The 86,765-nt window shown below is 44.2% G+C and carries 67 protein-coding genes and 4 tRNA genes; 23 read left to right on the top strand and 48 right to left on the bottom strand.

The window, feature by feature from the left end; all coding sequences use genetic code 11:
* Positions 1-126 precede the first annotated feature (126 nt).
* Entirely contained in the window at positions 127-504 is a 378-nt protein-coding gene (locus ACED46_RS05775; protein ID WP_017059766.1) for a hypothetical protein, read from the bottom strand.
* A 203-nt stretch (positions 505-707) separates the two neighbouring features.
* Complete coding sequence (locus ACED46_RS05780; protein ID WP_371721065.1) at positions 708-3,086, bottom strand: helicase-related protein; 2,379 nt, start codon at positions 3,084-3,086, stop codon at positions 708-710.
* Positions 3,087-3,269: 183 nt separating this feature from the next.
* Here ACED46_RS05780 and ACED46_RS05785 point away from each other — a divergent pair, with 183 nt between their 5' ends.
* The 3 genes from ACED46_RS05785 to ACED46_RS05795 all read left to right on the top strand — a co-directional run bounded on the left by ACED46_RS05785 (position 3,270) and on the right by ACED46_RS05795 (position 7,498).
* Positions 3,270-4,958, top strand: a complete 1,689-nt coding sequence (locus ACED46_RS05785; protein ID WP_371721066.1) for an NAD-dependent malic enzyme — start codon at positions 3,270-3,272, stop codon at positions 4,956-4,958.
* A gap of 172 nt (positions 4,959-5,130) precedes the next feature.
* Positions 5,131-5,931, top strand: coding sequence for a vancomycin high temperature exclusion protein (locus ACED46_RS05790; protein ID WP_017063589.1), 801 nt, complete (start codon positions 5,131-5,133; stop codon positions 5,929-5,931).
* Positions 5,932-6,127: 196 nt separating this feature from the next.
* A complete protein-coding gene (locus ACED46_RS05795; RefSeq protein WP_017059762.1) occupies positions 6,128-7,498 on the top strand; it encodes a DASS family sodium-coupled anion symporter in 1,371 nt (456 codons plus the stop codon).
* A gap of 254 nt (positions 7,499-7,752) precedes the next feature.
* On the opposite strand, the gene ACED46_RS05800 is transcribed toward ACED46_RS05795, so the two are convergent.
* A complete protein-coding gene (locus ACED46_RS05800; protein ID WP_371721067.1) occupies positions 7,753-9,048 on the bottom strand; it encodes a GGDEF domain-containing protein in 1,296 nt (431 codons plus the stop codon).
* A gap of 303 nt (positions 9,049-9,351) precedes the next feature.
* Between ACED46_RS05800 and ACED46_RS05805 the strand changes: the two genes are divergently transcribed.
* The gene (locus tag ACED46_RS05805; protein ID WP_017063586.1) at positions 9,352-10,176 is read left to right on the top strand and encodes a DUF2797 domain-containing protein; all 825 of its coding nucleotides are present in this window, start codon (positions 9,352-9,354) and stop codon (positions 10,174-10,176) included.
* 132 nt (positions 10,177-10,308) lie between these two features.
* On the opposite strand, the gene ACED46_RS05810 is transcribed toward ACED46_RS05805, so the two are convergent.
* A complete protein-coding gene (locus tag ACED46_RS05810) occupies positions 10,309-11,559 on the bottom strand; it encodes a diguanylate cyclase (protein ID WP_371721068.1) in 1,251 nt (416 codons plus the stop codon).
* Between the two features lie 346 nt (positions 11,560-11,905).
* The gene (locus ACED46_RS05815) at positions 11,906-12,790 is read right to left on the bottom strand and encodes a LysR family transcriptional regulator (RefSeq protein WP_371721069.1); all 885 of its coding nucleotides are present in this window, start codon (positions 12,788-12,790) and stop codon (positions 11,906-11,908) included.
* A gap of 233 nt (positions 12,791-13,023) precedes the next feature.
* Here ACED46_RS05815 and ACED46_RS05820 point away from each other — a divergent pair, with 233 nt between their 5' ends.
* Positions 13,024-13,695, top strand: coding sequence for a type 1 glutamine amidotransferase domain-containing protein (locus tag ACED46_RS05820; protein WP_371721070.1), 672 nt, complete (start codon positions 13,024-13,026; stop codon positions 13,693-13,695).
* A 148-nt stretch (positions 13,696-13,843) separates the two neighbouring features.
* Here ACED46_RS05820 and ACED46_RS05825 read toward each other — a convergent pair whose 3' ends face one another.
* The 5 genes from ACED46_RS05825 to ACED46_RS05845 all read right to left on the bottom strand — a co-directional run bounded on the left by ACED46_RS05825 (position 13,844) and on the right by ACED46_RS05845 (position 20,633).
* The gene (locus tag ACED46_RS05825; protein WP_371721071.1) at positions 13,844-15,079 is read right to left on the bottom strand and encodes a cysteine desulfurase-like protein; all 1,236 of its coding nucleotides are present in this window, start codon (positions 15,077-15,079) and stop codon (positions 13,844-13,846) included.
* Positions 15,063-15,719 (bottom strand): 2OG-Fe dioxygenase family protein, encoded by a 657-nt coding sequence (locus ACED46_RS05830; RefSeq protein ID WP_102332091.1) that lies wholly within the window; start codon positions 15,717-15,719, stop codon positions 15,063-15,065. Before ACED46_RS05830 ends, ACED46_RS05825 begins: the two co-directional genes overlap by 17 nt.
* Before the next feature lie 814 nt (positions 15,720-16,533).
* Positions 16,534-18,381, bottom strand: a complete 1,848-nt coding sequence (locus ACED46_RS05835; RefSeq protein ID WP_371721072.1) for an ATP-dependent endonuclease — start codon at positions 18,379-18,381, stop codon at positions 16,534-16,536.
* Positions 18,378-20,033, bottom strand: a complete 1,656-nt coding sequence (locus ACED46_RS05840) for an ATP-binding protein (RefSeq protein ID WP_371721073.1) — start codon at positions 20,031-20,033, stop codon at positions 18,378-18,380. Before ACED46_RS05840 ends, ACED46_RS05835 begins: the two co-directional genes overlap by 4 nt.
* 222 nt (positions 20,034-20,255) lie before the next feature.
* Positions 20,256-20,633, bottom strand: a complete 378-nt coding sequence (locus tag ACED46_RS05845) for a DUF6575 domain-containing protein (protein WP_371721074.1) — start codon at positions 20,631-20,633, stop codon at positions 20,256-20,258.
* A gap of 311 nt (positions 20,634-20,944) precedes the next feature.
* On the opposite strand from ACED46_RS05845, the gene trxB reads away from it, so the two are divergent.
* From trxB to azu, 4 genes are all read left to right on the top strand, one after another.
* Complete coding sequence (gene trxB / locus ACED46_RS05850) at positions 20,945-21,904, top strand: thioredoxin-disulfide reductase (protein WP_004733400.1); 960 nt, start codon at positions 20,945-20,947, stop codon at positions 21,902-21,904.
* Between the two features lie 161 nt (positions 21,905-22,065).
* Positions 22,066-23,850: a cysteine/glutathione ABC transporter permease/ATP-binding protein CydD gene (gene cydD, locus ACED46_RS05855; protein ID WP_371721075.1), complete on the top strand. Its 1,785-nt coding sequence runs from the start codon at positions 22,066-22,068 to the stop codon at positions 23,848-23,850.
* Complete coding sequence (gene cydC / locus ACED46_RS05860; protein ID WP_371721076.1) at positions 23,843-25,564, top strand: cysteine/glutathione ABC transporter ATP-binding protein/permease CydC; 1,722 nt, start codon at positions 23,843-23,845, stop codon at positions 25,562-25,564. The genes cydD and cydC overlap by 8 nt, the downstream gene beginning before the upstream one ends.
* A 276-nt stretch (positions 25,565-25,840) precedes the next feature.
* Positions 25,841-26,293, top strand: coding sequence for an azurin (gene azu, locus ACED46_RS05865; protein ID WP_371721077.1), 453 nt, complete (start codon positions 25,841-25,843; stop codon positions 26,291-26,293).
* Between the two features lie 71 nt (positions 26,294-26,364).
* On the opposite strand, the gene ACED46_RS05870 is transcribed toward azu, so the two are convergent.
* The 9 genes from ACED46_RS05870 to ACED46_RS05910 form a co-directional block, all read right to left on the bottom strand.
* Positions 26,365-28,248, bottom strand: coding sequence for a methyl-accepting chemotaxis protein (locus tag ACED46_RS05870; protein ID WP_017070254.1), 1,884 nt, complete (start codon positions 28,246-28,248; stop codon positions 26,365-26,367).
* 325 nt (positions 28,249-28,573) lie between these two features.
* On the bottom strand, positions 28,574-30,145 hold the full coding sequence (locus ACED46_RS05875; protein WP_017060963.1) for a BCCT family transporter: 1,572 nt from the start codon (positions 30,143-30,145) through the stop codon (positions 28,574-28,576).
* 271 nt (positions 30,146-30,416) lie between these two features.
* On the bottom strand, positions 30,417-32,015 hold the full coding sequence (locus ACED46_RS05880) for a BCCT family transporter (protein WP_371721078.1): 1,599 nt from the start codon (positions 32,013-32,015) through the stop codon (positions 30,417-30,419).
* Positions 32,016-32,184: 169 nt separating this feature from the next.
* Positions 32,185-32,823 (bottom strand): response regulator transcription factor, encoded by a 639-nt coding sequence (locus ACED46_RS05885; protein ID WP_017060961.1) that lies wholly within the window; start codon positions 32,821-32,823, stop codon positions 32,185-32,187.
* On the bottom strand, positions 32,816-34,171 hold the full coding sequence (locus ACED46_RS05890) for a cache domain-containing protein (RefSeq protein ID WP_017072488.1): 1,356 nt from the start codon (positions 34,169-34,171) through the stop codon (positions 32,816-32,818). Before ACED46_RS05890 ends, ACED46_RS05885 begins: the two co-directional genes overlap by 8 nt.
* Positions 34,172-34,275: 104 nt before the next feature.
* A complete protein-coding gene (locus ACED46_RS05895; protein WP_029235146.1) occupies positions 34,276-35,559 on the bottom strand; it encodes a TRAP transporter large permease subunit in 1,284 nt (427 codons plus the stop codon).
* 9 nt (positions 35,560-35,568) lie between these two features.
* Positions 35,569-36,114, bottom strand: a complete 546-nt coding sequence (locus ACED46_RS05900; protein WP_017060958.1) for a TRAP transporter small permease subunit — start codon at positions 36,112-36,114, stop codon at positions 35,569-35,571.
* A gap of 197 nt (positions 36,115-36,311) precedes the next feature.
* On the bottom strand, positions 36,312-37,406 hold the full coding sequence (locus ACED46_RS05905; protein WP_017060957.1) for a TRAP transporter substrate-binding protein: 1,095 nt from the start codon (positions 37,404-37,406) through the stop codon (positions 36,312-36,314).
* Positions 37,407-38,035: 629 nt separating this feature from the next.
* Entirely contained in the window at positions 38,036-38,428 is a 393-nt protein-coding gene (locus ACED46_RS05910; RefSeq protein WP_004733388.1) for a hypothetical protein, read from the bottom strand.
* Between the two features lie 220 nt (positions 38,429-38,648).
* On the opposite strand from ACED46_RS05910, the gene ACED46_RS05915 reads away from it, so the two are divergent.
* The gene (locus ACED46_RS05915) at positions 38,649-39,464 is read left to right on the top strand and encodes a DUF2982 domain-containing protein (protein ID WP_102450591.1); all 816 of its coding nucleotides are present in this window, start codon (positions 38,649-38,651) and stop codon (positions 39,462-39,464) included.
* A gap of 119 nt (positions 39,465-39,583) precedes the next feature.
* Here ACED46_RS05915 and ACED46_RS05920 read toward each other — a convergent pair whose 3' ends face one another.
* The 15 genes from ACED46_RS05920 to nrfB form a co-directional block, all read right to left on the bottom strand.
* Entirely contained in the window at positions 39,584-40,237 is a 654-nt protein-coding gene (locus tag ACED46_RS05920; protein WP_004733386.1) for an MBL fold metallo-hydrolase, read from the bottom strand.
* Between the two features lie 100 nt (positions 40,238-40,337).
* Positions 40,338-40,886: a DUF882 domain-containing protein gene (locus ACED46_RS05925; RefSeq protein WP_371721079.1), complete on the bottom strand. Its 549-nt coding sequence runs from the start codon at positions 40,884-40,886 to the stop codon at positions 40,338-40,340.
* A gap of 199 nt (positions 40,887-41,085) precedes the next feature.
* Positions 41,086-42,624: a murein L,D-transpeptidase gene (locus ACED46_RS05930; protein ID WP_108111525.1), complete on the bottom strand. Its 1,539-nt coding sequence runs from the start codon at positions 42,622-42,624 to the stop codon at positions 41,086-41,088.
* A gap of 80 nt (positions 42,625-42,704) precedes the next feature.
* Positions 42,705-43,793, bottom strand: a complete 1,089-nt coding sequence (locus tag ACED46_RS05935) for a DUF1513 domain-containing protein (RefSeq protein ID WP_371721080.1) — start codon at positions 43,791-43,793, stop codon at positions 42,705-42,707.
* Positions 43,783-44,844, bottom strand: a complete 1,062-nt coding sequence (locus ACED46_RS05940) for an imelysin family protein (protein WP_371721081.1) — start codon at positions 44,842-44,844, stop codon at positions 43,783-43,785. The genes ACED46_RS05935 and ACED46_RS05940 overlap by 11 nt, the downstream gene beginning before the upstream one ends.
* Positions 44,845-45,002: 158 nt before the next feature.
* Entirely contained in the window at positions 45,003-46,391 is a 1,389-nt protein-coding gene (locus tag ACED46_RS05945; RefSeq protein ID WP_029405782.1) for a di-heme oxidoredictase family protein, read from the bottom strand.
* A gap of 110 nt (positions 46,392-46,501) precedes the next feature.
* Complete coding sequence (locus ACED46_RS05950) at positions 46,502-47,761, bottom strand: imelysin family protein (RefSeq protein WP_017066835.1); 1,260 nt, start codon at positions 47,759-47,761, stop codon at positions 46,502-46,504.
* Positions 47,762-47,937: 176 nt separating this feature from the next.
* Positions 47,938-48,534 (bottom strand): GTP cyclohydrolase II, encoded by a 597-nt coding sequence (ribA, locus tag ACED46_RS05955; RefSeq protein WP_108098797.1) that lies wholly within the window; start codon positions 48,532-48,534, stop codon positions 47,938-47,940.
* Between the two features lie 249 nt (positions 48,535-48,783).
* Positions 48,784-48,960, bottom strand: a complete 177-nt coding sequence (locus tag ACED46_RS05960) for a hypothetical protein (RefSeq protein ID WP_004733378.1) — start codon at positions 48,958-48,960, stop codon at positions 48,784-48,786.
* Positions 48,961-49,049: 89 nt separating this feature from the next.
* Positions 49,050-49,490 carry a heme lyase NrfEFG subunit NrfF gene (gene nrfF, locus ACED46_RS05965; RefSeq protein WP_004733377.1) on the bottom strand — a complete coding sequence of 147 codons (441 nt, stop codon included), beginning with the start codon at positions 49,488-49,490 and terminating at the stop codon, positions 49,050-49,052.
* A complete protein-coding gene (locus tag ACED46_RS05970; protein ID WP_371721082.1) occupies positions 49,487-50,041 on the bottom strand; it encodes a DsbE family thiol:disulfide interchange protein in 555 nt (184 codons plus the stop codon). The genes nrfF and ACED46_RS05970 overlap by 4 nt, the downstream gene beginning before the upstream one ends.
* Positions 50,022-51,938: a heme lyase CcmF/NrfE family subunit gene (locus tag ACED46_RS05975; RefSeq protein ID WP_371721083.1), complete on the bottom strand. Its 1,917-nt coding sequence runs from the start codon at positions 51,936-51,938 to the stop codon at positions 50,022-50,024. The genes ACED46_RS05970 and ACED46_RS05975 overlap by 20 nt, the downstream gene beginning before the upstream one ends.
* 128 nt (positions 51,939-52,066) lie before the next feature.
* Positions 52,067-53,041, bottom strand: a complete 975-nt coding sequence (gene nrfD / locus ACED46_RS05980; RefSeq protein ID WP_017069166.1) for a cytochrome c nitrite reductase subunit NrfD — start codon at positions 53,039-53,041, stop codon at positions 52,067-52,069.
* A 2-nt stretch (positions 53,042-53,043) separates the two neighbouring features.
* A complete protein-coding gene (gene nrfC / locus ACED46_RS05985) occupies positions 53,044-53,730 on the bottom strand; it encodes a cytochrome c nitrite reductase Fe-S protein (RefSeq protein WP_017060985.1) in 687 nt (228 codons plus the stop codon).
* Between the two features lie 3 nt (positions 53,731-53,733).
* A complete protein-coding gene (gene nrfB, locus ACED46_RS05990; RefSeq protein ID WP_008222036.1) occupies positions 53,734-54,318 on the bottom strand; it encodes a cytochrome c nitrite reductase pentaheme subunit in 585 nt (194 codons plus the stop codon).
* Between the two features lie 482 nt (positions 54,319-54,800).
* Here nrfB and nrfA point away from each other — a divergent pair, with 482 nt between their 5' ends.
* Both nrfA and ACED46_RS06000 read left to right on the top strand, forming a co-directional pair.
* Positions 54,801-56,231, top strand: coding sequence for an ammonia-forming nitrite reductase cytochrome c552 subunit (gene nrfA, locus ACED46_RS05995; RefSeq protein WP_371721084.1), 1,431 nt, complete (start codon positions 54,801-54,803; stop codon positions 56,229-56,231).
* A gap of 125 nt (positions 56,232-56,356) precedes the next feature.
* Positions 56,357-56,701 (top strand): rhodanese-like domain-containing protein, encoded by a 345-nt coding sequence (locus ACED46_RS06000; protein ID WP_102332076.1) that lies wholly within the window; start codon positions 56,357-56,359, stop codon positions 56,699-56,701.
* 39 nt (positions 56,702-56,740) lie between these two features.
* Here ACED46_RS06000 and ACED46_RS06005 read toward each other — a convergent pair whose 3' ends face one another.
* Both ACED46_RS06005 and gyrA read right to left on the bottom strand, forming a co-directional pair.
* Positions 56,741-57,370, bottom strand: a complete 630-nt coding sequence (locus ACED46_RS06005) for a tetratricopeptide repeat protein (RefSeq protein ID WP_371721085.1) — start codon at positions 57,368-57,370, stop codon at positions 56,741-56,743.
* A 168-nt stretch (positions 57,371-57,538) separates the two neighbouring features.
* Complete coding sequence (gene gyrA, locus ACED46_RS06010; RefSeq protein ID WP_017072500.1) at positions 57,539-60,181, bottom strand: DNA topoisomerase (ATP-hydrolyzing) subunit A; 2,643 nt, start codon at positions 60,179-60,181, stop codon at positions 57,539-57,541.
* A gap of 258 nt (positions 60,182-60,439) precedes the next feature.
* On the opposite strand from gyrA, the gene ubiG reads away from it, so the two are divergent.
* From ubiG to yfaE, 4 genes are all read left to right on the top strand, one after another.
* The gene (ubiG, locus tag ACED46_RS06015) at positions 60,440-61,183 is read left to right on the top strand and encodes a bifunctional 2-polyprenyl-6-hydroxyphenol methylase/3-demethylubiquinol 3-O-methyltransferase UbiG (protein ID WP_371721086.1); all 744 of its coding nucleotides are present in this window, start codon (positions 60,440-60,442) and stop codon (positions 61,181-61,183) included.
* A gap of 508 nt (positions 61,184-61,691) precedes the next feature.
* Entirely contained in the window at positions 61,692-63,974 is a 2,283-nt protein-coding gene (gene nrdA, locus ACED46_RS06020) for a class 1a ribonucleoside-diphosphate reductase subunit alpha (RefSeq protein WP_017060992.1), read from the top strand.
* A gap of 103 nt (positions 63,975-64,077) precedes the next feature.
* Entirely contained in the window at positions 64,078-65,211 is a 1,134-nt protein-coding gene (gene nrdB, locus ACED46_RS06025) for a class Ia ribonucleoside-diphosphate reductase subunit beta (protein ID WP_017063554.1), read from the top strand.
* Complete coding sequence (gene yfaE, locus ACED46_RS06030; protein ID WP_010438115.1) at positions 65,211-65,489, top strand: class I ribonucleotide reductase maintenance protein YfaE; 279 nt, start codon at positions 65,211-65,213, stop codon at positions 65,487-65,489. Before nrdB ends, yfaE begins: the two co-directional genes overlap by 1 nt.
* A gap of 172 nt (positions 65,490-65,661) precedes the next feature.
* Here yfaE and napF read toward each other — a convergent pair whose 3' ends face one another.
* Complete coding sequence (napF, locus tag ACED46_RS06035) at positions 65,662-66,177, bottom strand: ferredoxin-type protein NapF (RefSeq protein WP_017060994.1); 516 nt, start codon at positions 66,175-66,177, stop codon at positions 65,662-65,664.
* Entirely contained in the window at positions 66,177-66,743 is a 567-nt protein-coding gene (locus ACED46_RS06040; RefSeq protein WP_017060995.1) for a molecular chaperone, read from the bottom strand. Before ACED46_RS06040 ends, napF begins: the two co-directional genes overlap by 1 nt.
* A gap of 198 nt (positions 66,744-66,941) precedes the next feature.
* Here ACED46_RS06040 and ACED46_RS06045 point away from each other — a divergent pair, with 198 nt between their 5' ends.
* From ACED46_RS06045 to ACED46_RS06055, 3 genes are read left to right on the top strand one after another with little or no spacing between them, the layout of a single operon-like run.
* Positions 66,942-69,380: a DmsA/YnfE/YnfF family dimethyl sulfoxide reductase gene (locus ACED46_RS06045; protein WP_371721087.1), complete on the top strand. Its 2,439-nt coding sequence runs from the start codon at positions 66,942-66,944 to the stop codon at positions 69,378-69,380.
* A gap of 11 nt (positions 69,381-69,391) precedes the next feature.
* On the top strand, positions 69,392-70,012 hold the full coding sequence (locus ACED46_RS06050) for a DMSO/selenate family reductase complex B subunit (protein WP_004733360.1): 621 nt from the start codon (positions 69,392-69,394) through the stop codon (positions 70,010-70,012).
* A 1-nt stretch (position 70,013) separates the two neighbouring features.
* Positions 70,014-70,859 (top strand): DmsC/YnfH family molybdoenzyme membrane anchor subunit, encoded by an 846-nt coding sequence (locus ACED46_RS06055; RefSeq protein ID WP_017060997.1) that lies wholly within the window; start codon positions 70,014-70,016, stop codon positions 70,857-70,859.
* 174 nt (positions 70,860-71,033) lie between these two features.
* Here ACED46_RS06055 and ACED46_RS06060 read toward each other — a convergent pair whose 3' ends face one another.
* Positions 71,034-72,272: a CinA family nicotinamide mononucleotide deamidase-related protein gene (locus ACED46_RS06060; RefSeq protein WP_371721088.1), complete on the bottom strand. Its 1,239-nt coding sequence runs from the start codon at positions 72,270-72,272 to the stop codon at positions 71,034-71,036.
* A 210-nt stretch (positions 72,273-72,482) separates the two neighbouring features.
* Here ACED46_RS06060 and ACED46_RS06065 point away from each other — a divergent pair, with 210 nt between their 5' ends.
* Positions 72,483-73,394: a DUF3943 domain-containing protein gene (locus ACED46_RS06065; protein ID WP_371721089.1), complete on the top strand. Its 912-nt coding sequence runs from the start codon at positions 72,483-72,485 to the stop codon at positions 73,392-73,394.
* Between the two features lie 267 nt (positions 73,395-73,661).
* A complete protein-coding gene (locus tag ACED46_RS06070) occupies positions 73,662-74,174 on the top strand; it encodes a glycine cleavage system protein R (RefSeq protein ID WP_017061000.1) in 513 nt (170 codons plus the stop codon).
* Positions 74,175-74,247: 73 nt separating this feature from the next.
* Here ACED46_RS06070 and nspC read toward each other — a convergent pair whose 3' ends face one another.
* The 9 genes from nspC to ACED46_RS06115 all read right to left on the bottom strand — a co-directional run bounded on the left by nspC (position 74,248) and on the right by ACED46_RS06115 (position 84,633).
* Positions 74,248-75,387 (bottom strand): carboxynorspermidine decarboxylase, encoded by a 1,140-nt coding sequence (gene nspC / locus ACED46_RS06075; RefSeq protein ID WP_371721090.1) that lies wholly within the window; start codon positions 75,385-75,387, stop codon positions 74,248-74,250.
* 199 nt (positions 75,388-75,586) lie between these two features.
* Positions 75,587-76,840 carry a carboxynorspermidine synthase gene (locus tag ACED46_RS06080; RefSeq protein WP_371721091.1) on the bottom strand — a complete coding sequence of 418 codons (1,254 nt, stop codon included), beginning with the start codon at positions 76,838-76,840 and terminating at the stop codon, positions 75,587-75,589.
* Positions 76,841-76,846: 6 nt separating this feature from the next.
* On the bottom strand, positions 76,847-79,786 hold the full coding sequence (locus ACED46_RS06085) for a pyridoxal phosphate-dependent class III aminotransferase (RefSeq protein ID WP_371721092.1): 2,940 nt from the start codon (positions 79,784-79,786) through the stop codon (positions 76,847-76,849).
* 1,073 nt (positions 79,787-80,859) lie between these two features.
* A tRNA-Gly gene (locus ACED46_RS06090) sits at positions 80,860-80,935 on the bottom strand.
* A gap of 32 nt (positions 80,936-80,967) precedes the next feature.
* Positions 80,968-81,054, bottom strand: a tRNA-Leu gene (locus ACED46_RS06095).
* An 80-nt stretch (positions 81,055-81,134) separates the two neighbouring features.
* Positions 81,135-81,210, bottom strand: a tRNA-Gly gene (locus ACED46_RS06100).
* A gap of 36 nt (positions 81,211-81,246) precedes the next feature.
* Positions 81,247-81,320 (bottom strand) — tRNA-Cys (locus ACED46_RS06105).
* Positions 81,321-81,520: 200 nt separating this feature from the next.
* Positions 81,521-82,966: an ATPase RavA stimulator ViaA gene (gene viaA / locus ACED46_RS06110; RefSeq protein WP_371721093.1), complete on the bottom strand. Its 1,446-nt coding sequence runs from the start codon at positions 82,964-82,966 to the stop codon at positions 81,521-81,523.
* Between the two features lie 11 nt (positions 82,967-82,977).
* Positions 82,978-84,633 carry an ATPase RavA domain-containing protein gene (locus ACED46_RS06115; protein ID WP_371721094.1) on the bottom strand — a complete coding sequence of 552 codons (1,656 nt, stop codon included), beginning with the start codon at positions 84,631-84,633 and terminating at the stop codon, positions 82,978-82,980.
* 288 nt (positions 84,634-84,921) lie between these two features.
* Between ACED46_RS06115 and ACED46_RS06120 the strand changes: the two genes are divergently transcribed.
* Together ACED46_RS06120 and ltaE are read left to right on the top strand one after the other, a co-directional pair.
* Positions 84,922-85,437, top strand: coding sequence for an NUDIX hydrolase (locus tag ACED46_RS06120; RefSeq protein WP_123322394.1), 516 nt, complete (start codon positions 84,922-84,924; stop codon positions 85,435-85,437).
* 17 nt (positions 85,438-85,454) lie between these two features.
* The gene (ltaE, locus tag ACED46_RS06125) at positions 85,455-86,459 is read left to right on the top strand and encodes a low-specificity L-threonine aldolase (protein ID WP_048660102.1); all 1,005 of its coding nucleotides are present in this window, start codon (positions 85,455-85,457) and stop codon (positions 86,457-86,459) included.
* Positions 86,460-86,765: the final 306 nt, after the last annotated feature.

The following is an 86,765-nucleotide window of genomic DNA, read 5'->3' on the forward strand; positions in this document are numbered from 1 at the left end:
TTCCAGCTAAATATCCGTTTAGATTCAAACAGTAATGCTTATCCGAACGGCATTGCTCAATATTTGAGGCCCTTTTTACGTGTACGTTTTTACTATTCCTCGAGAGAGATTATAGGCGAGCTGAAGTTACAGCTTAATCGTGAACTCTTCTCCAGAATTACCCGCAATCACTAAATGACTGCGCGATTCAATATACTCGATCTGCTCTTCTTCAAGTGAATATGGCATCACCACTTTGAGCTCATTGATCCCTTCCAGCTTAGCGAGCTTGAGTAAGGTAACAATGTTCGACTCATCACTTTTACGCGTCGACATTGATTTCAATGCCATCTGCCATAAACGATCCTCTGGGGTGCCCAACTCTTTAATGCTATCTCGCCAGACGGTACTGAACACTGGCGCAATTGTGGTGAGTGCTTCCAGAAAAGTCCATTTTTTACTGCATGAGGCGCCAAGAAATGTTGTGTAATCGAACTCTACACGCGTCTCTTCCTGTTTATCCATGATGTCCCCCGACACTTTGGCAACACAATATACTCAATATCTATCAACTCTTTCTTTATAGCAATAGGATATAGAAGAATAGTCTTTTATGACCTTTTGATTGGTTAAAAAGGAATATAAAAATCAAACTTGTAACAAAATAAGCACTGAAAAATCATATATGCATCTATTTGATTAATATTTTAGAGATAAAACTTATCCATCTATTTGATATCAATTATTCGACTCGCTTTTTTGAACTGAATACGCCAACCAGACCATGTCGGTAGCTCCCAACGTTTTGGCGATAACTTTCGGCTACCCGACTGATAATGGACGTAAATCAGCTTTCTTGCGGGCAAGTATTCAACATCGAGTTGCAAGTCGGCAAGGCTCAATGCAAACGGGTATTTTTCCGAAAATTCTGAGTAGAGCCAAGTTGGAATGCCATCGAACGGTATGTCTGCATGATCGAACATTTCCAATTCGCTGACATCAGTAACACCTAGTACTTCAAGCTGCTCTATAAACCATAGCTCAAAGTTAATGTTCTCAATTTCTGGTGTGTATTTAGTTTGTTCATCGAGACCAAGTTTCACATACAACTGCCAGTGTTTGATTTCTTGAGTGCGAGCCTTTGCAAAACCGGGAAGCTGCTCTCCATTTAACACAAGGTCGACGATAGGTTTTAACGATAGTTGCCCTTCAGCGGCGACGAGTTTGGTTGTAATCGTGCGGCCTGCGTACACCAATGCCATCTCGGTAAAAACACCATCATCATTCACAACGGTTTCGCCTTGCTCCCACTCTCCTAGTTCAGCATCAATGAGAAGCTCAAGAGGAATGGGTGTCGTGACCGTCGCTAAGGTCAGTGTTTGCTTAACGCCTCTTCCCGGCAAGCTGTGAGTATCCAACACCAACATCGCTTGTGCATTATCAGGGAAACGGTTCTGACGACCGAGCACCACTTCTAAAACACCATTGGCAAAGGCTTCTTTCCTTTTCAGTCGGCGCACAAACACCAGTTCAGGATGCAGATTCACAATGGTCTTGAGCAATTCAATGCGTTGGAAACGTGACGCGACTTCTAGCTGAGGAAGTTCAAATACCTCCCGCATTTGCTTCGCCAATCCTTGAGCTTCATTCAGAGCCTGTTGGTCGATGTCTAAATGCGGATATTCTCGACCGCGCACAATCTGAATCAACAGGCTTAAATCACACCCTTCCTTCTCTTGTTGCGCGAGCGCTTCAAGATGTTCTGCATTGTTTGGTAACTGATACAAGCGAGCAGGAACGGACAGCGCCGCAGTGAGATCAACCATCGCCTCTTTTAATGCTTTGGTTTTGATTCGAGTAACGATATCGGCATACAAAGCATCAATCGGCAACGGATACAGCTTTTTACCATGCTCGGTAACTTGATGGTCGGCGTTAATCGCTTCCATCGTCAGCAAGGTTTGAGTTGCACTGTTGAGTGATTTCTCTGGAATAGGGTCAAGGAAGGACAAGCTCTCAAGCGGAGATCCACAACATGCTGCGGCCAACATAGATTCAGTCAGCTCTTCACGCTGCAATTCAGGCGGTGTGACTAACTCTAACGCCGCATGTTCACCATATAGACGCACGCAAACGCCATCCATTACCCTACCCGCGCGGCCAGCTCGCTGTTTGGCACTCGCTCGTGATATGGATTTAAGCATCAGTGTGGCTCTGCCATTACGCTGAACGGTGCGTCTCTCTAATCCTGAATCTATCACCACGCCAATGTCAGGAATGGTTAATGAGGTTTCTGCAACGTTGGTCGCAAGGATGACCTTTTTCAGGCCATTACCTTCAGTATTGATATTACGACCCGATAAGGCTGAATCTCGCTCTTTATCACTGACCGACGCATGCAATTTAACGACTTGGATATCTGGATTTTTCGCCAAGGCTTGTTCGCATTGCACGATCTCTTTTTTACCCGGCAGAAAAACCAACATATCGCCAGAAGAAGCGATCAGCTGATGATTCACTTCTTCCGCGATACGCTGCTCTAGATGTCGGATATCAGGCAGTGTTCTGGATTCATTCGCTCTGTGCTCAATCTCAACTTGATAGGTTCGCCCTTCACAGCTTATGCGATTCGCATCCAAATAATGAGCAAGGCGTTCACCCTCAATGGTTGCTGAAGTGATCACCAAACGATGACTCGCTTTTTGTTTCAGAATCGCCACCAGCAGATCAATGTCCCAGCGCCTCTCGTGAAACTCATCCACCACGATCACATCAAAACTAGCTAATCCATCTTCTGATAACCAACGCAGCGCGATACCGGGCGTCACAAAAACAACGTTAGTTTGCTCGTTGTATTCCGACTCAAGCTTAATCGCATAGCCCACTTTGCTACCCAACTTCTCGCCTGATCGCTGCGCGAGATATTTAGCCAGTGATGTACACGCGATGCGTCTTGGCTCCACCACTAACACTCGTCCATGTTGAGAGGCCCAAAGTGGCAGGCGCGTTGATTTACCTGATCCGGTTTCCGCCTCTACGACAAGGTGAGAATTAGCGATTTGTTCGTGGAATACGTTTTGATAAGCATCGATGGGAAGTAATGACATAAAATGGCGAGTAGCGAAAAAGTGTGAGCAAAGTATAACGAATTATCGTGTTGAAATTCGATAAGTGTGGGACAGAGGTAAGAATATCATTTTGTTTGCTCAGATCGCGGAGAAACTATTTACAATTGAATAACTAAACCGTTATCATTTTTTAGTTACCCTTTCTCCCATATTAGGCATCCAATGAACAACGATAAACGCCCTCTATATATCCCTTATGCTGGTCCTGCTCTACTAAGTACACCTCTTCTAAACAAAGGCAGCGCATTCTCTGCTGAAGAGCGCAGTTCTTTCAACCTTGAAGGTTTGTTACCGGAAACAACCGAAACAATCCAAGAGCAAGTAGGACGTGCATACAAACAATATTGTAACTTCGAAAGTGATATGGATAAGCATATCTACCTTCGTAACATCCAAGACACTAATGAAACGCTTTTTTATCGTTTAGTTCAAAACCACATCTCTGAAATGATGCCTATCATTTATACGCCAACAGTTGGCGCAGCATGTGAGAACTTCTCAAATATTTACCGTCGTGGCCGTGGTCTGTTTATCTCATACCCGAACCGCGATCGTATCGATGACCTACTGAATAATGCGACAAACCACAACGTTAAAGTTATCGTGGTTACGGATGGTGAGCGTATTCTTGGTTTGGGAGACCAAGGCATCGGTGGTATGGGTATTCCAATTGGTAAGCTAGCACTTTATACAGCTTGTGGCGGTATCAGCCCAGCTTACATGCTACCAATCGTGCTCGATGTGGGTACTAACAACCCTCAACGTCTTGCTGACCCAATGTACATGGGCTGGCGTCATCCTCGTATTACGGGTGCTGACTACGATGCATTCGTTGAAGAGTTCATCCAAGCAGTTCAACGCCGTTGGCCTGATGCATTAGTTCAGTTCGAAGATTTCGCACAAAAGAACGCAATGCCACTGCTTGAGCGCTACAAAGATCGCATCTGTTGTTTCAACGATGATATCCAAGGCACAGCAGCCGTAACGGTTGGTTCTCTACTTGCAGCATGTAAAGCAGCAAACAGCAAACTTTCAGATCAACGCATCACCTTCTTAGGTGCGGGTTCTGCAGGTTGTGGTATTGCTGAAGCTATCATTGCCCAAATGGTGTCTGAAGGTATCAGCGATGCACAAGCTCGCTCTCAAGTTTACATGGTTGACCGTTGGGGTCTGCTACAAGAAGGCATGCAAAACCTGCTTGATTTCCAACAGCGTCTGGTTCAAACCAACGAAAACACCAAAGACTGGGAAAGCGATGGCACTGGTTTCTCTCTACTAGACGTAGTTCGCCACGCGAAACCAACCGTATTGGTTGGTGTGTCTGGTGCTCCAGGTCTATTCAGCAAAGAAGTCATCAAAGAGATGAACCTACACAGTGAACGCCCTATCGTGTTCCCACTGTCGAACCCAACAAGCCGTGTTGAAGCGACGCCAAACGACATTATTCGTTGGACTGATGGCCAAGCACTTGTTGCGACAGGTAGCCCATTTGAGCCAGTAACTCATAACGGCACCACTTACCCAATCGCTCAGTGTAACAACAGCTACATCTTCCCAGGTATTGGCCTTGGTGTATTGGCTGTGAATGCTTCACGTATCACTGATGAAATGCTGATGGAATCAAGCCGTGCGCTTGCTACGTGTTCTCCACTTGCGATCAATGGTTCAGGTGCGCTACTTCCACCATTGGAAGAGATTCACACCGTATCGAAGAAGATTGCTCTTGCGGTAGGTAAAAAGGCGATTGAACAGGGCGTTGCTCTAGAGATCACTGAAGAAGCACTGCAACAAGCGATTGACCAGCACTTCTGGCAGCCAGTTTACCGTCGCTACAAGCGCACGGCATTCTAATAAAGCGTACTGCGCTTGGAATAAAGAGCGTTAACGACTCTTATATGAGCCTCTGCAATTGCAGGGGCTTTTTTCTTTAAACTGTCTTGTCTTTTTAACTGATTTTTCTCATTTTTATTTGGTATTATCGAGCACTCAAAAATTAATGCTCAGTGAAAGGACCATACCGAGAGTGAAATTTGATTCTCACATTATCCGTAGCTACATAAAAAAAGCTTACAAAAAACTGCAAGGTTTTCTGTTTGGCGCTTTCCTCGTGTTCTTAGTAGGCAGCGCTGCGGTTATTGCGATCGATTATTGGGTTTCATGGCAAGCGGAAGATCGCATCATCTACGATATAGATGAAGTGCCCGAACTTGAGGTCGCCGTTGTGCTTGGCACGAGCAAATATTTGGGTCGAACACTCAACGACTATTATAAGCACCGAATCGAAGCCGCGATTGAGCTGTTCGACCGTGAAAAAGTCGACCAGTTTCTGTTAAGTGGTGATAACGCTCATCGCTCTTACAATGAGCCGTGGACGATGAAACGCGACTTGCTGAAAGCGGGTGTACCCGATGAACGCATTAACCTCGATTACGCAGGCTTTAGAACCTTAGACTCGATTGTTCGCGCCAAAAAGATATTCGATACCGACAACTTCCTGATCATTACTCAGAAATTCCACTGTGAAAGAGCACTATTTATCGCTAATTCTTACGATATTCATGCACAATGTTTAGCGGTTTCAGGCCCTACTCATCATTCAGGCACCTCTATCCGTTTGCGTGAAGTTTTTGCGCGTACCAAAGCCTTCTTAGATTTGTATATTATGGGGACAACGCCAAAGTTCCTTGGACCTAAAGAGCCCATTCAATCGAGTCCAAAACCGGAATCATTTCCGATTCCAAACCCTATGACTGACCCCTCTGTAAACCCTGTTGTAGATCCTACAACAAACCCTATTGCAGACCCAGCAGAGACAGATGTGTAGAAAACTACACATTTTGAATTTGTTGCCTCACACTTCCCCACTGTTACACAAAAACACACCAACACGCCTTTATTAACTTAAGTAACATTCTCCCAACAAAGTCTAACCCTACATCAAGCTATATACCTCGAAAATAATAAGCACGACTCAATGAAGTCGTGCACCAATAAAACGAGGATAACAAAAGGAGCGTCTTATGACGGCACTTGTTACTACACTGAAACACTGGTTGTTCACCCGCAACAGCATGATATTAATTGGTAATTTCACGCTATTCGCACTCTTGCTCAACACCCTTCCTTTCGAATCACAAGTCAATACTGGTTTGAGTATTCTCGTGTTCGTTGCGGTTCTATGGTTAACCGAAGCTATTCATGTCAGCATCACCGCTCTGCTCGTTCCACTCTTGGCTGTCTTGTTTGGTGTGTTCAATACGCCCGCTGCATTAGCGAACTTCTCGAACCCAATCATCTTCCTATTCATGGGTGGTTTTGCCCTTGCTGCTGCGCTCAACAAGCAAGAGCTCGATAAGGCGATTGCCGACAAAGTTCTGCTGATTGCAAAAGGCAGAATGTCGGTGGCGGTGTTCATGCTATTCGGTGTGAGTGCAGGCTTGTCGATGTGGATTTCGAACACAGCAACGACTGCAATGATGCTTCCCCTTGTTCTTGGCATCATGAACAAGGTTGACCAAAGTGAAGACCGCAACACCTACGTGTTCGTGCTACTGGGTATTGCTTACTGTGCTTCAATCGGTGGCATCGCAACCTTAGTGGGTAGCCCACCGAACGCAATCGCCGCTGCAGAAGTTGGCTTGAGCTTTACTGAGTGGATGGCGCTAGGTCTTCCAATCTCAATGATCTTACTGCCAATCGCGATGATTATTCTTTACGTGATGACTAAGCCAAAGCTTGACCACAAATTCGAGCTAGACCACGCTCCCGTTGAGTGGACAAACAGCAAGAAAATCACACTGTCTATCTTCCTTCTAACCGTAACGCTTTGGATATTCGGTAAACCAATCAACGCAATGATTGGCGGATTCTCTAAATTTGATAGCTTAGTAGCGATTGGCGCAATTGTACTGCTTGGCGCTTCTAGAGCGGTGGAATGGAAAGACGTCGAGAAGACAACGGACTGGGGTGTTCTTATCCTGTTCGGTGGCGGTATCTGTTTAAGTAACATTCTGAAAGCGACAGGAACCAGCGTATTCCTAGCACACTCACTAAGCGGATTTTTAGAAACAGCTGGCGTACTGCTTACGATTCTAGCCGTGGTAGCGTTCGTGGTATTCCTAACGGAATTTGCGAGTAACACAGCGAGTGCAGCACTTCTGGTGCCAGTATTCGCAACCATCGCTGAAGCACTTGGTATGTCGCCAGTTATCTTGTCTGCTCTGATCGCTGTCGCTGCATCTTGTGCCTTTATGCTACCAGTAGCGACACCACCAAACGCAATCGTGTTTGGCTCGGGTCACATCAAGCAGAAAGAGATGATGCGAATCGGTATGGTGTTGAACCTAGTTTGTATCCTAGTTCTGACTCTGTTCGCTTGGATCTTCTGGTAAACACTAACGTTCTATAAGCGCATGCTTACAGGAATGCTCCCCTAAACTGGTTGAACTTCCCCCGGTTCAACCAAGACAAAAATGCCCGTTCAGCGTAAGCAAGCACTGAACGGGCATATAAAAACAAGAAACGCTTTCCCTTTTGGTGGCCCCGCGCCACCTTTTTTGTTTTGGCTTTTGGGAGAAGAACCATAAAAACGCCACACGTCACATATGCACGTGTGGCTTATAAACTCATCAAAACAATTTTCAGATTAGTGACTCAAGATCACCTGATTTCGACCTGAATGCTTTGCTTGATATAAAGCTTCATCAGCGCGAGCAATAGTCTCTGTCACTCGCTCTTGTTTCATCTCGGCAACACCGATACTGCATGTCAGCGGATCGCCATGAACCCAAAGGTGCTGGCTGACTAAAAGTCGGATTTTCTCGGCCTTTCTTTGTGCTTCGCCAAGATCAGTCTCAGGGCAAAAAACAATGAACTCTTCACCACCCCATCTCACCAACTTGTCGGTAGCGCTGATCGAACTGCCCACCACCATGCTGAACTCGCGTAAAATATGGTCACCCATTTGATGTCCGTACTTGTCATTTACACTCTTGAAGTAGTCGATATCGAGATACAACATACCCAGCTTGCCATGTCCTTGCTTCACATGTTGTGACTGCATTTTCAACCAATCACGAATCGCGTGGCGGTTTAGTATTCCGGTTAACTCATCACGATGGGCCATCTCTGAAAATTCAAAATTCTGTTCTCTCAGTGCGCGATTGACGTTCTTTAAGTGGTGATGTCTTTTCTCTGCGATCACCATGCGTTTTCTTGAACGGTTTAACTCTGACAGCAAGAATACGGTGCCCGTCCCCACCCACACAAACAGTAGGATCATGAACAAGCTTTCTGCGGTGATATACGAACCTTCGAACTCAATACTGCGGATGACGATTCTGTGGTGACCGAGTTTCGCTCCAGACGCAGTAGCAAACTCAACCATATTCACATTCGAAAATTCAGGGGCCGAATGCTCTAACGCAATGTCGTTGTCAGCCAGCCACCATGTCATCACTTGCAGATTTTTGATCGGGATTTCAATCACACCACCATCGACTCCTGGAGAAAACTCCATCCCGTTGTACTTATGTGTGTACTCGTCATCGGGAACAGAATAAGCAGGATTGTAGTTGCGTAGGTAAGTTCTCAAACGGCCACGAGAGTCCGCTTCCGCATGGTAATCAATATTCACTCTAAAGGTGTGATACTGGGAGAGATCAAGGCCTTCGGTAATGTCTGGGTTGATACGAATCGATAGGCCGCAATAAGGCCACGGATACTCAGACTTTTTAAGCTCGCAGTGGAGAATATATTGCCCATTTTCGTAGGATAATTGGGATGTACTGACGCCCCTATCAACTCGATCGCTGGTCGCGATAAATTCATATTTATCAGGGGTTATTGCTGTTATCACACGATTTCCGCTCACACGGTAATACTGCACAATGGCAAGCGTTGCGATAACGAGAAAGATAACAATCTTATGGATCCACTTCACGTCTAAGCTTCCGGCTTAAGATCCCTATAGTTGGGATTTCACGATAAAAAACAAATCAGGTAAATTAGTGATCTTAATACCAATAAATCACTAAAAAACGTTATATCACGCCCGAACAAAATGTCATACTATATTTTTATGCATGTATTTGCCGTTAATTATTCACGGCGAGAATCAAGTAATATTGCGTATAAAAACAGGCTCTATTTGTTATACTCATCGCATAATCATCGTTAACCGTACTGCCTGCTCACAGCGCAATCGAGTCGACGAAATAATAATCAAAATACAACGAGTAATGTCATGTCTTTATTAGCAAAAGGAACACTCAAAAAGATGAGTGCTTCCCTTGATGGCGCGGTTACCTACCGTTTGCCTGTAGGCGAAGAGTTTGTAGAGCTAAACCCTCTGATTGGTAAAACCATCAACCTCACTCACACCGGCAATATTTTTTGCTGCTCATGTGGTAAGAAAACTAAGAAGAGCTACTCTCAAGGCCACTGTTTTGTGTGCATGAAAAAGCTAGCAAGCTGCGACATGTGCATCATGAAGCCAGAGACTTGTCACTACGATGAAGGCACGTGTCGCGAGCCTCAATGGGGTGAAGAGAACTGCATGGTTGATCACTTCGTTTACCTATCAAACACATCAAGCCTAAAGGTGGGTATCACTCGTCATACTCAAATCCCTACCCGTTGGATTGACCAAGGCGCGACTCAAGGTTTGCCTATCTTGAAGGTAAAAACACGTCAGATCTCTGGCCTGATCGAAGTTGAGTTAGCGAAGCACATTGCTGACAAAACCAACTGGCGCACGCTGCTAAAAGGCGATGGCGACGATATGGAGTTGGTAGAAAAAGCCAAAGAACTATTGCCATTGGTTGAAGATAAGATCCAAGAGATCAGAGCGAAGTTTGGTGACGATGCAATCGAGATTCTGAGCGAAAACATCACTTCACTGAGCTACCCGGTTGAGCAGCACCCAGTGAAGATTGTATCGCACAACTTTGATAAGAATCCTGAAGTGACAGGCGTACTTCAAGGCATTAAAGGCCAATACCTTATCCTAGATACAGGTGTGATTAACATCCGTAAATTTGGTTCTTACGAAGTGGAAGTGTCTGCATAACTTGTAGAACTTAAACGTTTCTTATAGTTAGAAGCGCTTAGTGAATAGCCAAAAAATAAAATGCCCTCAAGTGATGACTTGAGGGCATTTTTCGTTGTCGATCCTATTCGCTTTCGATGACGATTTTAGGCGTTAGAGCGCAACCACATCTCCGTCTACACAATTCTTGCCGTTGGCTTTCGCGCGATAGAGAGATTGATCGGTTAAATTCACGAGTGCATCAATCGTGACACCGTCTTCACAGGCTTGGCTATCACTGATTCCGATACTGACACTCGAATTAAATCGTAACTGTTCATCGATTCTGAATTCAACTTGATTGAACTGTTGGCGAATCTCTTCTGACGCTTCGTGTGCTGTTTCAAGAGACGTGTTTGGGATAAATATAATGAACTCTTCGCCACCCCAACGGCCTGCGACTCCGCCGGCTTTCTCGGCACTGCGCTTGGTAATATTAGCCAAAGCACAAATGACCTCATCACCGACCATATGACCGTAAGTGTCATTAATCGACTTAAAATCATCGATATCTAGCAGCATACAAACAAGGTAGTTTTTAGAGGACATGTGCTCTCTCAACCACTCATAAATCGCTCTGCGGTTAAGTAAGTCGGTCATTTCATCGAAGTTCGCTTGGTGTACCAACTGCTTTTCCAGCATCACCTTTTGAGTCACATCTTCGAGCACAACCTGAACGGCTGGCTGACCTTTCCAAGTAATCGCATTGTCGTAAATATTGAAGAACCGATGAACGCCGTCAAAGCCAATGTTTTCAACCACGGTACTAGTACCTGACAACTCCCCTGATACGATCGCGTGATAGTGCTTGCTGATGCCATCGGCATTCTGTTTTGGTACCAGTTCAAGGATAGAGTCCAGCTCTAATACTTGCTCGATGGAAGCCGCGCCTTGCATGTTGACCCAAGATTGATTAACCATCAGCGGCTTGAAATCTCGGTGAACCAATATGCCCTGCCCAGATTGCATGATCATGTCGTGATACATCTTATCTTGCTCAAGCACCGCATTTTGCAGCTGAATCGCTGGGGAAAGATCGATCACCGTGACTTGCAGTGCTGGTCTTCCCTGCCACTCCGTCACATGGTCGATAGAAAACACAGTGAACTCTCTGCCATTACGATCAATATTGGTATAGGTGTGAACCTGAGGGTCGCGTTGACCACTGACCGTTTCAAGGTAATTTTGATAAGCTAAAACATGGTAATCTTCTGAGATTAAATCTAGAAAGCTATCGATATTAGAAAGTAGTTCTTCGGGCGATTGGTATCCATAGATGCGAGCATAGTTAGCGTCAACACTCACTACATTCATATCTTGAATAGTTATTACACCGTACGTGGATTCGAAATTTATTGAAGACATTGCCAACTCCGCACTCTAGCTACACTTCATAAACTGGAGTATAACAACACATCCTGCCAACGCTTCCACAGAATCTATCACGCGCTAGGGACATTAATATGCCATCTAGTATATCGTACTGTTGCGGCCTTCTCTACAACTCAATTGCTAACACGAGTTAGTAAAAGTAGACAAGCATCTCAATCCCATTATTCGCGTCAAAAAACAGAAATAGATAACCTATACCAATGTAACCATTATCTTTTTCTACTTTTGGCCTTGAACTGATGAAAGAATCCGCTCCCAACCACTTCAAATCCTGTTCGCTATTCTTTTAAACCTGCGCACTATTCTTTAAACCTACGAACTATTCATTCCAATCCGAAAAGTAAGCGACTAAGAAGTCGATCGCCAATCTTGCTCTCTGGGGTAAAAAACGACGGTTTTGATATACGACCCAACTGCTGGTTCCTGCTCCCCAATACTCTTCTAGCACCGGGACAAGCTTTCCATTACTAAGGCCACCATTGAAACTGCTCTTAGGTAGGTAGACAACACCAAGCCCCTCTTCACATGCTTTCAGTACTGCACTCGAATTATTACTGCGCCAGCGCCCATGTACTCGAACTGCATTTAACGGCTTGCCCTCTTTCTCAAATAGCCACTGATCACTGTTGGCGATAATACAGCTGTGTATTTTTAACTGCTCTGGATGAGTCGGCGTACCAAATTGCTCTATGTAGTCTTTACTGGCTGCCGCCGCCATCGGGCGATCGACGAGCTTTCTTGCCACCAATCCTGAATCGTCCAATCGGCCATAACGAATCGCGAAATCGATGCCATCTTCGATGAAGTTAACCATCTTGGTATTGAAATTCATTTCTATTGTGAGCTCAGGATGCTCTTTAGCAAACTCCATCAGCGCCGCCGCGACATGATTTTCTGCAAACGCGCCTGCCGCACTCACACGCAGAGTACCGCTAAGCTGAGTTTGTTGAGACGTGACTTGTTCATTGGCCTGTTGTAGCCCAATCACCAAGTCTTTGCACTGTTGGTAATAAGTGTGGCCCGATTCAGTCAGGCTCACCATCCGTGTTGAACGCGCAAGCAGTGCCACACCCACTCTCTCTTCTAGCCTTGAGACTTGGCGGCTTACATGACTGGTACTGCAACCCAGTTGTTTTGCTGCTGCAGAAAAGCCGTGACATTCGGCTACCGCAACAAACTCATTAATACCTTCAAAGCTATCCATACTTCACCTGTTAACGTCTAACGAATTCACATCTGACTAATTCACATCCACTATTGCTATATAGCAATAATGTTTTGTCTATTCGGCATATTATCACTCAAATGGTTTGCTACTAGTATTACAGGTAACGAAACAGCGGTATCTCTATTAATAAAACCGAATGTCTGTCTTAAAAACGCGGATGTCTAAACAACGACGCTGAAACCAAACTAACGTGCTCAAAGGGACGAATCATGAAAAAAATACTAATTCCAGTAACTAACCACGCAACACTTGGCGATACAGACCAAGCGAACGGTACTTATGCGCCTGAACTGACTCATGCTCTCAAAGAGATCATTGCTGCGGGTTTTGAGTACGACATCGCGTCTATCAAGGGTGGTAAAGGCCCATTGTACGGAACCGATATTGAAGGGGATTCAGTAAACGCTGAGATCTTGGCTGATGATGACTTCCAGAACCGTATCAATAACACGATTCCTGTAAGCCAAATTAACGTAGAAAGCTACGACGCTATCTTCTACCCAGGTGGATTCGGCCTACTTTCTGACTTAGCAACCGATGAGCAATTTGCAACGATTGCCGCTAAGCATTATGAAGATGGCGGTGTGATCGCATCAGTATGTCACGGCCCTGCGGCGCTGCTTCCGATTGTTCTGAGCAACGGCGAGAAGCTACTAAGCTCTAAATCGGTGACTGGCTTTACACGTGAAGAAGAGATCGACTTTGGTACGATCAACGACATTCCATTCCTACTGGAAGAGTCGCTTGCTCGTAGCGCAGCACGTTTCAACAAGGTTCAACCTTGGCAAGAGCTTGTGATTGTTGATGAGCGAGTCATTACAGGTCAGAACCCAACCAGCGCACACGCAGTGGGTGTAGCTATTGTTGAGCAGCTGTCTTGATTAAAAGCGGTCTTAATCGAATCACTGGCGTTACGTAAATAAGTAATAAGCGCTGTGAAACGAAAAAGAGCATACTTCCTACTCAATGTTCATGAGAGAAGTATGCTCTTTTCTAATTCTTTAGCTATTAAGTGCTAGTGACTGCTTGCTAATGGCTTCGCAAGATCCCTTCAAGCACATTGAACAGCAAGTCGATCTCTTCAATCGAGTTGTAATGCATACAACCAATACGCACCACGCCCTGCTCTTCGATACCCAGCTGCTTCACCAAACCTAGCGCGTAGAAGTGTCCATTCCACACACAGATATTATGCTCGCCCAGCTTCTTAGCGATAAACTCTGGAGAGTGATTATCAAAGGTGATGGCAAATGTTGGCGTTCTTAGATTCGAGTCAAACTCTGTTTTCCCGTAAAGCTTTGCCCCTTCGAGATCAGACAAGCGTTTAAGGAAGTACTCACTCAGTTGGCTCTCATGCTTATTATAAAGCGCGTAGCTTTGCTCTAAACGAGAACGCAATGAGTCGGTTGGCTCACCAAACTGCGCCAAGTAATCTACTGCTGCAATCACACCGGCAAGGCCTTCAAAGCTTTGCGTACCTGTTTCAAAACGGCCTGGGCCGATATTGGTTGCAGGCTCTACCTTGTAAGGCTTTAACGTGTGTAGCCATTGAGGTGCAACATAAGCAATGCCCACATGCGGGCCGAAGAACTTATAAGCTGAACACGCTAAGAAATCACAATTCAGTTGCTGAACATCGATCAAGTGATGCGGTGCGTAATGTACGGCATCGACATAAACCTGCGCGCCATGCTGATGTGCAAGCTCGATAACTTTCGCCATATCAACAATCGAGCCCGTCGTGTTCGAAGCAAACGTCACCGCGACAAGTTTGGTTTTCTCATTCAGCAGTGACTCAAAATGTGCCATATCCAAACTGCAATCCGACTCGTCTACACGAACTTGACGAACAATCGCCCCTTTGTCGTCTGCCGCTTGCTGCCAGCTCGATACATTCGAATAATGATCTAATGCGGTGACGATAACTTCATCGCCCTCTTGCCAGTCGCGGCTGATCGCACGACTAAGTTGGAAGGTCAGCGATGTCATATTCGCACCGAACACAACGTTGCCAGAAGATTCAGTATTGAGTAGCGCTTGTGCTGCTTCTCTCGCTTGCTGCATTAAGCTTGTCGTCTTTTGGCTAGAAAAGTAATGACCGCCTAGGTTTGAATTAAAGTGCCCGAGGTATTCCGTCATGGACGCCAAAACATTTTCAGGCACCTGAGAGCCACCCGGCCCATCAAAAAAGGTCACAGGCTTGCCATTATGGTATTGGCCTAACGCGCTAAACTGTTGGCGCACATCATTAAGAGTGAAGGACATTACGCGCATCCTTAGCCGTTAATACAAACACATCCATGTAGCCCATCTCGCCGTGGTCTATGGTACGAATCGGCTGTGCGTTGTGCCAAAGCTTACTGTCGGCAAGCATTGCCACTTCACCATCGCCTAACACTTTTCTGAAGAACGGTGCTTCGTGGCTATCTTGGTACAGCATGATTTCGCCGCCCACAATGTTGTGGCGGTTAACACCAATTAAAGCGATGTGGTCGAAGCCGTCTTGGTGAACACCTTCTGGCGCAACCTGAGTCTCTTCAAAAATGGCAGCAATACGGATTTGGTGGATTTCGATTTCTTGTCCGTCTTCAAGCCCATTGGTTTCAATGAACAACTCACACATCTCTTGCATGCCTTCGCTGCTTAAGATTGGTGCTTCAATTGGTTCGAATTGGCGAACAACGTCACCTTGAAAGTGATTAATGTCTTCAGACTGAACAAAGTTATGCTTGTCTAGCTCTACGACTTGTCCATTACTGAATTGAACCACCGAGTATCTTCTTAATCGAAACTGGCCATCCGCATGCTCTGTGCTTGGTAACTTAGAGAATGAAGGTGACAACTCCTCAACCGCGTGGTTACTGAGGTGGGTAATATGTAGGGTATTTTCGTGAGCATGTAACATCATCGACTCCTTAATGATTGTTAATTTACTTTCGACATTTAACGTTTTGTTTACATAAAGGATACTTGAAGATCTTGTCAAATCAACATTAAACAATCATTTATCCCGTCAGGTTTAATAATTCAGACACTAAATCCAACTTGAAAATCAAAAGCAGTGTATAACACCAGAATAAAAGATGACCAACTCTTAAAACTAGCACACTCCACTAGCTAGTTATAAATCCCTGAAAATTTAAATTTAACGATATTATTAACTGGCAAACCATGTTTCATATTGTGTCAGCCCTTTTGCTTCAATACGCCAGCCTCCTTGCATGAGCTCAGGCATCACTCTCGCCATCATTCATTTCTATGCTTTTGCACAGCAAAATACGACCTACCTATCAGTTGCCAAGCTATTGATTATTTACACAACAAACTGAAATTGGTTAATTTATGACTAAGCCAGAAACCAAACGCCTTTGCTTGCGCGTCTGGAACAGGTCGAGTTCGGGGGGAACTCGACCGCCCTCAAATCAACTGACTTTCTTTAAACACTTAACTTTCCGACACCAAACCTTCTGTCCCTATTAAGTTCCAACCTAAAGCAACTATCATCTCTCTAATCAATAAAATAGCTAATTGCCGACGACGCACAGCTTCAAATGGCATGCGCCTAATTCGAATTGATGATGCTATCTATTTGGAGAGCTTAGAGTCGACCATCGCGCCAAGATCTTTGGCAAAGCGATAGCGCCTGTCTTTAACAAGATTTTTTAGATACAAAAAACCACGAGCTAATGCTCGTGGTTTTTGATAAGAATGGCTACAAACTAACTTTTTATAAAAGCGATAAGTTTAATTAATTCTTGTTCTAGATTTAAACTATCTACGTGAGACTTTTCCCAGATTTTGCTAACTTCTTTAGCTAAAGTTACCTTTTTACTAGCATAGTGGATCTTTACATTTTTTAACGCATCACTATCTAATGGTTCATTACTTTCGCTATATTGGTACATATTTGCAATTGCTTCATCAAAAGAATCAAAATCGTCAAAAGTAAAATCGGCTACGTTCTCACTACATAAACACAACTTTTGATGATTACTTTTACTCCCAATAGAGGTTCGCTTAAAACCTTGAGAAATTAATATCTTAAATAGAAGATCCTTATCAATATAATTTTCTATTTCACGTCCCTCGGTAACCCAAACCCCAAAGTAATCCTCTAACGACTTAGAGACACCTGATTGCCCTTCAGCTGCTACAGAAACCCTATCAAGCATTGAAGATAAGTATGCCTTGAAAGCAGAACCTTCCCTAAGTTCACGAGATTTACAATCAGAATCAGTAACTAAGTAAGCTTTTCGACTAGTGCTAAGTACATTAATAAAATCTTGTTCAACATCTTCCAAAACGGTAAAAGACGCTAGGTTAGTTCCACCGAAATATAGGAATGAAAAGTCTTTTCCCTCTTTTAACTCGTTACCTGATAATTCTTCAATCCATTTCTTCAAGTAAATCCTATCACTTGGTCCTTCAACCCAAATTACCGTATTTGCTTGAAGTATTTGAGATGCTTTCACTCCTAAATTATCAAGTGTTTCATAGTACCTTATTACATTATCATTAGGAGTAACCTTACTCGCACCATTATCCTGTTTTGCAATACCAAAAACACTCCAGTGATCATTTACACAATCTATCAATGATGGCGAGTGAGTAGTAATAAAGAACCTATGATTAGTTAATTCTTCTTCGAAAATTTTCACCAATTTAACAACAGAGTCAGGGTGTAAGTTAGCTTCTGGCTCTTCAAGAAAAATATTTAAATTTACATCCTTGTTAATCCAAAGATGGGAAAGTAACATCACAACTTGAGAAACACCCGTACCTAACTCACTCAATGAAAAACTCAACTCAGTCTTAAAATCAATTCTAAGATCGGCATTGTCGACTTCAATAGATGTTATTTCTTCAGATAAAATTTCAGACAACCAAGAAGTCATTTTTAACTTGTATTGGAGCCATCTAGATTTGTTCTTCGTATCAGAGGAGATTGTATCGAGATTTTTTATAATTTTCGCACCATCGAAATAGTAATCATCACTATTTCCAGACGACCTAACATGATGGCGAATTGGGTCAACAAATACTAAAGAACTTAAAAATGCCTTCCAATAATTACTGTTATCAAAATATCCTTTAACATTATCGCTAGCATCAATATATTTACTACTTGAAGAGCCAACATCCGATTTTATTAGCCCATTAACATCATACAATTCAAATCCATCTACGCTGACGTTGAATAGCAAACTATCTAGTTCAATAGAGTTTTTCGATATTAATGAAATATCGTGCTCTTGGATAGGATATCCATTTTTATTTGCATAGCTAACATTGTTATCAGTAGATAATTTTATATTACAAATAACATCATTACTTTCCCATCGCCATTTTTGGCTTTCTTCCAACTCTGAAATGATTGTCGTACTACCACCTTCTTTAAATATTTCTGTTGATAGTACTTTTTTTAAATAATTAAAATATCTAAATAAGTTTGACTTTCCAGAATTATTCGGACCTATTATCAGATTTATAGACTTCAAATTATTTAATTCAACACCGTCAGTATCGTATGAACGCCACCCCGCTAATTTAATAGAATCTAATATCACTTAGTCTTATCCTGCTTCTGCCAAGAGTCTACCAATGCTTTTAATGAATAGTCATTAGGCTTACCATCTTTCCATGACTTATGATATTTAACATCATTACTTCTCGGGGACGGGATCGGTTGCTTAAATTGAACTTTTCTTGGCAAGTTTATCGAATCTCCGGTTACGAAAGCTTCACCATCGCGTAAACTAGGTAAGAAATCTACTTGTCCAGATAGAGTATCCGGTAGTAACCTTTTAATTTTATTTTGATCAATATCATTTGTTAACCTCAATGCTATATATGTTCCGCATTGAGATAGAACTGTTGTCGAAACATTTGATGGCCTTTGTGTGACCACAGTTAAGCCAATACCGTATTTTCTTCCTTCTTTAGCTATTCTCTCTACTCGCTCTTTTGCTATCTTAAACTTTGAATCGCTATCTTCTGGAATATATGTATGAGCTTCTTCCAAAATCAAATTTAAAGGTATGTGTGCTGGGTCTAAATCCCAATATTTAAAGTCAAAGCATAATCTAGATATAATACCAACACAAACCGCTCTAACTTCTGCTGGTAAACCACTAAGATCTAATATATTTAGATAAGTTTCATCCTTACCAACGCCTAATATTATTTCAAAATAATCAGAAATAGTTAGCTTACAGTCAATATCTTTGTGTAAAAAGGTATATCTAGTATCTGAACGTATAGATTCCAGCTTCAAAATCATACTTTGATATGGCTTTTTATCTGTTTTACTACTAATTCCATCCATTGTTGTTTTGAGGTCATCAATAAGTTTGTCGATATCAAAAAATATAGGGGAATCTGCAGAAATTAAGACGTCTTTTATTTTTTCATCCTCAGCATGTTCAAATTTTAGTTTTGTTATATGCTTTTTCAGGATGGCTTTTTGATTTGAGCCCGGCTCTAGATTATAAACACCAAAGAATTCTTCTAAGTCTAAAAACCAATAAGGTAGTGAAAATTCAGACCAAGGTATCGCGTTTGTTCTTTCTTTAAATTCCTGGCTAGGAGAATCTGGGTTATACCCAAACGCTGATGGGTATTCATTATGAATATCAAAAAATAGAATTCGAGGACATTCATACGAGTTGAGAATTGATTGGACGATAGAAGCAACGGTACAACTTTTTCCACTACCAGTCGTACCAAGAATAGCTGTATGACGACCCATTAACTTATCTAGATTCAAATATGTCTGGTTATCATCACCTGAAGCAGTTACACAAAAATGTTCTTTGTCTTCGTTAAGATCTATTCCAATCAGATTATTAACCTGATTGGAAGTTAGAAAGAAAGCTTCACAATTAATTGTTGGTAGCCTTTTTACCCCTCGGTGAAACTTTCCTGAGATCGCACATCCGACCAATGATAACGTAACAATTTTTCTTTCTTCAGATACTATTTGAAGTTCACCATCAGAATTTCTTTTAGTTCTTTCAACTTCTAACACTTGCACTTTATTAATGGTACAAATTGTATCTCCATGTGCTCCCCCGCAGTTCACATACGCGCCAACTTCAGCGCACAATGTATTGCCTTCGAAGTCACACTCTAGGACATCAGCTCTAAGTGAAACGGAATTACCATCCACCTCTTTAATCACGCCAAACTTTAATTCTTTTTTTCTCAATGAACCCGCCATTTGACACATCCTTTCTATTAATCTGACTTCTACACAGAAACTATCGACATTTAACCCGATTCACGTTAGGTGTATTTAGCACTTTTAGTCAACTGATTACATAGATATTTGTACACAAATGTAAGATATATCAATAACTACTGCAATAAGTGTTGACATTTAAGATATTGATATACTGATAGTTTATTGGCAATCGATAGTAATTTGTACAATTTAACGCGTTTAGAGTTTTCCAAGGTCGATTTCAAAATCAACGAGCGGTAAGTTTACTAAGTGCTTGTTCGTTGCGTTTAGCAGTTCGACTTTCGCGGGCTTCCCTACTTCGTTTGTGTAGATAGTCGCAAGATAAAGCTTGTCTGATCGGTGGAACGCATCGTGAAAACTCACATCTTTATTTAACAAGCTGGCTAGCAAAGGCTTGATTACCGAAATGTAAGCCCACTTAATGCACTGGCCGTTGTCATAATCCCCACTCCAATACACCATAAACCTTTGGGTGTTTTCATTCTTAACCGTGAAGCACTTCGGCCCTAAAGCGTCTTGATACACTTCCAGTAGTTCCAATTTACCTAGCTGTGTGCCTGTTGGGAGTAAGTTCATCGCTCGTTCCTCATCTTTCTAACGTTGCCTATCAAACGTGCGTGCAATCTTATAACCAAATACTGTTTTTATATACAGTTTTTTGGCGTATTTTGATATGTAAGTTAGAAATCGAAAAGGCGGCAGCAACAATCCTTGAAGAAGGCGATGGTTTCGCCGATCTTTGAACCACGAAAACGTTTGTCTTCATTAAGTTCTAACGTATAACGATTAATTACACTTCAGCCCTTGTTTACACTTTTATTGCCTCCATATTTTCCATACAATCCTAAGCGATTATAAATAAAAACAATTTCAATTTCGGAGTCCTCATGAGCGACGTAAAGCACTGTAATTTATTGATTCTTGGTTCTGGCCCTGCTGGCTATACAGCTGCAGTTTACGCTGCTCGTGCAAACCTAAACCCAGTACTGGTTACCGGTATGCAGCAAGGTGGTCAGCTTACAACCACGACAGAAGTGGAAAATTGGCCGGGTGATGCTGAAGGTTTAACGGGTCCAGCTCTAATGGATCGCATGAAAGAGCACGCAGAGCGCTTTGAAACAGAGATCCTGTTCGACCACATTAACGAAGTCGACCTATCTAACCGCCCTTTCCGTCTTAAAGGCGATTCAGGCGAGTACACTTGTGATGCGTTGATCATCTCAACGGGTGCATCGGCTAAGTACTTAGGTTTAGATTCTGAAGAAGCATTTAAAGGCCGTGGCGTTTCTGCTTGTGCAACGTGTGATGGTTTCTTCTACCGCAACCAGAAAGTTGCAGTTGTTGGTGGTGGTAACACGGCTGTTGAAGAAGCACTTTACCTATCTAACATCGCATCTGAAGTTCACCTAGTTCACCGCCGTGACACGTTCCGCGCTGAAAAGATCCTAGTGAAACGTTTAATGGACAAAGTAGAGAACGGCAACATTGTTCTTCACACTGATCGCACGCTAGACGAAGTTCTGGGCGACGACATGGGCGTAACGGGCGTTCGTATTAAAGATACTCAGTCTGATAAGACAGAAGATATCGAAGTAATGGGCGCATTCATTGCTATCGGTCACCAACCAAACACTGAAATCTTCAAAGGCCAAGTCGACATGAAAGATGATTACATCATTGTTCAGTCTGGTCTTGAAGGTAACGCGACACAAACCAGCATCCCAGGCGTGTTCGCTGCAGGTGATGTAATGGACCACAACTACCGCCAAGCAATCACTTCTGCTGGTACAGGTTGTATGGCTGCACTGGATGCTGAACGCTTCCTAGATGGCCTTAACGATAAGTAAATCTGAGATTGCAGATTTGATTATCGGTGCTCTCGCCTCAGTAGATGCAGGGCGTCATCACATTTTGTTGTAAATCCCTAGAGCCCAGTGGTATATCCACTGGGCTTTCTTTTGTATACTAGCCGCCCTCAACAAATAATAATTATCATTAAGCCTTCATAATGGATAAGAAAAAACAACGCAGCTTGAACAAGTGGCTTAAGCAACAGAGTAAGTTAGCGAAACGCTGGCTTATGATTGCGATTAGCCTTGGCGTACTTTCAAGCGTGTTTTTAATTGCTCAAGCAGCTCTTCTCGCCTCTATTCTTCACCAGCTGATCATCGAAAATGTCGATAAGTCTGAACTGGTTGGTCATTTCGCAGGCTTGGCACTATCGGTCGTTGGCCGTGCTGGCTGTACATGGGGACGTGAAATCGCAGGTTATCGCTGTGGTGAACAAATCCGGGTCTATATAAGGCAACTCATCCTTGATAAGTTACGTGAGTTAGGCCCTGCTTACATTAAAGGCAAACCTGCCGGTACGTGGGCAACCCTGTTGCTAGAACAAGTAGAAGACATGCAAGACTTCTTCTCTCGTTACTTACCTCAAATGTCTCTGTCGGTAATGATTCCATTCATTATTTTGGTTGTGGTGTTCCCAGTTAACTGGGCAGCAGGACTGATCTTCTTGATTACTGCTCCACTGGTGCCGATGTTCATGGCACTTGTTGGTATGAAAGCAGCCGATGCAAACCGTAAAAACTTCAAAGCACTGCAGCGTCTTTCTGGTCACTTTTACGACCGTTTGCAGTCAATGACAACCATCCGTCTATTTGATCGCACCAACGCTGAAACAGAGGTACTAAAAGGTGCATCTGAAGTGTTCAGAACGCGTACCATGGATGTGTTGAAAATCGCTTTCTTGTCTTCTGCTGTACTTGAGTTCTTCACGTCGATCTCTATCGCGATGACAGCGGTTTACTTTGGTTTTACCTACATCGGTGAGCTTAACTTCGGCCACTATGGCGCTGGCATTACGCTATTCGCAGGTTTGTTTATCCTTATCTTGGCGCCAGAGTTTTACCAACCTCTGCGTGACTTAGGTACTTTCTACCACGCGAAGCAACAAGCGGTGGGCGCTGCCGAAAGTATTGTCGAGTTCCTAGAAACAGACATCACTAAGGTTAAATCAGGCGACACTCAGCTCGACACAGCTCAAGGCATCAATATTGAAGCTACCGACCTAAAAGTGTTAAGCCCTGAAGGTGTTCAATTGGTTGGTCCTATCTCGTTCGCATTGAACACTCGCCAATCGACTGCGTTAGTTGGCCCAAGTGGTGCGGGTAAAACGAGTTTGATCAATGCTATTCTTGGTTTCATGCCTTATGAAGGAAGCTTGAAAATCAATGGTATTGAATTGCGTGACCTCGACTTAGCCTCTTGGCGTAAAACCATTAGCTGGGTTGGTCAAAACCCATTGCTACTGCACGGTAGCATTCGTGACAACGTCACCCTAGGTAAGCACGATATCGCTGACCAAATTGTCGAGAATGCACTTGAGCAATCATTTGCTAGCGAATTTGTAAACGAGCACGGCTTGGATTACATGATTTCTGATCGCTCTGGCGGCCTTTCTGTTGGTCAATCTCAGCGTTTGGCTCTGGCTCGCGCAATGATTCAAGACGGTCAGTTCTGGTTGTTAGATGAACCAACAGCCAGCCTAGATACTCGTAGCGAAAAGTTAGTGATGAAAGGCATCAATAGCAACATCGAAAGCCGCACTGCCCTGCTTGTGACGCACCAACTCGCTCCACTTCAATCGGTCGATAACATTCTGGTTATGCGCGATGGTGGTCTGGTTGAACAAGGTCATTACTCTCAGCTTTCGACTGCGGGTGGTTTGTTTGAAGAAATGCTGAACGCGAACTTAGCTCAACAAGATAATAAGGGTAATTTAGATGCGTGATTTACTGCCTTACCTGAAACTCTATAAAAAGCATTGGTTTGGCCTATCGCTAGGCATGCTACTGGCTTTTGCTACTCTGTCGGCTTCTATTGGCTTGTTAACGCTATCAGGCTGGTTCATTTCAGCTTCTGCGGTTGCAGGCCTTACGATTGCACGTGAAACCTTCAACTACATGCTGCCGGGTGGTGGTGTACGTGGTTTGGCAATGAGCCGCACTGCGGGTCGTTGGGGTGAACGTGTTGTCAGCCACAATGCAACATTCAAACTGTTAACTGATTTACGTATCTTCTTCTTCAAGAAGCTGGCTCCGCTGATCCCAGGTCGTATCTCAAACCTTCGTGATGCTGACCTACTGAACCGTTTGGTTGCTGATGTAGACGCGATGGATCACGTGTACCTGCGCTTAGTAAGCCCTGTGACGGTGGGTGTGTTCGGGATCTTCTTCCTGACTCTGTTCTTGATGTGGTTCGATAGCTCGCTTGGTTTGATCTTGGGTTCTATCCTTCTGATCATGCTGTTGGTTTGGCCAATCTTGTTCTACAAATTGGGTAAACGTAACGGTGGTGAACTGACACAGAACAAAGCTGATCTTCGTGTGACTACGCTAGATTGGATTGAAGGCTACAGCGAACTGACTCTGTTTGGTGCTGAAGAGCGTTACCGTAATGCCATTCTAGAGACTCAACGCAAGCTGATGGCGAATCAGTTTGTGAATGCTAACCTAACCGGTATGGCTTCAGCAGCGCTAATGCTGTTCAACGGTTTGACGTTGGTTCTTATGCTTTGGCTTGCGGCTGACGGTGTGGGTGGTAATGCACCAGACCCGTTCATCGCGCTAATGGCATTCGCAACCATGGCAAGTTTTGAACTGCTGATGCCTATCGCAGGCGCGTTCCAGCATTTAGGTCAAACTCTGTCTTCTGCTCGTCGCTTGAACGAAGTGATTCTGTCAGAGCCTGAAGTTCAGTTTGCTGAAGAGAAACTCGACATCAACAAGCCGCTTGATATTACGTTCTCAAACGTGACGTTCAACTACCCTGACTCTGAGCGCAGTGTTCTGAACGCTGTTGACCTAACGATCCCTGCCACGCACAAGGTTGCGATTGTTGGTCAAACGGGTTCTGGTAAATCGACTCTGATCCAGCTTCTGACTCGCTACTGGGATCCTAAAAAGGGCTACATATCAATCGCGGGTATTGAACTGACGCAGTGGAACGAATCGCAGCTTCGTGAATCAATCAGTGTAGTAAGCCAACGTGTCGACATTCTAAATGGTACTTTGCGTGACAACTTGTTGATTGCAAGACCAGAAGCGACCGATGATCACTTAGCGAATATCCTAAAAGACGTTGGTCTAGAAAAGCTGCTTGAGAATAACGCACTTGATAGCTGGTTAGGTGACGGTGGTCGTCAACTATCTGGTGGTGAGAAGCGCCGTATTGGCATCGCACGTGCGATTCTTCATGATGCCCCTATCCTGCTTCTCGATGAGCCAACAGAAGGCTTAGATAAGCAAACAGAACACAGCATCATGGCACTGTTCGAGAAGCACTTTGAAGGCAAGACTGTTATCTTCATTACGCACCGTTTGATTGGTCTGGAATCGATGGACTCCATCGTTCTGATTGAACAAGGCGAGATTGTTGAAAACGGCTCTCACGAGAAGCTATTAAACGAAGAAGGACGTTACTTCCAACTTCGTCAGGCAATATAGCTTCCCCTTAAGCTATAAAGAAAACCATTCAAAGCCCGAGTTTGATGCTCGGGCTTTTTGTTTGTCTGTAATTCTAGTATCGAGCAACCATTCCCCCTTAAACGGTTGTTCATGCGCTGATTAGTTTTGCCCTTTCCTACAAAAACTTACCATTTATAAAGCAACGAGTTGCGCATAATTCAAGTCGTAGCACATTACTATGATCATCTTTCTAGGATAATACGTATCGATCAACCTCATGGAATAACCTCCCCCTAAAATAATGGAGAACAGTGTATGTCTTTACGATTAATCGCAACAACGATAGCGCTTGTAGGTGCTAGCTTTACCGCTCAAGCGAGCTCGGAATGTGAAGTATCGATTGATGCTAGTGATCAAATGAAATTTTCAACTGACACATTAAGCGTTCCAGCGAGCTGTAAAGAAGTGAAGCTGACGCTAAACCATACTGGTTCTATGCCAGCCCAATCAATGGGTCACAACGTCGTTATAACAGACACTGCGTCGCTACAAGCAGTAGGCATCGATGGTATGTCGGCAGGTATCGACAATAACTACGTAAAACCTGACGACAGCCGCGTTTACGCCTTCACTCGTGTTATCGGTGGTGGCGAGTCAACCTCAATCACTTTCAGCACAGAGAAAATGACAGCCGGTGGCGACTACTCTTTCCTATGTTCATTCCCGGGCCACTGGGCAATCATGAAGGGCAAGTTTGAGTTTATATAACTCGTTAGTCTAGATTGTACAGATACATCAAAGCCCCAACCTAAGTCGGGGCTTTGTTATATTGGCTTCGATTACAGCTTGAAGCGGCTGATTTCGCTTTCTAGCTCGTGAGACAGTTCAGAAAGCTGCGCAGCTTGCTCTGCAGCTTGGTGTGCTTCGTCTGCTAGCTCGTTAGATACGTCACGGATTCCTTCAGTGTTACGAGTAATCTCAGACGTTACTGACGCTTGCTCTTCTGCAGCAGAAGCAATCTGTGTTGCCATGTCACTGATGCGTTCAACAGCAGCATGGATTTGCGTTAGGCTTGCAGCCGCTGAGTTCGCGTCATCAACACTGGTTTCAGCAAGTGTACGGCTATCGTTCATGATGTTAACCGCTTTGCCTGTTGTACCTTGCAGCAACTCAATCGTTTGTTGAATTTCTTGCGTTGAACCGTGTGTACGTTGGCTCAGAACTCGAACTTCATCCGCTACTACTGCGAAACCACGACCTTGCTCACCGGCACGTGCTGCTTCAATAGCGGCGTTAAGTGCAAGTAGGTTCGTTTGTTCTGCAATACCTTGAATGTTAGACAAGATAGCGTTGATGCTGTTGCCGTGCTCTTCAAGCTCGAGAATCACGTTAGTTGCGATTTGAACTTCTTGAGCAAGGTTTTGGATAGAGCTTTGAGTCTGTGTTACTTGACCAGTACCGTGCTCACACGCGCCAACCGCTTCAGATGAGTTCTGTGCAGTGTGGTCTGCGTTACCTGCGATCTCTTGTGTTGCTGCAGCCATTTCGTTAACGGCTGTTGCTACCATGTTGATCTCGTCTTGTTGCATTTGGATACGAGCACTACGTTCTTCAGCTTGAGAAGCCGTTTGACGTGCTTGGTTGCCTAGCGCAGCAGATACTTCGCTTAGCTTGATCACCATGGTGTGCATGTTACCCACAAAGCGGTTGAAGTTTGCTGCAAGCTGACCAATTTCGTCGTCGCTCTTAGGCTCAAGGCGTTGAGTAAGATCGCCCTCACCTGAAGCAATTTCTTCAAGTGCTGCTGAAACGCGGTTTAGGTCGCGGAATAGGAAGCTTACTAACCAAGACACGAGTACGATTACGATGAGCGTAATAACGACAGCAGTGATGATCAGCTGAGTAAGTAGCGTTGAGTGGTTCGCTTCTTCTGTTGCTTTGTCCATCTGAACCGCGAAGATCCAGTTGGTGTTAGGCACCTTCGTGAAGTAAAGCAGCTTGTCTGCGCCGCGCTCTTTGATGATCTCGATGCTACCCGTACGCACTGCGTTTTCGATGATAGGCATAGAGATATCGTTTGAAAGCTGGCTTACCGGCTTCAAGCTTAGTGCTGAATCTGGGTGTGCTAGGAATGTGCCGTCAGAGGCATCAATTAGCATTGCGTAAGCGTTGTCACCAACATCAAGGCTGATTACATCGTTAACCAACTGGTCGATCAGTACGTCTGCACCAACAACACCAACAAGTTGGCCGTTGTGGCGAACAGGTTCTGCGATCGTTACTAGAAGTGCTTTGGTGATTGCATCTTGGTAAGCCGTAGTAATGATTTGCTTACCTGCAGCGTTTGCTTCTTGGTACCAAGGACGTTGACGAGGATCGTAATCTGCACGATTACGTTCAGGATGTGAACGGTACATTCCACCTTCTGGAGTACCTAAAAAGATATCGTCAAAGCCACCCGCTACACGAGCTTGTCTAAGGAAAGGAACAACATCATCCTCTCGTGAAAAGTCATTAAATGCTGATGCGATATCAGTACGGATATCAATCCAGTTTTTAATACCTTCAGATGCTGCTTCAGATACGCTTTCAGCTCGTAGGTATACGCCATTACGAGTCTGTTCAAATAATTGGTTTGCTGACAACCAAGTCAACGCTGTAGCCATAACGACAACAGCAGATAGGCTAGCGCCTATCAACTTCTGCTTTAGTGTTAGTTTCATGTCAAAGTTTCACGAGTGGTGGGAAATCTCGCGCATACTACCCAATATTAGTATTAAATTCGAGCGATTTCACAATTTAATATTGGAATATAATTTTAAGCAAACCATAAGCTTAAGTAATGTCAAATCCTTGGCTTATCGCCAAATTTAAGGCGGTGTTGTCTCTACGGTTATTAACATTTTTATCGCACTTCACATGCTTAAAAGAGACAAGAAAACACGGTATAAAGAGGAAACAAAAAAGGCAGAAGAGTTTCCTCTTCTGCCTTCATATTATTTACCGTTCTACTGCGTATAAATTGCAGTAGATTTCAGCTTAAAAAGCCTAGCGTTTTTCTGTACGCATACCCATTAGCAAGCTCACACACATCAGTAATAGAATGATGGTAAATGGTAATGCCGTCGAGATTGCACCCGCTTGTAGAGCTTGTACTGCTTCAGTACCACCAACCCACAATAGAGCCACAGCAATCGCACCTTCAAGGAACGCCCAGAACACACGTTGAGGCACAGGCGTATCAACTTTACCACCCGCGGTGATGCTGTCGATTACTAGAGAGCCTGAGTCAGACGATGTAATGAAGAAGACTAGAACCAATACAACCGCAATGATTGAAAGCAGAGTACCGAACGGCAGTGCATCAAACATTTGGAACATTGCTAGTGATACATCTGTTAGGCCGTCTTGACCAAGAATACCAACGTTATTCACGATTTGGTCAATCGCCATGCCACCGAATACTGACATCCAAATGATAGTCACTGTCGTCGGTACAATCAGTACTGCTGTGATGAACTCACGAACGGTACGACCTTTAGAAACACGTGCGATAAACATACCTACGAATGGAGACCATGAGATCCACCAAGCCCAGTAGAATACAGTCCAACCGTGCATCCACGTTTCATCTTCACGACCGTGAGGGTTACTCAACGGAATGATGTTTTCAATGTATGCCATCAATGTCGTTGGGATAGAACCTAAAGTCACCGCGTAGCCGATTAGAGCCACTAAGATAAGCAGTAGGAAAGCCACCAACATGTTGATGTTACTGATAACTTTAACGCCACCATCAATACCACGAAGTACTGATACTACCGCCAATAAAGTCACCGCTGTAATCACAATAACTTGCAGACCTAAGCCCGCTTCAATGCCGAATACATGCTGAATACCACTTGCCGCTTGTTGTGCACCAAGACCTAACGATGTCGCCAGACCAAATAGCGTTGCAAGTACAGCAAGAATATCAACAATGTGACCTGCCCAGCCCCAAGCTCTATCACCTAAAATTGGGTAAAAGATAGAACGGATAGAAAGAGGCAATCCCTTGTTGTAAGAGAAAAACGCAAGTGACAGTGCTACTACGCCATAAATCGCCCAAGGGTGTAGACCCCAGTGATACATGGTTGCGCCCAATGCCAGTTTTGCAGCTTCTGGTGTGTTTGGTTCAACACCTAACGGAGTTTCAAACCAACCCGTGAAGTAAGCCGCTGGCTCTGCCACACTCCAGAACATCAAGCCGATACCCATACCTGCGGCAAACAGCATCGATAGCCAAGAGAAGAATGAGTAATCTGCCGTCGCATCAACACCACCAAGGCGGATTTTGCCGTACGGAGAAACAATCAAACCTAAGCAGAAAATTACGAAAATATTACCCGACCAGATGAAAAGCCAATCAAACGAATTGATAATCTGGCCTTTAACGCCATCTAGCGCAGCCTTTGCTGAAGCGGTATCTGTAATAAGAACACCGATCAGGAACAAAGCGATAAGTCCCGCACTAATACCAAATACTGGGTTATGAACATCAAAACCCCATTTTTGGACGTTATCTTGACCGACAGTGTAATCCGTACTGTCGATACTGTATTTATCTATACCTTTAGTCATTATCCCTCTCTACGGAATTCTATTAGGGTCTATTGACCTGGTATTCCTTACTTACCTGCGACTTAATTACAAACTCGAACCTACGATCCAAGTAGTACAAGCTGTTGTCACAATAATTCAAATACTTGGATGTCTGAAGTTTAGCAGGTTAACTTGTTGTTTTCAGTAAACTAGAATCGGTTCGATGGAATTTCAAACAATATTCACGCAATTACTCAAGTTTATGACGAAAAAAAGGTCGACCCTGTCGACCTTTTTATCAAAAATACTTTTAACTCAAAGCATTTTGGTGCTTAACCAATTGATTTTCAGTTCGTAAACCGAGTAATAAGCTTAGGCACATAAGCAATAATATGAAGGCAAATGGTAGCGCCATCGATACCGTTCCAGCTTGCAGTGCTTGAATAGATTCCGTACCACCAACCCATAGTAGAACCGCTGCAATCGCGCCGCCCATCAACGCCCAAAATACACGTTGTGGAACCGGTGCATCCACTTTACCGCCAGAGGTAATGCTATCGATAACCAATGAGCCTGAATCAGAAGAGGTGATAAAGAACACCATAATCAAACCAATCGATACCACTGAAAGCACAGAGCTCATTGGCAGAGCATCGTAAGTATGGAAAAGAGAAAGTGTAATATCTTGCAGACCATTCACACCAATCTCGCCCACCTTGTTCGCCACTTGATCAATCGCGATGCCACCGAAAATAGCCATCCAGATGATGATTACTGTCGTTGGGATGAACAATACAGCAACGATAAATTCACGAATCGTTCGACCTTTAGAGATACGAGCGATGAACATGCCTACGAATGGTGACCAAGACATCCACCATGCCCAGTAGAATACCGTCCAACCTTGCATCCACGTTTCATCATCACGCCCATGAGGATTACTTAAAGGAATGAAGTTTTCAATGTAGCCCATTAGCGCGGTTGGGATTGCTTTAATACCCGCCATGCCACCTGCAATCGTAACAAAGATCAGCAAGCCTAAAGCCACCAGCATATTCACGTTACTTAGCACTTTTACGCCGCCGTTGATGCCACGAACCACGGACATTGTCGCTAAGAAAGTAACCACAGCGATAACAATCAGCTGCATGCCAATACCGCCATCGGTACCAAATACATGGTTAATACCACTTGTTGCTTGTTGAGCACCTAAGCCCAATGAAGTTGCAAGGCCAAATAGCGTTGCAAGCACAGCGACGATATCAACAATATGACCAAACCAACCCCAAGTTCTATCACCCAAGATAGGGTAGAAAATAGAGCGGATTGATAGAGGTAAACCTTTATTGAAGGTGAAAAAGGCAAGCGCTAGAGCAACAACCGCGTAAATCGCCCAACCGTGCAGACCCCAGTTGTAGATGGTTGCACCAAGAGCCAACTTCGCCGCTTCAGGAGAGTAAGCTTCAACACCTAGTGGTGTTTCATACCAGCCAGTGAAATAAGCTACTGGCTCAGCAACACCCCAGAACATTAAGCCAATACCCATTCCTGCGGCGAATAACATCGACATCCAAGATAGGTTTGAGTGCTCTGCTTTGGCATCATTGCCACCAATACGTATCTTGCCATACGGGGAGACAATGAGGGCAAAACAGAAAATTACGAAGATGTTTGCTGCCCACATGAAGAAACCATCGAAGTTACCAATGACTTTCCATTTGATTCCATCAAGCGCCGCTTTTGCGGTTTCAGGGTCTGCGACTAGAAGTGCCAACAGGAAGATAATGATCGCCCCTGCACTGATTCCAAATACTGGGTTATGAACATCAAAACCCCATTTCTGAACGTTATCTTGTCCTACTGTATAATCGGTATTTTCAATACTATACCTATCTTTTACAGGCTCCATGCTTCCTCTCTAATTTGCAGCGCACAGTTTGCAACATTGCATTCGGCGCTTAAATTTCGAAAAGAAGAATATCAACCTGTCGCAAAAATACTAAAAAAACCTCCATAAAGGAGGCGTAAATTACACATTTAGTAATTAAATTACACATTTAACGTTATTTAGCGTAAGATCAGTCCACAAGCCCGGAGCTGACCGCATATTTTGCAAGCTCTGCCGTAGAGTGAATATCGAGCTTATGCTTAATATTTTGCCTATGGGTTTCTACCGTTCGATAGCTGATATTCAGCGCCTTTGCGACCTCTTTACTGCTCTCCCCTTTTGCGACTAATTTCAGCACAGCCTCTTCACGTCTGCTCAATGGATTCTTGACAGATGGCGTGGGAGTAATCGGCTGAGTAAACAAATTCTGCGTGACTTTTTCACAGAAATAGGTCGATCCTTGATTGACCGTTTTGATTGCCTGTACCATTTTTTCAGCCGAAATCTCTTTCAACATGTAACCGACAGCACCCGACTGCATCACCTTCATGATGTATTCACGGTTGTTATGCATGGTCAGCATCAGGACCTTGGCTTCTGGGTCTTCTTCTTTAATCAGATGGGTGGCATCAATGCCATTCATGATAGGCATGCTGATATCCATCAACACCACATCAGGGCGCAGAGACTTAACGACCTCTACCGCTTCTAGTCCATTGCTGGCGGTACCTATCACGCTAATATCTGGCTCGAGTTCCAATCTCGCCATAAAGCCATCCAGTACCACTTGGTGATCGTCAGCAATCACAACTCGAATAACTTCACTCATTCATTAATCCCTCTAGTGTCAGTAACACTGTAATTTCCGTTCCGAGGCCAATCTCACTCATCAATTCAAAGTCACCACCGATGAACTCCACTCGCTCTCTCATGTTACGCAGCCCGATCCCTCGTTTTTCCATCGCTTTATAGGTGTTGAAACCGACACCGTTATCTTGAATCAGTAGTTGCAACACATTACCAATTTGCTGAGCGATAACCGTTACTTTGGTCGCTTGCGCGTGTTTCTCGATATTATTCAGCGACTCTTGCACCACTCGATACAAGGTTGTCGCAGCCTCAGATTTCAACTTACCCTGTTGAGTGCTAAACAAGGTTTCTACTTCAATACCCGAATGCGCCTGAAAATCTAACAACAATGAAGACAATGCCGCCTCTAAACCAATATCATCCAACGAACTTGGACGAAGTTGATGCGAGATGTGCCTCACTTCTTCGATTGCTCGCATCAGTGAATGCTGCGACTTATTCAAATGTGCTTTAAGGTCTTCATTTTGTAGCTTATTACCGAGCAGTTCCAAATGGCAACGACTCGACACTAATAATTGGTTAATACCATCATGCAACTCACGCGCTAGATGCTTCTTCTCGTCTTCTTGGAACATCACCGTCTTATGCGCCAGCTCCTTTAAGTTGTTATCAGCAATCCGATGTTCATGCATGTTAATAGCCAAGGTCAGCACGATGATGACCGCGACCGTTACGCTCAAAATCACCACAATCGAAAAGAACGTGGTTTCAATATTCTTATTTATCGCAGCCTGCATCGAAGCCACTTCTTGGTGTACGTCTTCAATATACAAGCCGGTGCCAATCATCCAGTCCCAACGCTCTAACCAAGCGGCGTAGCTCAGCTTAGACACCACCTCACCCGTCGACGGTTTTTGCCACAAATACTGGTGAAACCCGCCTCCGGTTTGCGCTTCTCTTAACAGAGCCTCTATCAGAAAATCGCCATCTTCATCTTGCAGTTGGAGTAGGTTTTGGCCTATCAATTCTGGCTGAATTGGATGAACCAAGTTGGTCCCGAGGCGATCGTATGCGAAGAAGTACCCATCAGAGCCATATCTAAGTTTAGACAATATGGTTCGAACTTTTTTTTTGGCTTGGGCTTCTTGGATATTTGGATCGTTATAGACGTGTTCTATGGCGTCGAACGCGAGATCAACCGTGTCTTTGAGGGCGTTTTCACGCGACTTGATTAGGCTGTCTCTAAAGATCTCGACTTCTTTAGCGCCTAACGTCTTAGTCTGGTGCAGCGAGATCCAACTAATACTCGCCGTTACCAGCAGCAACGGGAGCAACGTCAGCAAAATCAGCTTGGCTTTTAGAGGCATTCCTTTCCCTCACAAAAAACGGCTTACTGAACATCAATAAGCCGTTTTACTTTAGCAATTTATAGATAGCCGTCGAAACATATCATTCACATTCTTGGCTTCACTCACATTCCATAGAAAGATGGGAAAGCGAGAAGTGATCCAAGTACGAGGATTTGAATCAGAATGAACGGCATCACACCTCGGTAGATGTCCTTAGTCGTCACGCCTTTCGGTGCTACGCCTTTTAAATAGAACAAACTAAAACCAAATGGCGGCGTTAAGAAGGAAGTTTGTAGGTTCATCGCAATAAGGATAGCGAACCATGTCATGTTGATGCCCATCAGTTCAGCAACTGGCGCAATGATCGGCACGATGATGAAACAGATCTCTACGAAATCGATGAAGAAACCCAGAATCAGAATCACAAGCATGGTAATGATCAGGAAGCCCCATTTTTCACCTGGCAGTTGTAGCATCCACTCTTCAACCAGATAGTCGCCACCAGTGTAGGTAAACGCCATTGAGAATGCCGTTGCACCCAACAAGATAGCAAATACCATCGCCGTTACTTTCACCGTCTCTTTCGACGCCTCGTACACCATCGACCAACTAAATTGACCGTAAAGCAGTGCAAGTATCATCGCACCCGCGCCACCTAATGCGGCTGACTCTGTTGGCGTAGCAACACCTGCGAAGATAGAGCCCAGTACAACAATGATTAACGCTAGAGGCGGAAGAATCGCTTTCAGTGCATTAAACACTTCCTGCTTACGGCTGATGGAGTCATCACGTTCAATAGGTTGAGCCGCTTCAGGGTGTAGCTTTGCGTATATCAAGATATAAACGATGTACGCGCCGACCAGCATCACGCCCGGCCAAATCGCCGCTTGGAACAAGTCGCCTACAGGAACACCTAGAACATCACCCAATAGAATCAATACGATGGAGGGTGGAATGATCTGCCCTAGCGTACCAGACGCACAAATAGTGCCGCAGGCTAAGCCTTTGTCGTAATTGTACTTGAGCATTACAGGTAGGGAGATAAGTCCCATAGCAACAACAGAAGCACCAACCACGCCAGTAGAAGCCGCAAGTAGTGAACCTACTAATACGGTTGAAATCGCGATACCACCACGAACGCCGCCAAACAGTCGCCCCATAGACTCAAGCAACTGCTCAGCAAGCTTGGTCTTTTGTAGAACGAGCCCCATAAAAACAAACAATGGAACGGCCATCAGAACCGTGTTTTCCATAATGGATTGAATTCGATATGGCATGAAGGCAAACATTTCAATGCCCTCAGCCCAAACACCAAAGATTAACGCGATACCACCAAAGGTAAACGCCACTGGGAAGCCAAGTAAAAGCGCAAACAAGGCTACGAAAAACATTACTATTCCAATCATGTTCAGCCTCTACTTGTTTTTTGTATGAATATTGTTTGCATGGATAAGATGCGGATTAAAAATCTTATTCAGTGAATGCAGGATCAAACCTACGCCACTGAGTGCCATCAAAAAGAATGACAGCGGGATCATAGCTTTGATGATCCAGCGATACGGCAGGCCACCGGGATCGCCTGAGGTTTCACCCAGTTCATAACTCTCTTTGGCAACATCGATACCAAACCAAGCCACCAGCAGGCAAAACGGAAGTAGAAAGATAAGCGTGCCAAGCAGGTCAATAATCGCTTGTGCTTTAAAGCTCAGTTGCTCGTAGAACACATCCACTCGCACATGACCACCAGCCTTGATGGCATAAGGAACACCTAATAGGAAAACGGCTGAGAAGAGGTGCCACTCCATCTCTTGGAAGGCGATAGAGACATCGTTGAAGGCATATCTCATGACAACGTCATACACGACGTTGGCGATAAGTAAAATAAACAACATACTGGAAAGCCATCCCAGTGCGTCACCGATACGATTAAACAGGCGTTCAATATAAATTAGACTTCGCATTCCCGACTCCATGGAATTTGAAAAGACATCGCGCAGCTGAGGTAACGAGCTGTAGGACGTAGAAAAGGTTCTTGAGCGTAATACAGGATTTATCCTGCTTAGTTATTATGTTTTAAATGAACCCTCGGCTTATTCACTCTTAAATACTCAATAAGAAAAGCTTCGGGTTCATTTAGATTCAGTTCAACAACTGTCGATTATTTCGCTTGGCTATTTAGATAAGCTCTATGTGAAATATCCGTCCATGAACGTACTTGCTCTAGGTAGCTTGCTTGTGAAGCTTGAATCTCTTTTGCTAGCTCATCTTTCTCAGCATGTGCAGCCAGTAGGCGATCGTTCGCTTCTTTCAGAGCAGACATAACCTCTGGTGGGAAATCTTTCACTTGTACATCTGGGTATTCTGTCTTCATTGAAACCCAGTTCTTACCACTTTCGTGCGTTGCTTGTGTGTACATGTCGTAAGCCGCAGTACGCATTGCAACACGTAAGATTTCTTGTAGGTCTTCAGGCAGCTTGTTCCATGTACGCTTGTTCACTAGGAATTGAAGCTCTGAACCCGGCTCGTGCCAACCTGTGTAGTAGTAAGGCGCGATTTTGTGGAAGCCCATTCGTAAATCCAGCGATGGACCTACCCACTCTAGTGCGTCGATTGTGCGGCGCTCCAAAGACGTGTAAAGCTCACCAGGGGCAATGTTAGTCGGCTTAGCACCTAGCTCCGCAAGGATTTCACCAGCAAAGCCTGGGATTCGCATTTTCAGACCTTGTAGATCTTCAACGCTATTGATCTCTTTTTGAAACCAACCACCCATCTGAATATCCGTGTTACCACCTGGGAACGACATTAGGTTGTGTGGAGAGTAAACCTGCTCCATCAACTCCATACCGCCACCGTGATAGAACCACGCATATTGTTCAGCTGGCGTCATACCGAAAGGCATAGAAGTGAAGTAAAGAGTGTTTGGAACTTTACCTTTCCAGTAGTAAGAGCCTGAGTGACCCATGTCGTATTGACCAGACTTAACCATGTCAAAAACGCCAAGCGGTGCTTTGTGTTTGTTTGCTGAATCGATTCTGATTTGCAGTCGACCATTCGACATCTTCTCAGCCATCGCAGCCATGTTTTTGGTTGCATCACCGAAAACAGGGAAGTTTGGTCCCCATGTTTCAGCGAGCTTCAAGCGATAAACCTTATCAGCAGCTGTGGCGCCAGTTGCGACCAAAGCTAAACAAGCCGCTGCAGTAACCGCAACGTTTTTAAAAACTCGTGTGAGGGAGTTAGAAATGAGACTCATGTTCACGTCCTTTTGTTGGATTAACACTCTTTCTGTGAGTATTTTTTATGGTTCAACATAAGAGTGCACCTTGATGAGGCAACTAGATATCAGGGAGAGCACGCACGACCGGCCCACACAAACTGCGTATTAGACCAAAGGATTACGTAGAACTACGTAGGAGATAATTGAGTTATGTCGATTTTAAAGGACTTACTCTATTCATCAGGGAAATGCTTATTGATAAGTACCTAAGTATTAATAATTAAATACCGTTAACAATTGATTGCCATTTCGTGATGAGGCTCTATTCACACCACAGATCAAATACGCACCTAAATGCATTCAATCCATGAGAATCAAGGTTTCACAGAATCAGACGCCCTACTTTGGTGCTTACTGATTCGAAACATGGGACACGCGACAGACAGAGGAATAACGAAAGAGATCAGCCGATTGGAAATAAGGCTGCTGGGGCTAGGTTTGAATATAAGTATGGGTTTAGGGGTTTGAGTTTGGGTTTGGGATTGGGTTTTGGTTTTGGTTTTGGTTTTGGTTTTGGTTTTGGGATTAACATGATCCGTCAGATACAAAAAAGCCTCGAAAATCGAGGCTTAAAAACTTAACGAAGCGAATGTAATCCCACAGGATTAGATAGCTTTGTAGATAACCTTGTTACCTGCAAGTTGCTCTTTCGCTACTAGGTTTTCTTCAAGAAGTTTTTTCAATGCGCCTGTTGCCCATGAAGCTGCTTTCGCGTCTTCTTGACCAGCTGCTAGGCCGATACCTTTAGGGTTAATGCCTTCAGCATTGCTAACAACGATGTCTAGAACTTGTTGTTGCTTAGGAGTCAGTGCTACTGCAACTTCTTTAGTTGCTGCTACTGCTTTCTCTACCGCTGGTTTTGCTGCTACAGTTTTTTCTGCTACAACTTTCTCTGCGACAGGCTTCGCTTTTTTCGGCGTTGCCACTGCTTTAACTACAGCCGCTTTAGTGCGTTTCTGCAGTTTAGCCTGCACCTTACGCTTATGAGCAAGTCTCATTGAATATTTCTCCAGTTCACTGCTCTTTTCGCAGTGGTGAAAATTTGAAGCGCGATTTATACCAAAAAACAGGAGCTATTTGTAGAGTGAAGCGCCGAAAGTCGACGAAAAATACCGATATTGTCTACTAGCGTCTATTATTTAATCATCGACTTATCAATTCAGGGTCATATACACTGGTTATCCATCCAGACAAAAATATGAAAACTTGGTGTTGCCTATGGACACTCGTCACCTTACCAATTTCTCTTTGCCTTCGTTCACACGTTCGTACCGTATTCTGGCCGTTGTTTTAGGCTTCGTTTGCTTGATCGTTGCTCTGTACAGTGACAATCCAAAGTTACTGATCGTGGGTGCATTTTGCATTATTGCCCTACTCGGAACTGGCTATTATTTAATGTTGCGCAGCAGAGTGATGTTCACTCTCACACCGACGCATTTTCAGCAGCATTTTTATAAAGGTGGGTGGGTTTTAAAGTGGAGCAATATTGAAAAGATTGGCATGTGTACCTACGAGCAAGAGGGGTGGCATCAACCTCTTCCTTGGGTTGGTATCAAGGTTAAAGATTACTCGCCCTACCTCGATTCAATTTGCCCTAAAATCACTTGCGAGTTATTGCTGAGCCAGCGAGCACTTTTGTATCTGGGCGCCAAGCAAGCGGGTAAAGAGTCAAACTTTGAAGATATGGTTCTCGACTCATCGCATTACCATGCGCGCTGCACTGAGAGCGGTTGTGTGGAACTGAACAGATATAAAGAGTCACAAAATACTGACGAGGTTATCTTCAACGATAGCCAAACACAGACTAGCCCAGATTCACCCCATGAATCGAAATCCCATAAATCGAATGCGAAAAACGCAGTGATTAAAGACTATTCCGGGTTGCAGGCGATGCTAGCGAATAGGATGAAATATCAGAGGGGTTTCCACGGTTACGATATTTTCATATCAACTCAAGATTTGAATATGAGTGGAGAAGAGTTTATTGGACTTGCTCGACGCTACTTAGCGGCTGCCGAGCGTCTTTCTGATTAAAATTAAACAGGTTTAAAAATAAACTCGCACGCTAATCCACGATGAACCATAAAAAAAGCTTAGCTTTCATAGGAAAAGCTAAGCTTCATTTTCAATCGTTCTTCTATTAAATCAAAGACCTAGTACAGAGGCATTTCATCTGCTACGAATGGGTTTGATGCGCGTTCGCGGCCAAATGTCGATTCAGGGCCATGACCCGGAACGAATGTTACGTCGCTGCCTAGTGGCCAAAGCTTAGTCTTGATTGAAGCAATCAGCGTGTTGAAATCGCCTTGTGGGAAATCCGTACGACCAATAGCACCGTTAAATAAAACATCACCAACAAACGCCATGCGCGCTTGCTCGCTGAACAGTACAACGTGACCAGGTGTGTGGCCCGGAGTATGAATCACATCAATCACTTGGTTACCAAAAGTCACTTTGTCGCCCTCTTCCAACCATGTGTTTGGTTCAAAAGCTTTGCACAGTGGGAAACCAAACATCTGGCTTTGATTCTCTAAACCTTGAAGCCAAAAGTTGTCTGCCTTATGTGGGCCAACAATGTTCACGTTCAAGATCTCAGCAAGCGGTACAGTGCCACCCACATGGTCTAAGTGACCGTGCGTCAGTACCAAGTTCACCACTTTAACACCTAGCTCTTCAATGATCGCAGCCAGCTGTTGAACGTCACCGCCCGGATCGACAACGATGCCTTCCATTGTCTCATCACACCACACAATTGAGCAGTTTTGAGAGAAAGAGGTAACAGGGACAACTTGATACTTGAGAGACATATACAAACCTTAAAGGGCAAACTGAAATTTGGGCAAACTATGACATTGGATGTCTACTTTGACAAGTCCCTACCGTTTCGCTCGCAATCTAAGCCTAGCGCTACCAGCTGCGAACTGGGCCAGTATCGATATGGATAAAGTTGCTACGTGCATAATAACCTACACCACCCGCGTTCAGGCTTTTGGCTACGTCTCTTAATTCTTTTAGGTTGACGCCATCAATACGGAAATCAATCGCTTTACCCAACATGTGGTAGCTCTTCTTCGCTACGCCACTCGACTTAGAGCGCAATGCTTCATTGGTCGCAGGAGAACGGTAACCAGAGATAATTTGAACTTCTTTTTGAATACCTAAGACATTTTGAATCTGAGTGATCTGATCAAACAGGTTCTTATCCATTGGGTGAATTTCATTACGGCGGAAATCGCGACATAATTTGCTGAGGCGTGCCATCTCGTCACCAACATAGTTAGTGCCATCGAAATAACAGGTCTCTAATCGTTCACCAGTGTGAAGATTGTTCATGCTAATCGTTCTTGGTTGATCAGGGTATGAAGCAAAAGCGATAGAAGGAGTAATTGAGGCGACAACAGCGGTACCACCAGCGTAAATCAGAAACTGACGGCGTGAAAATAAACTTTGAGACATACAGCAAAAAAACCAATTAGATCGAACGAAAAATGCACGATACATAATGGTAATTGCTGCGTCAACGTACAAAAACCGCCCAAAAGGTTAGTATTTGTAACCTTTGCACGGTTAGTTATTGATCCACATTATAATTTTATCAATAGAAGCTTGGTTGTCATTTTTTGGTCAAGATCACCCTTATTGGCTTCACTGATAATTAACCACCCTCTTTATCATATTGATAGATGTCACCACGATACTGTATGCCCCCTTCTTCAAACAATACGGTTTGATAAATGATATGTACGGGGATTCGCTTCTTGAGTCGCACCTTAGTATTCGGAGCAAGGTCATCACTTTGGTTAGGTACTTTCCTTACCTTAGTAGCAAACAACAACTCAGCCAATTCCTCTGCATGTTCAACACGTATGCAGCCGGAGCTATAAGCACGGAAGTCGTCATTAAACAGACCTTTGCTTGGCGTATCGTGCAGATAGATCGCTCGCTTGTTAGGTGTGTTGAACTTGTACAAACCTAATGCATTACGCGACCCGGCCTGCTGACGCATTCGATATGGGAAAGAATTGAAATTGATGGTCTGCCAATCGATCTCAGTGGTGTCGACCGTCTCCATAGTGCGCCAACCGTCAATCACTTGGAAGTTGTGTGTATCTAGATAGCTTTCGTCCGCTTTCACCTTAGGCAAGATGTCTTTGACCATGATTTTCCATGGCACATTCCAAGTCGGGTTTAGGATGACCGAATCGAGGTTTATCTCTAAAAGCGGCGTTTTTCGCGACTTTCTGCCCACCACGACTTTGGACTCAAAGACCTCTTCGCCATCTTCCCAATACTTCATATCAAAACTAGGGACATTGACGACGATGAGAGAGTCTCTGTCTCTTGGCCACAAACGAACACGTTCGGCATTCAGAGCCAATGAAGTCAAGCGATCATCAAAGCTCATGTTGATCCATTTGATCGTATCTGGCCCGACGATCCCATCGTCTGTAAGGCCGTGCATGCGCTGAAAAGATTTAATCGCCGTTTGCAGATCTCGATCGAACTCGGGAAAATCGACCGCGATCATCGAGGTATCAACACCAACCAAGGCAATGCGCTCAACAAGAACCGTTTTGTCTGAAAGCTCGTCACCCAAGCGCTTCAAACCTTTCTGTCTATATCGTTCAATATTGAGTTCAGAGGCGGTTTCTAACACCGAATAGGTTGCTTTGAATTGGTCAAAATCCCCAACAGGCGGCGCGTAAGACAGCACCATCTCCAATAAGTAATCATTGGCAACGCTGCTTTTTAATCTCATCAGAATATGCGGAGAAGGCGCTGGTAATTTGGAATGCAGCTTGCCCGAGAAGTACCACTCTTTACCGGCAAGCGGCGCATTTTCAACGTAGCTCAGGTAGTAGATAAAGGTATCGGTGAGTAATATGTCCAACTCTTGCCATTGAGCATGAGATTGATAGTGACGAATTTGCTTGAGTTGTCGCTCGAAGAGTGGTGCCATTTGAGCTTGTTCGAGAAGCGACAATTGAAATTCAAACGCCTTAACAAGTTCAGGTGAATCCCAAAGAATAGGCAGAGACGAGTCTTGATAAATACTCTGGGTAAGCTCTGGATAAATCAGCATAAAAGAGAGCTCTGAATCAGCCGGAATAAATCGACTCTCGTCAGAACTCGTATAGCTCCATGCGTGCACAGAAACTAGAACTAATAATCCACAGAAGTATTTCGCGAACATGCTTAACTCCATCACCAACCATCTCATAAGTATGGCAAAGAAATGGGAGTAAGCATGTTATTTTTAAGAGGCTTTATAAATCAGATTGAACTCCAATGGTTATCCCACTGGACCGATGATTGCTGAGTTGATTTCTCATAAGGCTTGCTCTGGCTTACCACACTTCCTGCCCCAGAGCTTAATCGAAACTCACCATCAAGCAGCACAGCACCAGAAGCATCAGATAATGCAGAGAGTTCTACTAATTCTTTGGTTTCTTTAGACCAAATACCGTAGCAGTTGCCTCTTGGCGAAGTCGCAATAATCCAATCATCTGACGCCGCAATGCTGGCGATATAGTGATTGAACCTTGCCCATTGCTCTGGCTCTGCGTTCAGCGATTCAAACTGGCCGTCTTTAGTATGCATCGCCAATAGCGAAGGATACTCATCTGGTTCACCACGATATTGCTGGCCACAAAGCACGGTTTCAGCACCATCATGGGCTAAGTGTCGAATGCTCAGCTTCTTATCCAACAATTCAACCTGATCAAGTAACACACCTTCAGGAGAAACATAACTCAAGCTCGGCTGCATCGAATCGAGGTTTTTCGGTGTTCTACCATCAGTATGAACGCCACCAACGCCGATCGCGAGATTACCATCCGGCATGATGATCACTTCATGAGGCCCAATACCAAAACCGCTGAACTCTTCGACCTTACGATAGCCTTGCGCGACATCGTAAACGCCAATCACACCTTGGCTGCTGTCCGTTTTCCCTTCAGTGGCATACAGTAACTTGCCATCTAATGAGTAAACGCCATGACCATAGAAGTGACGGTTGTTACCTTTCACGACCATTTTGATCTGCTGACCGTTTTTATAGTCAAACACCATAAAATAGTCACCAGGACGACGAGCAAAAACCACCGCATGTGATGAGGTTGGGCAAATCGCGACGCCATGACCACGATCTGGGATCGGCAGTTGACTCAATAGCATTCCATATTCGTCAGCCACAACCGCTGAATATTGGCCACGCCCATTCAGCGCACAACCGATTAATTGAGGCTCACTAGATGAGCTCACAGCACCAGAGCGACTAGCGCAGCCAAACGGAAGCATTGGAACAGCTGCACAACCCAGTGCAGCCTTGAGTAGCGTTCTTCGCGTAGTATCAGTCACCATCGGTAGCATTAAATCCTATTACCACGCCAAGCTCTATCGCCACTTCTTCATGAATCAGGTACTTCAAACGTTCTAGTTTGTTGTATTGAGTCAGCACATCTCGATAGCCCTCTTTGCTCTGCAATAACTCAAACAAGCTTGAGTCTGTAGGCCAAGTATCTAGCGTCAATGTGAACTGCTCAGCAACGCGATCAGCTAGGTCGTTTAAGCCCTTCTCTCTCAACAAGCCGTCTAGACCATTGCCATCGGCAAGGTACAAATTCTGAAGTGCTGCTACATTCGCTTTTAGTTGAGTCATCGAGGTTTGTGCACGCCATGATTCTGAGAAGTAAGGACGCGGATGACCAATTTTCGCCATCGGGCGACTCAGTTTTTTCATGCTGTAATCAAGTTGGTTGGTCAATAAAGCGATGTATTCAGACTCCCAGCGAGTCTCGTCTAGCGCTAACCAAGGGTTAACCTGCCATGCCTGCGCAATCGAAGATGACTTAATCGCTAAGTTTTCAGTAATCGCTTGTGATGATTGGCAACCTAGCGCTTTGTCTTGAAGCAGTGGCGATTGCTCGTCATAAAGCGACCATTCCAACGCACCTAGCCCTTGAACGGTCACACTCTGCTGCGCGATTTCGTCTTGAGTCCAAGCTTTGTTCTGCTGAGTTAACTGACGCATCTTAAGACCCGTCGTGTTCTTTTTGTCTGGCCAGAATTGAACATTCCAGCTCTCTTCAAGCGCTGCTGTTGGGCCTCTTTCTTGGCCTTGTAGTGCCATCCAGCTGTTCATGGTGAGCTGCCACTGACTTTTTAAAGCATCTAACTCAACATCATTAGTTTGGCAATAACCCTGCATCAAGACTTCTAGCTCGTTGGCTTGCTTGGCGAATAGGACTGCAGAATCAAACTCTTGTTGATAGACACTGCGACTGATATGGTCGGTCGTGTCTGCTTGATAAGACACACCGTTAACCTCAGATGAAGCGGCTTGCTCACCCGATGATTGGCAGCCTGCCATGATTAATACCGACAAAGGCATTAACAAAAATTTATGTGTCATGCTGTTACCTTACTTCCTAATTTTTCTTTTAATTATATGAGTTCATTAAATACGAAACGACCGCTGGCCTCGTATTCCTACAAGTTCAGCGGTGCTAAGTGGTTTGATAGCGGCTTTCTTAAGTCACTAGCCGTTAACTAAACTGAATTCAACTCAGCCTATAACGAGTTTAAGAACGCCAATAGCGCTTCACGCTCGCTGCTACTAAGAGCTAAAACGTTTTGTTTCGCCATTTCTGCTTCACCGCCATGCCAAAGCACAGCTTCCATAACATTTCTCGCACGACCATCATGAAGTAAGAACGTGTGACCATTCACTTCTTTGGTATAGCCTAATCCCCATAAAGGTGTTGTGCGCCATTCTTGGCCATTCGCAAGATACTCAGGACGGTTATCCGCTAAGCCTTCACCCATATCGTGCAGCAACATATCGGTATATGGGCTAATTAACTGCTTAGACAGTGCCGGTAAGCCTTCACGCTCTGCCGTGCGGAATTCAGCTTGGTGACAACTTTGACAACCCGCGTCTTTAAACAGCTTTTTACCCTGAACAACGACTGGATTGTCGACATTACGACGAATAGGTACCGCTAGATGCTGCGAATAAAACTCAACAAAATCTAGAATGTTGTCGCTGACTTCTGGTTTGCCACCATTTGGAAAATCATCACAAGTGGATTGCGCTGATGTGCAGTTTTCATTCGGGAATAAGCGACTCGTTAAGCCCAAATCACCGTTAAACGCCGCCGCATTTTGCTGCATTAGGTTTGGCTGTCCAGCTTTCCAACCAAAACGACCTAGAGCCATTTCGTTGGTTTGAACATCGAGAACATAGTTAGCTTTACCTGAAATACCTTGTTTGTCGGCCAATTGCTGATCAGCAAATCCAAGAATCGTTTCTTTTGAAATGCTCTCCAGCAGACCAAGGCCAATCATTGGCGGCGCAACGCGCGCAGAAAACTCTGTTTTAGGGTGCATCTCGCCAAAAGCAAGATCAGTAATCTTTAGGGTTGGTTTACGCAGAGTCACGACTGTGCCGTCTTTGAATTCAACGGGAACATCTGTGTAGCTGATGTTCACTTTACCCTCTGGTTTCACACCTTGAAGCGCGAAATCTTGTAACTGGCCGCCGTAAGTCGGTTCTGGAATACCACCATCACGAATGAAGGCTTGTCTCTGCTCTGGCGTTTCGGCTGGAATACTTAAGCGAACTAACATTGAAACCGCGTTCTCATCGCCTTTTTCAGGCGCATGACCACGACCATCTTTAATATGGCAGTTTTGACAACCGTTGGTGTTGAATAGTGGGCCTAACCCATCACGCGCATCGGTTGATGAGGGTGCAGGTACCCAAGGGTTTCTGAAGAAACTGTTACCAACACTGAAATCCAAGCGTTTGCTCATTGGTAGATTGGCTGCAGGAAGAGAAAAAGCATTCGCTCCCTCTTTCTTCACAGTCGTTTTACCACCAGAGTAAGTTTCATGGGCATGTAATGGCGATAAGAAAAACAGTGCGGTTAATAGTGAGGCTGATAGATACGACTTCATACATTGCCTTGCGGTGTTTTTGATTTTAGTTTTTATGTGGGAGTAACTATTTTGAATAACAAACAATTAAGGGCTCAATGAGAGCCCTTAATTGTTTTCGTCTCGGGTTCTTAGAACTCGTGATCAGCCGTGTCTGGGTTAAGGCTATCAATACCAATAACACCAGCGGCACGCTCAATCGCAGCGGTTTGAGACACTAGCGCAACAATCGTTTTGTTTACTAGTGCGTTACCCGCAGCGTTGTCAGCAGCAATTAGCTGATCGAAGTGCTGGTTGTTTTTCTCAGCAGACGTTACTAGTTGACCAACTTGTGCACGTGCTAGGTCAAACTGCTTTTGGATCTCTTTCGCAGCTTGCTCATCTTTTTGCTCTACTAGGTCAAACAGGCTTGGACCTGAAAGCAGAGTGCCGTCTTCACGCTTATATAGACCCGTGTAAACGTTGTAGATGCCTTGCTCGTTGTAGTAGTGAGAGTTGTGCGTGTTATCAGAGAAACAATCGTGCTCGTCTTCAGTAGAGTTTGCTTCTAGTGCAACCTTCATACGCTCACCCGCTAGTTCACCTAGAGACAGTGAACCCATGCCAAATAGCATTTTACGTAGGCCGTTGTCACTAGATTCAGAAAGAAGCTCTTGACGGTAGTTACCTTTTTCGCCTTCAGCCCACTGTTTTTCCATCCATTCTAGATCTTGGATAAGCAATTCAGCTGATGCTTTTAGGTATGCGCCACGACGGTCACAGTTGCCATTAGTACACTCAGCGCCGACAACGAAGTCAGTGTAAGCACGCTCACCTGCACCGCTGTTTGTGCCGTTTAAATCTTGACCCCAAAGTAGGAATTCAATCGCGTGGTAGCCAGACGCTACGTTTGCTTCAGAGCCACCGATCTCGTTGAGATCTGCAATTAGTTCTGGAGTAATGTTGGTTGCGTCTACCGTTGTCTGACCAATTTGGAAAGTTTTATTAGCAACGATGTTTGCGCTAGCGCCTTCGTTACCAAGCTCATATTGGTAATCAGTCGAAACGTAATCGATTAGGCCTTCATCAAGTGGCCATGCGTTCAATTGGCCTTCCCAATCGTCAACAACAACGTTACCAAAGCGGAATACTTCTGACTGTTGGTAAGGTACGCGAGACTCAAGCCAAGCTTGTTTTACTTGTTCGAAGTTGCCAGCAGAAGGAGAAGCTAAGAAGGTATCAATAGAAGAGTTCAACGCTTTTGCTGTAATTACGGAATCTGCAAACACGGCATGAGCAATATCTGCGTAATGTTCAACAACTTGATCTTGAGTTACTGCTGCGAAAGAAGAAGCAGAGGCAAAAAGGAGTGACGAAGTTACGGCTTTTGTCACTAAAGATTTAATAGTCATGAAGCATCCTTGTTGAGCTTTAAATTATCATTCGTAGTAATAGTGCAAACCATTATCATTTGCACTACGAATTGGAATAATACAAACTTACAATTTTATTGCAAGATAAATACAAAAAAACCTCACATATGTGAGGTCTTTAAACATTTTTATGTTAAGCGCAACAAAGAGACTAATCAGATATCCAGATTATGCTTACCGTGTGAGACTTTTGCCCTCAGGTAGCTTTCATTACCCGACTTAACATGAGCAGAGGTGTTCACCACTTCTTCAATCTCAATACCAAAAGATTTCAGCTCATTGATTTTCTTTGGGTTGTTAGTGACTAGGCGAATTTTTGTGGTTCCCAAAGCACGAAGCATTTCTGCCGCTTCAGTAAAATCACGCAAATCATCACCGAAACCTAGATGGTTATTGGCTTCGTAAGTGTTCATACCTTCACTTTGCAGGCGGTATGCATCGATTTTATTGTATAAACCAATACCACGACCTTCTTGGCGTAAGTAAAGAATCACTCCACCCGTCTCACCCATAATTCTAATGGTTTCGTCTAGCTGCTCACCACAGTCACAGCGAGAGGAATGGAAAACATCACCAGTCAGGCACTCAGAGTGCATACGAACAAGAGGTATGTCTTGTGTCTTGTCTGCTGATTTAAATATCACAGCAACATGCTCTTTATCTGTTTTCAATCCATGAAAAGACAGAAGTTCAGCATCAATACTGCTTGTTACCCCTACTTTGAAATCTATTCTGGCACGCACTTCCGCCATAGCTATACTCACTTGAAAATTCGATGTATTTAACAACACTACATTATATGTCTAGGCAATATTTTGTAGCTAACTATCTAATGATAGACACTATGAGGCTGTTAACAATTTTTTTCAAGGTCGACCATGCACTAATTATTATATTATAACAATAATTTTTCAGGTAACAAAAAACCCCACATTGGAATGACCAACATGGGGTTATAAATTAATCAGTTGCGGCTAAGGCTACGATTTTTTACAGAACGATCAACTTACTTGAGTTTGCTTCCAGATGACAAGCTGAACCCAAGCGTTCTCTAATTCGTTTAACTCTTCTTGAGTAAGCGTAGAAATGCTCGACTTTGCACTGTATTTTTCTGCCCATTTGTCAGATCGGACACGAGTATGGAACTCTTTCTTTAAATTTGAGATTACGTTATCCACAGATACATCCTTATATAACAGTGCTTAGCCTTTATAATCCTTTAATGTTACAAAATACAGGTCAATTGGTAAACAGTAATACATAATTTTTATGAGCTCTTTCTAACACTTTTTACTGATAAATATATAAATAATAGAAATAATACGCTCGGCAGTAGCCAAAGTAATAAGTTTGAAACACTCATTGCTGGTTTATAGAGCACAAATTCACCGAACCTTTCCGTCATATATTGAGTAATCTCATTATTACTCTTCCCTGCTTTCACCATATTGAATACAACGAGGCGTAAGTCTTTTGCAATTGGAGAGTTCGACTCAATCAAGTTTTGATTCTGGCATTGCGGGCAACGTAGGGTTTTTGCCAATGTAATAGCGCGCTGCTGTTGTTCTGGGTTTTCAAACTCAAACAGTTCAACTTGAATACTCGTATCCTTATTACTGGCTGTAAACAGATCTTCTGCCAAAGTCGGAAAACTAATAACCATAAGCGTAGACAGCACAACGAGTGCTTGTATTAAAGGCTTCATCATCCATTCGCACCATCAAAATACATCGCAAGTTCTTCTTGCCACACTGATTCGTTGATCACGCCCAGTAACTTCTTAATGATTTGGCCGTCAGCGTCGACCAGATACGTTTCAGGAGTACCGATTACGCCGAGTTCTAACGCTAGCTTACCTTGAGGATCACTGATCACCGTTGAGTACGGATTGCCATCGCTCGATAACACATTGATCGCTGCCCCGGAGTTATCTCGATAATTGAGCCCAACAATTGGAATACCTTTATCATGAAGTTTGAGCAAAAAAGCGTGCTCAGTTTTACATATACCGCACCACGAAGCCCATACATTAACCAGTTGATAAGGATGCTGAGTGACATCAGCCAACGTAATTTCCTGTTTACTACTGATGCCTTCACTATTCGCTAACGCAGTAGATATGAATTCTGGGAATGCCCTTTTTTGCTCCGACACAATCGTCGATTGCTGCTTATTATCAAGCGCAAAGACAAATCCCAGCACCACAATCAATGCTAAGGCAATTAGAGTAATTAGCTTGTTACGAACGCTGGTATGCATACTGTGACGCCTTAACGGTTTTCTTTTTACGATGAGTCAATGAGAGCAAAGCGCCGATAATGGAGAACAGCCCACCAAACCAGATCCAGCGCGCATACGCCTTATACTGAACACGAAATGCGTAAGCGGTGGAATCGACTTTCTCGCCCATGGTGATATAAACATCGCCATGCCAGAACCACTTCATTGCAGGCTCACTCATGTTCATAACACGAACTTGGTAGTGTCTTCTTTCTGGCGCGATGGAAAAGCTTTGCTCGCTAGCATCTAATTCGAGTATCGCTTTTTCTGCAGTAAAGTTGGAGGCGACATAGAGCTCGGTATCACGATGAGAGAGCGTCCAGCCCATAAACTCAACCTCTTCACCTGGGCTCAATTTGTAACTTCGCTCAAATGAATGGTAACTGTTCATCGCGGCACCTATCGCTAATACTGCGACACCCACATGCGCCAACGTCATCACCCATACTTTGCGTTGAAACTTAGAGTTGCGCGTTACCGCTAAGCCGTAAACATGAGTCAGGGCTACCCAAAACGCAAGTGACCATGTCATTAGCACCATCACTTGGATCGCTTCAACTTGCAAAACATAAGTTACAAAGCCAAGACAGAGAGACAATAAGGCAATAATTCCAATCACACCTTTCGACGCTTGAGGTTTGATACTGAGCAATGGCGCTAACCCTATCACTCCCATCGCAAGCAGAGCCAATGGCGCAATAAGAAGATTAAAGTAAGGTGCGCCCACAGAGATATTTCCAAGGCCAAGTAATTCAAAAACCATTGGGTAGAAGGTACCAAACACCACCACCGCCGTACCCAGTACAAATATAAGTACCGCCACTAAACTCAAAAAACTTTTACTCGCAAAGCTAGTGATTGGATTCGACTCGAAAGATTCACCACGAACAATAAGAAGAGAAAACGAACTCACTAACACCAAAACCAGTATCAGCAACAGCGCGATACCTTTGGTTGGGTCAACAGCAAAAGCATGAACGGAAGTGAGGACGCCAGATCGAACAATAAAAGTACCGAGGATACTTAAACAAAACGTAATGAAAGCAAGGCTAAGTGACCACTTCAGCAACTGTTGCTTGCCCTTAGCAACGCCTAGGCTGTGCAGTAAAGCGGTCGAAGTAAGCCACGGCAACAAACTTGCATTTTCAACCGGATCCCAGAACCACCAGCCGCCCCAGCCCAACTCGTAATATGCCCACCAAGAACCAAGAATGATCCCCGCGGTTAAAAAGATCCAAGCGACTAAACACCAACTGCGACAATGGGCAACCCAATCAAACTCAATAGGATCAACCAGCAAAGCGGCAACTGCAAATGCCAACACCACAGAAAAGCCGACATAGCCAAGGTAAAGCAGTGGGGGGTGAAAAATCAGACCGACATCTTGCAGCATTGGGTTAAGGTCGCGCCCTTCTAGCTGTAATGTCGCGTTCATTTCAAATGGGTTTGATGCGAATAAGGTGAACCAAGCAAATATCGCGAGCAGTAGATTCATTACCCACAACACACGGCTTTGGTATTCATTTGAATAGTGTTTTTGTAAGGCGATAACGCCAGACCAGACGCTGATCGTCAGTACCCAAAATAACAAGGAACCTTCATGACCTGCCCATACGGCTGCGAGCTTAAAAAATGAGGGTAATTGAGTATTTGAATGTTCAGCGACATAGAGAATAGAGAAGTCATCACTGACAAAGGCATAGCCAAGCAACGCGAAAGAAGCGAGAGAAAACAACGCGCTTGAAAGAGAGAAACTGCGGATCAAACCTAGATTTTGCGTCCGTTTATTTAGCATTTGGTAAAACGAATGCACACCAATAATGCTGCTGAGTACAGCAACCAACACCAAACTAAACAGCCCCAAAGAACCGACCATATCACCTCAATAAGGCTCCGCTTGAGCAGAGCCGATCTGAACACGCATCTCATATTTGTTTAAAGCATGTTCATTAATAAGCAGATATTTAGTATCCAACATCTGCTCACTAATAAACTTGAGCAAAATTAAGCTATCGTTAACTGCCCTGCATAAAGAACAAAAGTTCGCAGCATTAATACGCCCATTAGGCTTAGTGAAGTCACCGAGAAAATATACACCGAGCTATGGCGGATCGAGGTTGGTGTAACGGCATTCAGCAACAATGGTAGAACCATGCCAACACCGATAACGCCATACCAGAACCAACTCGCCCAGAAACCACTGCCGATTGCGTTCCATACTGCCTGCTCACTTTGACCACCAGCAAATATCAACCCAGTGAAGAAAGTAACAAGGACAAACAGTTCAAACATAACAACAGGACGTTCGAAGCCGTGGATCCAAGAAATACTCGCACTATGCGGAGACTCCTTAAAGACCAACACACCAAATAAAATACATGCCGCCGCTCCCGAGGATAAACTCGAGAATAAGAACAATATCGGCAACACTGGGTTATTCAGCATTGGGAAGGTATTTAGCGCAGAGAGTAAGAAGCCAGTATAAGCCGCAAGTAATAGCGCAAGCACAGCTAAGAATATTTCAAAAACATTCTCAAAAGATTCTAATTTGCCAATCCAGTTACTGACAAAATCGAGTCGCCCTTTTAACCATGCTTGATCACTCAAGAATACGGCAATCTGATTTCGGAATATAATGCCGATCCAAACAAATAGGATCACCATATACACTTGGAATAAGATCACACCCATCGACATCACTGACGTCGGATTATAAAAGATCATGATCTTCCAAAATGATAGTGGTTTCGTCAGGTGGAAAACCAAGATCAATAAACCTGAGATGATCCCGAATGGTGCTAGAAAAGCCGTTGCCTTTAATACACCATTATTCGCTGGATCGTCCTCAATCACCTTTCTCTTAAGGTAAATCGAGATCATCACTGCACCCGCTGACATACCCGCCAAAAACAGATAGATAGCAATGATCCAGTCCCAAACCACGGTACCTGATTGAAACGCTGTATCCCATGCACTCATAATCAAATCTCCCCTTTTTGGTGTGGCACTTTATAGAGTTTTGGCTGAGTACCTAGATAAGCCTTATCTCTGTAAACCACTTCAGATTTAAGTACCTGGTTTATCTCGCTCTTAGGGTCATTTAAGTCGCCAAATATCAGCGCATTGGTAGGGCAAGATTCAACACAAGCAGGTAATTTACCTTGCGCAAGATTGGTATCGCGGCAGAAGTTACATTTGTCGGCCGACTTATTCTTAGGATGGAAGAAGCGCACTTGATATGGACAAGCTAGCAGGCAATAACCACAGCCGACACACTTCTCTTTATGTACATCAACAATTCCTGTCTTCTCATCTTTATAGGCGGCGCCTGTTGGGCAAACCATCACACAAGGTGCATTATCACAATGTTGACAAGAGTTACGAGTGAAACGGTAATCAACATTTGGATATTCACCTTGAGGTTCGCTCTTTATGATTTCTAAGCGCGATACGCCTTCAGGCACTTTGTTTACTTCACGACACGCCTCAGTACAAGCAGTACAGCCAATACAAGCGGTTTCGTCATGAACCATTCCGTAACGCTTGGTGCCATCTTCCTGAACATTAGCCAGCGTTTTGCGGCTTGTAACCGCTGCAGTACCTGCAACACCAGTTGTGAAAATAACGGCACCCGCGCCAGCTAAAAAGTTTCTTCTTGAGCAGCTCATAGATTACTCCCCTTCTTTCTTCTGGTTGAAGTCTGAATGGCAATCCACACACAGCTTGATGGTTTGCTTTTTATCTAAGCCAAGCACCTTCGCTTCACTCGCATGCACATCGTGACAGTTTGAACACGTTAAGTTTTGTGCGTGTACGTCATGAGTCCAACTCGCTTCGCGCAGATCATCAGGCTTATGACAATCTATACATTGGCTGTTGGCATCTAGGATTAAGCTAGGATCGAGGAAAACCTTTTCGGTTCCGGGTTGTGATTGAGCCGCGCGATACTTCACCACCTCAGGTGCACCATCACGGTGATCGGGGCCAATAGAACTATGACAATCTGTGCAATTCACTTCACGGCCAAGCAAAGCGTGCGCACTCTCACCATGTGAACCAAATACCGTTTCTTTAGAATCTTTATGGCATTGGACACACTTGTAATCTTTGTCACGTATTAATTCGACTTCATGTCTTGTTGACTCTCCTACTGGCGTAACAGCAGGCTCTGCAACAGCATGAATGGAATAACCATAGAGGCAGAATGCTAGAAGGGATTTAAGCATTATGACTATGGCCAATTTAATATTGCCCATTTTATCCTTTCCTTATACCGGCATTATTTAACTCTCAACTAAATAATATTCCGGTTAAACAAAAGTACCCTTAAACGATATTATTACCGCTTAAATGATATCAATTCTTATTTTGGATAAGCCACAACGCTTTCTATATTTAGAATATACCCCTAATTAGGTAAAGCGAAATATACAAAGGGTAATATGTGAACACAATCACCCTATTTATAGTGAGGGCATGTCGGGTAATTATTTGTTATATATGATAATAATTCTCAATAAGACCAGTCTAACTTGATGTCCACATACCCCTTTAGGGCTATATAAACTTCAACGTGATTGAAGTCACTGTCATTAATTGATCTAAAACAAGCAAACATCCGACACGTAACAAAATGTGTTTATTTATGAATTAATATAAACAGCAATTCTCCAGTTCTTAATTTGAATAGCAAACTCACAACGCTTGGTATAAAAATCAGTATATTGGAGATATCACTGTGAAAAAGCATTGGATACGTAATTCCGTCACAGCATTATTAATGGTTAGCGCATCACTAGTAAGCGCGACCAGTTTTGCTGCGTCTGAACAAAAAGAAATTGGTGATCCTCGTAACGACCAGTTCGAGCAAAACCACCCAGATCAATACCATTCATGGAGACAAACGTCAGAGAGCGAAGCCATTGAAGACGCACTAAAAGAAGATCCAAACATGGTTATTCTATGGGCGGGCTACGGTTTCGCGAAAGACTACAACAAAGCCCGCGGCCACTTTTATGCGGTTGATGATGTAAGACAAACCCTGCGTACTGGCGGACCAACCGACGAAAATTCAGGCCCAATGCCAATGGCGTGCTGGAGCTGTAAAAGCCCAGACGTAGCACGCGTTATTGAAGAGCGTGGTGAAGACGGCTACTTTGAAGGTAAATGGGCTCGTCTTGGCAGCGAGATAGTCAATCCAATTGGTTGTGCCGACTGTCACGATACTCAAAGTGAAGGCTTTAAAAATGGCGAACCTGCACTAAAGATCACTCGTCCTTATGTTGAACGTGCGTTCGATGCGATTGGGAAGAACTTCGAAGAGCAAGGTCGCTTTGATCAGCAAGCCTCTGTGTGTGCTCAGTGTCACGTGGAATACTACTTCACGGGTCCAACAAAAGGTGTGAAATTCCCTTGGGATAAAGGGACGCGTGTTGAACAGATGGAAGAGTACTACGATCAGATTGGTTTTAAAGATTGGACACATAAAGTCTCTAAAGCACCAATGCTAAAGGCTCAGCACCCAGGTTACGAAACTTGGCGTGAAGGCATCCACGGTAAGAACAAAGTCGTTTGTGCTGACTGTCATATGCCGAAAGTGACCAAAGAAGATGGCACCGTTTATACCGACCATAAAGTGGGTAACCCATTCGACCGCTTCGAAGATACCTGTGCAAACTGTCACACTCAATCTAAAGAGACCATGCTTAACATCGTTTCAAGCCGTAAAGCGCAAGTGCTGAACATGAAGCTGACTGCTGAGAAACAAATCGTAGCCGCTCACTTTGAAGCTGGCGCAGCATGGGAAGCAGGCGCAACAGAACAAGAGATGGAGCCCATCCTACAAGATATCCGTCACGCTCAATGGCGCTGGGATTACGCGATCGCATCTCACGGTGTTCACATGCACGCACCTGAAGTAGCCCTAGAGGTTCTTGGAACGGCGGTTGACCGCGCAGCAGACGCGCGAACTAAGATTGTTCGTCTACTTGCGAAGAAAGGCATTACCGATCCAATCGAGATTCCAGATATCTCAACCAAAGAAGCCGCTCAGAAAGCGCTAGGAATGGACATGGATAAGATGAATGCTGAGAAGCAACACTTCTTAGACACGGTGGTACCTAAGTGGGAAGAGCAAGCTGAAAAGCGTGAAGCCAACTACGAATACTAGTTTCTTCAATTAGACCATTACGTAAAAACCAGTCACACTATTATGGTGTGGTTGGTTTTTTAGGTTTTTGGGGAATACACATCAATACCTACCTCCGATCTACTCTCCAATTCAAGGAATAAACAATGAAAACCTTATTTTCACTTTCAGCATTGTGCGTTGCACTGTTAAGTTCTGGCGTTCAAGCGTCTGAGCGCGCCGATATAGGTTGGGAGTTAATTGAGAAAGGCGCATTGGTAGTTGATGTCAGAACACCTGAGGAGTTCAAACAAGGGCATCTCGACAACGCCATTAACTACCCACTGTCTGAGGTCGCAACACACTTTGCCAACATAGATAAAGACCAGCCAATCGTGTTGTATTGCCGCAGTGGTAATCGCTCAGGACAAGCCTATCAATTCTTACAAGCTCAAGGGTTTACTCAAATCCACAACGCAGGTGGCCTGATTGAAATGCAGGAAAGTAAATAGCCAAAGGCTAACGATTAACGACTAGCGATTGGGCCAAGCTTAACGGATCATCTGTTTGGCTTGGTTGATCGAGTGGATAATAGAAACACGATCAATCCCCTTCTGATTAGAGTCGAGAATTTGAGTCCAAGCATCGATCGCTTGTTGATAGCGCATACTGATGAAGTGATCGGTCGCGATTAACATCAAGGCCGTTCGATCGTTCGGATCAAGATCCATAGATTGCTCTAGCAGTTTGTTGACGTCATCACTCATCGCTTGTGAACTGAGATAATAAAGTGCGGTAGCTTTAGCGGCATACAAGCCTGAAGGCGCTTGAGGGTCTAAGCGAATCGCGTAGTCGTAACAGGTAAACGCCGCATCAAACTCCCCTTTCTGCATATAAACACCACCAAGCTTAAACCAAAGATCTGATTGATTAGGGTCTTGCTCCAAGCTCTGCTGAAGTTCATTTTGGAAATCTGTTGTTGTATAGCTGCTGTCGTCACTTGAAGTAAGTTGAGGAGCTTCTTGTTTCATCTGAGACCAAACCAGAATGCTGACTAATATCGCCACACATGAAATAAGGAGGTTGCTTTTCAGATGACTGGTCTTTCTGTTTGATGCGATCACGATTGCCACTAGAAATAGGCTCATTAGCAGCAAAGCAATCAGTAACCAGATATCCATTCCATTCTCCTTTCATTGACGCTTTACTGTACCTTTTTCTCACTAAACAATATTGATCGAGGTTTAGCTATTGGCTTTTAAACAAGTCACAGCCAAATTCTAGGTAATAAAAAACCGAGCACAATGGCTCGGCTTTTTGTCTCAACTTCTATTTATAGAAGTGAAAGATTACTCAGTGTCTTGCTCGCTATCAGAAGCGTCTGATGCTTGCTCTTCACTTGATTCAGAAACGACTGCTGCTTCAGCGTTTGCTACTTCAGCTTCGCCTTCAACAACCTCAGCTTCTTCTACTTCGTCGATACGTTGTAGACCTACAACGTTCTCGTCGTCAGAAGTACGAATCAGTGTTACACCTTGAGTGTTACGACCAACTTGGCTCACTTCCGCAACGCGAGTACGTACTAGCGTACCTGCGTCGGTGATCATCATCATTTCGTCGCCTTCTTCAACTTGAACAGCGCCAACAACTGGGCCATTACGTTCAGAGACTTTGATAGAAACCACACCTTGCGTTGCACGGCCTTTCGTTGGGTATTCAGCTAGTTCAGTACGCTTACCGTAACCGTTTTGAGTCACAGTTAGGATATCGCCTTCGTTAGAAGGAACAATCAACGATACTACTTGATCGTCTTCTGGAAGCTTCATACCACGAACACCAGAGGCAGTACGGCCCATTGCACGTACTTTGTCCTCGTTAAAGCGAACAACTTTGCCCGATTTAGAGAACAGCATGATGTCGCTATCACCGTTAGTGATGTCAACGCCAATCAGTGAATCATCGTCACGTAGGTTAACTGCAATTAGGCCGTTAGCACGTACGTTTGCGAACTGATCCAGTGATGTCTTCTTAACAGTACCGTCACCCGTTGCCATGAAGATGAATTTCTCGTTAGAGAACTCAGAAACAGGCAGGATAGCCGTGATACGCTCACCTTCTTCTAGAGGAAGAATGTTAACGATAGGCTTACCACGAGCAGTACGACTTGCTAATGGCAGTTGGTAAACTTTCAGACGGTATGTCTTACCACGAGTAGAGAAACATAGGATGTTATCGTGAGTATTAGCAACAAGCAGACGCTCAATGTAATCCTCATCTTTCATCTTAGTTGCACTCTTACCTTTACCACCACGACGCTGAGCTTCGTAGTCGCTTAGGATTTGGTACTTAACGTAACCTGCGTTAGAAAGCGTTACTACAACGTCTTCTTGAGCAATCAGCTCTTCCATGTCGATGTCATGAACTGCCGCTGTGATTTCTGTACGACGCTCGTCGCCATAGATTTCACGTACTGCTTCAAGTTCTTCACGGATAACTTCCATCAAACGCTCAGTGCTTGCAAGAATGTGCATTAGCTCAGCGATTTCTTCTAGAAGGGCTTTGTACTCGTCTAGAATCTTCTCGTGCTCAAGGCCTGTTAGGCGGTGAAGACGAAGTTCTAGAATTGCTTGTGCTTGTGTTTCCGTTAGGAAGTATTGACCATCGCGGATGCCGTATTGGTCTTCTAACCAATCAGGACGAGCTGCGTCAGTACCTGCACGCTCAAGCATTGAAGCAACGTTACCAAGATCCCAACCACGAGACACTAAACCAACTTTAGCTTCTGCTGGTGTTGGCGCGCTCTTGATCAGTTCAATGATTTCATCAATGTTAGCAAGTGCTAGAGACAATGCTTCAAGGATGTGTGCACGGTCGCGTGCTTTCTTCAATTCGAAGATAGTACGACGAGTCACAACTTCGCGACGGTGGTCTACGAAGCACTTAAGCATGTCTTTGATGTTGAACAACTGTGGTTGACCGTTATTCAACGCAACCATGTTGATACCGAAAGTCGTTTGCAGTTGAGTTTGAGCGTATAGGTTGTTAAGAACCACTTCGCCTACTGCATCACGCTTACATTCAATAACAATACGCATACCGTCTTTATCAGACTCGTCACGCAGTGCACTGATGCCTTCTACTTTCTTATCTTTAACCAGTTCAGCAATCTTCTCGATCAAACGAGCTTTGTTTACTTGGTAAGGGATCTCAGTAACGATAATGGTTTCTTTACCATTCTTCTCTACTTCGATATCCGCTTTTGAACGCATGTAAACCTTACCGCGGCCAGTCTTGTAAGCATCTACGATGCCTTTACGACCACTGATAAGTGCTGCTGTTGGGAAGTCAGGACCAGGGATATAGTCCATTAGCTCATCAATAGTGATATCTTCATTATTGATAAATGCTAAACAGCCATCAACAACTTCACCAAGGTTATGTGGTGGGATGTTGGTAGCCATACCTACTGCGATACCAGAAGCACCGTTTACCAATAGGTTAGGAATTTTTGTAGGAAGTACTGCTGGAATTTGTTCTGTACCATCGTAGTTCGGTACGTAATCCACAGTTTCCTTATCAAGGTCAGCCAGGAGCTCGTGAGCAATTTTCGCCATACGAACTTCGGTATAACGCATTGCAGCCGCGGAGTCGCCATCGATAGAACCAAAGTTACCTTGGCCATCAACTAGCATGTAACGCAGTGAGAACGGTTGCGCCATACGAACAATAGTATCGTATACAGCACTATCACCATGTGGGTGGTATTTACCGATTACATCACCTACTACACGAGCAGACTTTTTATATGGTTTGTTCCAATCATTACCTAGTACATTCATCGCGAACAAAACGCGGCGGTGTACAGGTTTTAGGCCATCACGCACATCTGGAAGGGCACGACCAACGATGACGGACATCGCGTAGTCTAGGTATGAACCTCTAAGCTCATCTTCAATATTTACGGGCGTGATCTCTTTCGCTAGATCGCTCATAGAGCCATTTTCCCTCTATAGTCAGATCGTATTTTTGAATACGTATAAGACCGAAAAATATAACACAAATTTACCTACGGAGGCATCACTTTCCCTCTCCTTTTACCATCTTGTGACCCTTGTAGCCAATCAATTGATGAGAAATTGCACCTCCGCATCATATCTTGCTGAAACATGGTCACTTTACACCCAATAAACTAGCAAAATTGTAGATCTTCTGGTCAGAGCGAAAAGGCAAGTTATAATGCCTGCAATTTCATGGATGCATTATTTAACTTGGAAATGCCGATTATGACTAAATCACAGAACGTAGACCCAGCAGAAATCAAAAAATTCGAAGACATGGCGTCACGCTGGTGGGATCTAGAAGGCGAGTTTAAGCCTCTACATCAAATCAACCCACTGCGCCTAAATTACGTGCTAGAAAAGACCGAAGGTTTATTTGGTAAGAAAGTCCTCGATGTTGGCTGCGGTGGCGGCATTTTGGCTGAAAGCATGGCGGTTGAGGGCGCAGTAGTCACTGGCCTAGATATGGGTAAAGAACCGCTAGAAGTGGCACGTCTTCACGCATTGGAAACTGGCACCAAGCTCGATTACATCCAGAGCACCATCGAAGACCATGCAGAACAGAATCCACAAACTTACGATGTGGTGACATGTATGGAAATGCTAGAGCACGTTCCTGATCCACAATCTGCGATTAGTGCATGTTCAAAATTAGTGAAACCGGGTGGTCACGTGTTCTTCTCTACCTTGAACCGTAACTTCAAATCTTACCTGTTCGCTATTGTTGGTGCAGAAAAGCTACTTAAGATTGTTCCTGAGGGCACTCATGAGCACGAGAAGTTCATTCGCCCTGCAGAACTTATCAAGATGGTCGATAACACTCCGCTGCAAGAACTAGGGATTACAGGGCTGCACTACAATCCTCTTACGGACACTTATCGTTTAGGCACAAATGTAGACGTAAACTACATCGTCCACACGCAAAACTTTGGCTAAAAAATATCGGTAGCCCTACCGTAAAACCTTTTGTAAAAAAGACGAATGAAAAGAGTTGCAATTACCATAACTTTGCGACTTTTTTCAGTCTAAATTTCGTGCGCTAGCTTCCATTTTGACCACCTCGATTTAAATTTAATCGCCTAAAATCAATCGCCCATTTTGGCCAAAGATCAAGGAATTTTTTTTTATGGGCGTGCAAAAATAAAGCATCATTAAAAGCCGACTTTTATACAATCAAGTCACATATAACCTCATCAGTTAGTGGTCACTTACAGTTTTTTTTCAATCCACCACTTATCCACAAGCAACCCCATTTCTTTACCTTGAAAAATATCAGTTGTAGCACTATCTTGTAACCCAACAAACAAATGACCCCTATATGTTGTGTTTGAACTACAATGTATGGGTAGACCAAGATCACAAAGCCGAAACGTAATTTACAAAAATTACACAGAAACACACAAAAACACGGCCTTGTTCAGTTTTGTTAGGGAAATTAAGCAGAATGAACCAACAACTTACTGTTACCAAGCGTAACGGGCGCAAAGAAACGATCGATCTAGAGAAGATCCATCGCGTGATTACATGGGCAGCTGAAGGCTTGCACAATGTTTCTGTATCACAAGTAGAATTGAAAGCTCACATTCAGTTTTACGATGGCATCACCACTACTGACATTCATGAAACTATCATCAAGTCAGCAGCGGATTTAATCTCTGAAGAGACTCCTGATTACCAATATCTAGCAGCACGTCTGTCTGTATTCCACCTACGTAAAAAAGCGTACGGCGAATACGAGCCGCCTGCACTGTATGACCACGTTGCAAAACTGGTTGATATGGGTAAATACGATAGCCACCTTATGGAAGATTACACGAAAGCTGAATTCGAAGAGCTTGACGAGTACATCGACCACAAACGTGACTTAGACTTCTCTTACGCAGCGGTTAAGCAGCTCGAAGGTAAATACTTCGTGCAAAACCGTGTAACGAAAGAAATCTACGAGAGTGCTCAGTTCCTTTACATTTTAGTTGCTGCGTGTCTATTCGCTAAATACCCGAAATCGACTCGTCTTGACTACATCAAACGTTTTTACGACGCATCGTCTACGTTTAAGATTTCTCTACCTACACCGATCATGTCTGGTGTACGTACGCCTACTCGTCAATTCAGTTCTTGTGTACTGATCGAGTGTGGTGACAGCCTTGATTCAATCAACGCGACAGCAAGCTCAATTGTTCGTTACGTATCTCAACGTGCTGGTATTGGTATCAACGCAGGTCGTATCCGTGCGCTTGGTTCTGAAATCCGTAATGGTGAAGCGTTCCACACAGGCTGTATCCCTTTCTACAAATACTTCCAAACAGCAGTAAAATGTTGTTCTCAAGGTGGTGTTCGTGGCGGTGCAGCAACGGTATTCTACCCACTATGGCACGGTGAAGTTCAGTCTCTATTAGTACTGAAAAACAACCGCGGCGTTGAAGAGAACCGAGTTCGTCACATGGATTACGGCGTACAGCTGAACAAGCTTATGTACTCTCGCCTAGTTCAGGGTGGCAACATCAGCCTGTTCTCACCTTCAGACGTACCTGGCCTTTACGATGCGTTCTTCGAAAACCAAGACCGTTTTGAAGAGCTATACGTTAAGTACGAAAACGATCCTTCAGTGAAGCGTGAAACGGTTAAAGCCGTTGAGCTTTTCTCTCTGCTAATGCAAGAGCGTGCTTCTACTGGTCGTATCTACATTCAGAACGTTGACCACTGTAATACACACAGCCCGTTTGATTCTGAAGTAGCACCTGTTCGTCAATCGAACCTATGTCTAGAAATCGCGCTTCCTACTAAGCCACTTTCTAACGTAGAAGATGACGAAGGCGAAATTGCACTATGTACGCTTTCAGCATTCAACCTTGGCGCAATCAATGAACTGGACGACCTAGCAGAGCTTTCTGAGCTGGTTGTTCGTGCTCTAGATGCACTGCTTGATTACCAAGACTACCCGCTTCCAGCTGCATACAAGTCGACAATGAACCGTCGTACTTTAGGTGTAGGTGTAATCAACTACGCATACTACCTAGCGAAGAATGGTGTTAAGTACTCTGATGGCAGCGCGAATGGCCTGACTCACCGTACTTTTGAAGCAATTCAATACCACTTGCTAAAAGCATCTGTTGAACTAGCGAAAGAGCAAGGCCGTTGCCCATCTTTCCACGAGACCAACTACGCGAAAGGCCTACTGCCAATCGATACTTACAAAAAAGATATCGACTTAGTATGTGAAGAGCCACTGCACTACGATTGGGATTCTCTACGTGAAGAGATCATGGAGCACGGTCTGCGTAACTCTACGCTAACAGCGCTTATGCCTTCTGAGACATCGTCTCAAATCTCGAACGCGACTAACGGTATCGAGCCACCACGTGGTTACGTATCAGTGAAAGCATCGAAAGACGGCATCCTTAAGCAAGTGGTTCCAGATTTCCTAAATCTTAAAGAGAACTACGAGCTACTTTGGAACATTGGTTCTAACGACGGTTACCTACACCTAGTGGGTATCATGCAAAAATTCGTTGACCAAGCTATCTCTGCAAACACTAACTATGACCCAAGTGTTTACGACAGCGGTAAAGTACCAATGAAGAAGCTGCTTCAAGACCTACTAACAGCGTACAAGTACGGTGTTAAGACGCTTTACTACCATAACACTCGTGATGGTGCTAAAGACGACCAAGGCGATGCAGTTCAAGTGCCGGAAGAAGATTGTGAAGGCGGCGGTTGTAAGATCTAAACCGCAATAAACATTAAGACCCCAGAGAAGAGTTATCTTCTCTGGGTTTAAAGCATTAACAGGGTCCGTTTTATTACGGGTCTTTAAAGGATTTGAGGCATTTATGGCTTACAGTACTTTTTCTCAGCAAAAAAATGACCAACTAAAAGAACCAATGTTCTTGGGTCAGTCGGTAAACGTTGCACGTTACGACCAACAAAAATTCGAAATCTTCGAAAAGCTTATCGAGAAGCAGCTTTCTTTCTTCTGGCGTCCAGAAGAAGTAGACGTGTCTAGCGACCGTATCGACTACAACAAGCTTCCTGAGCATGAAAAGCACATCTTCATCTCTAACTTGAAGTACCAAACGCTTCTAGATTCAATCCAAGGCCGCAGCCCTAACGTTGCCCTACTTCCATTGGTATCTCTACCAGAAGTTGAAACTTGGATTGAAACTTGGTCTTTCTCTGAAACGATTCACTCTCGTTCTTACACGCACATCATCCGTAACATCGTGAATGATCCAGGCGTAGTATTCGACGACATCGTTGAAAATGAAGAGATTCTGAAGCGTGCTAAAGACATCGCTTTCTACTACGACGACCTAATCAAGCTAACGGCTGACTACCACCGCTACGGTGAAGGCAACCACAGCATCAACGGCGAAGACGTCAAGATTTCACTTCACGACCTGAAGAAGAAACTTTACCTATGTCTAATGTCTGTAAACGCACTAGAAGCGATTCGTTTCTACGTAAGTTTCGCATGTTCATTTGCATTCGCTGAGCGTGAGCTAATGGAAGGTAACGCGAAGATCATCAAGCTAATCGCTCGTGATGAAGCCCTTCACCTTACTGGTACACAGCACATGATCAACTTGCTACGCAATGGTCAAGATGATTTTGAATTCATGCAGATCGCTGAAGAGTGTAAGCAAGAGTGTTTCGACCTATTCAAAGAAGCGGCTGAGCAAGAGAAAGAGTGGGCAGAATACCTATTCAAAGATGGCTCTATGATTGGTCTGAACAAAGACATTCTTTGCCAATACGTTGAGTACATTACCAACATCCGTATGCAGGCTGTTGGCCTAGGTACGGCTTACCCAGCAGCAACGTCGAACCCAATTCCATGGATCAACGCTTGGTTGTCTTCAGATAACGTTCAAGTTGCTCCACAAGAAGCAGAAATCAGTTCTTACCTAGTTGGCCAAATCGACAACGAAGTAAAAGCTGACGACTTTGAAGGATTTGAGCTGTAATGCCAACAATCAAAATCAACAAACTGACTTCAATTGAATCTAACCCTTCAAACACTCTGTTGGAAACAATGGAACAAGCTGGGTTAGAGCCAGAATACAACTGCCGAGATGGTCACTGTGGCGCTTGCCGCTGCACGTTGGATTCTGGTGAGGTCGAGTACGTTGGTTTTGCTATGGCTTACACGCAAGGTAATGAGATATTGCCTTGTATCTGTAAAGCAAAGACTGAGCTATCGCTGAGTAACGTTATTCATAGAAACAAGCAAAAACGCGCATAAGCCAGCTGGCTTTAGGTCACTTTGTTCGAATATCGTCAATAAGAATCAAAAAAGGGTCCGCTTCCTTTAGGAATGCGGACCCTTTTCTATTTATGTCTTTAGGTATCTAAAGCGACTCGTCTATCACTCAACCAAATCTTCCTGTTGGCTTGTGTCATACAAAGCCAAACGTTTATTGCTGAGTCAGGTTAAGAGTCACAGAGCCAATATAACAAGCGCTTCGGCACTCTCCACAGCCGTTACACTTATCTTTGTCCACTGTAGGCAACTCTCCTACTTCGATGTGTATTGCACCAGCTGAACACGCCGTTTGGCATGCTGAACAGTCCATTTGCATGTAATTATTGCAGCTATCCGCAAAGCTCGGCTTGAGGTCGATATAAGGCGTGACCGTTGGATGAAGTGCGCCGGTCGGACACACTTCAGTGCATTTGTTACACATAGAACAACTGTTGTAATCCAAATTCAGCAGCGCACTGCCCTCTAGCATCTCAATAACGCTATTTGGACACGATTGTTCACACAATCCACAACCGTCGCAAAGACGCTCAAACAGCACCTCATCGACCGCTCTTGGCGGTCTTGCATGCAAGCGCTGTGATATCTCTTCATAATTCGCGGCTGCTTTAACCGGTTTAGAAAGTCGAGTTAAGAAACCGCGTCTATTTGAATTTATTTGTTCAGACATTAGTCGATATATAACTTTTTAGTAGCAACGTTTAAATTATATTCAGATATTAAGTACTTAAACCAATCTATTACATCAACCGATAGCTTTTTATAAAAAGATAACTCTGATGCTTTATTTAGTTTTTCTAAATAAACAGAAGACCAAGTTAATAAGTGACCCTCAAGCAATTCACCGGCTGAATTAATATTATTATTTTCTAACAAATACGCATGAGCGAATAACATTAAACCAAATTGATCTTCCGGCTCTCTTAACCCAGTGTCTAATTCAATCTGATTCAATTCTAAAAACTGGCGATACTCAACCGTAGAAGCACCAAACACAACGCGGTCTTTATCTAGGTACACAGAACCCCAAGGCGGAGCTGGCATGTCTCCAACGCCTTCAAACAGGCGGCTGAACTCTGCTGCGAGCGCATCTTCGTCTTCGCTTCTTAATGCCTGCAAGCATTCTTCAGAGAGTACTTCGCTCTCAACCAAAGCTTCGACAATGGTGATTAACTGTTCTTTACTTGTCGCCTGATAAAATAGCGAACCCAACAATTTATGCGTATCGATAATCATTATTATTTATGCCGTTATAGGTTTAAAGATAATTATATTAATTAACTCATTTCATTCTTTGATCTATTTTATACATTCAATTCATAAACTTTAAATTCCACACTTATTTGATGCCAATCAATCAATAATTCGAAATAAATACATAAAGAACAAACTACCTATAAAGTGCTAGCTATCAATAGCAAAAGGCATCTTAGAATGACGAATAAGAAAGAATCTGGGGTAATGAATCTTACTCGAAGAGGCTTCATGAAAGCTTCCTCTGCAGTAGGTAGTGCAGCTGCACTTGCGGGCGGTATTGCATTACCTTTCAAATCCAAACCAGTAGCGGCTGCAGTTGCTGAAAATGTGGATGAGAAAATCGTATGGAGTGCATGTACAGTAAACTGTGGCTCTCGCTGCCCACTGCGTATGCATGTACAAAACGGTGAAATCAAATACGTAGAAACAGACAACACAGGCACTGACGAATACGGTCATCACCAAGTTCGTGCGTGTCTACGTGGTCGCTCGATGCGCCGCCGTGTTTATAACCCAGATCGCCTAAAGTACCCAATGAAACGTGTGGGTAAACGTGGTGAAGGTAAGTTTAAGCGTATTAGCTGGGAAGAGGCTTATGATGAAGTCGCTGGCACCATGCAACGCCTTATCAAAGACTACGGTAACGACACTATCTACCTAAACTACGGTACAGGTACGCTGGGCGGCACGGTTACTAAATCTTGGCCACCAGCTCAAACGCTGATTGCTCGTCTAATGAACCTAAGTGGTGGTTACTTAAACCATTACGGTGACTACTCAACAGCGCAAATCACGAAAGGCTTGAGCTACACCTACGGCGGTTGGGCAAACAACAACTCTTTCTCTGATTTAGAGAACACTAAACTTAACATTCAGTTTGGTAACAACCCTGCTGAGACGCGTATGTCTGGTGGCGGCCAGATCCACCACTACGTTGAAAGCAAAAACAAATCAAACGCAAGAACGATCATCATCGACCCTCGCTACACCGATACTGCCGGTGGCCGTGAAGATCAATGGATCCCAATTCGTCCTTCTACAGATGCGGCATTGGTAGCGGGTCTTGCACACGTGATGATCACTGAAGACCTTGTCGACCAACCGTTCCTAGACAAATACTGTGTCGGTTACGATGAGAAGACCCTTCCTGCATCAGCGCCTAAAAACAGCGACTACAAATCTTACATCCTAGGTTTAGGTGAAGATGGCGTAGAGAAGACACCAGAATGGGCTTCTAAGATCACGGGTATTCCAGTTGACACCATCGTTAAGCTTGGCCGTGAAATGGGCACAGCGAAACCATGTGCGATTCACCAAGGTTGGGGCTTACAACGCACTGCGAACGGTGAACTAGCGTGTCGTGCAATCGCGATGCTGTCACTGCTCACTGGTTCTGTGGGCGTATCAGGCGGTTCAACAGGCGCTCGTGAAAGCGACATCAACATTCCATTTGTGCGCTTCCCTACTGTGCCAAACCCAGTTGAAACGTCTATTTCAATGTTCATGTGGACAGACGCGATTTACCGTCACCATGAAATGACCGACATCACTGATGGTGTTCGCGGTGCAGAGCGCCTTAAGAACCCAATCAAGATGATCTGGAACTACGCAGGTAACTGCATCATTAACCAACACTCAGACATCAACAAGACTCACGCGATTCTTCAAGATGAAAGTGCGTGTGAAATGATTGTCGTGGTTGATAACCATATGACGTCTTCAGCGAAGTACGCCGATATCATCCTGCCAGACTTAACAACGTCTGAGCAAGACGACTGGTGTATGGACGGTAAAGCGGCGAACATGCCTTACTTCATCTACGCGCAGAAAGCGATTGAGCCTCAGTTTGAAGCAAAATCTATCTACGAGATGTGTACTCAGCTTGCGAAACGAATGGGCGTAGAAAAAGCGTTCACCGAAGGCCGTACTCAAGAGCAATGGATTGAGCACCTTTACGCAGAAACTCGTAAGAACGATCCAACACTGCCAACCTTCGAAGAGATGAAAGAGCTGGGTATCTACAAACGTAGCTACGACCACCACTACATCGCTTATGAAGATTTCCGTAAAGATCCTGAAGCGAACCCACTGACCACACCAAGTGGCAAGATCGAGATCTACTCAGAGCAACTGGCTGATATCGCGAAGACTTGGAAGCTGAAAGAAGACGAAGTGATTCACCCACTTCCGATTTACGCGGACTCTTTCGAAGGTCATAACGACCCACTAGCAGAGAAGTACCCACTTCAGCTAACCGGTTTCCACTACAAGGCTCGTACTCACTCGACTTACGGCAACGTTGCAGAAATCAAAGCAGCAGCACCGCAAGAGTTGTGGATCAACCCAATCGATGCAAAAGAACGTGGTATTGATAGCGGCGACATGGTGAGTATTTTCAACGACCGTGGCGAAGTACATATTCCAGCGAAAGTGACACCTAGGATTCTTCCTCGAGTTGTCGCACTAGGCGAAGGTGCATGGTACGCACCAGATGGTCAGAAGATCGACCATGCAGGCTCTATCAACGTGCTGACGACTCAGCGCCCGAGCCCACTTGCTAAGGGTAACCCTCAGCATACAAACCTAGTTCAAATCAAAGCGCTAAAGAAAGCATAAGGTAGGTTGGAATGAAACAATACGGCTTTTACATTGATTCAAGTAAATGCACGGGTTGTAAAACCTGTCAGCTTGCTTGTAAAGATTATAACGATCTAGACATCAAAACGAACTACCGTCGCGTATACGAATATGCCGGTGGTGGCTTCACTCAAGATGGTGATACCTGGGTTCAGAAAGATGTCTTTTCTTACTACCTATCTATCGCTTGTAACCACTGTACTAACCCAGCGTGTGTGAAAGTGTGTCCTTCGGGCGCAATGCACAAACGTGATGAAGACGGTTTGGTTGTGGTTGATGAGAGCGTATGTATTGGTTGTCAGCACTGTAGCAATGCGTGTCCTTACGGCGCACCACAATACAATGCTAAGAAAGGTCATATGACGAAATGCGATGGTTGTTACCAACGTGTTTCTGAAGGCAAACAGCCTATCTGTGTTGAGTCTTGCCCACTTCGTGCATTGGAGTTTGGTGAAATCAATACACTTCGTGAGAAGTACGGCTCTGGTGCGGATGTGGCTCCACTGCCATCTTCAACAGAAACGCTACCAAACATCGTGATTAAGCTGAACAAAAACGCGAAGCCGACTGGCGATACCAGCGGTCACCTAGCAAACCCGAAGGAGGTGTAAGATGATTTTTCATGAGTGGTCTTTAATCTTCTTTACGGTGCTGGCGCAAACTGCGGTTGGTGGTTACTTACTGATTGGCGCACGTGCACTGGTACTTGGTCATGACGAAGAGAAGCTGAACAGCTACAAGGTTCCAATGTTTATCCTATGGGTACTGATGGGTCTTGGCTTCATGTTCTCGACAACGCACCTTGGCTCTCCACTGCGCGCGTTTAACGCTTTTAATCAACTAGGTTCGGCTTGGTTGTCTAACGAAGTGTTCTTCGGTGCGGCATTCTTCGCTGTCGGTGGCCTGCAATGGTTACTGTCGGTAGTCAAGAAAGGTGGCGTTGCTATCCAGAAAGCACTGATGGTTGGCGCGATGGTACTGGGTGTTATCTTCATGTACGCGATGATCAACGTATACATGATCAACACAGTACCGACGTGGGACAACATCTACACACCACTGAGCTTCATCATGACGATGGTTGTGGGTGGCTTGCTGTTATCTCAGTTCGTGATTGTATTCGCAAACGACAGCCGCTTTACGGTTGACCGTAACATCACCATGCTAGCTGTTATTGCCGTTGCTATCAGCTTGCTTGTGACCGTAGGAAAACTGAACCTAATCGGAGACATCCAAACTTCAGCGGCAAAAGCGTCTGAGTTAGTCGATGGTTTAGGTAGCTATGTGATTCTTCAAGTGGCACTGCTAATGGCAAGCTTGTTGATTTGGATTCTACCTATGCTGAACAAAGCAAAAGTGAACCCAGTTAACCTTGGCTTAGCACTAGTATTGTTCTTGGCTTCAGAGTTAATCGGCCGTGGTTTGTTCTACAGCCTACATATGACAAGCGGTTTGTAATCGAGTTCTTACAGACAGGAGTTGCGTGTAAACATCGCTGCTTGTTTGGTTATCTAGAAGGCTAGATAAACAAAAGGCCCAACACCTATTTAGATGTTGGGCCTTTTTATTTCGTTTTTTCTAGCGTTTTTAATACAGACTTAGCGAGTTCGCTTACATCGTTAGCTTACATAGCTACTTAATGATAGCCGCTGGAATAAACATGTCTTTTAATCGCTTAACCGAAGAATAAGTACCAAACATCGGTTTGTTATCTAAATGCCTTCTCAGCATATCGGCGGCAACGGTCTTAATCACGTTGCGTTGGTCTTCACGCGAGTACTGACGATAAAACTCAAGTACCTGCCCCCACTCGCCTGCTTCAGTCGACAATGCAACGCTGAATGTGTTGCCTTCCAGCTTACCAGTCACCAAAGCCAATTCAGTTCCGCACTTATCTCTTGTTGCTCCAGCCAGCGCAAAGGTCGCGGCTAATGGATCGCTCTTTTCAAGTTCGCTCTCTTTTGGCTCAGCCATCACCCATGAGTGTCCGAAGCAATCTTCTATCTGCTCATTCAATTGCAGCCACGCTGACAGTGAACCTTTGGTCGACACTTCAGACACAGATAACGTCTTCTTTTTTTCCGCCATGATGTGTCCAATATGGTCAATCATCGGCTCATCAACACTAACGACATTACTCTCTAGCAGCTTGTAAACCATCTGCAGAAGCTTAACGCGAGTTTCTAAGTCTGCCTTAGGACCAAACAGTTTGACCTCAATGAACGGCAGATAAGAGCGATAACCAAGTTCATAACCTTCTGGCAGCTTTAGTTGATCCAAAACATCAGAGATACCGGACTCAGACAAACCAAACGTAAACAGTCGACTGCATTCAGAGGCAACCACTTGAGGGTAGGTACACGACAAGTCAGGAAGAATCTCAAACGTCACCATGCGCTTGAATTCACTTGGTACACCCGGCGTGAAATAGAAAGTCGCATCGTTAATTTTCAGTTTGAAGCCACAAGCCGTCCCCACAGGGTTATCGACAATCTCTGAACTCGCAGGTAACAAAGCTTGTTTAAGGTTGCTGTCTGGCATTGGCATGCCACGTCCAGAGAACATCTCTTCCATACGAGCAAGCCATTCAGGGAACATGACGAGTTTCTGCTCGGAAGCAGCTGCAGCGGCGGCAGCACTCATATCATCGGTTGTCGGGCCTAAACCACCATTAACGATAACCACATCATAGTTAAAGCTCAGCATCAGCAGTTCTTCAACAAGAGCATTCATTTGATCACCCACAGTTGAGCGCTTAGCAAGCGCAAAACCATGCTGATAAAACTCAGCAGACATCCAAGCTGCGTTTGTATCTACAATGTCTCCATGAAGAACTTCTTCATCTGTGCTTAACATTGCGATTTTCGTCATATTTCTATCCCTTGTTGTCATAAAAAGACACTGCATTATTTACAAACTGGTCTATGGTTGAATTTGGAGTAATTCGCCTTTTCACTAATATTAATAATGTTAAACCTAAGGTTTTCTTAGGAAAAGCTATAAATTATTAGTTCCCTAAATCAGGCATTTAATAGATAATTGTGACCCTGATCAATTCCAAACTTTCTCATGGAGACCCTTGTGGCCAAATCACCGTTACTAGCAAAGGTTACTGCTGCATTTTCAATGCTAATGTCAGTTAACTCGGTTGCAAGCCAATACGACTTCGACCAGCCAATCAACCTTTCTTACTCGGATGAATGTGCTCAAGATTACTGTGTTAATGAAAGCTTGTACACCTACAAGCCTAGCAAGAACTATGCACTAAGCGAATCAAGTGATCAGTACGATCTAACGATCGATAAGCAACCAATCTACCTTACTGTCAGCGATGGCAAAGATTGGGATTACTTAATGGGTCAAACCTACACCATTCTTGGCCTAAGTGTCGCAACCGTTGGTCTAATGACTCTTTTACCTGAAAGTATCACTAAGTGGGATGATGACCAACGTGATATAAGCGCACTAGGTAAAAAATGGAAAGATAACGTTTCCGAAGGCCCAGTATGGGACCGTGACGAACACTTCCTAAACTACGTGATGCACCCTTATTTCGGTGGTGTTTACTACACCGCAGCTCGACATGCTGGTTACGACGAGTTTGAGTCTTTCTTATACTCTTGGACAATGTCGACCTTCTTCTGGGAATATGGCGTAGAAGCGTTTGCTGAAGTACCTTCATGGCAAGATCTCTTCATCACACCATTCTTTGGTGCGGTTGTCGGTGAAATGATGCTAGAAGCAGAACAAGACATCGTTGCTTCAGGTGGCGAAGTGATGGGTTCTCAAACCATGGGTGATGTTTCGTTATTCTTCCTTAACCCTGTTGGACACATTCACTACTGGGTAAGTGACGCATGGGGCGGTGATGCAGAAGTTAACCTGAATACTAACCCTTGGTGGGATAACCAAGACGCTGCACGTTTTGCTTACGATGCTGGCGCACCATACGACTCTCAGTTTGTTGGTATGAACTTCAAAGTAACGTTCTAATTCGTCTCTAGTACTACTCAATATAAGTTATTGAATATAAGTTGCTGAATCATCAATCACAGTGACAACTCTTCTAAAAAGCGGCTCTCTAGCCGCTTTTTTTGTGCCCTACTCTTCATTCTCTTTTTTTGCATCGAAGCTTAGTTTCAAAAATTGACCTAGGTCAAACATTGTTCGATGTAACCTTCTACACTGAAATTAAAGAACTTTATCGCGTGATATCAAACATTTAATTAGCAAAGAATAATTGAAACCTTGGGGGCTGATATGAACAGTACATTTATCGTAAACTTTATCGGAAAAGCATCACCAGCAACAATCAAACAGCTTGCTGCGGTTACTCACGAAAACGACGGCAAATGGCTCATCAGTAAAGTGAACTTTATTGAAGACCAAGTCGCAGGCGTACTAAAGGTTCAACTTCCAGCCATCAACGAATCGATTGTAAAAGAAGCGTTCAGCGCCAATCCAGATCTCATCGTGCAGTTTGTCGATTCCGATCATACACACAATGTTCAAGACACGGTCCATCACTTGAGACTCGACTCTAACGACCGAGCAGGTATCGTCAACGAAGTGACTCATGTATTGGATAGACAAGGAATCAGTATTCTCGATATGGATTGTCACCGCGTCTTTATCGCTGGTGGCGGCGGTGTTAGCTCAAGTCTATTCACATCAAAAATCGCCGTTAAGCTGCCAATCGAAGTACAGATCGACGACGTAGTTAATGAACTCGAAACGCTCAGTGAAGATACTCGTGTGATGATTGAAAGCTAAATAAACAAAATTAAAGAACAAAAAAGAGCAGCTCATTAGCTGCTCTTTGTATTGCTCTGAACTTGTGATTCAGTTACTTAACTGACCATTGTGATAATGAGCGTTTGAAGTCTTCATAGCCGAATTCATTTAGCTTCTGAACTTCACCACTGCTACGTTCACAGTAGATTGAAGGCATTTTAAGGCCATTGAACCAGTTCAATTTCACCATGGTGTAACCCGCGCTGTCTAACAGATGCAGCTTTTGACCAATCTTAAGTGGCTCATCAAAGCTCGCTTCGCAGAACTGATCGCCCGCAAGACATGAACACGAACCAATCACGTAGTCATGGCTGCCTGTTTCTGATGCTTCCAATACTGATGCGGGCTCATTGTAGATAAGCGTGTCAAGGCGGTGCGCCTCAGTCGCTGAATCCACAATCGCTGTTTTCTTCACGTTCTCAACAATATCGACCACTGTCACAACTAGGTCGGTTGTTTTAGTGATGATCGCTTCACCCGGCTCAAGGTACATCTGCACGCCGTGTTTCTCAGAGAAGGCTTTCAGCGCAAGACCAAGCTTTTCGATGTCATAGCCAGGCCATGTAAAGAACACACCACCGCCCATGCTCACCCAATCCAAATTATCTAAGTGCTCGCCAAACTGTTTTGAGATTGAATCAAGTAGGCCGATAAAGGCATCAACGTCTTTATTCTCACAGTTCATGTGGAACATCACACCATTAATCTCATCGAAGATCTCTGGTTTGATGTGGTCAGCTTGCACGCCCAAACGCGAGAATTGACGTGCTGGATTCGCCAAGTCTTGCCCTGCGTAGCTCACGCCCGGATTTAAACGTAAACCCAGTGAAGCTTTACCTTCAACAATATGACGGTAAGCAGCAAGTTGGCTTTGAGAGTTGAAGATCATCTTGTCGCAGATGTCAGCAACCTCTCTCACGTCATCTTCACTGTAGCCCACACTGTAAGCATGAGTTTCACCGCCAAAAGTTTCGTGACCTAATTTCACTTCATAAGGGCCAGAACTAGTAGTACCGTCTAGGTACGGTTTGATGATGTCAAACACGCCCCAAGTCGAGAAGCACTTAAGCGCAAGTACCAATTTCACACCTGAAATCTCTTTCAGTTGCTTGGCTTTTTCTAAGTTCGCAATCAACTTGTCTTCGTTGATCATGAAATATGGGGTTTTTAGTTCTTCTTTCTTAAACGTCATTTTTGTAAACACTCAAGCAGCATCTATAGATGGAAAGGTAAATTAACAATTTTGGTGTGATTTATTTTGATTTTGTCCTGTCCGAGCGCAGTGAGTTACAAAATCAAAATAAATGATACCAAAGCTTCAAGGCTATCATCATCGAAAAGGGAACAATCCATGTCCCCTTTAATTAGCAATCAAAACAAGAAATCAGTTCTTATTTTTTCAGCTCATGAATCACTGGAAGACCTTGGCCTGCTTCAAGCTCTTGAACATGCCAATCTAGACCAATTTCCGGCATAGTTGCTAGGAACGGATCTGGATTTAGCTGTTCCATGTTGAACACGCCTTTATCAGCCCATTCGCCGCGGAAGAACTGTAGTGCAGCGGTAATTGCTGGAACACCAGTTGTGTAAGAGATCGCTTGGTGCTCTACGTCTTCGTAAGCCACTTCGTGGTCTGCGTTATTGTAGATGAATACGCTACGCTCTTTACCATCTTTCTTACCTTGAACCCAAGTACCGATACACGTTAAACCAGTGTAACCCGGAGCTAGAGATGTTGGATCCGGTAGTAGTGCTTTAAGAACATGCAGAGGCTGAACCACAGTACCATCGTGCAGTGTTAGCGGATCTGGGCTAAGAAGACCGATATCACGCATGCAGTTGAAGTAGTTCAAGTATGCATCACCAAAGCCCATCCAAAATTCGATACGCTTAGCTGGGATGAACTCTTTCATTGAACGAACTTCATCGTGCGCCATTGAGTAAACTTTGTGAGAACCACAGTTCGGGAATTCAAACTCAAGCATACGAGAGTGACAAGGTACTTGTTTCCACTCTTCATTTTCCCAGTAGAAAGAATCGCCTTGGATCTCAAGCATGTTGGTTTCTGGGTCAAAGTTTGTCGCAAACTTCTTGCCGTGGTCACCAGCATTCACATCCATTACATCAATTGAGTCAATCTCATCGAACAAGTGCTTAACCGCGTATGCAGCAAAGATTGATACCACACCTGGATCGAAACCAGCACCAAGAATACCTGTGATGCCTGCTTCAGCGAACTTCTCACGGTAGCCCCACTGCCAATCGTAAGCTTGTGGTACTTGTTGGCCTTCAGAACATAGGTCAACCGCTACCGATGTATCTAAATAAGAAACTTTAGATTGGTAACATGCTTCCATGATTGCCATGTTTACCCAAGGAGGACCAGCGTTGATCACTAGATCCGGCTGAACTTCTTTAATCAAAGCAACAAGCGCATCAACATCATCAGCGTCTACTGAACGTGCTTCTAGTTTCTTAGTTAAATCTTTAAGGTTGTTTTTGCCCTTGATAGATTCGATGATTTTTTCACACTTCGCGATTGTGCGAGAAGCGATTGTGATATCACCCAGTACTTCGTTATTTTGTGCTGCTTTGTGTGCAACAACCCAACCAACGCCACCTGCACCAATTTGTAGAATAGCCATAATTAATTACCCTTGTTGTTCTGCTAGCTCAGTGGCTAGAGTTTGAATTTTGTTAATTAGAGATTTGAAATCTGATGTCTTTAGGCACGGATTCAAGATAGTGAATTTAAGCGCACTCTTACCATCCACGACCGTTTCACCGAGTACTGCAACACCACGAGTCAGCGCTTCCAGTCTTAGCGTTTGATTCAATTTGTCTAAATCTAGCTCGCCGTTTGCTGACGGCTTAGATCGGAACAGCACTGTTGATAGTGACGGCTCTGCGAGTAGCTCTAAGTCAGCTTGGTTTTGAATCAGGTCTGCCACTTCTAGCGTTTGCTCAAGAAGATGGTCGTACATATCACCCAACTGCTTTGGTCCAACGCTTTGCATCGTCATGAAGACTTTCAATGCATCGAAACGCTTGGTGGTCGCAATAGACTTATCGACTAGATTTGGCAGTTCATCGTGTTCGCGGTTTAGGTAATCTGCGTGATGTAGAAGGTACTTAAAGTTCGCTTTGTCTTTCAACAATACCGCGCCGCAGCTGATTGTTTGATAGAACAATTTGTGGAAATCGACACTCACAGAGTCCGCTTTTTCGATGCCTTGTAAGCGAGCCTTGTGGCTACTCAAGATAAGCGCGCCACCGTAAGCACTGTCGACATGGAACCAAAGATCTTGCTGACTTGCGATTTCTGCAATCGCATCAAGGTCATCGATAGCACCATGATCGGTTGTGCCCGCAGTACCAATCACAGCAAAAGGAATCAGACCTTGTGCTTTCAGTGCTTTCACTTCTGCGTCTAGCAAGTCAGGCTTGATAGTGCCGTTTGCATTGGTATCAACACAGCACACTGCCGCTTCGCCTAGCCCTAGTAGAGAGGCTGACTTTTGAACCGTGAAGTGAGATTTCTTTGAACATAAGATACGCAGTTTGCTCGCGTATTCTGGTAAGCCAAGCTTTTGGATAGAATGACCATTGTGCTTATCCGCAACCCAGTCTCTCGCAAGCAATAAACCCATTAGGTTACTTTGCGTGCCTCCGCTAGTGAAAACACCGTCAGCTTGTGCGCCAAGTTGGTATTTGTCACACATCCAATCCACAACGCGCTGCTCAACATAAGTCGCAGCCGATGCTTGGTCCCATGAATCCATTGATTGATTCAACGCCGCGATAATCGATTCCGCTGCTACCGAAGCCATAAGAGGAGGAGTGTGAAGGTGTGCAATGCAATCTGGGTGTTGCACGAAGATGGAGTTTGCAGCGACAAGGTCTGCAGTACTATCTACAACATCAACCAAAGCGTGTTGATTGTTATCAAGGTCGACAGCATTGATAGCTGCTTCTAGCACTTTTGGATCTAAACCCGAATAAGGGGTTTCAACCTGTTCAAAAACCGCTTTCATCGCTTGAGTGGTTTGGTTCATCACGTTAGCAAATTCGTCGCTACCGCCTAAACCTGTATGGATGAAATGCTTGTTCCATTCTTGGTTTGCTTGTTCGCTTGAAGCTGGGTCTTGTTGTAAGTCACCACCAGCTGCGATGATCGCTTCTTCCATTACGCGGAGTGCAAAGTCAATCTGCTCAAAAGAGATAATCATTGGCGGAAGGAAACGAATTACCGAGCCATCACGACCACCCTTTTCAACCATCAAGCCACGCTCTAACGCTGCTCGTTGAATCGCTAGGGTTAGTTCGCCGTCTGATTGTGGTTCGCCAAACTTGTTAAGCTCACCATTTGGTTGTTTGATCTCAGCACCGAGCATCAGGCCTTTACCACGAACTTCAGCAATACAGCTAACGCGTGATTGAATCTTCTCAAGCCCGTGACGTAAATATTGGCCTGCGATGTTCGCGTGCTCAACTAAGCCATCTCGTTCGATGATCTCCAACGCCTTAGCGCCAGAGACCATTGCTAATTGGTTACCACGGAATGTACCGGTGTGCTCACCCGCTTTCCATGTATCAATGCTCTTATCGAACACAAGCAGCGACATAGGCAGTCCGCCACCAATCGCTTTAGATAAACATAAGATATCTGGATTAACACCAGACTCTTCAAACGCAAATCGATGGCCAGTTTTGCCCACACCACACTGAATCTCATCAAAAATCAGTAGGATGCCGTGCTCATCACAGATGCGACGTAGGCCTTGTAACCAAGATGCTGGAGCAGGAATCACACCGCCCTCACCTTGCACAGGCTCAACGATCATCGCCGCCGGTTTCATGATGCCAGACTCGTCATCATTCAACATACGTTCGATGTAACGAATGCTCGCGTTAGCACCCGCTTCACCACCAATACCAAACGGGCAGCGTAGGTTGTATGGGAAAGGCATGAAGTGCACATCAGACATCAAGCCGCTACGACGCTCTTTAGTGCCGAGGTTACCCATCATACCCATGGTGCCGTTCGTCATACCATGGTAAGCACCACGGAAAGCAAACATGGTGTTGCGACCTGTGGTTTGCTTGGCGAGCTTGATCGCCGCTTCCACAGCGTCAGCGCCAGATGGGCCACAGAATTGAAGAACCGAGTTATTTGAAAAGTCTTGAGGAAGAAAAGCTTTAACTCGCTTGATAAACGTCTCTTTTGCTTGAGTCGTGATATCAAGTGTTTGGTATGGCAAACCAGAATCGAGTTGGTCTTTAAGTGCTTGGTTAATCTCAGGGTGGTTGTAACCCAGAGAAAGTGTACCTGCACCGGCTAAGCAATCGAGAAAGAGTTGGCCACGAGTATCTTCAACTAAAGCGCCACATGCTCGTTTAATAGCAATAGGCAGGCGTCTTGGGTAAGAGCGAACATCCGACTCATGCTGTTCTTGCTCTAGCAAAATAGCGTCAGGTGTTAGGTCGTACGTTCCCTCTAAGATAGGAACCATAGTTGAAAATGAATTTGCGATAGTATTGATATCGACTTCAAAGGCGATAGTCATAAAAGTCCCCTTGAATGTGTTCATACTCACCTCCATCAGACGCAATTACCCACCAACTCTCGTTAAATTTGGAGAGAGTTCATAGTGAAGTACACGTATTGTCTAGAAATGAGATATAGCTGTACACTCGCATAAGTCAAATGACGAATACGAAATTAAGCCGTCTTAAGACAGCGATAAATTGTTAGCGTGAGCTCAAGGTTCAGTAATGCTACTGTTTTGAAGAATTGGACATTTTTGCAGGATCGGGCAGCTATGAGGAGCTGGTCCCTTTGGAAATGCAGAGCTGATTAGCAATGTTGTAATTAGTGTGTTCAATGTTGGGTTTCCCATTAACATGACGAACTGCGCCATAAGTATCCCGTCTATCAGCTAAAGGACTAGCCAATACCTACCCTACGTAATGTCCCAATCAGCAAGAATGGTCACTACGCGTATCCCCCAGAAGCAATCGTTGCTCTTCTTGAACATTTTCATTCCGAGATTGCGCGGGAAAGTAACATAAAGTGAAATGAACGCTCAATAGTTTTTAGTAATAGCTTGATAAATAGCAGCGGTGGCTAAGCAATTGCTGTAAATATCGTCACACTATCGTTTGGGAAAGAGATCCCCGGTTCATTCGTTCCTCACACCCGAGGATGACGACGTGGGTGTACAGGCGGTGTTAGTGATGGCTTTGAGGCTGTGGCGCCTTTCCGTCATTCCTTAGCCTGAAGAATGAGTTCATTCGGAGTCCCTTACAACATGTCGATGTATTGTTTTATTCAGAAACTATCTGATGCAATAGATTAAACTGAAGTTAATCAGCAAGCGGCAAGAGCTCCCCGGTTCGCTCGTTCCTCACGCCCGAGGATGACGACGTGGATTTATAAACGTTACTAGAGAGACTTTGAGGTCATACCGTCTTTCCGTCATTCCCTAGCACGAGGAACGAGTTCATAGGGAATCTCGCTTTTAAAAACTAACTTGATTGCAAAATTTGAAACAGAGATAGAAATGAATGTTGAGTGCGGATTCGAACAAGAAGAGTTCTTAAACGTAAAAGCTAAACGTCAGAAACCAAAAAGCCCGAACATTTCTGTTCGGGCTTCTTAATTTGGAGCGATACATCGGGTTCGAACCGATGACCTCAACCTTGGCAAGGTTGCGCTCTACCAACTGAGCTAGTATCGCATTTGCTTTATCGAGATAAAGACTTTAATAGATGGTGCCCCGGGCCGGACTTGAACCGGCACAGCGCGAACGCCGAGGGATTTTAAATCCCTTGTGTCTACCAATTCCACCACCAGGGCACGCAATTCTTTATTGCGATGCCGATTACTGAAAAGTAAAACACCATCTTAATGCTGACGCCAATCAACATTACAAAATTTGGAGCGATACATCGGGTTCGAACCGATGACCTCAACCTTGGCAAGGTTGCGCTCTACCAACTGAGCTAGTATCGCATTTTCATTCAAATTCTTTCTAGAAGAAAGAGAGAATGGAGGCGCCTCCCGGAGTCGAACCGAGGTCCACGGATTTGCAATCCGCTGCATAGCCACTCTGCCAAGGCGCCTTTTTTAATTCAACACTTTAGGGACTTAAGTAAGCCGCACCGCTGTGTTCGGGTGCCTACTTTACGGATTGAGGGGAGATAGTCAAACAAAAAAGTGAATTTAAATTCCGTTTGCTGACATTTAAATCAAATTGCTGCATGTTCGATCTCTTTAATCAAAAAACACACAGCAAAATCGAGTTAAACAAGATGTTCTAGCGCTACCACTTCTTCATAAAACGACCGACAAGACTCGGATGATACGCCCAGCAGTGGTCAAACATAGTCATAAGTTGAGGGTTGCCATACTTAGAAAGACTAACCGCATGGAAACGGTTTTTGTGTTCTTTCAACTTTTCAACCTGAGCAATCATTTCGTCTGATTGTTTCGGCGCAATAAAGTCAGAAAGTACGATTAAATCGGCATTCTTGTATTTATCACCAGTCATTAGGTCAATCGACTTCATGAGAACAGGTTCCAAATCCGTACCGCCGTGGAATGAGTAACTTAAGAAGTCGCTCGCTTCACGTAGGCCATCTTGCCTTGTTAACTCATAGGTAATCTGCTCAGAAGAAAAAAGAATCACATAACAGTCTCTCTCTTCTGCAAGAGCAATTTGCATTAAGGCATAAGCCATTGCTTTAGCAGACTGCTCAGGGAAACCACTCATAGAACCCGAAGCGTCCACACAGACTATAAACGGGCCCTTTTCAATATCGATGTTCTTGCTATCTGGTTTTTGCGCCTTCACTTTGCGTAACGTGCGTGATTTACCTTGCGAGCGATAGCTCAGTAAACGCTTGTCGGCCAAGTGCTTGTAAAAGATAACCTCAAGTTCAGGATAAGCTAAGAACATGGTTTCGTTTGGCAGCATCTTGTTAAGGTCATCACTTTCATGAATCCCGACAATATCATCGACCGCTTCATCGCTTTTCTCTTCAACCACCTGCAATTCTTCTACAGGGGCTTTGTGTAGCGAAGGATCATCTTCCTCACCAGCCATACGGCCTAGCTTTTCAGCGATCTCTTGCAAGCCCTTGTGCTTATTCAAGAACTCAGCATGACGTTTCATGATGGTAAGGTCTGTTTTGCTTAATTTGGCAGAAGCCATGTCCCACAAGCGCCCTACACTGCCTTCATCACCCGACTCAGTCACTTTATCCATGTTTTTCATGGTTTCCATGCGCTGATAAAGATCGGCTAAGACTTTTTCTTTGCTTGTTTCAAGTTCAGTTACTTGAGCTTGTTTAATCGCATCAGAAAGTGATTGGTACCATTGGTCGCAAAAGTAGTGTGGAAACATCGCGTTATAAACACCCTTGTCGTTCTCCATAAGGCGTCGAGCTTGTAGATAAAACGCTGAGTGCCACTCGAGCTTTTTGATAACACTGTCTATCTCATCAAAGAACTGAGGTTCATCCCAGTAAATCACTTCTTGATAAAGGGCGATTTCCTCTTGGAATCGATCAGTTTCACACACCTTGGTGACGCGTTTTTTTACTTTACCGCGCCATTTGACTAAGTGGTTTTTCACTGATGTTTTCACACCTTTGTTCTCTGCAGCCATCATGACTTGAGAACGAGCGATGAGATCATTCATCGCGGTATCAATGATTCCGGAATCAGCTACCATCAAAGCGAGGTTTAAGCCGTCTGCTCCTAACATATGCTCTCCTCTTACTCGAAGTACTGGCTCATAAACTTAATACGCTGAGCGATCTTTGCACTCTTCACTTTCGTGGTTTCAAGATCTTGCGTTACCGATTGCAAACTTGCTTCCATCGCTTTTGGTAAATCAGGGTCAATATAGTTATGAGGTAATACATCATGGAATTCAGTACGAACGCGTTTTAACTTGAATTCAGCTTCAGTTAACTGTTCTAAGGCTTTCTCAGCGCCACTCAACCACTTGTTGTACAGTTCTTGGTCTAAACCGTCAGTAGTAACCACACTCACCAATACAGAGCGATTGGCGATGTCTTTAATCACTAATTGGTTTGATGCATCCAAGTCGAGTTTTAAACGGCATAGGTTTTTATTTTCGTTTACGTAACCGTAAATATCACCGTGACCTTCTTTAAGAACACGATCAAAATCGTCTTTGGCTACGTATACCCAACGGCTATCGCCTTTCTCAGATTCAGAAACCGACATGTTGCTTTGCAGCATAACCAGTTTCACTAGATTGTAAGCACTGCCCACGCTGTACATTTTCGCGTTCTTGATGTCATTCTGGTAAACATCTTTACGCAACAAGCCACTGGTTGACTCCATAGAAAGTGACATCGACAACGTTGATTCAACATCGTCTTGAATCTCTTCTAACTCTTCACGAGACATTTCAATTTGAGCTTTCGACTCTTGTTGATCAAACGCTCGGTTCAATGCAAAGTCTTTCACCACGCTACGAACCACATCACGTGATTCTGGGCTATGCCACAAACAATCTTGCAGAAGCATAATATCCAGCGGGTTCACGCTATCGCGACCACTGAAGAACGCACTCGCTTTCAATAGTTTAACGGCCTTCTTCCAGCGTCTGTCTGATACATACAATTCTGACTCTGAAGCAGAGCCTTGCTTCTTAACCGTCTCTTCAAGCATGGTTTTTAGTTCAAACAACTTATCAAACGAATTGTCTGTCAGTTCCAGCTTATCGAGCTCTTTCTGCCATTGATGGTATTCAATGTCCGTAATCGCCAAACCTTTTGGAATTACCGCTTCTTGAGAAGTACCCGTCGTCAGCATCGATTTGAAGTTTTGTTTGTTTTGAATACGGTTCACGAACACGCGTACCAACATACGGTCATAAAGTGCTTCCAAGCCGCTGTCTTCATCTGGAAGTTCGTTGGATGCCGATACTAGTAGACGCATCGGTACACGTTCAATATCACTGCCGTTTTTGAAAGTCTTTTCGTTAACGACAGTAAGTAGCGTGTTTAGGATTGCAGGGCCGGCTTTCCAGATCTCATCAAGGAATACAACTTGTGCTGTTGGTAGGTAACCTTCGGTCAGCCTTACATAACGACCGTTGTCTTTTAATTCTTGGATACTTAGCGGGCCGAACACTTCCTCTGGCGTAGAGAAACGTGTCATCAAATATTCAAAATAACTACTGTTGTCAAAAGCCTGAATAAGACGTTTTGCGATAAGGCTTTTTGCAATGCCCGGAGGGCCTAATAGAAACACGCTTTCACCAGCCAATGCAGCCAGTAAACATAGCTTAATCGTGTCTTCTCTTTCATAGACTCCATCAGAGAGAGCATGCGCTAATTTATTGATTCTTTCAGAGAGTAGCGCCTTGTCAGCATGTGAAGAAATAGAAGGGTTCATGCGTTACTCCGAAAATCTTTGAACAATTGAGAGTGTAGATATGTTTTTATACATTTGTTAGTACTTTGTTACAAGTGTATTTTATTATTGAGTTGCATTTATATCAGATGGTTACGTCGGTAATTTTGGCGCAATCATAGATTCCAATTATGAGAGTAACATCACGAACGGCGTGAAACTAAATCTATTGCTAACCCTAATTTTTCTTTTATTTTCGACACCATAGACGTTATGGTGGTGCACGTCTTCCGTTATACGAAAAATTGGCAAGGAATGTGGCCAGACTGCATGAGTAAAGTTATCCATAAATGGAAAAGTATTTCTCTCATAGAAGAGAACGTGACGCTCCCTACGAACGTCGTGGTAAAACATACAACAATAAACCACCCTGGCGCGGCAGTTATTCTTCCTATCACTTCGTCTGGAACAATCATCCTCATTAACCAATTCCGCCCTTCTCTTAAGAAATGGCTTTTGGAACTACCTGCAGGCACGATGGAAATTGATGAGTCACCTCTTCAATGTGCCCAGCGTGAATTGGAAGAAGAAACCGGTTACAGCGCAACTTCCTTTCAAAGCTTGGGGCAAGTCACCCCTTTGGCTGGCTTCTGTGATGAAATACAGTATCTGTTTGTCGCAAAAGACTTAAGCCTCACTACCCGCTTTGAATGTGATGAAGATGAAGTCATAGAAGTGCTCGAACTAAGCTTAGAAGAACTGCAAGATAAAATACGACACGATCAAATCACCGATACAAAAACTATCGCTTGTTTAAGTAAAGCCCAACTCTGCGGCTACCTATAACACTCTAGGAGAGAAACATGGACTTTCGTTCTGATACCGTAACTAAACCCTCACAAGCTATGCGCGATGTAATGGCAAACGCAGAAGTCGGTGATGATGTATATGGTGATGACCCAACAGTAAACGAGCTTGAGCAGTGGGCAGCCAACGAAACGGGCTTTGAAGCCGCTATGTTCACCTCTTCAGGTACGCAAGCCAACCTACTCGGCCTAATGGCGCACTGTGAGCGTGGTGATGAATACCTATGTGGTCAACAGGCGCACAACTACAAATACGAAGCCGGTGGTGCGGCGGTATTGGGCTCGATTCAACCTCAACCAATCGAGAACAACCCAGACGGCACTTTAGATTTTAAAAGGCTTGCTGCTGCGATTAAGCCAGACGACAGCCACTTTGCTCGTACTAAGCTTCTTAGTTTAGAAAACACGATCAATGGTAAAGTGCTGCCAATGTCTTACCTAGCGGAAGCTCGTGAGTTCGTAAACCAACATGGTTTACAGATGCACTTAGACGGTGCACGCGTATACAATGCGGCAGTCGCGTTAGACGTTCACATTAAAGAGATCGCGCAACACTTCGATTCGATGACGATTTGTTTATCTAAAGGTTTAGGTGCTCCGATTGGCTCTCTGCTACTTGGTAGTAAAGAGTACATCGCTAAAGCACGTCGACTACGTAAAATGGTTGGTGGCGGTATGCGTCAAGCAGGCATTCTTGCTGCAGCAGGTAAAATGGCACTGACTGAGAACGTTGCTCAACTTAAAGCTGACCACGAGAACGCGAAAAACCTAGCGATCGGCCTAAGCAAGTTAGAAGGCTTTTCTGTTAACCCTGATTTCATTCAAACTAACATTGTGTTTGCTAAGTTAGATGAGTCCGTGGATATCAACCGAATCGCTCGCGAACTGGGCAAACAAGGCATTACGATGTCTCCAGGTAACCCGGTTCGATTTGTTACTCATAGAGATATCAGCTCTGAAGACATCACTACTTTCCTAACAAAGCTAGAAAATGCACTTTAACTCTTAACGAGAAGAGCCTCTATCGCAATTAACACTAAAGCTTCCTTCGGGAAGCTTTAATTTTTCATCAAATCTGTTAGACAATTCCACAACAAAACCAGCCTTCGACACCTGTAGGTTTTCTAGAAAACACACTAGATTGACTGGAACAGAACGCAATCTCGTTTTGGCCTATAAGGATACCTTCTAAGAATAACCCCTAAATTTAAGCATTCAATTAACCTTTGAGTTTGAATTTCATTAATGACTTAACATAGACAGAACCTTAAGCACTAAGCTCAGCGTAAATTCCGTCTAACGTAATGT

Origin of the sequence: Vibrio sp. 1S139, assembly GCF_041439475.1 — a bacterium.
In the GTDB taxonomy this organism is placed as follows: domain Bacteria; phylum Pseudomonadota; class Gammaproteobacteria; order Enterobacterales; family Vibrionaceae; genus Vibrio; species Vibrio crassostreae_C.

Bases quoted from the DNA above. Each gene is read 5' to 3' on its own strand.
- ACED46_RS05775 (WP_017059766.1), bottom strand. From the start codon at position 504: ATGGATAAACAGGAAGAGACGCGTGTAGAGTTCGATTACACAACATTT.
- ACED46_RS05780 (WP_371721065.1), bottom strand. From the start codon at position 3,086: ATGTCATTACTTCCCATCGATGCTTATCAAAACGTATTCCACGAACAA.
- ACED46_RS05785 (WP_371721066.1), top strand. From the start codon at position 3,270: ATGAACAACGATAAACGCCCTCTATATATCCCTTATGCTGGTCCTGCT.
- ACED46_RS05795 (WP_017059762.1), top strand. From the start codon at position 6,128: ATGACGGCACTTGTTACTACACTGAAACACTGGTTGTTCACCCGCAAC.
- ACED46_RS05805 (WP_017063586.1), top strand. From the start codon at position 9,352: ATGTCTTTATTAGCAAAAGGAACACTCAAAAAGATGAGTGCTTCCCTT.
- ACED46_RS05810 (WP_371721068.1), bottom strand. From the start codon at position 11,559: ATGTCTTCAATAAATTTCGAATCCACGTACGGTGTAATAACTATTCAA.
- ACED46_RS05815 (WP_371721069.1), bottom strand. From the start codon at position 12,790: ATGGATAGCTTTGAAGGTATTAATGAGTTTGTTGCGGTAGCCGAATGT.
- ACED46_RS05820 (WP_371721070.1), top strand. From the start codon at position 13,024: ATGAAAAAAATACTAATTCCAGTAACTAACCACGCAACACTTGGCGAT.
- ACED46_RS05825 (WP_371721071.1), bottom strand. From the start codon at position 15,079: ATGTCCTTCACTCTTAATGATGTGCGCCAACAGTTTAGCGCGTTAGGC.
- ACED46_RS05830 (WP_102332091.1), bottom strand. From the start codon at position 15,719: ATGTTACATGCTCACGAAAATACCCTACATATTACCCACCTCAGTAAC.
- ACED46_RS05840 (WP_371721073.1), bottom strand. From the start codon at position 20,033: ATGGCGGGTTCATTGAGAAAAAAAGAATTAAAGTTTGGCGTGATTAAA.
- ACED46_RS05845 (WP_371721074.1), bottom strand. From the start codon at position 20,633: ATGAACTTACTCCCAACAGGCACACAGCTAGGTAAATTGGAACTACTG.
- trxB (WP_004733400.1), top strand. From the start codon at position 20,945: ATGAGCGACGTAAAGCACTGTAATTTATTGATTCTTGGTTCTGGCCCT.
- cydD (WP_371721075.1), top strand. From the start codon at position 22,066: ATGGATAAGAAAAAACAACGCAGCTTGAACAAGTGGCTTAAGCAACAG.
- cydC (WP_371721076.1), top strand. From the start codon at position 23,843: ATGCGTGATTTACTGCCTTACCTGAAACTCTATAAAAAGCATTGGTTT.
- azu (WP_371721077.1), top strand. From the start codon at position 25,841: ATGTCTTTACGATTAATCGCAACAACGATAGCGCTTGTAGGTGCTAGC.
- ACED46_RS05870 (WP_017070254.1), bottom strand. From the start codon at position 28,248: ATGAAACTAACACTAAAGCAGAAGTTGATAGGCGCTAGCCTATCTGCT.
- ACED46_RS05875 (WP_017060963.1), bottom strand. From the start codon at position 30,145: ATGACTAAAGGTATAGATAAATACAGTATCGACAGTACGGATTACACT.
- ACED46_RS05880 (WP_371721078.1), bottom strand. From the start codon at position 32,015: ATGGAGCCTGTAAAAGATAGGTATAGTATTGAAAATACCGATTATACA.
- ACED46_RS05885 (WP_017060961.1), bottom strand. From the start codon at position 32,823: ATGAGTGAAGTTATTCGAGTTGTGATTGCTGACGATCACCAAGTGGTA.
- ACED46_RS05890 (WP_017072488.1), bottom strand. From the start codon at position 34,171: ATGCCTCTAAAAGCCAAGCTGATTTTGCTGACGTTGCTCCCGTTGCTG.
- ACED46_RS05895 (WP_029235146.1), bottom strand. From the start codon at position 35,559: ATGATTGGAATAGTAATGTTTTTCGTAGCCTTGTTTGCGCTTTTACTT.
- ACED46_RS05900 (WP_017060958.1), bottom strand. From the start codon at position 36,114: ATGCGAAGTCTAATTTATATTGAACGCCTGTTTAATCGTATCGGTGAC.
- ACED46_RS05905 (WP_017060957.1), bottom strand. From the start codon at position 37,406: ATGAGTCTCATTTCTAACTCCCTCACACGAGTTTTTAAAAACGTTGCG.
- ACED46_RS05910 (WP_004733388.1), bottom strand. From the start codon at position 38,428: ATGAGACTTGCTCATAAGCGTAAGGTGCAGGCTAAACTGCAGAAACGC.
- ACED46_RS05915 (WP_102450591.1), top strand. From the start codon at position 38,649: ATGGACACTCGTCACCTTACCAATTTCTCTTTGCCTTCGTTCACACGT.
- ACED46_RS05920 (WP_004733386.1), bottom strand. From the start codon at position 40,237: ATGTCTCTCAAGTATCAAGTTGTCCCTGTTACCTCTTTCTCTCAAAAC.
- ACED46_RS05925 (WP_371721079.1), bottom strand. From the start codon at position 40,886: ATGTCTCAAAGTTTATTTTCACGCCGTCAGTTTCTGATTTACGCTGGT.
- ACED46_RS05930 (WP_108111525.1), bottom strand. From the start codon at position 42,624: ATGTTCGCGAAATACTTCTGTGGATTATTAGTTCTAGTTTCTGTGCAC.
- ACED46_RS05935 (WP_371721080.1), bottom strand. From the start codon at position 43,793: ATGGTGACTGATACTACGCGAAGAACGCTACTCAAGGCTGCACTGGGT.
- ACED46_RS05940 (WP_371721081.1), bottom strand. From the start codon at position 44,844: ATGACACATAAATTTTTGTTAATGCCTTTGTCGGTATTAATCATGGCA.
- ACED46_RS05945 (WP_029405782.1), bottom strand. From the start codon at position 46,391: ATGAAGTCGTATCTATCAGCCTCACTATTAACCGCACTGTTTTTCTTA.
- ACED46_RS05950 (WP_017066835.1), bottom strand. From the start codon at position 47,761: ATGACTATTAAATCTTTAGTGACAAAAGCCGTAACTTCGTCACTCCTT.
- ribA (WP_108098797.1), bottom strand. From the start codon at position 48,534: ATGGCGGAAGTGCGTGCCAGAATAGATTTCAAAGTAGGGGTAACAAGC.
- nrfF (WP_004733377.1), bottom strand. From the start codon at position 49,490: ATGATGAAGCCTTTAATACAAGCACTCGTTGTGCTGTCTACGCTTATG.
- ACED46_RS05970 (WP_371721082.1), bottom strand. From the start codon at position 50,041: ATGCATACCAGCGTTCGTAACAAGCTAATTACTCTAATTGCCTTAGCA.
- ACED46_RS05975 (WP_371721083.1), bottom strand. From the start codon at position 51,938: ATGGTCGGTTCTTTGGGGCTGTTTAGTTTGGTGTTGGTTGCTGTACTC.
- nrfD (WP_017069166.1), bottom strand. From the start codon at position 53,041: ATGAGTGCATGGGATACAGCGTTTCAATCAGGTACCGTGGTTTGGGAC.
- nrfC (WP_017060985.1), bottom strand. From the start codon at position 53,730: ATGAGCTGCTCAAGAAGAAACTTTTTAGCTGGCGCGGGTGCCGTTATT.
- nrfB (WP_008222036.1), bottom strand. From the start codon at position 54,318: ATGGGCAATATTAAATTGGCCATAGTCATAATGCTTAAATCCCTTCTA.
- ACED46_RS06000 (WP_102332076.1), top strand. From the start codon at position 56,357: ATGAAAACCTTATTTTCACTTTCAGCATTGTGCGTTGCACTGTTAAGT.
- ACED46_RS06005 (WP_371721085.1), bottom strand. From the start codon at position 57,370: ATGGATATCTGGTTACTGATTGCTTTGCTGCTAATGAGCCTATTTCTA.
- gyrA (WP_017072500.1), bottom strand. From the start codon at position 60,181: ATGAGCGATCTAGCGAAAGAGATCACGCCCGTAAATATTGAAGATGAG.
- ubiG (WP_371721086.1), top strand. From the start codon at position 60,440: ATGGATGCATTATTTAACTTGGAAATGCCGATTATGACTAAATCACAG.
- nrdA (WP_017060992.1), top strand. From the start codon at position 61,692: ATGAACCAACAACTTACTGTTACCAAGCGTAACGGGCGCAAAGAAACG.
- nrdB (WP_017063554.1), top strand. From the start codon at position 64,078: ATGGCTTACAGTACTTTTTCTCAGCAAAAAAATGACCAACTAAAAGAA.
- yfaE (WP_010438115.1), top strand. From the start codon at position 65,211: ATGCCAACAATCAAAATCAACAAACTGACTTCAATTGAATCTAACCCT.
- napF (WP_017060994.1), bottom strand. From the start codon at position 66,177: ATGTCTGAACAAATAAATTCAAATAGACGCGGTTTCTTAACTCGACTT.
- ACED46_RS06040 (WP_017060995.1), bottom strand. From the start codon at position 66,743: ATGATTATCGATACGCATAAATTGTTGGGTTCGCTATTTTATCAGGCG.
- ACED46_RS06045 (WP_371721087.1), top strand. From the start codon at position 66,942: ATGACGAATAAGAAAGAATCTGGGGTAATGAATCTTACTCGAAGAGGC.
- ACED46_RS06050 (WP_004733360.1), top strand. From the start codon at position 69,392: ATGAAACAATACGGCTTTTACATTGATTCAAGTAAATGCACGGGTTGT.
- ACED46_RS06055 (WP_017060997.1), top strand. From the start codon at position 70,014: ATGATTTTTCATGAGTGGTCTTTAATCTTCTTTACGGTGCTGGCGCAA.
- ACED46_RS06060 (WP_371721088.1), bottom strand. From the start codon at position 72,272: ATGACGAAAATCGCAATGTTAAGCACAGATGAAGAAGTTCTTCATGGA.
- ACED46_RS06070 (WP_017061000.1), top strand. From the start codon at position 73,662: ATGAACAGTACATTTATCGTAAACTTTATCGGAAAAGCATCACCAGCA.
- nspC (WP_371721090.1), bottom strand. From the start codon at position 75,387: ATGACGTTTAAGAAAGAAGAACTAAAAACCCCATATTTCATGATCAAC.
- ACED46_RS06080 (WP_371721091.1), bottom strand. From the start codon at position 76,840: ATGGCTATTCTACAAATTGGTGCAGGTGGCGTTGGTTGGGTTGTTGCA.
- ACED46_RS06085 (WP_371721092.1), bottom strand. From the start codon at position 79,786: ATGAACACATTCAAGGGGACTTTTATGACTATCGCCTTTGAAGTCGAT.
- viaA (WP_371721093.1), bottom strand. From the start codon at position 82,966: ATGTTAGGAGCAGACGGCTTAAACCTCGCTTTGATGGTAGCTGATTCC.
- ACED46_RS06115 (WP_371721094.1), bottom strand. From the start codon at position 84,633: ATGAACCCTTCTATTTCTTCACATGCTGACAAGGCGCTACTCTCTGAA.
- ACED46_RS06120 (WP_123322394.1), top strand. From the start codon at position 84,922: ATGAGTAAAGTTATCCATAAATGGAAAAGTATTTCTCTCATAGAAGAG.
- ltaE (WP_048660102.1), top strand. From the start codon at position 85,455: ATGGACTTTCGTTCTGATACCGTAACTAAACCCTCACAAGCTATGCGC.